The sequence below is a fragment of the Niveispirillum sp. GW835-FHT14G11 genome, assembly GCF_058793615.1.
This window is the reverse complement of sequence record NZ_JBXAFZ010000016.1, coordinates 1-115,343: the sequence shown is the minus strand read 5'-3', so window position 1 is coordinate 115,343 and position 115,343 is coordinate 1. Positions and strand designations below refer to the sequence as shown.

The following is a 115,343-nucleotide window of genomic DNA, read 5'->3' as shown; positions in this document are numbered from 1 at the left end:
GCACGCCCTTGGAATGGACATAGGTGTAGTTGGCCTGCAGGCCCAGACCGCTGAAGACACTGGGCAGGAAATCGTAGGTCTGCTGATAAGCCAGCTCGAAGCCCTTGATCTTGCCCACCTCCTCGGCATTGACCGGCGTGGTCACGATACTGTCGAAGGTGGCGCCGTTGTTGGTCAGCGGATAGCGGATCGTGCTGTTGGTCAGCACGCCTTTCAGCCGCTTGTAGAACAGCGAGCCGGTCAACTGACCCACGTTGGAGAAGTACCATTCCGCCGTCAGGTCGAAATTGTCGGCCGTGGTCGGCCGCAGATACGGATTACCGGCGCTGAACTCACCTTGCAGACGGAAATTGCCCGGAATGGCATTGCCATTGGCATCGACATTCTGCAGCGCGGCCAGATTGACGTTGAAATAGTTGCGCGTCAGGCCGGTGGCCGGTGGTGCCACGCCCTTGAAGTAGGAGGCACGGAACTGCACCCCGTCGGCCACGCCCAGTTTCACATTCAGGTTGGGCAGCCAGTAATCATATTTGATCTTCACGCTGCTGGGCGTCAGCGCATTGTTGGTATAGGCCCGCGCCTGGGCCCGGACCTGCGGGGAGAAGGTACAGAAGGCCGGCAGGGCCTGACCGGCGCCGACCTGGGCCTGCGCGTCGGCGCATTGCTGTTCGGTCGGAAACGCGCTGCTGGGCGTCGGGAAAGACAGGAAGCCGTCCGACGTGCGGTCGGTGGTTGTGTAGCGCACGCCGACATTGCCGGCCAGGGTCCAGCCATTGTCGAAATCGGTGTCGAACCGGGTCAACAGGTAGGCGGCGTTGTTCTCTTCCCGGATCGGGTTGATCTCGCCCGGCAGGAAGGGCGTGCCGGCGACCACGCCGGCACGATTGGCCAGCGCATTCCAGCCGCCATTGCGCACCACCCCGTCGGCACCCGTCACCGTGGGTTCCCATTCGCGGTTGATGGCACCGGCATAGGCAATATAGTCGGCATAGTTCTTGGCCGAATTGCCCGAATAAAATACGCGGCCCTGGCCCAGCAGCGGGTCCGGGAACTTGCCGCGGAAGAAGCGCGGATAGGTGAAATTGGTGATCTGGCTGGGCACGGTGCCGCCCGTTCCGCCCACGACGCTGTCCACCGGATCGGTCAGCCAGACGGGACCGTCATTCCCCCACTGTTCGGACAGGCGGCCCCAGTTATAGGTAGAGAAACGCGCCGTCTGCCGCCGGTCGGCATAGCGATAGCCGGCCTGCACCGACTTGAAGAAATCATTGTCCTCAAGCTTGTAGTCGAAGTCGATGCGCGCGGCGTCGGAATTGCCGTCGCTGTCTTCGATATGGTCCATCGCCGAGCGGTAGAAGGTGTTGTACGGGTCGGCGAAGGTCGTGTGGCCAGCACTGAAATAGCTGGGATTGTTGGCTGAACCGACCGCGCCCGAACAGCCCGTGGTGTAATTTGCCGCCGGCCCGCTGCAAACCTGCGGTGCGCGGAATTCCACCGTGGGATAGCCCTTGCCGCCATTCATGTCGATCAGGACATCCTGGTAGCTGGAGGTCCACAGGCCGTTATCGATGATCCAGGTCTTCGACTTCACATGCTGATAATCGAAACTGACGCCCAGATTCTCCGTGGCGTCCCAGCGGAAATTCACGCCGTAATCATCGGTCGTCAGCTTCTCATCATGGTCGCGACGGATATTGTTGCTCTGCAGGCCGCTGAGCGGCACACGGGCCGAACCGGTATTCTGGTCGGCACGCCAACCGTTCGGACCAGTGATCAGGCCGCTTTCAAACATGCCCGAGGCGTCGAACTCCAGCGTCGTGCCCGGCACGCGGCGGCTGTCGCCATTGTTGGCCACATTGTCGGTGGCGATCTCGACGGCATGCTCGGTCCAGGCCTGACGGCTGTCGGACCGCAGGAAGGTGAACACCGCCTCCATCGAATTGTCGGGGCTGCGCCACTGCGCGGCACCGGCATAGCCATAGCGCTTGCGGTCGAATTCCTGGGTGCCCACCACGGCACCGCGCGGGAACAGCACCTGGTCGGTGATGGTCGCCGGCGTCTGCCCGTCCGGGTTCTGAACGACATCGCCGTTGGAATAGAGGTTGCGGACGCGGAACGATGACAGTTGGAACCGGTCGGCGCGGGTCTTCAGCTGCGAGCCCACGAAACTGCCCAGCAGACCGATCTCACCGATACCGGTTTCCCAGCGGTCGGACAGCAGGATGGACCCGGTGGGGGCGGTCTTGCGTACGAAATCGCCATAGGACGCCTCGGCCGATGCCGACGCGACCAGCCCGTCGCTGTCGAACGGCTTGCGGGTGCGCAGGTTGACGACGCCGGCGATACCGCCTTCGATCCGGTCGGCGGTCGGCGACTTGAACACATCGACGCCGCCCATCAGTTCGGCCGGCACGTCGGCAAAGCCCAGCGCGCGGCCGTTATTGGCGCTGAACGCCTCGCGCCCGTTGAATTCGGAGCGCACATAGGTCAGGCCGCGCACCACCACGCCCGACCCTTCGACCGAGAAATGGTCGGGATCGATGCCGGCGGCGAAACGGTTGATCGACACACCGGGAATGCGCTGCAACGCCTCGGTCACCGACCGGTCGGGCAGGGCGCCGATATCCTCCGCCGTCACGCTGTCGACGATGCTTTCGGCGTTGCGCTTGATCTCCTGCGCGCTTTCCAGCGACTTGCGGAAACCGGTGACGATGATCTCTTCCAGCGTGCCGGAACTGGCCGTTGTATTGGCCTGGGCCACCAGAACAGCGCTGTCATTGCCGACAACGGATGACGCGACCGGGGCCGCGGCCTGACCACCGACGGGTTTATCATCTTGATCTTGCTGGGCTTGTGCCGGCAGAACCGTCGCTATGGCGCACAGCGCCGCGATGGAGACCCCACTTTGCAGCGTCCGGCCGAACGCGTACCGACCCTGCCGCAACCCCTTTCGGGGGCGTTCCAGAACACCCATCCCCATTCCTCCCATGTTAGCGCTAGCATTTTTAGATTTGCGCCTTGAACAAGAATAATTGGTAATCACGACCCGCCCCAACGTCAAGCACCCTTATGTTAGGGCTAACAAAAAAGTGATTTGTTCTGTTGCGGTGCAGCAAAAGCCATTGCGCGGCGCACACACATTGACGGACCGGAGAAGTGAGCGTTAACATTCTCAGTAATGGGAGGAAAAATGAAAATAAATAATATAAATGCACAATCCCTGGTACGTGTGCTGATCGTGGGCGGCGGCACGTCCGGCTGGATGGCGGCGTCAGCGCTGTCAGCGAAGCTGGCGGGGACGGGGATTTCCATCCGCCTGGTGGAATCGGCGGAGATCGGCACGGTCGGGGTGGGCGAGGCCACGGTGCCCCATATCCGCCATTTCAATGCCAGCCTGGGCCTGGACGAGGCCGACTTCATGTCGCGCACGGAGGCCACCTTCAAGCTGGGGATTGAGTTCCGCGACTGGGGCCGCAAGGGCGACGCCTATGTCCATCCCTTCGCCGCCTTCGGGCGCGATATCGGCGGTGTGCCCTTCCACCATCACTGGACCCGGGCACGGCGGGCCGGCCGCACCCCGGCCGGCGGGCTGGACGATGTGTCGCTGCCCATCCAGGCGCTGCGGATGGGCCGATTCGGCCATCCCTCCCCCGACCCGGCCAACTTCTTCTCCACCTTTTCCTATGCCTATCAGTTCGATGCCGGGCTCTATGCCGCCTATCTGCGATCCTATGCCGAGGCGCGGGGCGTGGTGCGGACGGAGGGCAAGGTGCGCGAGGTGGCCTTGCGCGATGACGGGCAGGTCGATGCGGTGGTGATGGAGAACGGGGAACGGATCGAAGCCGACCTGTTCGTCGATTGCTCCGGCTTTCGCGGCCTGATCATCGAAGGCGCCCTGAAGACCGGGTACGAGGATTGGACGCGCTGGCTGCCGTGTGACCGGGCCGTGGCGGTGCCATGTGCCAATGACGGCCCCCCGTCGCCCTATACCCGCGCCACGTCGCGCGAGGCCGGGTGGATGTGGCGCATCCCGTTGCAGCACCGGGCCGGCAATGGCCATGTTTATTGCAGCGGCTTCATCACTGATGACGCGGCGGAAGCCGCCTTGCTGGCGCAACTGGAGAACCCGGCCCAGGCAGCACCGCGTCGCCTGCGCTTCACCACGGGCAAGCGCAGACGGCAATGGGTGGGCAATTGCGTTGCCATCGGCCTGTCGGCAGGCTTCCTGGAACCGTTGGAAAGTACCTCCATCCACCTGATCCAGTTGGGCATCGGCCGGCTGCTGGACCTGTTCCCCACCGGGCCCGCCATGGACCCGCTGGACGCGGCGGAGTTCAACCGGCTGATGGATCTGGAATATGAACGGGTGCGGGATTTCATCATCCTGCATTATGTGGCGACCCAGCGCGACGATACGCCGTTCTGGAACCATTGCCGGACCATGGCCATCCCCGACAGTCTGGCCACCAAGATGGAACTGTTCAAGCAGCGCGGCGTGGTCACGCTCTATCGCGACGGCATGTTCCTGGAACCCAGCTGGCTGGCCGTCTATCTGGGCCAGAACATCCTGCCCGACCAGGTGGATCCCCGTGCCGCCTTGGTCGCAGATGAGGAGGTGGACCGGGTGATCGCGGCGGAGGTTGACCGCTGCCGCCGGGCCGCGTCCAGCATGCCCCTGCAAAGCGACATCCTGTCCCGTTACCGCATGCAGGTGCCGGCATGAACCCGCTGCACGACATCATTATCGCCGGTGCCGGCATCACCGGTTGGCTGGCGGCCACCGCCCTGGCCCGCAACCATGCCGGGCGCGGCGGGTCGGTGACCGTGATCCCCCTGCCCGGTGCGGATGACAGCCTGGACCCGTTCGGACCTGCCGCCCAGGCATTGCCGGGCACGGTCGAGGATCTGGCCAGTCTGCTGGGCCTCAGCCCGGCCGACATCATGCGGGCCGGTGGCGGCGGGTTCAGCCTGGGCACCGCCTTTCGCGGCTGGGCCGGCACCGGGTCGGTCAGCTTCCTGCCCTTCGGGGAGACGGGGGCCGACCAGAACGGTGTTGGGTTCCAGCATCTGGTCTGGCGGGCCCGCGCCACGGGGGCGCAGGTGCGGATGACCGATTATTCGCTGGCCACGCTGGCGGCACAGGCCGAACGCTTCGCCCTGCCGTCGCCGGACTTGCGCTCCGTCCTGTCCACCCTGGCGCCGGGCGCCTTCATCGATCTGCGCGATCTGGCGGCGCTGGCCAAGGCCCAGGCGCTGGCGGCCGGGGCGCGGCTGGCCCCTGCCCCGCTGTCGCATGTCCGACGCACGGGCGATGGCAGGGTGGCTGCCCTGGTCCTGGCCGACGATCGCGAGGTCACCGGCGGCTGGTACATTGACACCACGGGGGCCCGCGCCCTGCTGACAGCGCCCGGCAATGGCTGGGTCGACTGGCGGCACTGGCTGCCCTGCGACCGCTATGGCGTGGAACAGGTGGCGACCGAGGGCACGCCCCCGCCCTATGCGCTGCATGCGGCCGATGCCGGCGGCTGGACCCGGCGCATCCCCCTGCGCCAGGGGGCCTGGGTGACCAGGCTGGGCACGCAGGGCGGACAGGGCTTCACCAGCGGACGGCGGGAACGGGCCTGGGACGGGAATGTCCTGGCCCTGGGTGCGGCATCCTGCCTGATGGACCCGGTGGGCGGCACGGCCCTGGCCCTGCTGCTGTCATCCATCCGCCGCATGCTGGCGCTCTATCCCGTGACGCCCGGCGCGGGGCCGGAGGCCGGTGATTTCAATCGCCAGACCGTGGAGGCGGTGGAGCGGGCGCGCGACTTCCTGATCCAGCGTTTCCGCGCCAATGGCCGCACGGGCGAGCCGTTCTGGGACGCGGCCCGTGCCATCGAGCCGCCGGAGCATCTCGCCCACAAGCTGGCGCTCTATGAAAGCCGGGGCCGCATCCCGCTTTATGACGGGGAGCTGTTCGGGCGGGCCGACTGGATGAACATGCTGGACGGTGCCGGCATCCGCGCCCGGCGCTGCGACGCGCAAGCTGCAGCACTGTCGGATGCGGATATCCTTGGCCATCTGGAAAAGCTGCGCGGCGTGCTGCTGCGCGCCGCCGGTACCCTGCCGCCCCATGCCCAGGCACTGGCCCGGCTGCTGGGAGAGGCGGCATGACACGCGCACCCGATCCCATCCGCACTGTCGTCATTGTCGGCGGGGGTACTGCCGGCTGGATGGCAGCGGCCGCCCTGTCGCGCCTGGCCGGCAATGGCGTTACCCGCATCACCCTGGTGGAAAGCGACGAGATCGCCACGGTCGGCGTGGGCGAGGCCACCATCCCGCCCATCCGCCAGTTCAACGCCCTGCTGGGCCTGGACGAGAACGATTTCATCGCCCACACCCAGGGCAGCATCAAGCTGGGCATCGTCTTCGACGGCTGGACACAGGCAGACCACCGCTATCAGCACCCGTTCGGGTCCTTCGGCTTCGACATGGAGGCGGTGAAGTTCCATCAATTCTGGCTGAAGCTGCACAGTCAGGGTCTGGCGTCCGGCATCGACGATTACAATCTCTGCGCCACGATGGTGAACAAGGAGAAGTTCACACGGCCGGTGCCCGATCCCGCATCAGTCCTGTCCCAGATCACCTATGCCTTCCATTTCGATGCCGGGCTCTACGCCACCTATCTGCGCCGTTATGCCGAGGCGCGCGGCGTCACCCGGATCGAGGGCAAGGTGGCATCGGTGCCGCTGCGGGCCGAGGACGGGTTCATCGAGGCCGTGGTGCTGGAAACGGGCAAGCGGATCGCGGGCGATTTGTTCATCGACTGTTCCGGCTTCCGCGGCCTGCTGATCGAAGGGGCGTTGAAGACGGGGTATGAGGATTGGACCCACTGGCTGCCCTGTGATCGGGCGCTGGCGGTGCCATCGGCCAATGTCACGCGCCCCAAACCCTATACCCGCGCCATGGCAAGGCCCGCCGGCTGGCAATGGCGCATCCCGTTGCAGCACCGCACCGGCAACGGCCATGTCTATTGCAGCCGGTTCACGACCGACGAACAGGCCGCCGACATCCTGATGTCCAACCTGGAAGGGCCGGCTTTGGCCGATCCCAAGCCGCTGCGCTTCACCACCGGGCGCCGGCGGAAAATGTGGAACCGCAATTGCGTGGCATTGGGGCTGGCCTCGGGTTTCCTGGAACCACTGGAAAGCACCTCGATCCACCTGATCCAGGCCGGCATCTCCAAGCTGCTGGCCTTGTTCCCCGACCGCAGCTTCAACCCGGCCAATGAAGAGGCGTTCAACCGGCTGTCCTTGATGCAGTTCGAACAGGTTCGCGATTTCATCATCCTGCATTACAAGGCCAATGGCCGCCCCGAACCGTTCTGGCAGCGGGCGGCGGCGATGGAAATCCCCGACAGCCTGGCGGCCAAGATGGCGCTGTTCCGCGCCTGCGGCAGGCTGTTCCGGCATGAGGATGATCTGTTCGCCGACAGCAGCTGGATCGCCGTGCTGCTGGGCCAGGGGGTGATCCCCGAACGCTGGGACCCGCTGGTCGACACGATCGATCCGGGCCTGGTCCGCCATAATCTGGACCGGCTGCGCGCCGTCTTCACCCGTGCGGCCGATGCCATGCCCTCCCATGGCGACTTCCTGGCCCGCACCTGCCCTGCGAGGAAGCCATGACCAGCGACCGCCGTATCCGCCGCATCACCATCGTCGGCGGCGGCACCGCCGGCTGGATGAGTGCCGCCACGCTGGCCCGCCTGCTGGGCCCCGATTATGCCGAGATCACCGTCGTGGAAAGCGACGAGATCGGCACCGTCGGCGTCGGCGAGGCCACCATCCCGCAGATGGCCACCTTCAACCGCATGCTCGGCATCGACGAGGATGAGTTCCTGCGGGCTACCAAGGGGTCCATCAAGCTGGGCATCCAGTTCGTGAACTGGGGCCGCCTGGGCCACACCTATTTCCACCCGTTCGGCCATATCGGGGTGAATATGGAGGGCGTGTCCTTCCATGCCTTCTGGCTGCGGCTGAAGCATCTGGGGCTGGTGGACAGGATCGAGGATTGGTCGCTGCAATCCACCGCCGGCGTGCGCGGCAAGTTCATGCGCGCCATCAATGCCGGCCGCTCGCCTTTGTCGGACATCGCCTATGCCTTCCATTTCGATGCCGGCCTCTATGCCCGCTATCTGCGCCAATATGCCGAAGCGCGCGGCGTGGTGCGGCGGGAGGGGCGGATCGTGCGCGTCCACCAGCATCCGGAGACGGGCTTCATCCAGTCGGTGCAACTGGCTGATGGTGGTCAGGTCGGTGGCGAGCTGTTCATCGACTGTTCCGGCTTCCGTGGCCTGCTGATCGAGGGCACGATGCAGGCCGGCTTTACCGACTGGTCGCACCATCTGCCCTGTGACCGGGCCGTGGCGGTGCCGTGCGAGGGGGTCGACGCGATCGAGCCCTATACAAGATCCACCGCCCACAAGGCCGGCTGGCAATGGCGCATCCCGTTGCAGCACCGCATCGGCAACGGCCATGTCTTCTGTTCGCATTATATCAGCGATGATGAGGCGACATCGGTGCTGCTGTCCAACCTGGATGGCCGACCCACGGCCGACCCGCGCATCCTGCGCTTCCAGGCCGGGCACCGCAAACAGGTCTGGATCAGGAACTGTGTTTCCATCGGCCTGGCGTCGGGCTTTCTGGAACCGCTGGAAAGCACGTCGATCTGGCTGGTCCAGAGCGGGCTGTCACGGCTGATGGCCATGTTCCCCGACCGGGATTTCGACCCGGCCACCATCGCCCGCTATAACCGCATCCTGGCCACCGAATATGCGGAAATCCGTGACTTCATCATCCTGCATTACAAGGCTACCGAGCGCGCCGACAGCCCGTTCTGGGATTATTGCCGGGAAATGCCGGTGCCCGACCGCCTGGCCGAGAAGATGGCCGTCTTCCTGGAACATGGCCGCACCTTCCGCGAGAATGAAGAACTGTTCAACGACACCAGCTGGTTCGCGGTCATGCTGGGCCAGCTGATGATGCCCAAAGCCTATGACCCCGTGGCCGATGTGCTGAGCCTGGAGGAGACGAAGGCGCGGCTGGCCCAGATCAAGGATGCGATCAGCAATTCCGCCGATTACATGCCCACCCACCGCGACTTCCTGCGCCAGAATTGCCGGGCGGATTGAGGGGGGCATTCGGAGTTGGCCGGGGGCCAACTCCGGCCATGTGCAACGTTGCGCAACAGAAAATGTGGGGTGTTTCAGAGATACTGGAATTCGGAGTCCGGCCACGGATCACTCCGAATATCCCATTTCAATCCATAACCGGGCAAGCCGGCGGATGATCGGGACGCAGGAATGGCGTTGATGGATGGATTATAGCAAACAAGGCGGGAAAAGTCAGCTTTCCCTTCACCCCCACACCGCACTGCCCAGCGTATAGAGTCCCAGGGCCGCCAGCAGCACGCCGGTGCCGACGTTGATCCAATGCACCGTCCGGCCGGTGACGCGGCTGCGCAGCAGGGTGACGCCGCCGCACAATGTCACCCACCAGAGCAGGGAGCCCAGGAAGATGCCGCCCACCAGGGTCCCGTCCTCCACCGGTCCCCTGGTATTGCCGAAGCCCACGACCAGCGTGCTCATGCCCAGGATGGTGACGGGGTTGGTGGCGGTCAGGAACAGGCCGGAAAAGACGGAAGCCGGCAGATTGCCGGCCACGGGTTCGGCCGCCAGCGGCTTTGGCTCCCGCGTCAGGCTGTGACCTGCCACGATCAGCAGGAAGATGCCGCCCACCACCTGCAGCAGACGCATATTGGCGGTGATCATGTCGATGATGGCGGTGATGCCGAAGGCGGCGATGCCGCTGAAGAAGGCATCGGCCAGCGCCGCCCCCAGGCCGGTGGCCAGTCCCGTGGCCAGCCCGCGTTCCAGCGACCGGCGGATGCAGAGCAGGCCGATGGGCCCCACCGGGGCCGCGATGATCACGCCCAGCACCACACCCCGCCAGAAAATCCCGATATCGTCCAACAAATCCAGACCCTTCCAACCTCAACCCGTTGGCGGCGGCCCCGACATCCGGCTAGGATGGCGCCACCATGTCAGACCGCACCCAATCCCCCCTCGACCTGCTTGACGATATCGGCCTGCACCTGCTGCGGGAATTGCAGCGCGACGCACGGGCCTCCTTCGCCGATCTGGCCCGCCAGGTGGGGCTGACAGCCCCCGCCGTCGCCGAGCGCGTGCGCCGGCTGGAAGCCACCGGCCTGATACAGGGCTACCGGGCGGAGGTCAACCGCGCCGCCCTGGGGCTGAAGATGACGGCCTTCGTGCGGCTGCGCACCTATCCCGGCCACGACGCGGAACTGGAACCGTTCCTGGCCGGCCGGCGCGAGGTGCTGGAATGCCATCTGGTGGCGGGGGAGGACAGCTATCTGCTGAAGGTGGGGGCCAGCGATGTGCAGCATCTGGACCGGCTGCTGACCGCCCTGTCCGAATACGGCACCACCCATTCCACCATGGTCCTGTCCACCCGGATATCCTCGCGCCAGTTGGAGCCCTTTGCATGACCGCCGCGACCGCAGGTGCCAGCCCCGCCGCCATCCGCCGGGCCACGCTGGTGGGGGGTGCCGCCATCCTGATGTGGTCGACCCTGGCGCTGTTGACCGCCCTGGCCGGGCCGGTGCCGCCCTTCCTGCTGGTGGCCCTGTCCTTCGGGCTGGGTGGGGGGATCAGCCTGGCGGTGCTGGCCGCCACCGGCCGGCCGCTGCTGGCGGCATTGCGCCAGCCGCCCCAGGTCTGGGCGCTGGGGATCGGCGGGCTGTTCGGCTATCACTTCCTCTATTTCCTGGCGCTGCAGACGGCACCGGCGGCGGAAGCCAACCTGATCAACTATCTGTGGCCGCTGCTGATCGTGCTGTTCGCCGGCCTGCTGCCGGGGGAGAAGCTGGGCCGCGCACAGCTGGCCGGCACGGGTGCCGGGCTGGCCGGCACCCTGCTGCTGGTCACCGGCGGTAAGGGTGTGTCGGTGGAGGCCGCCTATCTGCCGGGCTATCTGGCCGCATTGGCCGCATCGGTGACCTGGGCCGGCTATTCGGTGCTGTCGCGCCGGTTCGGCCAGGTGCCGACGGAGATCGTGGCCTTCTTCTGCCTGGCCACCGCGGCTTTGGCCGTGCCCTGCCATCTGCTGTTCGAACAGACGGTCTGGCCGCAGGGACTGGCGGGCTGGGGCGTCATCCTGGCCATGGGGCTGGGGCCCGTCGGCCTGGCCTTCCTGGTCTGGGACCATGGGGTCAAGCGCGGAGACATCCAGACGCTGGGGGCCCTGTCCTACACCACGCCGCTTCTGTCCACCGGCCTGTTGATCGCGGCGGGACGGGCGGCGTGGAGCCTGCCCGTCATCGGCGCCTGCCTGCTGATCGTCGGCGGCGCCGTGGTGGCCAGCCGGGGGTTGGGGAAGCGCGGGTGAGCCGCCTCGACATGTCCCTTTTCTCGCCTTCCCGGCGACAAGCCGGGAAGGCGAGAGAGAAGCTTCCATACAGATCAGACAGACCCTGGACAACATAACGCCCTCCCCTTGACGGGAGAGGGCGTTACCTGGAACCCGAAACCAATCAGACGATCACCGTCTCCACGCTGATATTGCCCTTGGTGGCATGGCTGTAGGGGCAGATCTTGTGGGCGCGGGCCACCAGATCCTCAGCCACCGCCCGGTCCAGGCCCGGCAGGCTGACATTCAGCTTCACGGAGAGGCCGAAGCCTTCATCCTCACGCGGGCCGATGCTGACATTGGCGGTGACGGAAACGTCGGCCGGCACGGCGATCTTGTCGCGGCCGCCCACGAACTTCATGGCGCCGATGAAACAGGCGGTATAGCCGGCGCCGAACAGCTGCTCCGGATTGGTGGCACCACCACCGCCGCCCAGCTCCTTCGGCGGGGCCAGCTTCACATCCAGCAAACCGTCATCGGAGGTAGCGCGGCCGTCACGGCCGCCGGTGGAGGTGACGTTGGCGGTATAGAGAACCTTCATGATCTTCACTCCTGTCTGGACGGCTTGGCATCAGCGCCGGGCCCGTCGATGTCGTGAGGGAAAGATCGCGCACAATTGGATCGCGTGCAACTTATTATTTTGTGCACGATTAAATCGCTTGCTATGCATTTTCAGCATTTGACGGCGGGCTGGCCCACAAACCGAAACGGCCGCCTTGTTGAAAAGGCGGCCGCGGGCGTGCGGGTCGGGACAGGGGAGCCGGCCCGCGGGGCAGGAATGCCCGCGGCCGCAAGCATCACGCCGCTTGGCCGGCCAAGCCCACCTGGAAGCCGGGCTGGTTCAGCGGGTGGTTCTTGTCCACGAACACCGACCGGTCATTCTTCATCATGATGACTTCGAAATAGGGTCGGAACTGCTCGTCGGTGATGGCGAAGGCCTTCTGCACCTTGTCGAAGAAGTCGCGCTCCTCCGGCTCGGCCTCCCCATCGGCCAGGGCGCTGTCGACCAGGTTCATCATGATGCACAGACGCTGGGCGGTGGTCAGGACCGGCGTCGCCTCGGCCAGGAACTGTTCATGGCTGTGGCTGCGCACATATTTCATGGCGGAATTCAGCAGGGCCTGGTTGTTGGCGCCCACGCCGATGGTACCGCCCGACCGCTCGCCGCCGATCACCGCCAGCAGATGGCCCACCTCCTCGGGGTCCATCTCCCCGTCGGCGGCCATCGTGTACATAAGGGCGATGGCAAAGGCCTTGTGGGCCGTCATGGCCTCGCCCTTGTCGCTCTTGAACATGTTGAACAGGCTCATATCAGGACCTCATCTGCCAGGATTTTGATTTATTTGGATTTGACGACGGGTTTTATCCGTCGATGATCCCGCCGCGCCCATGTTGGCGCTGACGGAAAGGGTGCTGGCCGTCCAGATGGCGGCGCAGAAGATCAACATTGCGGTCGTTCGCCCGGAAGAACAGGTCACCCATCCAGCCCACGACGGGAATGGCGCTGATCAGGCTGTCGATGACGACATTGCCGGCCATGCGGGTGACCAGCCGTTTGGGCGCACCCAGGCGGGAACTTTCCCAGACCAGCCAGGCGGCGACGCCCGTGGACAGCGCCAGGCCGGCACCGGGGATCAGGTTCAGGGGTGCGTCCAGGCCCACGCGCCAGCCGACCACGGGCAGGCGCACGGCACTGTCCAGCAGACTTGCCACCCGGTCCAACCGCCGGCGCACGCGCCAATGGTTGTCGGTATGGGCATCATAACGGGGGGTATAATGGTCCAACGGGTGCGACATGGAAAACAGGCTCCTTCACGACCAAGCCACAGCTTCGCCCAAGGAGTCCGACATCGCGTGAGGGATTTGCGCCATCACGCCAGAGGGGCCCGGACCCAGGATGTCATGGATGTAAGAAGGGGTGGACGGCGGTTCAAGGACGCGGGGCGGGGATTTTTTCACCCGTTCCGTGGCACGGACGCCGTAGACGGTGCCAGCGATGCTGGCGGGGACGTGAGGCTACGACCATCCGACCCTCTCTACCGTCACCCCGGCGAAAGCCGGGGCCCAGGGGCCACAAGATCAAATCTCTCAACCCCTTTGATCAACGCTGTTGCACGGTCGGGCACATGGCCCCTGGGTCCCGGCTTGGCGCCGGGATGACGATGGAAGAGGATGATAATACCCCTTGCCCCTGGAAAATCCCTGCCCATGCAGGCACCCTGTCGCCTTCATTCGCACTGCCGGGGGCGCCATGTGGGTTCTGTTGGGGGTGGGGGTTGTGGTGGTGGGGTTCGTGGCCCGCATCAATCCCCTGCTGGTCATCGCGGCGGCGGCCATCACCACGGGTCTGGCGGCGGGGATGGAGCCGCTGGCCCTGGTCGCCGCCCTGGGCAAGGCGTTCAACGACAATCGCTATGTCAGTCTGATCTGGATCGTGCTGCCCGTCATCGGGCTGCTGGAGCGTGAAGGGTTGCAGGAACTGGCGCGCGGCCTGATCGCGAAGGTGAAGGCGGCCACGCCGGGCCGGCTGCTGCTGGGCTATTTCATGGTGCGCCAGGCGCTGGCCGCCGTGGGCCTGACCTCGGTCGGCGGCCATCCGCAGACGGTGCGCCCGCTGCTGGCGCCCATGGCGGAAGCCGCGACGGAACAGCGGCGCGGCAGGCCCCTGGATGAGGAGACGCGCCATCTGGTGCGCGCCCACTGTGCCGCGGTGGACAATATCGCCCTGTTCTTCGGGGAGGATATTTTCCTGGCCATCGCGTCGATCCTGCTGATCAAGGGCTTCCTGGAACAGAACGGCATCCTGGTGGAACCGTTGCAACTGTCGCTCTGGGCCATCCCATCGGCCCTGGCAGCGCTCGGCGTGCATGCCGTGCGGCTGCGGGCATTGGACCGCCGTCTGGGCATGAAGGGGTTCGAAGCATGATCGGGCTGCACGAGATTTATATCGTCGGCGGCCTGTTCTTCGCCGCCTGCGCCCTGTTCGGCGCCATCGACCGGGGCAATCCCCGGCGCTGGCTGAATTTCCTGTTCTGGGGCGGGCTCGCCACCTCCTTCCTGGCCGGCGACCATCTGGGTGATGTCGGCAATGGGCTGCTGGTGCTGGGGCTGGTGGCGGTGGGCGCCATCGGCCTGGGGCGCGGCACGGCCAGAACCACCAGCCCGCAGGAACGCCGCGACCGGGCGGAACGGCGCGGGGTCAGGCTGCTGATCCCGGCCCTGGTCATCCCGGCCACGGTGCTGGTCGGCACGCTGCTGTTCAAGCATCTGACCATCGGCGATGTGGCGCTGGTGGAAAGCCGGCATGCCACCCTGGTCTCGCTGACGCTCGGCGTGCTGCTGGCCCTGGCGCTCTGTTACGCCTGGCTGCGGCCGGGCCCGGTGGCGCCGTTGCAGGAAGGACGGCGCCTGCTGGACGCCGTGGGCTGGGCCGCCATCCTGCCGCAGATGCTGGCCTCGCTGGGGGCGGTCTTCGCCCTGGGCGGGGTGGGACAGGCGGTGGGCACGCTGATCGGGGATTATCTGCCCCTGAACGGGCCGTTCCTGGCGGTGCTGGCCTATTGCCTGGGCATGGCCCTGTTCACCCTCATCATGGGCAATGCCTATGCCGCCTTCCCGGTGATGACGGCGGCGGTGGGCCTGCCGCTGGTCGTGCTGAAATTCGGCGGCGATCCGGCGGTGATGGGGGCCATCGGCATGCTGTCGGGCTTCTGCGGCACGCTGATGACGCCGATGGCCGCCAATTTCAACATCGTGCCCGCCGTGCTGCTGGAACTGAAGGACCGCAACGGCGTCATCAAGGCCCAGATCCCCACCGCCCTGCCGCTGCTGGCCATCAACATCGCCCTGATGTATCTGCTGGCGTTCCGGTGAGTGAAGAATCGCCGGGATGAAAATCTGCCCCTCCGCGTTTATGGTGTTTATCCGCGGATGAGCCCCCCATGCATGACGATCCCTTCCACCAGGAACTGACCCTGCACCTGACGGCGCTGCGCCGCTACGCCTTCGTGCTGACGCGGTCGGCGGAGGAGGCGGAGGATCTGTTGCAGGATTGCCTGGCCAAGGCCGTGGCGTCGGCGGGGCAATGGCGGCCGGGCAGCGACCTGAAGGCCTGGCTGTTCCGCATCCTCTATACTACCCATATCAGCCGCCGCCGCCGCCAGCAGGTGCGTACCCGCAACCTGTCCAGCCTGGAGGACGAGCTGGTCGAACCCGCCCAGCCGCCGGACCAGCTGGCGCGGGTGGAGGCGGCGCGCGTCGTAGAGAAGCTGGAGACCCTGCCGGAGGCACAGCGTCAGGCCATCCTGATGGTCGCGGTCGAGGATCTGAAATACGAGGAAGCGGCCAGGCGGCTGGGCGTGCCGATCGGCACCTTCATGTCGCGCATCGCGCGGGGACGCGAAGCCCTGCGCCGCGCGATGGAGGGGGAGGACCGCGCCAGCCCGTCGCTGCGCCTGCTGAAGGGGGGCAAAAATGGTCGATGAGGCATCACCATCATCACCGGACGGGATCGAGGAAAGCGACCTGCACGCCTTCCTGGACGGGGCGCTGGAACCGGCGCGCGAGGCCAGGGTCCGCGCCTGGCTGCTGGAAAACCCCGACGCCCATGAGCGGCTGTCGCGCTATGCCGAACAGCAGCTGGCCCTGGCGGCGGCCGCGCATGAGCCATCCTGGCCGGCCCTGCCCGCCCTGCTGGTCCAGGATCTGGAACGCGGTTTGCGGCGCGGCCTGTGGCGCCAGCGCCTGTCGCGGGTGGCGGCCACGGTGCTGCTGGTGGCGCTCGGCTGGGGGGCTAACGATGTGCTGCGCCAGCCGGTCTTCGCCAGCCTGCCCGACTATGCCCAGCAGGCATTGGACGCGCATGAGATCTTCGCCAACGACCCCACCCGCCCGGTGGAGATCCCCGGCACCAGCCCCGACGAGATCCGACGCTGGCTGTCGGCCAAGCTGGGCGAACGGGTGGCCGTGCCCGACCTGAAACGCCTGGGCCTGGCCCTGGTCGGCGCCCGCGTCCTGGGCACGGACGAGGGGGCGGCCGGTCAGTTGCTGTATGAGGATGCGATCGGCCGGCGCATGACCCTGTCATTGGCCCCGGACGAGGCACTGGCGCCCGACAGTCCGGTACTGGAGGAATTCCAGGGGCTGGAAGTGGGGATGTGGCGCAGCGAGGATTTCGCCCTGGCCGCCATCTCCAGCGACCTGCCGGTGGAACTGGACAACCTGATCAACGCCGTTGATCGCGATCTGCAAAATGTCGGGATCATACAATAGGCCCACAGACCTATTGGGAATATATTCTTGATATCAATCCCGTCCGCCGCTATAGTCAGCCCATGAACCGGGGCCGATGACAGGGGTGATGATGGGTATGGAGATGCTGGCAGGCGCCGGCATGGCCCTGGCGGCGGCGGGTGCCCTGGCCGGGGTGCGGTGGCTGGCCCAGGGCAAGGCACGGCAGATCGACGGCATGCCCGCCCTGGTGCAGTCTTTGCAGATGGAACTGGTCAGGATTGCCGCCCGGCTGGACCGGGCGGAGGCCGACATCGCCAATGACAAGGCCGGCCGCCGGGCCTTCGGCGCGGTCGAGGTGCTGGTCACCAAGATCAGTTCCGATATCGGCCATCTGTCGGCCGATCTGGCCAAACTGTCCGACCGGCACGAACGCGGCAACCAGGAGGTCTGGGCCGCCATCGACCGGCTGCGGGCGGCAGCCGGCCGGGAGGGTGGCTGAAACTTCACGCCGCCATCGGCCCGACATAGCGCGAGGCGGGGCGCATCAGGCGGCCGGTCGCCTCCTGCTCCATGACATGGGCGGTCCAGCCGGCCACGCGGCCCATGGCGAAGACCGGTGTGAACAAGTCCCGGTCCAGGCCCACGGCATCCAGCAGCAGGGCCGTGTAGAATTCCACATTGGTTTCCAGCGGCCGGTCGGGCCGATGGGCGGCGAGGGCGGCCAGGGCCGCCTGTTCCACCTGTTCGGCCAGATCGATGCGCGGGCTGGACAGCTGCGCCACGGCGCGCTTCAGCACCTCCGCCCGCGGGTCGCGCACGCGGTAGATGCGGTGGCCGAAACCCATCAACCGCCGCCCGGCCGCCAGTTCGCCGGCCACCCAGGCCGGGGCGGCATCAGCCGTGCCCACCGCGTCCAGCATGTCCAGCACCGGTCCCGGCGCCCCGCCATGCAGGGGGCCTTTCAGTGCGCACAGCCCCGCCACCACGCTGCTGACCATGCCGGCGCGGGTCGATGCCACGATGCGCGCCGCGAAGGTCGACGCGTTCAGCCCATGGTCGCTGACCGTCACCAGATAGGTATCCAGGGCGCGGGCTAGGTCCGGCAGGGCGGGCTTGCCACTCATCATGCGCAGGAAATCCGCCGCCTGCCCGGCCCCTTCGTCGGGCGCCACGGGGGCCAATCCGCGTTCCAGGCGCACACGCGCGGCGATGAACACTGGCACCGCCGCCAGTACCGTCACCGCATCATCGGCCGGGGTGCCATCGGGCAATCCTGCCAGCATCAGGCGCAGCGCCTCCACCGCATTCAACCCCGCCGCCGCCGGCAGCAGAGCGGGCAGCCGGGCGGCCACATCCACCCGCGCCCGCCCGATGGCGGCACGCAACGCGTCGGGCCGTCCGCCCAGCGGGTGGAACCCCTGCCACAGCAGCGCGGTGATCCCCTCAAAATCCAGCCTTTGCGCCGCCTGCTCCACCGGCAGCCCGCGCAGCACCAGCCGCCCCGCCTGGCCATCGACATGGCTCAGCACGGTTTCCGCGGCGACAATCCCATCCAATCCGGCCGACATGTCCGACCCTTTCCCGCAATGTTTCATCGCTGGTCAGGCTGCGCGCGGGCTGATATATCGTCAATATTGATTCAATAAATCAATATATGAAGCCATGTCCACGCCCCTGACTCTGTCCGCCAAGGAAGCCGCCGCCGAGCTGGGCATCAGCCTGCCCACGCTCTATGCCTATGTCAGCCGCGGCTTGATCCGGTCGGAAGCACCGGCCGGCGGCCGCACGCGCCTGTACCGGGCCGAGGATGTGCGGGCCCTGGCGGCCAGGCGCGACCGGCCCGCCGATGCCGGCGGCGACCGGGCGCTGGACTGGAGCGCGCCCGTGCTGGAAAGCGCCATCACCCTGATCACCGCAGACGGACTTTACTATCGCGGCCGGGACGCGGGCGATCTGGCGGCCGGTGCCACGCTGGAAGCGGTTTGCACCCTGCTGTGGGACACCGCCGAGGACCCGTTCGCCGACGATCCGCCCGCCCTGCCCGGTTTCGCCAGCCTGCCCCCCGGCCTGGACCCGCTGGACCGGTTGCTTTGCCTGCTGCCCCTGGCGGCGGCAGGCGACCCGCGCGCCGTCAACCGCACGCCGGCCGGGCTGGCCCGCACCGGTGCCCGCATCCTGCGCCTGAATGCCGCCATCCTGGCCGGCACCGCGCCATCCCCCCTGCCCCTGCACCAGCTTCTCTGTCAGGCCTGGGGCGTGACCGGACCGGGGGCGGAACTGATCCGGGCATCGCTGGTGCTGTGTGCCGATCATGAGCTGAATGCATCGGCCTTCACCGTGCGCTGCGTGGCGTCGACCGGCGCCAATCCCTATGCCGCCCTGTCGGCCGGCATCGGCGCCCTGCGCGGCCCGCGGCATGGCGGCATGACGGCGCGGGTGGCGGGTTTGCTGCCCGGCCTGCTGGATGCACCGGACCCGGTGGCGGCCCTGTCAGCCATTCTGGCGCGCGGGGATGAGCTGCCGGGCTTCGGCCACCCGCTCTATCCCCAGGGCGACGTGCGGGCCGCCTGGCTGCTGAAGCGGATGGGGACGGCCTGGGGCGGAGATGCGCGGCTGCGCCGGGCGCTGTCGCTGGCGCGGGCCGCGACGGAGATGGCGGGCACCCCGCCCACCATCGATTTCGCCCTGGTGCTGCTGGCCGACCGGCTGGGTCTGCCGCCGCATGCGCCCATTACGATCTTCACCCTGGGGCGCAGTGCGGGCTGGGTGGCACATCTCCTGGAACAGGTGCGCTCCGGCGTCCTGATCCGCCCACGGGCGCGGTATACCGGGTTGCGGCCAGGGTAGGGGGACGACTACCAGAGAACGGGGACGCTATAAGCGGACAGGGCCTGCGCCACCAGCATCCGGTCGAAGGGGTCACGATGGAACGCTGGCAGCCGCGCCGCCGCCTCGCAATGTGCGCGCGTTATCGGCACCATTGCATAATTATTGGCTTCCAATCGGGTCCACATCCATTCCGGCAGGCGCAATGCTCCCTTCGCCTGCTTGATTTCCGCCTCCCATACCGTTGCCAGACTAAAGCGGACCTCATTGGCCGGGTCCGCTATGGCGGAGCGCGCTTTCTGGCTGAGCTGCGCACCATCCTGCATGAGCCAAAGTGCGGCATGCGTATCGAGCAGCAGGATCAAGGCTTGCCATCCGCCATAGGATCGGTATCCGGCGTCGGGAACACGTTGTCCGCGTAGAACAGATCTTCAATCTCCGGATCAGGGTCGAAAGAATCCGGCGCAATATCGATCTGCCCCTTGAACATGCCAAAGGCCGACCGGCGCAGCGCCGCCATCCGCTCCAGCTCCGCCCGGCGCTCCGCCTCAGTCGGTGGGGGGGCCACAGGGGTGACGCGGGCGACGACTTGGCCGTCGCGGGTCAGCAGCACTTCCTCTCCCTGCGCCAACTGGGCGTCCAGGGTGCGCAGCGTGTCCGTCTCACTCTTCAGGTCGATATGGCCGGGCATGGACAATCCCTTTCCATCGCACCGGCCCCAACGAAAACGACCGGCGAATGCCTGTCAGCATAGCGCCGGTCGCGTCGTTGGGAAAGTCAGGTCCCGATCAATCCTTGATCTGCACCGGCTCCATCCGCGGGCTCAGCAGATGGACGACGCCGAGCGCCAGCAGATAGGCCGAGGCCGCCACCACGAAGATCGGGGTGTAGCTGCCGATCTGGTCCAACACATATCCCGCATATTTAGCCATGGCCATGCCGCCGAAGGCGCCGACCATGCCGCCGATGCCGACCACCGAGCCCACCGCCGCGCGCGGGAACACATCCGACGGCAGGGTGTAGAGATTGGCGGAGAAGCCCTGGTGGGCCGCCGTGGCGATCCCGATGATCAGCACCGCCACCCACAGCTGGTCGGCAAAGGCCGCAAAGCCGACCGGCAGCGCGAACAGGGCGCAGATCAGCATCGCCGTCTTGCGCGCCCGGTTGATGCTGGCACCGTTCTGCATCATCTTCGACGACAGCCAGCCGCCGGCGACCGAGCCCACGTCTGACAACAGATAGATGATGACCAGCGGTATGCCGAAGCTCTTCAGGTCCAGCCCATGGCGCTTACCCAGGAAATCAGGCAGCCAGAACAGGAACATCCACCAGATCGGATCGATCAGGAACTTGCCCAGCGCATAGGCCCAGGTCTCCCTGACCCGCAACAGGCGCAGCCAGCCGATCTTTTCCGCCGTATCGGGCGGATCGCTTTCGATATGCGCCAGCTCGGCCGCACCGACATACCTGTTGGCGCGCGGGTGGCGGTAATAGATCAGCCAGAGCGGCAGCCAGACCAGGCTGGCCAGACCGGTGATGATGAACGCCATCTCCCAGCCATAGGCGATGGTGATGGCCGGCACGACCAGGGGCGTGACGATGGCGCCGATATTGGTGCCGGCATTGAACAGGCCCGTGGCAAAGGCGCGTTCCTTCTTGGGAAACCATTCGGCCACGGCCTTCACACCGCCGGGGAAGCCACCGCCCTCACCCACGCCCAGCACCATGCGGGCCATGATGAAGCCGGTCAGCGACTTGGCCCCCGCATGGGCGAAATGGCCGATGGTCCAGATGCTGAAGGCCAGGGCATAGCCCCAGCGCGCCCCCAGCCGGTCCACGATCCGCCCGAACGCGACATAGGCCAGCGCATATGTCGCCTGGAACCAGAAGATGATGTCGGCATAATCGGTTTCGGTCCAGCCGAACTCCGCCGACAGGGTCGGTTTCAGCACGCCGATCATCTGGCGGTCGACATAATTGATGACCATGGCGGTGAACAGCAGCGCCACCACGATCCATCGGACCCGACCGACCTTTACGCCGTCAGCCCCTGCCGTTTCACTTCCCATTCTCGTCCCCCGACTATTGAAAGAGGATTCCGGTCAACGGCCGTCTGCGGCGACCTTCATTCATCGCGAGGGACCCTAATGGAAACCGGTGTCAATTGCAACGCCACCGGCTGCGCAAAACATTTGTGCCGCTTCCAGGCCGGCGACTGCCAGCCCGGCGCCTGAGAGCGCACGAAAAATTCGTTTCAGTTGAAACCATATATTCTTGCCCAGGATGCGGTTAACACATAGAAAGCGTGCATAAACAGCAGACCTCAGGGGTCATAATGTCAGACAGCGGGGATCATCGCAGCGGCCTGTTGCCGGCCTTGGGGCCGGTACAGCTGGTGCTTCTGGGGGTCGGTTGCATCATCGGCGCCGGCATTTTCGTCATCACGGGCTCAGCGGCGGCGGACTATGCCGGCCCGGCCGTGTCGCTCTCCTTCCTTCTGGCGGCGTTTGCCTGCGCCTGTGCCGGGCTGTGCTATTCGGAACTGGCGGCGACATCGAAGGAATCGGGTGGGGCCTATTCCTATACGCGCGACGCGCTGGGGCCGCGCATCGGCTGGCTGGTCGGCTGGAACCTGATCATGGAATATCTGGTGGCGGCCAGCTTTGTCGCCGTCGGCTGGTCGGGGTACCTGTCGGCCCTGTGCGAAAGCGTGGGGCTCAAGCTGCCAACATCCTTCACCAGCGCGCCGTTCGCCCTGACCCATGGCAAGCTGGAGGCGACGGGCGCCATCATCAACCTGCCGGCAGCCCTGATCATCGGTCTGGCCACCTTGTGCGCCGTGATCGGCGTCAAGCGGTCGTCAGCGGCCAACATGGTGGTGGTGCTGATCAAGGTCACCGTCATCCTGGTGGTGATCGCGGTCGGCGCCTTCCATGTCGACCCGACCCTGTGGACCCCCTTCATCCCGCCCGTCACGCCCGACGGGCAGTATGGCATCGGCGGCGTGGTGAAGGCGGCGGGCGTGGTGTTCATCGCCTATATCGGCTTCGACGCCGTGGCCACCACGGCGCTGGAGGCCCGCCGGCCGCAGCGCGACGTGCCCATCGGCATCCTGGGCTCGCTGGCCGTCTGCACCGTGCTCTATATCGCCATGTCGCTGGTCCTGACCGGCACCGTGCCCTATACGCAGCTCTCGGTCCCCTCCCCCGTGGCGCTGGCCGTTGCCAACATGGGCGAGGGCGTGTCCTGGATCCTGCCGCTGGTGTCGCTGGGGGCCATCGCCGGCCTGACCTCGGTCATCCTGGTGCTGCTGGTGGCACAGCCGCGCGTGTTCTTCGCCATGGCCCAGCACCGCATCCTGCCGGCCACCTTCGCCAGGGTGCATCCGCGATACCGCACGCCGCATGTCGCCACCATCATCACCGGTGGTGTGGCGGCGGCGCTGGCCAGCCTGTTCCCCATCGACTTCCTGGCGGAACTGGTGTCGTCGGGCACGCTGCTGGCCTTCATGATGGTGTCGCTCAGCGTCCTGGTCCTGCGCAAGACCCGCCCCGACGCGCCCCGGCCCTTCCGCGTGCCGTGGGTGCCGCTGGTGCCGATCGTGTCGATCCTGGTCTGCGGCTATCTGATCTACACCCTGGGCTGGCACGCCTATATCCGCCTGGGCATCTGGCTGGCCATCGGCTGGGTGATCTATGAGCTGCGCAAGAAGCACGCGGCGGCGGTGGGGATGGCGTGAGCCGGGCCGTGCGGGTGGACGGTTGAGACGGAAAAGGCGGGGGCGACCCCGCCTTTTTTGTTGGCTCACTGCGAGCCGGCTGCAAAGGTCAGTTTGCTGATATATTTTAAGCTATCATACTCGCCAGATGATCACAATTTGCTATCACACTCAGTTTTCATCTCGTGACAGCTGATAGCCGATCCTATATCATGCCCTCTCTATGATATAGGATCATGATCATGTCCTATAAAAGCGAGCCTCTGATCGTCCAGGTACGGCAAGCGCGGGAAGCGGCCGGCCTGAGCCAGCGCGCGTTGAGCCAACGCACAGGCCAGGCCCAGAGCCACATCTCCCAGATCGAGACGGGAAAGATGGAGCCCGGCCTGTCCAGCTTCATCGACATGGCGCGGGCGCTGGACCTGGAGCTGGTGCTGGTGCCCAGGAAGCTGATGCCCGCCATCACCGGCATGGTGCGGTCATCAGAGGGACCCTCGGGTCCGGCCTATGCGCTTGACGAGGGTGATAGCGATGCCTGACGTCTGGGTCCTGGATGTGTGCCTGCATGGGCATGCCATCGCCACCCTCACCCGCGTGCAGGGTGACCGCACGATCTTTGCCTTCAATCAGGATTATGTCGCGGACCGGAACCGCCCGACCCTGAGCCTGTCGTTCAAGGACAGGTTCGGCGGCCTGCGCACCGATTTCAGACCCGTGCAACGGGTGGTGCCGCCCTTCTTCTCCAACCTCTTGCCCGAAGGCCATCTGCGCCGCTACCTCGCCGACCGTGCAGGCGTCAACCAGGCCCGTGAGTTCTTCCTGCTATGGATGCTGGGCCACGACCTGCCCGGCGCGCTGACCATCAGCCCTGTCGCGGGCGATGAACTGCCGCCCGGCATCGCCGACACACCCGCCCCGGCCAGACCCAATGCCTATCGTTTCTCGCTGGCGGGCGTGCAGCTGAAATTCTCGGCCCTGGCAACGGGCGGCAAGGGGGGCGGACTGACCATCCCGGCCACAGGTGTCGGCGGTTCCTGGATCGTCAAGCTGCCCTCCCCGCAATTTGCCGGCGTGCCGGAAAATGAATTCTCGATGATGCACCTGGCCTGCCGCATCGGCATGGACGTGCCCGACATCGACCTCGTCGATCTCGACGCCATTGCCGGCCTGCCGACGGGCATCGGGGAGTTGCGGGGCCGGGCCCTGGCCGTCCGCCGTTTCGACCGGACAGAAACCGGACCTGTGCATATCGAGGATTTCGCCCAGGTCTTCGGGGTCTATCCCGACGACAAGTACAGGAAGGCGAGCTACGCCAATATCGGCCAGGTCATCGGTATCGAAACCGGCGAGGCGGGCAGTGCCGAATTCATACGCCGGCTGGTGTTCAGCGCGCTGATCGGCAATGGCGACATGCACCTGAAGAACTGGTCGCTGATCTACCCCGACACCCGCAACGCCGCCCTGGCCCCCGCCTATGATCTTGTCTCCACCATTCCCTATATCGAGGGGGAGGAGACGGCAGCGCTCAATTTCTCGCGCACGCGCAAGATGGCCGAACTCACCACCGACGAGCTGCAGCATCTGGCGGCCAAGGCCCTGCTGCCGGAGAAGCTGGTCATCGACACTGCGCGGGAAACCGTGCGGCGGTTCCGCGCGGTGTGGGATGGGGAGAAGAAGAACCTGCCGCTGGCCGGCAAGGTCGCCGCGATGATCGACGCGCATGCGCCGACGGTGCCCCTTTATCGCGAACTGGGCTGACGGGCGTGGGGAGGAGGAGCGCATTCCCTCCCACCCCACCCCCCCTCAATGATGCCCCGCCGGCATCGGCTTGCCATCCGTGCCCGGCAGCACGATCTGCACATTCTGCATCATGCCCTGGTCCTCATGGTCCAGGATGTGGCAGTGCAGGACGAATTCGCCGATATAGCGGTTATAGCGGGTGCGCACGGTGATCACGGCGTTGGGGTCGGTGATCAGCGTGTCCCGCCACGTGCCCTGCATGCCGTCATAGATGCCGCCCACCCATTCCTGGTTGGTGCGCTTGTCGATGATCGACACCACCTGGAACGGGTTCACATGGATGTGGAACGGGTGGTTCACGAAGTCGGATTTCAGCACCCATTGCTGGGCCGCACCCAGCACCAGGGTCTGGTTGATCACCGCCGGGTCATATTCCTTGCCGTTGACCGTGAACTGGGTCGGGGTGGTGGTGATGTCGATATTGAAGGTGATATCCAGTTCCGGCTGGGCCGACGCCTTGATCTCCTCGTCCGTTATCGGGGCATGGGGGACATATTTGGTCAGCTTCAGCCCGTCGGCCAGGTCCGCCAGCACCGTCTCCATGATCCGGGGCGGTCGCGGCGTGGGCACCTTCGGCAGCAGGCTCACCACGGCCCCTTCCGCCAGCTTGGCCGAAACGAAGGACAGGCTGTCCGTCACCTTGGCCGGCCCTTCGGCATGGATGAAGCCGATGATGGTGGGGTTGTCGTCGCCGGCCACCTGGTCCGTGCCGTCGCTGTCGTCATAGACGCAGTAATCGCCGGCCTCCGGCAGCACGAACAGGATGTCGCTGCGATATCCGGGCTGCAAATTGTTCACCGACTTGGGGAACACCGCACCGCGGGTCAGGCCGTCCGTCGCCACCTCGTACTGCACGACATCGGGCCCGGTGCAGGTCTTCGTCACCTCGTTCTTCTCGTCCTTGCCGGATTTCACCGCCGCGTTCGGCTTGGGCGCGATGCCGGTCTTGCGGATGCGCAGGTTGATCGTCTCCTCCACGCCGGCATGGATCAGGCGCCAGCGGTAGAGCTGGCCCGGCTCGGCTGCCATCTGCGGCCGGACGATGCCGTTGAACATGGTGTAGCGGCCGCTTTCGGACCAGGCATCGGGGTCGAACTGCGCCTTGAAATCCTTCACCTGGCCGATCTGCTTGTCCTTGCAGATCCAGCGCTTGGTGACGGGATCCGTCTCCACCTTGCCATCCTCATCGAAGCAGGCATAGGGCAGCTGCTGGATCAGCATCACCTGCGACGCCTCATCCTTGTTGAAGGTGACGGGCTGGAGCAGCGTGTCCAGGTCGCCATTCACCGACTCCGAGGGCAGGCGGTGGCCGCGGATGACCAGGGCGCCGGCCATGCCGCTGCCCACCTGTATGGAGGTCGACCCATGCTTGTGCGGGTGGTACCAGAAGGTGCCGGCGGGATGGTCCTCCGGCACATTATATTCATACTGGAAATCCACCCCCGGCTCGATATTCAGCAGCACATTGTCGCTGTTGCCGGTAGGCGAGACCCACAGGCCATGGCTGTGCAGGTTGGTGTTGTTGAAACAGTGCGGCTGATTGGTGGGATAGGGCTTCTTCGTCGCGGGATCGATGCCGCAGGCCGGCTCCACCGGCAGTTCGTTCTGCAAGGTGATGCGCACCGTCTGGCCGGGATCCATCAGGATCAGCGGGGCCAGGAACTCATTGCCGTAGGAGCGCAGGCGGACCTTGTCGTTCTTCTGCGTGGCGGGGTTGTAGATGGTGCCGTCGGTGTAATGGATGGGCAGGATGTAATGGATTTCCCGCTTGTCCTGGATGGCCTCGGCCAGGGCGCCAGCACTCAGCAGGTTGTACCCCTCCGGCTGGGCGGCATCGCGCGGCAGCTGCGGTTGTGCCGCCAGCATGGGCAGTGCGCGCAACGCGCGGACCGGCTGTTCGGCCGACACCGACCCGCAGGCCGTCAGCATCAGGCTGGCGCCCAGCAAGGCGCCACCCTGGCACCGCCAATTCCGATCGCGTCCCATCCCATCCTCCCTCTATCTTGGGTATGGATGGTACTATGACCAAACATCGGCGCCGGTCGCAACCGCAATCAGGGGGAGAAAATTTAAATTACTTATTCCCGCTGTGCGCCCGACGGCGGCTCCCCGGTCTCTCCCGGCACCACCAGCCCCCCGGACACCACCATCTTCAACCCATCCTCCACGCTCATCTTCAGCGGTCGCACCGACGCGCGCGGCACGAAGATCAGATAACCGGAGGTCGGGTTGGGCGTGGTGGGGACGAAGACATTGACCATCTCGCCGCTCCCCACGTCGCCAGCCAGCACCCGTGCCACCTCACCGCGCGCGGCACCGGTGACGAAGGCGATGGACCAGGCATCGGCATGGGGGAACTGTACCAGCACCACTTCGCGGAACGCGTCGGACTTCTGGGACAGCAGGGTTTCGAAGATCTGCTTGGTGGCGGAATAGATGCCGCGCAGCACCGGCATGCGGCCCACCACCGCCTCACCGAGTCGCACCATCAGGCTGCCGACCATGCCGGCCGACACCATGCCGACCAGGATCAGGAAGACCAGCAGCAGCAACAGACCCAGCCCCGGCAGGGTGAAGGGCAGCAGCTGATCGGGGCGGAAGGATGGCGGCAGGACATTAGCGACCAGCCGGTCCCCCCCGTCCACCACCAGCCAGGCGAGGTAGAGGGTGATGGAAATGGGGGCGGTGACCAGGATGCCGGTGAGCAGATAGGCCTTCAGCCGGGCGGCCAGCGTCAGGTGCAGGCCCGCGAACAGCGCCAGTCCCCGCCGTTTCTCGCCCCCATCCGTGCCGCCCATCATCCGCTCCCGTCGCCGTCGCTGGAAAAACAATGCCGTAACCGTAGCGGTTTGCAGCGGGCGGGCCTAGATATACATTCCATTAACCCGACGACCCCATCCTGGATGGTAGACGTGAGCGACGCCCATAACGCCAATCTCGACCGGATCGACCTGTTGCAGAGCCTGACGGCAGAGGAGCGGGTGTCCATCGCCCGCCAATGCAGCTGGCGGCATTTCCACCCCCAGGAACAGATCGTCGACCGCTCGTCCGACAGCCGCGATGTCTGTCTGATCGTGGAAGGACGGGTGCGGGTGGTGAACTATTCGCTGTCGGGCCGGGAAATCACCTTCGACGATATCGAGGCCGGGGGCTATCTGGGGGAGCTGTCGGCCATCGATGGCGGCCCGCGCTCGGCCAGCATCGTGGCGCTGACGGAAACGCTGGTGGCCTTCATGTCGCCGCGCCTGTTCCTGGAAACGGCGACCCGCCATCAGGGCGTGGCCGCCAAGGTGATGCACCGCCTGACCCAGATCGTGCGCACCAGCACCGGGCGGATCATGGACCTGTCTACGCTTGGCGCCAATAACCGAGTGCATGCCGAGCTGCTGCGCCTGGCCAAGGCCGGCCTGCGCCCCGACGGCAAGGCGGAGATCACCCCCATCCCCATCCATTCCGACATCGCATCCCGCGTCTCCACCACGCGTGAAACCGTGGCCCGCGTGATGAGCGACCTGTCGCGCGACAATGTCGTCATCCGCCAGGGCAACAGCCTGTTCGTGCCGGATTTTGAACGGCTGGAGGAGATGGTGGAGGAGGTGCGGGGGGATTGAGGGGGGATTTCAGATTGGATCATCTCTCTCGCCTTCCCGGCGAAGGCCGGGACCCAGGGGCCACAAGCTTAAACCTCGACGCCGCCTTGATCGAAGCTGCCGATGGGTCGGGCGTTTGGCCCCTGGGTCCCGGCCTTCGCCGGGAAGGCGGATAAGGGGGCGCTTCTACTTAAACCTGCTGACGGGCTCTAAGCCTCTCTCCGCCCCGCCATGAAGGCCGCCAGGGCCGCCGCCTCCATCGGCCGGCCGAAATGCCAGCCCTGGCCGATATCGCAGCCGATTTCCATCAGGATGTCGGCGATGGCGGCATTCTCCACCCCTTCCGCCACCACTTCCATCTCCAGGTCATGGGCGAGGGCGATGACGGCGGCCACGATGTGGCGCGACCGGCGGCTGTCGGCCAGGTCGCGGATGAAGCCCTGGTCGATCTTGATCAGGTCGGCCGGCAGATGCTTCAGATAGGAGAGCGAGGCATAGCCGGCGCCGAAATCATCGATGGCCACCTTCACCCCGGCCGCGCGCAGATGCGCCAGCACGCCGGCCGTGCGGTCCAGATTCTCCATCACCGCCGTTTCCGTCACCTCGATCTCCAGCCGGTCGGGCGCCACGCCGGCATCGCGCACGATATCCATCAACCCGTCCAGCCAGACGGGATCGGCCAGTTCCTTGACCGAGGCATTGACGGAGATCACCGCGTCGCGCGGCAGGCACAGCGTTCCCGCCGACATATGCTCCAGCGTGCGCCGCGTCACCAGCCGGTCGATATCACCCACCAGGCCCAGACGTTCCGCCACCGGAATGAACAGGGCCGGGCCGGGTCCGGGCGTGCCATCCGCCCGGCGCCAGCGCACCAGCGTCTCCACCCCCCGCACGGTTCCGTCCTTCAGGCGCATCTGCGGCTGGAACACGGGATAGAGCAGGCCGGCGGCCATGGCGCCCGGCAGCTCGCCCGCCACCTCCGTGCGTTCGCGGATGGTGCGGGCCACATGATCATCATAGGTGAAGACCGGGCTGGCGCGATGATCGGCCGTCTGCGCCGCCCAACTGCCGCCGGCATCCTGGGCCAGGATCAGCGCCTCGCGCGCGGCGAACGACTGGGCCTGCGGCATCACCACGAAATGCACGTCGGGCACCATGGACAGTCCGCCCAGATCCACCCCGTCATGGAAAGACGCGGCCAGCGCGCTGGTGAGATAGATCGGCGCCTCCCCGCCCGCGGAGGAGACGGCATAGGCAAGCTGCCGCCGCGTCAGCCGGGCCGTCAGCTCGCAATCCCGCAGCAGCGCCTGGATACGCCGGTGGACGGCGGCCATCACCGGCGTTTCCACCTGGGGGCCGAAGGTGACGGCCAGATCGTCCAGATTGCGGACATGGGCCAGCAGCACCCAGAACTCCGCCCCCGCATTCAGCATGCCCTCCAGCCCCGCCTCCCACGAGCGGCGGTTCAGGATGTCCAGGTCAAGGTCGCGATGGGCCAGGCGGTGCATCGCGATCTCCGCCTGCCTTTGGGCCGTCACGTCACGGATCAGGGCTGTGAAATGCAGGCCCGACGTCAGCTCCAGCCGCCCCACCGACAGCCAGGCCAGGAAGGTGGACCCGTCGGCGCGCTTGGCCACCACCTCCCGCCCCTTGCCGATGACCCGGGCCAGGCCCGTCTCCATATAGTTTTTCACATAGGTTTGATGGCGGTCGGCGTCGGGTCCGGTCATCAGCATGGTGATCGACCGGCCCAGCATGGCCCCCGCCGGATGGCCGAACAGATCGGCGGCGGCGCGGTTGGCCTGCAGGATCGTGCCCTGGGCATCGATGGTGACGATGCCGTCCACCGCCGTGTCCAGGATCGACTGCAACTCCCGCTCCCGCCGGCGCAGCGATGACAGGGCATTGTTCAGCACCAGGGTGAAGTCGCGCAGCTCACGGATACCGGTGTCAGGCAGGCGGATGGGCTCATCCGTTGCGGTGGCCCGGGCGACGCGCGCCGCCAGCACCCGCACCGGCGCCACGATCAGCCGCACCGACAAGAACAGCAGCAGCGCCCCCAGCACCAGCAGCACACCCCCCAGCCGCAGCCCCTGGGTCAGCAGGTCGGCGCGGGCCGCCGCCATGGCCTGGTCGATGCGCCGGACCAGCAGCAGGTTCCCCCTGCCCTCGCCGGTCAGGGCCCAGCAGCCGGCCACCAGCCGGTCCGCATCGGCCAGCGTCAACCCATCGCCGCAGGTCCCCTGCGCCACCGCCAACCGCAGTTCCGCCGGCACCGGTTCCAGCAGGATCAGGTCGCGGTCACGCAGGCTCGCGTCGCTGGCAAAAATGATGTGGCCGGAAGGGTCGGTCAGCACCACCAGATCGGCGCGGGACCGCAGGGCGGCGCGGCCAATGGCGCCCACATCCGGCCCATCGACAGTTTCGGACATTTCCGACGCCGTCACCGCACCGGCCTGGGCAAAGGCCAGCCTTTCGCCCTCCCGCACCTCCGCCATCATGTCCGGATAAAGGTACAGCCCGCCGGCAATCGCCATCACCAGCACCCCCAGCAGGGGCGGGAACAGCATCAGGGCCAGCAGGGGCGGATTACGCATGGGGGCAGTCCCTCCCGTGGGCAGGCCCCAGGGATGGCAACAGGGATGGCCCCCGAGATGGCGTGATCGGTGGCGCGGCACTCATGGCAGAACTCACAACCAACTCCCGCCCTGCTGGTCAGCTCTCGCAACCGGGGCCTGCACAGACTGTACAGTCTGGCGCAGGAAAGCAGAAGCATCATTGCAGCCGGCTAAATGGTTCCTCAACCGAACTGTACGGAATCGTCGCCGTGATCGGTCATCCCCTGTTCCGATGGACGGGCGTTGCCCCACCCTAGCCATGGATGATAGGTGGAACCGCCCTTTGATGCGGGCATGCCGCCGAAGCCCTGGCCGTCCTGACCGGAGACGCGTTGATGTTTCCCACCCGCCGCCTTTCACCCCACCTTCTGGCCGGGGCTGCCCTGCTGGTGACGGGTACCGCCGGCGCCCAGGATGCAGGCCCACAGACCCAGGTCGCGGAGATCATCGTGACCGGGCGGCGCGACGGCGTGCCGGCCTATGAACGCGCCTATGGTCCCACCCTGATCGACGCGGCCACCCTGGCCACCGCGCCGCAGCGCCGCCTGGACGAGGCGTTGCGCGCCGTGCCGGGCTTCGGCCTGTTCCGCCGTTCCGGATCGCGCACCGCCAACCCGACGACGCAGGGCGTATCCCTGCGCGGCATCGGGCCCAACGGTGCCGGCCGCACCCTGGTGCTGGTGGACGGGGTGCCGGTGAACGACCCGTTCGGCGGCTGGGTCTATTGGTCGCGCCTGCCCACCGCGTCGGCGCAGCGTGTGGTGATCACGCGCGGCGGCGGGGCCGGGCCCTGGGGCAATTCGGCGCTGGCCGGCACCATCCGCATCGAAACCAGGCAGCGCGACGGCGTCGATATGGAACTGGCCGGCGGCGGCGACGGTACCTGGCAGACCCAGGCGGCGGTGGGCGGCAGCGCCGATGGCTGGCATCTCGGCCTGTCGGGCAGTGCCTTTCGCACCGACGGGGTGATGCTGGTGGAAGGGGCGCGGCGCGGTCCCATCGACATCCGGGCCGACAGCGACGCCTATGCGGTGGATGGCGTGGTGGCCGGGATGATCGGCGGCGTCTCCGCCACGGCCAAACTGTCGGGCTTCAAGGAAAGCCGGGGCAACGGCACGCCCGATACCAACAACCAAACCGACGCGACGGAGGCCAGCCTGCGCCTGATCGGCGATGCCGGCCGGGTCGGGTGGGAGGCGGTGGCCTATTGGCGCGACTGGTCGTTCGCCAGCACCTTTTCCGGCGTCAACGCCGCCCGCACGGCGGAAACCCCGTCGCTGGACCAGTATGACGTACCGGCCACGGCCCGGGGCGGCATCGCCCAGATCTCCTTCTCGCCCGCAGACGGGTACGAAACCGATATCGGCGCCGACCTGCGGGTGACGGACGGGCGGACGCGGGAACGCTTCACCTATACCGCCGGCCGCTATACCCGGCTGCGCGATGCTGGCGGGGAGCAACAGGTGGCGGGCCTGTTCATCGAACAGGCCTGGACGGGGGTGGCAGGCCTGACCCTCTCGGCCGGCGGGCGCCTGGATGGCTGGCGCAACCGGGATGGCCACCGGCTGGAAACCGACAGCGCCACCGGCGCCGTTATCCGCAACGACCGGTACGCCCGGCGCGACGGCACGGTGGCCAATGGCCGCGCCGGCATCGACTGGCAGGCAAGTGGGTTGCTGGGCCTGCGTGCCGCCGCCTATACCGGCTTCCGCCTGCCCACCCTGAATGAGCTGTATCGTCCATTCCGGGTTGGCAATGATATAACCGAGGCCAACCCCGGTTTGCAGCCGGAACGGATGCGCGGGGCGGAGGCCGGCCTGCGCCTGACGCCGGGCGGCGGGGTGACGGCCGGTGCCACCCTGTTCCATGTGCGCCTGAAAAACGCCGTGGACAATGTCGTGATCCAGACCACACCCGGCACCAATCCCGACTTGGGCGTGTTCGTGCCGGTGGGCGGCAGCCTGGCGCAACGCAGGGGCCTGGACCGGGTGGTGGTCAAGGGCGCGGAGCTGGAGCTGGCCTGGCAGGCGGCAGAGGCACTGCGCCTGGGCCTCTCCTATCTCTACAGCGACAGCGAGATCACCGATCCCGGCAGCATCACCGCCCTGCGCGGCAACCGGCTGGGACAGTCGCCGCGCCATGCCGGCACCCTGGACGCCACCTGGACGCCCCTGCCCGCCCTGACCCTGCGCGCCCAGCTGCGGGCTGCGGCCAAGCAGTTCGAGGATAGCCGCAACCTGGGCACGCTGGACGCCTATGCGGTGGGCGACCTCTATGCCGCCTGGAAACTGGATGCCAACCTGGAATTCTTCGCCACGGCGGAGAATGTCACGGCCGCGCGGGTGGAAACCGGCCGGCGCAGCGACGGGTTGACCAATATCGGGCCGGAACGGCAATGGCTGGCGGGGTTGCGGGTGCGGCTGTAAGGGCGACGTCCCCGCCCTACACCCCGAACCGCTCCACCGCGAAGGGCGCCGGCCCCCTGCCCTGCCCCACCGCCAGCCCGGCCACGATTTCCGCCGTCACCGGTCCCAGGGTCAGGCCCAGATGCTGGTGCCCGAAGGCATAGAACAGGTTGGCGGCCATGGTCGACCGGCCGATGGCCGGCAGATAATCGGGCAGGGTCGGGCGGGACCCGACCCATTCTGCCCCCGGCAGGGCAAAGGGCAGGCCCAGCGCCCGGATGCGGCCGCGCAGCCGTTCCCACTTGCCCGCATCCGGCGGGCTGTCGGGATGGCTGAACTCCACGAAGCTGGAGGCGCGCAGATAATCGCGAAACCGCGTCACGATCAGGGCCCGATCCTCGAACACCAGCGGCGGCAGGCCGGCCGGCCAGTCCCCCACCGGCGCCTGCAGGTGATAGCCCCGCTCCGCGATCATCGGCACAGTGTGCCCAACGCTTTCCATCAGCGCCTTGGCCCCCACGCCCGCCGCCACGACGATGCCGTCGGCCGTCAATTCCCCACCGCCGGCCAGCGCCAGCCGGGCCCGCCCGCCCGCCACCGGCAGGCCCAACGCCCGCCCGCGCAGCAGTACCCCGCCGCGCCCCAGGAACCGCCCGCGCATGGCATCGAACAGCAGGTCATGCCCCGCAATATGCCCGCTGCCCAGAAAGCGTACCGCGCCGGCCGGCGCCCATCCCAGCAAGGCGGCCAATGCCGCCCCCTCCCCCGGCTCCAGCGCCCGCACGCGCGCCGTGCCATGGTCGCCCGCGTCCAGCCGGCGCCGGCCGCGCGCCGCACTGTCGGCGCTGTCCCAGATCACATAATGCCCGTCGCGGATCAGCAGGTCCGGCCGCTCCAGCCCCGCCACCAGCCGTTCCCAGGCCGGCATGGCCCCCGCCATCAACCCTTTCAGGGCCGCCTTGCCGGCCGCGAACCGGTCCGGCCGCGACGCCAGCGCCAGGCGCACCGCAAAGGGCAGCCAGTGCCCGATATCGCGCAGCGGCAGCGACAGCGCATCGTCCCGCGCCAGCAGCCGCGCCGGCACGCCGCGCAACGTGGCGGGGCTGGCCAGCGGTTCCACCTGTTCCACCGCGATATGCCCGGCATTACCCCAGGAGGCGGGCTTCACCGCCGGCCCTTCATCCAGCAGCGTGACGGCAAGCCCGCGATCCTGCAGCGCCAGGGCGGTGCAAAAGCCCAGCACGCCCCCCCCGACCACCAGCATCCCGCCCATCACAGCGCTCCCTTTCCACGCGCACGCATTATATGGTATACGATCTGCGACGCAACGCGGGATTGCCACTATCGGATGGGCTGCACAAGCCTCCCCTTCCCCTTTATGCTTTGCGTCCAATAAGGGCGGCGCTGGACACGCCGCCCTTCAACCCCCTTTGGAGGTGCGCACCATGAGCATCGGCGGATCGACGGCAGCGGCCGAACTGGCTTCCCTTGCCGCCATCGACCATGCAAGCACCCGCCCGCCCGCCATCCAGCCGGGCGAACATGCCGCGCGCCTGGAAAAGGCCGCCCGCCTAGCCGCCGACCTGGGCGCCGGCACCCTGCTGATCGGGGCCGGGGCCAGCCTGCGTTACTTCACCGGCGTGCCCTGGAATGCCACCGAACGGCTGGTGGCCCTGCTGCTGCGCCGCGGCCGCCGGCCCGCCATGATCTGTCCGGCGTTTGAGCTGGGGTCGCTGCGCGAAGTGCTCTCCATCGATGCCGACATCCTGCTGTGGGAGGAGGATGAGAACCCGGCGGAGCTGCTGGCCTCTGCCGTGGCGGGGTATGAGACCTTGGCGCTGGACCCCGCCGCCCCCTTTCGGCTCTACAGCCACCTGCGCGCCGCCGCCCCGACCTTGAAAATGGTGGATGCCACGCCGGTCATCGATGGCTGTCGCGCCCGCAAATCGGCCACCGAGCTGGCTTTGCTGTCCTATGCCAAGGCCAAGACGCTGGACATCCACCGCCGCGCCGCCGCGATCCTGCACCCCGGCATCCGGGCCAGCGAGGTCAAGCGCTTCATCGACCAGGCCCACCGCGCCGTGGGGGCCGACAATGGCTCCACCTTCTGCGCGGTGCAGTTCGGGCTGGCGACATCCTTCCCGCACGGGCTGCCCGGTGATCAGCAACTGGCCGAGGGCGACATCGTGCTGATCGATACCGGCTGTCAGATGTCCGGCTACCATTCCGACATCACCCGCACCTATGTCTATGGGGAGCCCACGGCGGAGCATCGCCGCATCTGGGCCATCGAACACGAGGCCCAGGCCGCCGCCTTTGCCGCCGCCCGCCCCGGCTGCACCTGCGAAAGCGTGGATGACGCCGCCCGCCTGGTCCTGGAACGCTACGGCCTGGGCCCCGACTACAAACTCCCCGGCCTGCCCCACCGCACCGGCCACGGCATCGGTTTGCAGATCCATGAAGGCCCCTATCTGGTCCGCGGCGACAAGACGGTGCTAGCGCCGGGCATGTGCTTCTCCAACGAACCGATGATCGTCATCCCCGGCGCGTTTGGCGTGCGGCTGGAGGATCATATGTACATCACCGAAGAGGGAGCGGCATGGTTCACGCAGCCGTCGGTGTCGATTGAGAAGCCGTTTGGGTGAGGGGGCCGCCGGGGTGGGGTGTGCAACGTTGCACGGGGGGCGCCCCATCCCGAAATGGATACGCCAATGGATGTGAACGTCACCACCCTGCACATTGACGGGGACCCGGCAACCCCGTGCAACGTTGCACACCGCCCCCCCTCCCCTCCTCATCCGACACCCCGCAAAAGTTGACACCCCACCGTCAACCTTGTTGACAACTCCCCCACCCCTGCCCCTTACTGCCCACCGTTGGCAGCAAGAGGAAGACCCCCATGACCGGCGATGCCCTGAAGGCGTTTCGCAAGCGCAAGGAGCTGACGCAGGAAGCCTGTGCCCGGCATCTGAACGAGGCGTTGGGCCGGTCCTATGACAAGGCGCGGGTCAGCCGCTGGGAAGGCGGCAAGGAACCCGTGCCCGATGCCGTGCTGCGGCTGATCGGTGTCGGCGCGCGGCCGGGGCAGGCACGGGTGATTGCCTGTTCCAACCAGAAGGGCGGGGTGGGCAAGTCGGCGACGGCGGTCAATCTGGCGGCCTGCTTCGGGCGGCTGGGATACCGCGTGCTGCTGGTCGATGCCGATCCGCAGGCCAGTGCCACCGCCATGGTCGGCTGTGACATTATCGAGCTGGAGGAGAAGGGCGCCACCTTGCATGCCGTGCTGGTCGATGACCGGCCGGTGGCCGACACCATCATCCATCTGAAAAGCTTCGATGTGCTGCCGTCGGGCGTGGCCCTGGCGGAGTTTGACAGTGCCGCCGGCCTGGTCGGCCGCGAAACAAGGCTGAAGGCGGCGTTGGCGGAGGTGACGGGCGATTATGACTGGATCCTGATCGACACGCCGCCCAACCTGGGCAGCATGACCATCAATGCGTTGAACGCCGCCGACCATGTGCTGATCCCCGTGGCCACCCGGCCGGTCGATCTGCTGGGCATTCCCTTGCTGCTGAAGACCATCGGCCGCGTGCGGCGCTTCACCAACCATGATCTGACGGTGCTGGGTGTGCTGCCCACCATGTATACCGACCGGCAGACGGTGGACCGCGAGGTGCTGGCCGACCTGAAGACACGCTTCACCGGCCAGTCCGACCTGGGCCGCGTCTTCGCGCCCATCAAGATGAGCACGGGCATCAACCAGGCCGCCTATAACAATGTCATCGCCGTCGAGGCGCTGCCGGCCGACCATCCGGTCCAGGCCTATCTGCATTTGGCAAGGGAGATCGCCGGTGAAGCTGCAGAAGGGTAAGTCCGCCTTTGGCCGGGCCATGGATGATGTCGCCGCGCGGGGCGACGGCTCCCTGATCTCGCGCGATTTTCCCCGCCTGATCGAGGTGGAGCGGACCCATGTCCACCCGCGATCCGACCAGCCGCGCCGCCATTTCGATGAGGATGCGCTGCGCCAGCTGGCCGACAGCATCGACAAGCAGGGCCTGTTGCAGCCCATCCTGGTCCGCGCCATGGCCGACCGGCGGGGCGAGTATGAGATCGTTGCCGGGGAGCGGCGCTGGCGTGCCGTCGGCCTGCTGGGCCGCCCCACCATCCATGCCATCGTCAGCAATGGCCATGCCGAGGAAATCGCCCTGGTGGAGAATCTCCAGCGCGTGGACCTGTCCCCGCTGGAGGAGGCGGCCGGCATCCAGGCCCTTATGGAACGCCACGCCTATACGCAGGAGGCGGCGGCCGGCGCGCTTGGCTGGAGCCGGACCCAGGTCAACCGGGTGCTGAAACTGCTGAGCCTGCCGGAACCCGTCCTGGCCGAATGTGCAACGTTGCACCTGTCGCGCAACGCCATGGTCGAGTTGGCCCTGGCGGCGGGGGAGGGGGAGCGCGAGCACCTGCTCTCCCTGCTGCGCCGCGGGGCGTCGGTCAAGACGCTGCGCGAGGCGCGGGCAGGGCAGGGGACCGCCCCCGCCCCGACACAAGCCCAGGATGCCGCCCCCAGCGCCAAAGCCCTGTCGGGCGCCGTGGCCCGCCTGGAACCGCTGGTCACCCGCTTTGCCGCCGCTCCCCAGCCGCTCAGCAAGCCGCAGCGCCAGCAACTGGAACGGCTGCGCCAAGAGATCGACCGGATCCTGTCAAACCATTGATATAAAATAAAAAATGGCCTGCCCATGTCGCCATGGGCAGGCCATTTGATTTTAACGGTGGTCGGCAGGGGCAGGGGGGACCTCAGCCCCCCACCGCCATCGAGATATACTTGACCTCCAGATACTCATCCAACCCGATGCTGGACCCCTCGCGCCCCAATCCCGACTGTTTCACGCCGCCGAACGGCGCCACTTCGGTGGAGATCAGCCCCTCATTCACGCCGACCATGCCGCTCTCCAGCCCTTCCGCGACCCGCCAGATGCGGCCCATGTCGCGGCTGTAGAAATACGCCGCCAGGCCGAACTCGGTATCATTGGCCAGCCGCAGCACCTCGTCTTCACCCTGGAAGCGCTGGATGGCGGCCACCGGCCCGAAAATCTCCTCATGCGCGATGCGCATCTCGCCGGTGATGCCGGTCAGCACCGTGGGCTCATAGAAACAGCCGCCCAGCGCGTGGCGCTTGCCGCCGGTGACCAGCACCGCACCCTTTTCCAGGGCGTCGGCCACCAGCTCCTCCACCTTCTCCACGGCGGCCAGGTTGATCAGCGGGCCCTGGGTGACACCCTTGTCCGTGCCCTTGCCGACCTTCAGCTTTTCAACCTCGGTCACCAGCCGCGCCACGAACGCGTCATGGATGCCATCTTCCACGAACACGCGGTTGGCGCAGACGCAGGTCTGGCCGGAATTGCGGTATTTGGACGCCATGGCCCCGGAAACCGCCGGCTCCAGGTCGGCATCATCGAACACGATGAAGGGCGCGTTGCCGCCCAGTTCCAGTGACAGGCGCTTCACCGTCTCCGCACTCTGCGCCATCAGCAGCCTTCCGACGCGGGTCGATCCGGTGAAACTGATCTTCCGCACGATGGGCGAGGCGGTCAGCGCCCCGCCGATGGCAACCGGGTCACCGGTGACGATATTGATCACGCCGGCCGGGATGCCCGCGCGCTCCGCCAGCACGGCCAGCGCCAGGGCCGACAGCGGCGTGGCCTCCGCCGGCTTCAGCACCACCGTACAGCCCGCCGCCAAAGCCGGGCCCAGCTTGCGGGTGATCATGGCATTGGGGAAGTTCCAGGGCGTGATGGCGCCGACCACGCCGACCGCCTGCTTGATGGCGAACAGGCGTGACCCCGCCTTGTGCGTGGGGATCACGTCGCCATAGGCGCGGCGCCCTTCCTCGGCAAACCAGCTGATGAAGCTGGCGCCATAGGTGATCTCGCCTTTCGCTTCCGCCAGCGACTTGCCCTGTTCCAGGGTCAGCAGCAGGGCCAGATCATCGGCAGCCTCCAGCATCAGGTCGTTCCAGCGCATCAGCAGCACGGCGCGTTCCTTGGCCGTCTTCGCGCGCCAGGCGGGCAGGGCGCCATTGGCGGCCAGGATGGCGCGGCCGGTCTCCGCCGCCCCCATCTTCGGCACATGCGCCAGCACCTCACCGGTGGCCGGGTTCTTCACAGGGAAGCTCTCGCCACTGTCGGCCCCTGTCCAGACCCCACCGATCAATCCCTTGTCGCGCAGCAGATCGGCATCGGAAAGCCCCGGCGGGCGCAGCATATCGGCAACCATCTCACACCTTCGTCAAAGGGTCCGGCGGGGGGACCCGCCCGCATCATGCTGGAATAGCTGGGCATGCAAACCCGCCCGGCCAAGCATCGGGCCGATCATGGCGGAAATGCCCCCGTTGCGGAACGGGCAGATTGTCCGGGGACAATTGCCTGTTCACCTGCCGGTCAGCCACCCCGGCAACAACCCGTTCTCACGGGCGCCGGTGACGGGTGTCGGTCAACTCCTGCTTACCATTCCGCCTTCCTGTTGGTGAGATGGGCACTAATGTCATTTATTAATGACCATAAAGTCAGATTTTGTATTCTAGTTATCTATAAATGACCAAGACGCAAAACAGCGCCCAAACAGCACCATATACCTTACCAGACCACGCTGATTTCGGCTATTATCGGCCACACGTAACATATTCCTGACCACAGCGGAGGGTCGGTTGCGCACGGCACAGGTTCTGTTCAAGGGGCAAAGGGCCGGCCTGCTGCGGGAAACGGCGGCGGGGGGCAGCCAGTTTATCTATGATCCCGGCTGGACACAGGATATCGGCTGCTGCCTGCCGGTGTCGTCCGGCGCCTTTGACTGGCCCGCCGGCCTGCATCCGTTTTTCCAGCATCTGGGGGCGGAGGGCTGGTTGCGGGAACGTCAGGCCCGTGCCGGCCGGATCGAGGATCAGGATGATCTGGGCCTGCTGCTGCGCTATGGCGGCGATTGCATCGGGGCGGTGTCGGTCCTGCCGCTGGACCCGATGGACCCGTTGGCAGCCCAGGTGTCCTGGCCCGACGATGTCCCGCCCGGCCGCACGGTCAGCGGGGCACAGCGCAAGCTGCTGGCCTATAAGGAAGGGGGGCGGTTCCACCCCGCCACGGCCGACAGCCCGGCCACCCATATCGCCAAGTTCAACGACCGGACCCATGACAGCCTCGTGTGTAACGAGGTCCTGTCCCTGTCTGTGGCCGCCGACATCCTGGGCCGCGATCAGGTGACGGGCTTCCGCCTTGGCTTCGTGGAGGGGTTCGACGAACCCTCCCTGATCGTCACCCGTTTCGACCGGGCGGCGGACGGGGCCAAGCGGCGGATGGAGGATTTCGCCCAGATCCTGGCGCGGGCGCGCGGCAACGACCATCGCGGCAAATATGTCGGCAGTTACGAGGCGGTGGCCGACGCCATCAGCCGCCATTCCGTCCGGCCCCTGATCGACCTCGACCGCTTCTTCCGGCAATTGGTGCTGTCGGTGCTGATCGGCAATGCCGATGCGCATCTGAAGAATTTCTCCCTGCTGGAAACACCGGCGGGCATGCGCCTGTCCCCCGCCTATGACCTGCTGAACACCCTGGTCTATGGCGGTGATTTCAGCCGGCAGACGGCCCTGTCCCTGCGCGGCGACCATCGCGACCTCGACCGGATCGACGCCGCCCTGCTGCTGGATTTCGCCGCCGCCATCGGCTTGCCGGACCGCGCCGCCCGCCGGGCGCTGCGCGACCTGGCCACAAGCACCGCCGCCAGCCCGAGACTGGTTCCGCCGGCGGGGGAGGGGGCCGACGGCTTCGTCCACCTCTATGCCGCCATCGTCCACGCCGCCTGCACCCGGGTGACCCCATGATCCAGCCCCTCGACTGGCCGCAACTGGTGGCCGAGGCCCTGCGCCGCCGCAAGGCCGAAGGCCTGACCCAGCAGGCCCATGCCGACCTGGCCGGTGTCAGCAAGCCGGTGATCATCGCCTTCGACAAGGGAGAGACCACCCTGTCGCTGGGCCGGGCGCTCTCCATCCTGAAGGTGGTGGGGCTGCTGCTGGAAGGCCCGGCCCCCGGCAGCCACGCCGCCTTCGTTGCGGCGGCACGGGCCCGCTGGCAGGATTTGATCGCCCCGCTGCCGGCAGACGACCCCGCCCGGCATCCGCTGGGGGGATGTGAGGTGGATTATCGGGTCGCGGATGGCACACGCACGCTGAATGCCCGGGATTTGCTAGGCGCATTGCGGGGCATTGTGCCCGTGGTCGATATGCGCCGCCTGCAATTGAGATGGCGCCCCTTCTGGGTGCCCACCCGCGAGGATCTGCGCCCCTACATTGCCGATGACGGCATGATCGAATGCTGGCTGGGCCGTCCCGACGCCTTGGATCGGACGGCCGATCCGGCGGACACTGATTTCTGGCGCCTGTCAGCGGCGGGAAGCGCTTATCTGCGCCGGGCGTTCGAGGAAGATGGTCCCAGCGTTAGGAACCCCGGCACCTTCTTCGATGCGACACAGCCCATCCAGTGGGCGATCCTGGTTCTGCTGCACGCCGCCAATCTCGCCGAATTGCTGGCGGGCCACAGCGCACCGATCACGATCCAGGCCCGTTACCGGGGCCTTGCTCGCCGGGAACTGACCTCCTTCTCCGATCCGGGCCTGCGGGAACGGATCGGCGCGCCGCGTTCACAGGCTGACAGCGCCGATCTGCGCATACAGACGGATGCGGTCGGTATCCGGGCCGACCTGCCGGCTGCTGTAGGCGCGTTCCTGTCGCCGCTTTATGAGCGGTTCGATGGCTACAGGTTGCATCCCGATGAAGTGGGCCGTGAGGTCAAGTCCTTAACCCGCGATCATAATTCGTCCAATTCCCCCTGAGACACCCGTCCCCCCGTTCCCCCGTCATCCCGGCTTGTCGCCCATGGGCGCTACGATAGATGTTTGATGGCCTTGATATCCCTCTCTCCATCGTCATCCCGGCGAAAGCCGGGACCGAGGGGCCACAGGATCAGACTTATACGCTGCGTCGATCAACGCTGCTGACAGGTCGAGCGCTTGGTCCTGGGTCCCGGCTTGCGCCGGGATGACGGGGAAGGGTTTCAAATTAAACCTGACGGACCATGGTTTGAAGCAGCCATTGATCTCAGGTTGAAATTGGCCTGGAATGACTGTAGGATTTAATTCCATAGTTAAGCCTTCTGGAGCCCACATTCCTATGGCCCGCAGCAGATCAAAGGATGTGACGCAGTCCAACCACCCCTGGCCAAATCTCCGAATCCCTCCTCCTGGCAAAAACTCCGAATGGGCCACCCCCTGGCCCCAACTCCGAATCGTTGCCTCTGAGACCCGCGGATTTGCTTGGAGTCGGCTCAGGCTGGCCAAAACTCCGAATGGGGTGAAACACCATGAATGATGTGTTGCACGATGTTGCACATGCGGCGCTGCTGGCCACCCGGCGTCCTGGCAAAATCTCCGAATGGCAGGAATATGCCACGCTCCGATTCGTGAAGGGAAGGTGGCGGCGGGGGGCCATCCGGCCCTATAATGCCCAGCACGGGTACCTGAACCCTGGCGAAATCTCCGAATGCGCGCCGCTGCCGGTGGGAATTCCGGCCATCGTCTCCCCTGGCGAAATCTCCGAATCCCTTGAATTCCCAGCCTTTCCTGAAGTTCCTAAGATTCCTAGTAAGATTCCTAAGGCCCGAATCCCCCAATCATTCCAACCGCTTGCGACCCCCTTTCCGGAGGTTTCGCCAGCCCTTCGGGGAGGTTTCGCCAGCCCCGAACCGGAGTTTTGGCCAGAGCCGAACCGGAGTTTTGGCCAGGGTGGGGCGGGGGAATTCGGAGTTGCCGGCCCCCAACCTCCGACCTACACTCCCCCCATGGCAGCGAAACCACCCAGCCCCGGCCCGGCGCCCCGCAAGACCCCCCTCACCCTGGTGAAGGCCACGGGGGCGGTGGAGATCAAGGCCGATGCCGACCTGACGCTGGCTGACCGCCGCCTGTTCAACCATCTGCTGGCCCATGCATACGAAAGCCTGGGCAAGGTGGAAAGCCATTCGATCGAGCTGGCCTCCATCCGCCGGTTCGCGGCGGAGGTGCGCGACGGCACGGCCGATGTCAACAATACCCGCCTGAAGGCCAGCATCGAAACTTTGCAGAAGGTGCTGTGCCAGTTCAACTATCTGCGCTCCGATGGTACCGCCGGCTGGGAAAGCTCGCAATTGCTGGGCCCCTGCCGGATCGAGGGCGGGACCCTGACCTACACCTTCCATAATTGGGTGTCCGAACGCCTGCGCGAGCCGGCGCTATATTCCTATCTGTCGCTGCGCATCATCTATGAGTTTGAGAGCAAATATGCGCTGACGCTCTATGAGGTGCTGAAGCGCTATTCCGACCGCAACGCCGCCGAGCCCTATTGGCAGACCAAGGTGGATGAGCTGCGGGGCATCCTGGGCTGCATGGACAAGCTGAAGGACTGGAAGGACCTGCGCAAATACGCGCTCGACCCGGCGCTGGAGGAGATCGGCCGGCTGGGGGAGTTCATGGCCACCCTGCATGAGATCCGCCAGGGCGGCGGGCGCGGCGGCGGGCGCGTCGTCGGCTGCGTCTTCCGCATCCACCGCAAGACGGCCGAGGATGTGGAGCGCGCCGCCAAGGAGATGGCCAAGCCCAAGACCCAGCGCCGGGGCGAACGCCTGGCGGCGCGCGAGGATGGGCTGTTCGCCGCCAAGGCCGATGCCGCCCTGCGTTTCCTGGAAGGCACGGAAGTTTCCAAGCGCATGGAATGGGCCAAGCGTGCCGAACAGCTGGGCATGACCCTGCCGCCCGCCGCCACCGCCAAGGAAAACCTGAAAAAATGGGTGCCCGCCCTGGCCGAGGTGATTGTGGAGGAGGAGCGGCTGCGCGTGCGGACCCCGCGCGCGGCGGTGGCAGAGGGCTGAGCTGACCGCCGGTCCCTGGTTGCCGCAGATTTCGGCACCGGCGCTTAAGCAGTTGGTAAGGTTTCCGGTCTCTGTTATGGATCGTATACGTTATCCAGGGAGCTTCAACCGGACATGAAGTACCTATTGCTGGCCACAGCGGCCCTTGCTTCCACCCTGGCCTTCGCGGCCGAACCGCAGTTCGACATGAAGCGCGTATCCGACGATATCCGCGTGCTGTCGGCCGATGATTTCCAGGGCCGCGGGCCCGCGACCGTGGGGGAAACCAAGACCCTCGCCTTCCTGATCGACAAGATGAAGGCGGCCGGGCTGGAGCCGGGCGGCACCATCGGTCCCGATGGCAAGCGCGGTTGGACCCAGGATGTGCCGCTGCGCATGTCCGACATCGTGGGCAAGCCCAGCCTGTCGCTGAGCTATGGCGGCAAGGCCCATGCCCTGACCCAGGCCAAGGAGATCGCGGTGCGCGCCGCCCTGACGGGCCAGGACAGCGTGACGATCAAGGATGCGCCGCTGGTTTTTGTCGGCTATGGCATCAAGGCGCCGGAACGCGGCTGGGACGATTTCAAGGGCCAGGATGTGAAGGGCAAGATCCTGGTCGTCCTGATCAACGATCCGGATTTCGAGGGGCCGGAGGGTAAGTTCGGCGGCAAGGCCATGACCTATTACGGCCGCTGGACCTACAAGTACGAGGAGGCGGCCCGCCTGGGTGCTGCCGGCGTCCTGATCGTGCATGAGAGCGCACCCGCCTCCTATGGCTGGGCGACGGTGGCCAGTTCCAACCCCAACACGATGTTCGACATCGTGCGCACCGATCCCAAATCGGCCCATACCGCGTTCGAAAGCTGGATCCAGCGCGACGTCGCCGTCGACCTGTTCAAGGCCGCCGGCCTGGATTTCGACACGCTGCGGGAAGCCGCGCGCAAGGATGATTTCCAGCCGGTGCCCCTGAAGGCCACCCTGTCGGCCGATTACAAGGTGAAGACCCAGATCATCACCTCCAAGAACGTGCTGGGCCGCATCACCGGGTCCAAGTACCCGGATGAGACATTGGCCTATACCGCGCATTGGGACCATATCGGCGTGGGTGAACCCGACGCCAATGGCGACAATATCTTCAACGGCGCCCTGGACAATGCCTCGGGCATCGCCACCCTGCTGGAGCTGGGCCGCGCCTTCAAGGCGGCCGGTCCGACCGAACGTTCCGTCCTGTTCCTGGCGGTGACGGCGGAGGAAAAGGGCCTGCTGGGTTCCACCTATTATGCCAGCAACCCGGTCTGGCCGCTGGCCAAGACGGTGGGCGTGCTGAACATGGACGGCACCATCGGACCGGGTCCCGCCAAGGATTTCACCATCTCCGGCACGGCCAAGCTGGGCCTGCTCGACCTGCTGATCGAGGAGGGCCGGAAGGTCGGCCGCACCTATACGCCCGATCCGCGGGTGGAGGCCGGCGGCTTCTTCCGCTCCGACCATTTCCCCATGGCCAAGGTCGGCGTGCCCGCCATTTCCTTCGGTGGCGGCATCGATCTGGTCAATGGCGGTGTGACGGCCGGCAAGGCCTGGCGCGATGCCTATGTCAAGGACAAGTACCACCAGCCCGATGATGAATGGTCGGCGGACTGGAACCTGGAAGGGGCCAAGCTGGACATGGGCCTGCTCTACGGCCTGGGCCGCCGCCTGGCCGACGGCCGCGACTGGCCCAACTGGAGCCAGGACAGCGAGTTCCGCGCCGCGCGGGATGTGAGTGCGGCGGAGCGGAAATAGTATTTCCTCGCCCTCTCCCGCGTGAAGGGGGAGAGGGTTCCTGGGCACCTTCATTCCCGTTCTCTCTACCGTCACCCCGGCGCAAGCCGGGGCCCAGTTCGTAGAGCAAAGCGCTCGTTATTCTGGACCCGGCTTGCGCCGGGGTGACGGTAGAAATTACTGGAACCCTCACAGCCCAGACTTCCCCGAGTTCTCGCGAGCGAGGGGGCAGCCCCCTGACAACCCTGTCAAACCCCTGGACAGGTCCACCCTGTTTCCTCATGATAACGCTAACAATCCGAAACGGATGGCGTTGGGGGGAACATGGTCAGGGGATGTTGGGCGCCAATGCTTGCGCTTGCGCTGGTGTTGGGATTATCCGACACCGGATATGGCGCTGAGGCGCGGTTCGACTGGTTTGAGTATCAGGGGGCCGATCCGATCGACGCCAAGGTCATCCTGGAGCCCGGCAAATACCGCAATCCCATCCTGGCCGGCTTCTATCCCGATCCATCGGTGACGCGGGTCGGGGATGATTTCTATCTGGTCAATTCCAGCTTCGGCTGGCTGCCGGGCCTGCCGGTCTTCCATTCCCGCGATCTGGTCAACTGGACGCAAATCTCCAACGCCATCGACCGGCCGGGCATGGTGGATTTTGGCCAAGGTGGGTTGACCGGTGGCCTGTTCGCGCCGTCCATCAGCCACCATGACGGCCTGTTCTACATCGTCAATACCTGCTTTTATTGCGGCGGCAATTACGTCATCACCGCGCGCGACCCCAAAGGCCCGTGGAGTGACCCCGTCTGGCTGAAGGATCTGGGCCATGGCATCGACCCGTCCCTGTTCTTCGACAAGGATGGCCGGGCCTGGATCGTCAATAATGACCTGCCGGCCGGGGGCAAGGAGTTGTATGAGGGCCACCGCGCCCTGTGGATCCAGGAATTCGATCCCAAGCGCCTGACCACCACCGGGCCGCGCACGATGATTGTCAGCGGTGGCGTCGATATCGCCAGCAAACCCGTCTATGTCGAAGGCCCGCATCTCTATGCCAGGGATGGCTGGTACTATCTGACGGCGGCGGAGGGGGGCACCGGCCCCCTGCATGCCCAGATGATCTGGCGGTCCCGGTCGCCCACCGGCCCCTATGAGGCCGGGCCCGTCAACCCGATCCTGACGCAGCGCGACCTGTCGCCGGGCCGGAGCGATCCGGTGGAGGCGGCGGGCCATGCCGATCTGGTGCAGCTTCCCAATGGCGACTGGTGGGCCGTCTTCCTGGCCGTGCGCCCCTATGCCGGGGGCGAGATGTTCAATACCGGGCGGGACACGTTCCTGCTGCCGGTGCGCTGGGTCGATGGCTGGCCCCGCATCCTGGATGCCGGCAGCCCCATCCCGCGCAAGGCGACCCGGCCCCACCTGACGCCGGGCGAACCGGCGGCGCTGCCCACCACCGGCCCGATGCGCATCCGCGATGATTTCGACGGGCCGGACCTGGCCCCGTACTGGATGACCCCGCGCCGGCTGGGCGGCAACTGGCACCGGCTGGCGGGTGGGGCGCTGTCCCTCACCCCCCGCCCGGTGGGCCTGGGCGACCGGGCCGATCCCGCGCTCTGGGCGCGGCGCCAGCAGCATATGGAGGCGCGCTTCACCACCGAGCTGACCTTCACCCCCGACCGGCCCGGCGAGCGCGCCGGTCTGGCGGTGATCCAGAATGACGAGCATTGGTACTGCCTGACGGTGGAGCGGGCCGGGGACGGCACCCGCCTGGTCAGCCTGGCCGTGCGGGCGGGGGCGACGCAGGACAAGGACGGCCATGTGCTGGCCACCCTGCCGGTGCCGGCCACCGGCCCGCTCCAGCTGCGCGTGACGGCGCGCGGCGGGGCCTATGATTTTCTGGTCTCCAGCGGTCCGGAAGGCTGGGTGCCGGTGCTGACCGGGGCCGACGGCACCATCCTGTCCACGGCCAGGGCCGGCGGCTTTCTGGGCGTGCTGGTCGGTCCCTATGCGGAGGCGGGGCGGTAGGTGAAGTTCGGGCTGCAAGGGGTATCAGCACTCTCTACCGTCACCCCGGCGCAGGCCGGGGCCCAGTTCGTAGAGCGAAGCGCTTGTCATATGGGCCCCGGCCTGCGCCGGGGTGACGGCGGAAGCAGGTGGCAATGACGGTGCCCCAAGCAATCTGTTGAAAGACCAACAACCAAACCATCAAACGGGAGGATAATATGGGACGCATCGTTCCAGCCCTGGCAATGCTGGTGGCGCTGCTGGCCGCATCCGCGGCACCGGCCGCTGAACAGGTCCAGGCCCGCTTCGACTGGCTGGAGTACCGGGGATCCGACCCGTCGGACGCCGTGGCCGTGCCGGGGCCGGGGGAGTATCGCAACCCCATCCTGACCGGCTATTACCCCGATCCGTCGATCACGCGGGTGGGGGATGATTATTACCTGGTCAATTCCACCTTCAGCTGGTTTCCCGGCATCCCGATCTTCCATTCGCGCGACCTGGTGAACTGGACGCAAATCGGCAATGCCATCGACCGGCCAGGCCAGCTGGATTTCAAGGATCTGGGCCTGTCGCGCGGCGTGTTCGCGCCCGCCATCGATTATCATGACGGCACCTTCTACATCCTGAACACCTGTGTGGATTGCGGCGGCAATTTCATCATCACCGCCAAGGATCCCAAGGGCCCCTGGTCCGATCCCGTCTGGCTGCCCGATCTGGAGGGCGGGATCGACCCGTCGATCTTCTTCGATACCGATGGCCGTACCTGGATCCTGAATAACGGCCCGCCGGTGGGGGAGCCGCTGTACCAGGGCCACCGCGCCATCTGGGTGCAGGAATTCGATCTGAAAACCATGAAGACCATCGGCGCCCGCACGGTGCTGGTCAATGGCGGGGTCGATCTGTCCAAGAAGCCGATCTGGATCGAAGGGCCGCATATCTTCCGGAAGGATGGTTATTATTATCTGATCTGTGCGGAGGGTGGGACGGCCATCAACCATTCGCAGGTGGTGCTGCGCGGGTCCTCGCCCACCGGTCCCTTCACGCCCAATCCCGCCAATCCCATCCTGACGCAGCGCGATCTGGACCCGGCCCGGCCCTATCCCGTCACCTCGGCCGGCCATGCCGATTTCGTGGTGACGCCCAAGGGCGACTGGTGGGCCAGCTTCCTGGCCATCCGCCCCTATGGCGATGATCTCTACAATACCGGGCGGGAGACGTTCTTGATGCCGGTGCGCTGGGTCGATGGCTGGCCGCGCATCACCGAACCGGGACAGCCCATCCCCCTGACCCATGTCCGGCCCGACCTGCCGGCCCAGCCGGCGCCGCCCGTGCCGACCTCCGGCGCCTTTCAGGTGCGCGACGGGTTCGATGGCCCGTCGCTGCCGCCCTATTGGATGATGGCGCGCAATCCCAAGGGGAAATGGTCTGCGCTGAAGGATGGGTTCCTGGTGCTGGACCTGCGGCCCGTGGGCCTGTCCGACCATGGCAATCCCTCCTTCTGGGCCCGCCGCCAGCAGCATCACAATGCCGTGCTGGAAACCGAACTGCATTTCACTCCCGACGCCGCCGGCCAGCGCGCGGGGCTGGCGGCGGTGCAGAGCGATGAGTACTGGTTGCGCTTCACCATCGAACGCGACGGCCAGGGCACGGTCGCCCGCGTCGCCCTGCGCGACGGCAAGGACAGGCCCGCCGACGGCACGCTGCTGGCCGGGCTGGCGGTGCCATCGGCCGGCCCCTACCGGCTGCGCATCACGGCGCGGGGTGGGGAATACGACTTCCATGTCGCCGGGCCGGGCCAGGACTGGCGCCCTGTCCTGACCGGGGCCGATGGCACCATCCTGTCGACGAAGAAGGCCGGCGGCTTCATCGGCGCCATGATCGGGCCCTTCGCCCAGGCCGCGGCCGGGGGGCGCTGACCCATGCGCCCGTCCCTGATCCTGCTGGCCTTCCTGGCCCTGACCCTTCCCGCCATGGCCCAGGACGCGCCCGTCAATCCGGTGCGCCTGAACCAGGCGGGCCTGCTGGCCAAGGGGCCGAAGCAGGCGATCATCCCCGATGCGGCGACCCGGCCGCTGCCCTGGACCCTGATTGATGCCGGGGGCCGGACCCTGGCCAGCGGCACGACCCGCGTCACCGGCAACGACATGTCGTCGGGCCAGCACCTGCATCGGGTGGATTTCAGCAGCGTCGGCGCCACGGGGGAGGGGTTTACCCTGGCGGTGGGTGACAGGATCAGCCGCTCCTTCGCCATCGGCGCCGGCCCGTATAGGGCGTTGAAGCGCGACGCGCTGGCCTATTTCTATCATAACCGCGCCGGCACGCCCATCGAGGCGCGGTTTGTCGGCGATGCCTGGGCCCGCCCTGCCGGCCATTCCAGGGAAATCGCCCCCTGCTTCGGCGGCAAGGACAAGGCCGGGAATGACTGGCCGGCCTGCGGCCACAGCCTGGACGTCACCGGCGGCTGGTACGATGCCGGCGACCATGGCAAATACGTGGTCAATGGCGGCATCGCGCTCTGGACCCTGCTGAACCTGCATGAACGCCAGGCATTGCGGGGCGGCGTTCCTGCCTTCCCCGACGGGGCCGCCGCCATCCCGGAGGCGGGCAACGGCGTGGATGACCTGCTGGACGAGGCGCGCTGGCAGATGGAATTCATGCTGGCCATGCAGGTGCCGGCGGGTGCGCGCATGGCCCTGCCGCTGGGCCCGCAGAATGCCAGGTCCAAGCTCACCTTCACCCCCGATATCGACATCTCGGGCATGGCCCATCACAAGGTGGCGGATGAACGCTGGACCGGCCTGCCGCTGGCCCCGCATCAGGACCCTGAACGCCGCTTCCTCTATCCGCCGTCCACCGCCGCCACCTTGAACCTGGCCGCCAATGCGGCGCAGGCGGCGCGCCTCTGGAAAAGCATCGACCCCGCCTTTGCCGAACGCTGCCTGAAGGCGTCCGTGCGCGCCTGGCAGGCGGCATTGCGCGTGCCGGACGCCCTGGCCCTGGGCGATTTCAACGGCAGCGGCGGCTATGGTGATGGTGATGTGTCGGATGAGTTCTTCTGGGCGGCATCGGAACTGCTGGCCACGACGCGCCAGCCTTTGTTCGCTGAGGTGGTCACCCGGTCGCAGCATTTTCAGCGCGACGCGATGCAGGAACCTTCCTGGGGCCAGACCGCCCCCCTGGGATCGCTGACCCTGCTGCTGCATCCCGACGTGCTGAAGGAGGTGGATGCCATTCGTCTGGCCCGGTCCCTGACCAGGGCGGCCGATGGCTTTCTGACGCTGGCCGATGCTGATGGCTATCGCCAGCCCCTCTCGCCCGAGGGCTATGGCTGGGGGTCCAATTCCACCTTGATGAACCGGGCGCTGATCCTGGCCTATGCGAGCGATATGACGGGGCAGGCCAGGTATCGCGACGCGGTGGTGGATGTGGCCTCATACCTGCTGGGCCGCAATCCGCTGGACATCTCCTATGTCACCGGCTACGGCGCGCGGTCCATGGCCCACCCCCATCACCGCTTCTGGGCGCGGGTGCTGGACCCGGCATTCCCGCCGCCGCCGCCGGGCGTGGTGTCGGGGGGGCCCAATCTCACCAGCCTGGGCGACGAGGCGCGCAAGCGTATCGGGCCCTGCGCGCCGCAGACCTGCTGGAAGGACGATATCGACCTGTTCACGGTGAACGAGGTCACCATCAACTGGAACGCGCCGCTGGTCTGGCTGGCGGCGTGGCTGGATGAGGGGCGGTAGGGGTGCTACCCCCACCCATCGCACCTATCCGTCATTCGTCGCACCTTCACCCCATCGACCGCCCATCGGCGTCAGGATCAGCCATCACCTTGATGGAGAAACCTGATGTCCCTGGCCGCGACGATCCCTGAAACCGCCCGCCCCGACCCTGCCACCGCCAGACGCTGGCTGGGTCGGGCGGGGCTGCTCTGGCTGCTGGTGGCCATTGCCGGGCAGATGATCTTTGCCCTCTATGTCATGGCAACCCATGGGCGGGAATGGCTGACAGGTCAGGGGCTGCGGGGCGGGCCGGTGGAGGGGCTGGTTCCGGGTGATGTCCTGGGCAATGCGCTTTATGCCCTGCATATGCTGTTCGCGGTGGTGATCATTGTGGGTGGGGCCTTGCAGCTCTGGCCCGCGCTCCGCCGCCACCGGCCTGCCTTTCACCGCTGGACGGGCCGCACCTATATGATCGCCGCCACTATTCTGTCGCTGGGCGGGATCGGGTTGATCCTGCTGCGCGGCACGGTGGGCAGTACGCTGATGCATGTGGGGACCTGCCTGAATGGCGTGGTCATCCTGGTCTGCGCCGGCATGGCCTGGATGCTGGCGCGGCGGCGGCAGTTCGATAGCCATCGCCGCTGGGCGCTGCGCCTGTTCCTGGCGGTCAGCGGGGTCTGGTTCTTCCGGGTCATGTTCATGCTGTGGATGCTGATTTTCCAGGCACCCGTAGGCTTTGATCCCAAAACCTTTACCGGACCCCTGCCGGAGACGCTGTCCTTCGCGCAATATCTGCTGCCGCTGGCGGTTTTGCAGCTCTACTTCCACGCCATGGACCGGGGCGGTTCTGTGCTGCGGCTGGGCACGGCGGGGCTGCTGACGGTACTGGCGCTGCTCACCGTCGGTGGTATCTTCGGTGCGACCATGGGTATGTGGCTGCCCCGGCTGTGATACGGGGCGATGGGAAGGACGGGTGGATGGACGCGACCGCCGGCAGTATCGGGCACAGGCTGCTGGCCATCATCCATTGGCGCCGGCTGCGGGTGGCGGCGGTCCTGGCCGGCATCTTCTCCCTGCTGCTGCTGCCGGCCTGGGAGAACCATGTCTGGCTGCTGCCGCTGCGGATGTTTGTCATCTGCCTGATGTGCGTGCTGGCCTTCGGCTTCTGGGAACGGTTTCCCCGCCGTCTGCCCCGCTGGATCGCGCGCTGGGTGGTGCAGGTGCTGGCCGTGGCGCTGACGGTGCCGCCCACCATGGTGGTAATCTACATCCTCACCGGACCAGAGGTGGGGCCCGCCCTGTGGCAGGATAAGCCGCGTCTGCAATCGCTGTTCGTCATGATCGTGCTGGGCCTGCTGATCGGGCCGTGGGTGGCGCTTGGTGCCTTGGTGCGGCAGCGCGAGGCCATGGCCCGGCATCAGGCCCTGTCCTTTGCCCTGGAACGCAGCGAGTTGGAACGCCGGGCCACCGATGCCCGCCTCGCTCTGATGCAGGCACAGGTGCAGCCGCATTTCCTGTTCAACACGCTGGCCAATGTCCGGGCCTTGGTGGAGACAGGCTCACCACAGGCCCTGCCCGTGCTGGACAGCCTGATCGCCTATCTGCGGGCCGCCGTGCCGCGCCTGAACGCCACCGCCGCGACCCTGGGGGACGAGCTGGCGCTGGTTCAGGCCTATCTGGACATCATGCGCACCCGCATGCCCGACCGTCTGTCCTTCCGCATTGATGCCACCCCCGACCTGTTGGCGCTGCCCTGTCTGGCCATGTCCGTGCTGACCCTGGTGGAGAATGCCGTGCGCCATGGCATCGACCCGGATGAGGAGGGCGGGGAGATCGCGGTGCTGGTGCGGGTGGAGGGCGGGATCTGTCATGTCCGCGTCGATGATGGCGGGGTGGGCCTGCGCCCCGGCACGGGCGGTCTGGGTACCGGCCTTGCCACCCTGCGCCAGCGTCTGGCCCTGTCCTTCGGTCCCGCTGCCAGCCTGTCGCTGGTGGAACGGGAAACCGGCGGGGTCAGCGCCCGCCTGTCCTGGCCGGTGACGGGAGCGACCGCATGACCCGCCCCCTCCTGTGTCCCACCGCCCTGGTCGCCGAGGATGAACCCCTGCTGCGCGAAACCCTGATCCGGCAGCTTGCCCTGGCCTGGCCGGAATTGGCGGTGGTGGCCCAGGCGCGCAACGGCCGCCAGGCCGTGGAACTGTTCGAGGTCCACCGCCCCGCCATCTGTTTCCTGGATGTGCATATGCCCGGATTGTCGGGGGTGGAGGCGGCCCGTGCCATCGGCCGGCGGGCGCATCTGGTCTTTGTCACCGCCTTCGACCGGTACGCGGTGGAGGCCTTTGCGCAAGGGGCGCTGGATTATCTGGTGAAGCCGGTGGCCGCCGAACGGCTGGCCGACACGGTGGCGCGGCTGAAACAGCGGCTGGGCGCGGCGGAGCCGGCGGCAGTGCCCGACGATCTGCTGGCCCGGCTGGCGGCCCACCTGCGCCCCTCACCGGCACCCCGCCTGACCTGGCTGCGGGCCTCTGTCGGGCCGGTGGTGCGGATGATCGCGGCCGAGGATGTGGATTTCCTGCTGGCCGGCGACAAATACACCCATGTCGGCTGGCGCGGGGAGGCAGGGGCGGCCCAGGAGGCCGTGATCCGCACCCCCATCAAGGATCTGGCCGAACAGCTGGACCCCGACCGTTTCGCCCAGGTCCATCGCGGTGCCATCGTCAACCTGCGTGCCATCAGCCATGTGGTCCGCGCGGAGAACGAGACGGCGACCATCCACCTGAAGGGCAGGGGGGAAACGATCCCGGTCAGCCGGGCTTACCTGCATCTGTTCCGGCAGATGTGAGGGATTGGTCGTGGGCTTCTTGCGATGTTGCCGGGCACCGGATGCGCTGAGGAGACGGACAATTCCTTCCCCTCACGCCGCCACCACCCGGTTGCGCCCGGCTGCCTTGGCGGCGTAGAGCGCGCTGTCGGTACGGTTGAACAGGCTGGTCTGGGTCTCCCGCTGCGGGTCGGCCTGGGCCAGGCCGATGCTGACCGTCACCCGGATGGTCACCCCGTCCAGCACCACCGGCGTGTCGCCCACGGCGGTACGGATGCGTTCCGCCGCGATCAGGGCGGCGCTGGCGTCGGTATGGGAGGTCAGCACCACAAACTCCTCCCCGCCATAGCGGGCCAGCAGGTCGGTGCCGCGCAGCGCGTCCTGCGCCCGGTGCGCCACCTCGCGCAGCACCGTGTCGCCCACCAGATGGCCGTAGGTGTCGTTGACCTCCTTGAAATGGTCCAGGTCCAGCATCAGCACGCAGAAGGGCTGGCCATGGCGCAGGGATGCGCTCCATTCTTGGTCCAGCCGCTCCATGAACGCGCGGCGGTTATGGATGCCGGTCAGCGGATCGCGCGTGGCCAGCTCGGCCAACCGCTCGTTGGCGTCGCGCAGGCTGGCGGTGCGTTCGGCCACCTTGGCCTCCAGATCGCGGGTGGCGTCGCTCAGCTTTTCGATGCGGGCGCGTTCCAGCAGCATGACGATGCCCGCCCCCACCGACAGGGCCAGCACCACGCCCAGGAACCGCACCCAGGCCCATTCGTACCAGAGATGGGGGACGGCCACGCCCACCAGGCGTTCGGCCACCACCGTGCCGGCCGGGTCCAGGGCACGCAGGCGCAGGGCATAGCGGCCGGGCGGCAGGTTGGTATAGGCGGCGACCCGCCGCTCCCCCTCCGGCTCCACCCAGTCGGTATCGAATCCTTCCAGCCGGTAGGCGTAATGCACCATGCCGGAGACGGCGAAGTCCAGCAGGGCGAATTCCACGGTCAGGCGGCGGTTGCCGGGCGGCAGGCTGATATCCGGGTCGGCACCGGGCAGGTTCAGGGCGCTGGCATTGGTCGGCTGCCCGCCCGCCAGCACCCGCGTCACGGCCAGCGCGTCCAGATAGGCGTGGGCCCGGATGCGCGACGGCTGCACCAGGGTGATGCCGTTGGTGCCGCCGAACACCAGCCCGCCATCCGGCAGGGTGGTGGCCGATCCCGGCAGGTAGGAGGAGACATTGTGCGCCGCCCCCGGCAGCAGTCGCGCGACGCTGAAATCATTGGGATCGATGGCGGCCAGGCCATTGTCGGTCGATGCCCAGATGCGGCCGTCCGACCCCAGCGCCAGACTGGCGATGGTGTTGGACGGCATGCCATGCTGCCGCGACACGGTGCGGAAGGTGGGGGATGCGCCCGGCACCAGCGGTTCATGCATCAGCGCCACGCCGCCGCCCACCGTGCCCAGCCACAGCCGCCCCTGCCGGTCCAGCGTCAAGGCCGACACGTAATCATGCGGCAGGCTGTCGGCCCGGTCAGGCTCGCGGCGGAAATGCCGGAAACGGCCATCGGGTGACAGCAGGTTCAGGCCATTGGCCGTGCCCACCCAGGTCGACCCGTCGGTCCGCGGCAGGATGGCCCAGACCTCGTTGTTGGACAGGCTGTCGGGTTTGCCGGGATCGGCGGTGAACAGCGTGGCCTGCCCGTCGGCCAGCGATTGCCGCACCAGGCCGTAATAGGTGCCGATCCACAAATGCTGCTCGCCGACGCGCATGGTGGTGACGTCACGGGTCTGCGTGCCGGGCAGGGGGACGGGAAGCGGCGTGCGCTCACCGCCCTTGATGCGCAGCCGGGCCAGCCCCGCCGTGCCCACCCACAGATCGGCGCCGGCCCCCTGGATAGCATAGACGGGCGTGCCGGCCCGACCGCCCGGCCCCACCCCGCGCCCGAAAGGGATGATATGGCCGCTGGACAGGTCCAGCCGGTCCAGCCCGCCATCATCCTGGCCCAGCCACAGGCCGCCATCGGCGGCCGTCCACAGGCTCCAGGCGTCGCGGCCGGAAAAGCCGCGCGACTGGCCCAGGGCGATGTTGGCGATGCCCGACGGCATTGAATTGTGCCAGGCCACCCCCATGTTGGTGGCAACCCAGACCACCCCACCCCGGTCCTTCAGGATGCCGCGGGTGAAATTGCCCTTCAGCGCGCTGGGAACGTTAGGATCGGCCCGGAACAGGCGCATGCGGTCCTGGCCGATGTCATATTCCGCCACCCCGCCGCCGAACAGCGCGATCCACAGCACGCCCGGCCGCTCCTCCACGATGCCGCGCACCGTGGCCCGGCCCAGGGGCGTGTCGCGCCCGGTCAGCCGGGGATGGGAGCGTGCCTGGTGGTCATTGGGGCCGACGGAGATGACGCCGCCGCCATTGCTGCCGATCCAGACCCGCCCTTCCGGATCCTCATAGAAACACCAGATGCCGGTGGAGAGCGCAAAGGTGCTGTCCCTGTCCCCGCCCTCCAGCACATGCCAGCTGCCGGTGCCGGCGGCACGGCGGGCCACGCCCTTTTCCGTCCCCGCCCACAGCGTCCCGCGGCTGTCGCTGAAGACGGAGAAGACATAGCCGTCGGGGAATCCCTGCTCCCCCGCCCGCACCCGTTCGCGCACCGTCAGGTCGCGGGCCACATGATCCAGCCCGGCGACGGTGGCCACCCATACGCCGTCCTGCCCATCGGGGGCCAGCGCATAGACCTGGACATGGCCCAGCCCGTCGGGCCCGGCGCCCAGCGTGGTGAACCGGTCGCTGCGCGGGTCGTAATAGGCGACGCCGGCGGTGTGCGTCCCCAGCCACATGCCGCCATCCGAGGTTGGCAGCAGGGCGCGCACAAAGCCGTTGGGCGGCGATCCGGGGTCGTGGGGATCATGCTCGAAACTGCGGGTGGCATAGCCGTCGAACCGGTTCAGCCCCCCCAGCGTGCCGATCCAGATGAAACCCGTGGCATCCTGGGCGAGCGCCATAACGGTATTGTTGGACAGGCCGTTGGTGGTGGACAGGTTCTGGAACCCCACCTCCGCCCGTTCGGCCAGTATGGCAGAGGGATCGGCAGCCCACGCCGGGACACCGGCAAGGATGGTGAAGACAAGGGCAAAGCAAATCAACCCGGAACGGCAGGCGGCCCCCAGGACAAACAAAGTCGAACCGGCCATCGGCACCAGACCTCGACGGCTGCCACGCACCTATCGATACCCCGCCTCATCAGATGACATATCATCGTATCTCAACTTTCTGGGTAAATCTCAAGGGCAGGTTGAGAGACAAAGTTGAGATAATGGTTGACGGTTCTGCAACGATGGCATGGGCATCCGGTTGATGCCCAACCCATTGGTGATCTCATCCCACGGGCCGGCGCACCCGTGACGGCCGCTTCTGGCGGCGCAGCACCTCATCCAGGGACGGGGGCTCATCCTCCGGCTGGAACAGCATCTGGAAAGGGTGGCCCGCACCCAGCAGATCGGCGACCTTGACGAAATTCTCCAGGCTGCCGGCCCCCCTGCGTTCCATCATCCGGTAGGTGGACAAAGGAATGCCCGACCGGTCGGCGACATCCCGCTGGCGCAGCTGTCGCTGGATGCGCAGGTCCCGCAGCCGGCCGCCGATGGCCATGCAAATCTCCGACGGGATTTCCTTAAGGATCAACATTTCGTCACTTACAGGCTGAAATCGCAGATAAGGGATAGCATAATATCCCTTATCTGCAAACCGATGCCCGTCGCCGCCCCCCTCAATCCAGCGTCTGCCGGTAGCGTTTGACCGCCAGCACCGACACGGCCAGCAGGAAGGCCAGCATGGGCCAGAGGTCGGGCCAGATCTGGGGGAAGCCGCTGCCCTTCAGCATCACCCCGCGCACAACGCGCAGGAAATGGGTCAGCGGCAGCACCTCCCCGATGGTCTGGGCCCAGTCGGGCATGCCCCGGAACGGGAACATGAAGCCCGACATCAGGATCGACGGCAGGAAGAAGAAGAAGCTCATCTGCATGGCCTGCAGCTGGCTGCGGGCCAGGGTGGAAAACAGGAAGCCCACGGCCAGGTTGGCGATGATGAAGATGATCATGCCGGTGCCGAGCGCTGCCGGATTGCCCAGCATGGGCACGCCGAACAGCAGGCGCGCGGCGGTCATGATCACCGCCACCTGCATCGCACCCACCAGGATGAAGGGGGACAGCTTGCCCAGCATCACCTCCGTCGGGCGCACGGGCATGGCCAGCAGGTTCTCCATGGTCCCGCGCTCGCGTTCGCGCGTCACGGCCATGGCGGTCATGATGATCATGGTCATGGTCAGGATGGTGCCCATCAGGCCCGGCACGATATTATGCTGGGTCAGGCCCTCAGGATTATAACGGCGCTGCACGCGCAGGTCGACGGGACCGGGCACGGGCGCCAGGGGGGCAAGCGGGCCGGTCAGGGTTGCCGTCATCACGCTGTCCAGGATGCGCTGCAGGGCACCCACGGCATTGCCGGTGGCGGCCGGGTCGGTGGCGTCGGCCATGACCAGCAGCGCCGGCCGCTCACCCCGCATCAGGTCGGTGCCGAACCCGACCGGGATTTCCACCGCGAACTGCACCTTGCCCTGGTCCAGCAGCAGGTCCAGCTGCTGCGGGCTGTCGGCGGTCAGGGTCAGGTCGAAATAATTGCTGGTCTGCAGGGCCGACAGGATGGCGCGGCTGAATTCGCTGTTGTCATGGCTCAGCACCGCGGTCGGCAGGTGCTTGGGATCGGCATTGATGGCAAAGCCGAACAGCGTCAGCTGGATCAGCGGAATGCCGACCATCATGGCGAAGGTCAGCCGGTCCCGCCGCATCTGGATGAATTCCTTGATGACCAGGGCCACCAGCCGGGCAGGCGAGAAGCGGGGGGAAAGATCGCTCATGGGGCACCCGCCGGGCGGAAATTGTCCGGGGCCCGGCCCATCAGATGGATGAACGCATCCTCCAGCGTCGGGTCGCCGCGTCGCCAGTCCAGGCCGGCTTCGCCCTGAAACGGCGTCACGGCCGCGTCCAGCGATGCCGCGTCCGGCCCGCTGACATGCAGGGTTGCACCGAACGGGGCGACCATGGTGACGCCCGGCCGGTCCGTCAGGGTGCGGGCCAAGGCGGCGATCCGGTCGGGCGGGCCGGAGACGTGCCAGGTGGACAGGCCCGATCCCGCCACCACGTCGGCCACCGTGCCATCCGCCAGCAGCTTGCCATAGGCGAGGTAGGCGATGCGGTGGCAGCGCTCCGCCTCATCCATATAATGCGTGCTGACCAGCACGGTCATGCCGTCGGCGGCCAGGGCGTGGATCTCGTCCCAGAATTCGCGCCGCGCCTTGGGGTCCACGCCGGCCGTCGGCTCGTCCAGCAGCAGCAGGGCGGGGTCGTGCAGGATGCAGGCGGCCAGCGCCAGACGCTGTTTCCAGCCGCCCGACAGGGTGCCCGCCAGCTGGTCCTTGCGATCCGACAGGCCCAGCCGGTCCAGGGCGGCCGCCACCCGTGCCCGCCGGTCGGCAATGGCATAAAGTCTGGCCACGAAATCCAGGTTCTCCCGGATGGTCAGATCCTCATAGAGGCTGAATTTCTGGGTCATGTAACCGACGCGCTGCTTGATGGCCCAACTGTCGCGGCGGATGTCGAAGCCCAGGCAGGTGCCTTCCCCGGCATCGGGCACCAGCAGGCCGCACAGCATGCGGATGGTGGTGGTCTTGCCGCTGCCGTTGGGCCCCAGGAAGCCATGGATGCGGCCGCGCCCCACGCGCAAGCTGACATTGTCCACCACCGTGCGTCCGCCGAACCGCTTGGTCAGGCCGCGTACATCGATGGCGATACCGGCACCGCTGTCGGCCGGGCTCATGGCGCAGGCTCCGCCGAGACCGGCTGGCCGGGATGCAATGCGGCAGGGTCGGGGGTCAATGCCGCCTCCACCCGATAGACCAGCTTGGCGCGGGTTTCCCGGCTATAGATCACCGGCGGGGTATATTCCGCCTCCGACGCGATGCGCGTGACCCGTGCGGTCAGGCCCGGCTTGCAGCCATCGCAGGTGACGGACAGCGTGGCGCCGGGCGCCAGCGAGGCCCGGCGCGCCTCCGGCACGAACAGCACCAGCTTGACATGGCCGGGCGGCAGCAGGCTGACCACCACGCCGCCGGCCGGTGCCCATTCGCCGGGCCTGCGCACGATATCATCGACCAGCGCGTCGACCGGGCTGTCGACATGGCGCTGCGACAGGCGCCATTGCGCCTGGGCCAGGGCGGCGCGGGCGGCCGCCACCGACGCTTCGGCGGCGGCCAGCTGGTCGGGGCGGGCGGGCAGACGGGCCGTCGCCAGCTGCGCCGTCGCCTGTTCCAGCCGGGCGGCGGCCTGCGACGCGGTCGCCTGGGCCTGTTCCAGCCGGGACCGGGCCGCCACGCTTTCCGCGGCCAGGGATTTCTGCCGGTCCAGATCCTGGCGGGCCAGTTTCAGGGCGGCGTCGGCCTCCCGCCGCTGTGCCTGGAAGCCGGCGATCTCCTCCGCCCGCGCGCCCAGCCGGCGGTCGGCCAGGGCGGCTTCCGCCTGGGCCAGACCGGCCGTCGCCTCGGCCAGGGCTGCCTGCGCGCCTGTGTCATCCAGGGTGAACAGGCGCTGGCCGGCCTTGACCATCGTGCCTTCCGCCACCGGCACGGCGCCGATCCAGGCGGCTTCCGGTGCGGCGATGCGCAGGTAGTCACCCTCCACATAGCCCTGCAGGGTGTGCCCATCGCCGGACGGGCCGCAGGCGGCCAGCAGCAGCACCGGCAGGAGGGACAGTGTGCGGATCATACGGCATCTCCCGTGTCCGAATGTGCGGATATCGACCGGATGAACAGGTCGGCATGGGTGGATAGCAGCGTTTCCACGGGCAGCGGCGTCTCCTCCGTCGCGGCGAAGCTGGCCCGCCACAGTGCGGCCATCAGCACGGGCGCCATGAACAGCCGGGCCGTGACCGCCGGGTCGGGCAGGGGCCGGAACTCCCCCGCCGCGATACCGTCGCCGATCAGGCCCGTCAGCAGGCGCAGGCCGCGCTCCACCACCTCCCGCCGGTAGAAGCGGGCCATGTCGGGGAAGTTGCCGGCCTCCGCCAGCACCAGCTTGGGAATGGCCACCAGCCGGGGATTGCCGATCACCGGCGCCAGCCCGGCCAGGATGGCGCGCAGCCGCGACGCGGCACTGCCGCCCCCGGCCCGGCCCGCCACCTCCAGCGCCGCCAGCCGGGGCAGGATGTTCTCGCGCACCAATGCCTCGAACACCGCCTCCTTAGACGGGAAATACAGATAGAAGGTGCCCTTGGCCACGCCGGCCCGGTGCGCGATATCGTCCATGCGGGTGGCGGCGAAACCCCGTTCCGCAAAGCAATCCAGGGCGGCGGCCAGCAGTTCGGCCGGCCGCGCCTCCTTGCGGCGGAAACGGGGACGGGGGGCGCTATCATCATCCATGACGGCATTCGCTAATGACTGAATGGTCAGTTATTAGCGAATGCCGTCAGGACGGTCAAGCGGGATGATGATTTGGTGACGGAATGATTATCTTCTCAACCGCCAACAATGTTATCGTTGTCCGCCGGGCGGTTAACCATGTAATCACCAACTCTGATCACACCGGCCATGATTCATTGTGGTAATCATTGGTGCCTGACCTAGTTCAGTCCTTGGTCAGGCACCGCCCGATCAAGCGGACAGTCAAGGAAAACAAGGGAGTTGATCTTGGAACAGAGTGCCGCCGATCGGGAAGAACGCCTTGCCTTCGTGGGTATCGACGCCGATGTGCGCGCCGTGCTGGCGGATGTGCGTCCCCGGATCGCCGCCGTTCTGCCGGGCATCATCGATGCGTTCTATGCCGACCTGAAGCGCTGGCCGTCGATGATGGCGATGTTCCGCAACGAGGCGGCGATACGCCATGCCCGCGACAAGCAGCTGGAACATTGGCTGAACCTGTTCTCCGGCCGCTTCGACGAGAGCTATTTCAACGGGGTGAAGGCCATCGGCCGGGTGCATTCGGTGCTGGGGCTGGAACCGCGCTGGTACCTGGGCGCCTATGCCGTCACCCTGTCGCGCCTGTATAAGGCGCTGGTCACCGGGTCGGGCAGCCGCTGGAACCCCACCGGCGCGGAGGCGGCGCTGGCCGAGGTGCTGCGCGCCGTCAATCTGGCCGTGATGCTGGACATGGATATGGTCATCTCCGTCTATCTGGAGGAGAATGCCGCCCGCCATAGCCGCAATCTGGACCAGATGGCGGCCCGACTGGACGACCATGTCCGGCATATGGTGGATGGCGTGGCCCAGGCGGCATCGCAGCTGGATGGCAGCGCCGGCCGGATGCGGCAATCGGTGGCCGACACCACCGGCCTGGCCCGGTCCGCCCACACGGCCGCCGACCGCGCCGCCGACAATGTCGCCACCGTGGCGTCCGCGACGGAGGAACTGTCGGCCTCGATCGGGGAAATCGTGTCGCAGGTCGGCCGGTCCACGGCCGTGGCGCGCGAGGCGGTGCTGGAGGCCGGCAATGCCGACAGCACCATCGGCGCCCTGGCGGAGGCGGCGGGCCGCATCAACCAGGTAGTGGACCTGATCGCCGACATTGCCGAACAGACCAACCTGCTGGCGCTGAATGCCACGATCGAGGCGGCACGCGCCGGGGAGGCCGGCAAGGGCTTCGCCGTGGTGGCCGGAGAGGTCAAGCAGCTGGCCAACCAGACCGCGCGGGCCACCCAGGACATCGCCAGTCAGGTTGCCGAAATGCAGGCCCGCATGGGCAAGGCGGTGGACGCCATCGCCACCATCGAGCGCACGATCCGCGAGATGGATCAGATCTCCGGCGCCATCGCGGCGTCCGTGGAACAGCAGGGTGCCGCCACGGCGGAGATCGCCCGCAATGTGCAGATGGCCGCCATGGCCACGGCGGAGGTGGGGGAAAACGTCTCCGGCGTCGCCGGTGCCGCCGACACGGTGGGCACCGTGGCCGGGGAGGTGGGGGCGGCGTCCGCCACCCTGTCGCGCGACGCCGACGGCCTGCGCCAGGGTTTCGACAGCTTCATCGCGGAGCTGCGGGCGGCGAAGTAGGCGCCCCTACAACACCAACCCGATCGGATCCTCCAGCCTTTTCCCCAATGCGGCCAGGAACCGCGCGCCCAGGGCCCCGTCCACGGCGCGGTGGTCGCAGGAAAGGGTGAGGGACATCACCGAGGCGAAGGTGATGCCGCCATCGGGCCGCTCCCGCGCTTCCCGCCGTGTGGTGCCCACAGCCAGGATGGCGCCCTGGGGCGGGTTGATGATGGCCTGGAACTGGCGGATGCCGAACATGCCCAGGTTGGAGAGGGTGAAGGTACCGCCGCTGATCTCCTCCCTGGTCAGCGTGCGCTTGCGGGCGCGGTCGGCCAGATCGGCCGTGCGGGCGGAAATGGTCCAGGGGTCGAGCCTGTCTGCGCCCTTCACCACCGGCGTCAGCAACCCGCCCTCGATAGCGACCGCCACGCAAATGTCGGCGGCGTGGAACCGGCGGATACCATCCTCGGCCCAATGCACATTGACATCGGGCACGTCCATCAGCGCGCCCGCCGCCGCCTTCACCAGCAGGTCGTTGACCGACAATTTGCGGGGGCTATTGGCCCTGGCGTTCAGCTGTTCGCGCAAGGCCAGCAGCGCATCGACGGTCACGTCGGCCGTCAGATAGAAATGCGGTACCGTCTGCTTGGCATGGGCCAGGGCCGTGGCGATGGAACGGCGCATGCCGGTGACGGGCAGCAGGTCATACTCCGCCGACGGGGCCGGGGGGGATACGCGGTCGGCGGCATCGCGCACATCCTGCTTGGTGGCGTGGCCCTTCGGCCCCGTGGGCGTGACGCTGGCCAGATCCACGCCCAGGTCACCCGCCAGCTTGCGCGCGGCGGGACCGGCGGCCCGTGGGGGGGCGGGGGACGGGAGCAGGCCGCGTGCCGTGGCGGCCGCCTGCACATCGGCCAGCGAGACGCGGCCGCGCGCGCCGGTGCCCTGGATGCCGTGCAGCGACATGCCCAGCCGGCGCGCGATCTTCAGCGCGATGGGGCTGGCATGGGCCGTCTTCTCCTCGCCTTCCCGGCACACGGTCACGGGCGCTGCGCTCTCGGCGGGGTTGATCGGAGCAGGAGGTGGGGTCGGGCTTGGGGCCCCTGGGTCCCGGCCTGCGCCGGGAAGGCGAGGAGAGGGGGTGGCGGGGGCGTTATCACCCCCCTCCTTCGGTTCGAACGACACATCAATGGCCCGGTAGCCCTTCACGAAGGCGTCAATCGCACTGTCGGGCACCGACGCATCGGCCAGCACGGCGATCAGCGCGCCCACGGGCAGCACGTCGCCCGGTTTGGCCAATTGCCGGCGCAGCGTGCCGGCGACCTCCAGGTCCAGCGTATTGACGATCTTTTCCGTTTCGATATCGACCAGCTCCGCGCCCTTCTCGGCGTGTGTGCCGACCGCCAGATGCCAGGCGGAAACGGTGCCTTCCGACATTTCGATGCCCCATTTGGGCAGGGTGATCGGGTGGATCTCAGCCATCTTTCAGCACCTTGCGAATGGCCGCCTCGATCTGGGTGGGGCCGGGGACATAGGCGCGTTCCAGTTCGCGGGCGAACGGAACGGGCGTGTGGGGGGCGGTGACGATCTGGATCGGCGCCTTCAGGTCGCGGAACCCCTTCTGCGCCACGATGGCGGCAATGTCGGACGCCACCGAACAGCGCGGCGGGCTTTCATCCACCACCACCAGCCTTCCGGTGTTCGACACGCTTTCCAGGATCGTCTCCTCGTCCAGCGGGCTGGTGGTGCGCGGGTCGATCAGGTCGCAGGTAATGCCATCGGCATTCAGCTTTTCCAGCGCCTTTTCCGCGAACGGCACCATGCGGCCGAGCGCCACGATGGTGGCGTGGTCACCCTCGCGCACCAAAGCCGCTTCCCCGAACGGGATCATGTAATCTCCGTCCGGCACCTCGCCCTTGCGGCTGTACAAAGCCTTATGTTCGAAGAACATCACCGGGTCATCGTCGCGGATCGCGGTCAGCAGCAGGCCCTTGGCATCGTATGGCGTGGACGGCACCACCACCTTCAGGCCGGGCACCGCCGTCATGAAGGGGTAGATGGTCTGCGAATGCTGGGCCGCACAGTTCATGCCGGCACCGAACGACATGCGGATGACCAGCGGCGTGCGCGCCTTGCCCCCGAACATGTAGCGGAACTTGGCGGCCTGATTGAAAATCTGGTCCATGGCCACGCCGACAAAATCGGCAAACATCAGTTCGGCCACGGGCCGCAGGCCCGCCAGCGCCGCCCCATTGGCGGCCCCGATGATGCAGCTTTCCGAAATGGGCGTGTCGATGACGCGGCCGTCCCCGAACTTGTGGATCAGGCCTTTGGTCACGCCGAAAATGCCGCCGGCGGCGTCGCGCTGACCCGATGTGCCGCCGGCCCCGCCGGACACATCCTCGCCCAGGACGATGACGCGGGGATCGCGGGCCATTTCAAGATGCAGGGCCTCGTTCAGGGCCTCGCGCAGGGTGATGACGGGCATCGAACCTCTCCCGCTCAATAGCTGATATAGACGTCGGTCAACACATCCGCCGGCACCGGCGGGGCGGCGGCCTTCGCGGCGATGGTGGCGGCATCGATCTCGCCCAAAACCTCGGCATCGATGGCATCCAGCGTGGCCGCGTCGATCAGGCCGGCGTCGGTCACCCGCGCCCGGAAGCCTTTCAGGCAATCGCTCTCCTCCCGGAACTTCTCCACCTCGCCCTTGGCGCGGTAATTCTGGGGGTCGCCCTCGAAATGCCCGAAATAGCGGGTGCAGGTGGCATAGACCGCCGCCGGCCCACCGCCCGTCCGCGCGATCTCCAGCGCCTGGCGCATCGCCTCGTACACAGAGAAGAAGTCGAAACCATCGGCGCGGAAGACGGGGATGCCGAACCCTTCCACCCGGCGGCCCAGATCCTGGCCAGCCAGCGCGTAAGCCGCCCCCGTATGTTCGGAATAGCCATTATTCTCGAACACGAAAATCTTCGGCACCTTCAGGACGGCGGCCATGTTCAGCGCTTCCAGAACCGTGCCCTGGTTCGACCCGCCGTCCCCGGTGAAGCTGACGGCGACATGGCCCTCACCGGCCAGCTTGGCGGCGATGGCGGCCCCCACCGCGATGGGCGGGCCGCCGCCGACAATGGCATTGGCGCCCAGCATGCCCTTGTCCAGATCGGCAATATGCATGGACCCGCCCTTGCCCTTGCATAATCCGTCGGCGCGTCCATAAATCTCCTTCATCATGCCGCCGACATCGCAGCCCTTGGCGATGCAATGGCCATGGCCGCGATGGGTGGACGCGATCCAGTCCTGGTCGCTCAGATGCTCGCACACGCCCACCGCCACGGCTTCCTGACCGGCATAGAGGTGCGTGAAGCCCGCGATCTCCCCGGTGCGGTTCTCGATATGAAGCCGCTCCTCGAACTCACGGATGGTGCGCATGCGCCGATAGGCCTGAAGCAGGGCGTCGCGGTTGAGCTGCATGGGTTGGTTCCTTGGGTGGGCATTCAATGGCGCTGGCGGGGTGCAACGATGGTGCCGCCTCACTTCCCGTCATCCCGGCGGAAGCCGGGACCCAGGCGTAGAGGGGCGTCCGCCGCGATAAGAGTCATATCGGCGTTGACCGCGCCTCACGCTGGGCTCCGGCTTTCGCCGGGGTGACGGTGGAGAGAGCCGGAAGGGGTTACGGCTCCTCCCCCCCATAAACATAATCATCAATGACCTTGTGAAAGTGCCGGATGCGCAGTTCCTGGTCGCCCAGCCACAATCCGGGGAAGCCTTCCGACTGCATGCCCAGCTGCACGCCGGGCAGGTTATACGCATCCTGATCCAGCACCTGGCCCAGCGACTTTTCCCCATGGCGGTAGAAGCGGTGTTCGGGCCGTTCCGGCTTCTCCTCCCCTTGCTTCAGCAGGCGGAAATTCTGCAAATCATAATACATCTTGTTGGGGTCGGTCGGGTGCGGCCGCTGGCGGAACAGCATCAGGTCGTCGGCATGCACGTTCAGCGTGATGTTGGGGAAGATCAGGTAATGATAATCATCGGTCAGCTGATCATCATTCAGGTCGGTATAGTCGTGGCCCAGTGAGGCCCCGTTCTCCCGCTTCCATTTCTGCACGGCCAGCCGCACCTCCCGCGTCTTGCCGTCGAAATCGGCCGGGTCCATGCCCGCCTGTTTCATGATCAGGCGGATCAGCGGCGGGATGTCCGACGTTTCCTTCACGCGCGGGCTGGTGGTGGCGAACGGCACCAGATAGCGGCTGTGCCGGTCATAGCAATCGATCTGGATATCCAGATCATCCAGGTAATAAAGAAGCTGCGGATGGATGCCCTGCACATGATAGCTTTCGTTGAACGCATCAACGGACGCCTTCCAGTTGCAGTCCCATTCGATGGTCCAGTCCCGCGTCATCGCCATGCGGTCGAAATGATACGGGTCCAGATGCTCCGGGATGACGCCCAGGAAGTCAGCTAACGGCTCGGCATCCTTGTTCAGGTTGTACCAGACGAAACTGCCCCAGGTGTCGCACGGTACCTCCGGCAAACCCTGGCATGGCGTGCCCTGGGGAAAGGTCTCCTTGTCCGGGATGCGGACAAAGTCACCATCCAGGCCATATTCCCAATGATGATAGGCGCATTTGAATGTCCGCAACTTGCCGATCCCCGGCGGGACCAGCCGGTTACCGCGATGCTGACAGACATTATAGAAGGCGCGGATCGACAGATCGGCCTGGCGGACGATCAGGATCGCTTCCCGCCCGATCTCCGTACAGACGTAATTGCCCGGCTCCGGAATGTCATCCTCGCGGCAGCCCATCAGCCAGCTGCGTTTCCACATCCGCTCCCATTCCAGTTTCATGAAATCGGGCGACGTGTAGCGCTCCTTGGCGATGATGGCGTGGCCCAGGTTCGGATCGGGGGCCTTGTCGACAGGGGTGCGGGTGAAATCACCCGGCTTGACCCGTTTGATCGGCATGACGCGCACTCCCGGATCAGAAATGGACGCCCTTCGTATATCCACCATCGACGATCAGATGGGTGCCGTTCACCCAGCCGGCCGCCGGGCTGGCCAGGAAGGCAACGGCCTTGGCCACCTCTTCCGCCGTGCCCATGCGGCCGAACGGATGGGCGGCGATGGTGGCACTGTAGAAATCGGGCTGGGAGGTCTTGATCATGTCCCAGGCGCCGCCTTCGACGAAGATCGGGCCCGGCGACAGGGCGTTGAAACGGATGCGCCGCTTGCCATGGAACTGGCCCAGCTGCTTGGCATAAGTGATCAGGCTGGCCTTCAGCGCATTATACGCCATGGGGGCCGCGAATGTTTCGATGGCGTTGGTCGACACGATGAACACCACCGACCCCTCGCCGGATTTCTTCAGGAACGGCACGGCGGTTTCGACCGCGCGCACCGCGCCCATCACATCCACCTCGAAATTGCGCTGCCAGTTCTTTTCGCTGTCCATGCCGGCCCCGCCGGACACGTTGGGGACCAGGATGTCGATGCCGCCCAGCTGCTCACCGGCCCGCGCGATCCAGGCCTTATAGGCCTCCCCGTCGCGGACATTCACCGCCTCGCCCACGGCATGGATGCCTTTGGCGCCCAGGGCGGCCACCGTCTCCTCCACCTCGTCGCCGGAACGGGCGCAGAGCGCGATGTCGCAGCCCTCATCCGCCAGCACCTCCACGATCTTGCGGCCAATGCCCTTGGTGGCGCCGGTGACGATGGCCTTTTTGCCCCTCAGACCCAGATCCATCTTCCCAATCCTCCCCTGCACAAGCGGGCTTGTACGCCTCTTTGCCCATGGTCCGCCGGAATGGCGGAGGGCGCAAGCCTTCACGCGTGCTGATTTCATGTTCCCTGTCCGCTTTATATCAGGTTTGCCGTTTTTATGTATACAAAAAACTATCTCTGCGTATAGATATGAGGAGGAGTCAGCGCGCTTCAGGCGCCGCAGGCCCGTGCGAATTCAGCGTGCCGCCGCTTTCCGATCAGCAAGAACAAGGCGGACAGGCAGGATGGGGAGGGACAGAGGTCCATGGATTTCCAAATGACAGAGGCGCAGCGGGAGCTGCGGGACGCCGCGCGTCGCTTCGCGCAGGAACAGTTGCGTCCGCTGGCCAAGCATCTGGACCAGACCGGCGAACCTTGTCCCAAGGAATGGATCCGCCGATATGCCGACCAGGGGTTTCTGGGTATAAATATACCGGTCGAGTATGGTGGCATGGGCCTGGGCAATCTGGAGGCGCTGGTGGTGCTGGAGGAACTGGCCAAGATCAGTTCCGCCGTGGCCTTCCCGGTGTTCGAAAGCTGCGTCGGCCCGGTGCGGGCCATCGAGCATTTCGGGTCCAGGGAGCTGCGCGACCGGATCGTCCCCGCCGTCTGTCGCGGCGACATGATCGTGGCCATCGCCATGTCGGAACCCGAGGCCGGGTCGGCCCTGACCGACCTGACCAGCCGGGTGACGCAGCGCGACGGCAAACTGTACCTGAACGGCACCAAGCGCTGGTGTTCGGGCGGCGGCCATGCCGATGGCTATGTCGTCTATGTCCGCATGTCCGATGATGCCGGGGCCAAGGGCATCGGCGCCGTCTTTGTCGAAAAGGGCATGACGGGCCTGAGTTTCGGCGCCAATGAACAGTTGATGGGCTTTCGCGGCATCCCCAGCTCCGACATCTATTTCGACGATGTCGAAATCCCGCGCGAGAATGTGATCGTCGGGGCCGGTGGCTTCAAGAAGATGATGGAGGCGTTCGACCTGGAACGCTGCGGCAATGCCACCATGTCGCTGGCCCAGGCGTCGGGCGCCCTGGAGGAGGTCACCGACTATGTCCAGGAACGCAAGCAGTTCGGGCGCGCCATCGTGGAATTCCAGGCCGTGCAGATCAAGCTGGCCGAAATGAAGATGAAGGTGGAGGCCGCCCGCCTGCTGATCCACCGCGCGGCGAGCAATGCCCAGGATGGCATGCCCTCACTGATCGAAAGCGCCGTAGCCAAATGTTTTGCCAACGAAATAAGCCGTGAGGTGACGGGGGCGGCGGTGCAGCTGATGGGCGGGTACGGCTATAGCCACGAATATGGCATGGAGCGCCGGCTGCGCGACAGCTGGGGCTGGGGCATTGCCGGTGGGGCCGTGGACATCCAGAAGATCAACATCGCCGCCGCCATGGTCGGCCGCCGGTTCGACCAGCGGCGGTCGTGAAGCCCATGGCGACGGCCCATGATGTCTGCGCCCTGTCCGATCTGGACGACGGCGGGCGGCGGCTGGTGCAGGCGGGCGGGGAGGATATCCTGCTCTGCCTTGTCGGCGGCCAGGTCCGGGCCGTGCGCAACATGTGCACCCATGCCGCCAGCGCGCTGGAGGAGGGCAGGTTGCGGGGCAGCGTGCTGGCCTGCCCCCTGCATGGTGCGCGCTTCGACCTGAACGAGGGCGGGCGCTGCCTGGGATCGGCGGGGTACCGGCCGCTGACCATGTTCGAGACGCGGGTCGAGGGGGGGCGGGTCTGGGTGGTGGTGCCGTAGGTCGGGTCGAGGCGCATGCCGGGCCCCGACACCTCACCGGCACCGTCGCAGGTCGGGGCTCGCTTCGCTCGACCCGACCTGCGGGTGTCGGCCTTCCCCTCAATCCTCCGGCGCCAAGGTCACCCGCAGCCCGTCCAGCCGGTCCGTCACCCGGATCTGGCAGGACAGCCGCGAAACGCCGTGGCGGAAATGCGCGCTGTCCTGCACCAGTTCGCGCTCATCCGGGGCCTGTGGCTCCAACGTCGCCAGCCAATCCCCATCCACATAGACATGGCAGGTGGCGCATGAACAGCAGCCGCCGCAGATGGCCGCCACATCCAGGGCATTGTCCCTCAGGTTCTCCATCAGCGACAGGCCGGCCTCCGCCCCGATGGTGTGGTCCTGTCCGTTGCGGTCGGTGGCGATGATGGTGGGCATGGTTCCTCCCCGGATCAAATTCATTCTTATTGCTTAAAATATACAATTTACATCGACAGGAATACAAAATTTTGCCCATACTGATACAAGAAACCATAACATCGGGGAGGGGATGCGGCATGGCATGGCGCTTCTGGGAGGATATCGTGGTGGGGGAGCGGACGCAAAGCCGGGCGCTGACCGTGACGGCGGCGGCGATGACGGAATTCGCCGACAAGTACGATCCGCAATATTTCCACACCGACCCCGACCTTGCGGCCCAATCCCCCTTCGGCGCGCTGATCGCCAGCGGGCTTTATAATTGCGCGCTGTGGCGGCTGCTGGATCATGAGGAGAATGGCGACATCGCCTGGGTCTGCGGCATCGCCTGGGACGATGTGCGCTGGGCCGCGCCGTTGCGGGCCGGCGATATCGTGCGGGCGTCCTCGCATGTCCTGTCCAAGCGCCCCTCGTCCAAGCGGGACGATGCCGGGATCGTCACCATCCATCATGAACTGGTCAACCAGGAGGGTGCGGTGGTGATCCGGTTCGACAGCACGTCCTTCGTGCGGACCCGTGCCACGGGCAGCCCGGCACCGCCGCCCGCACCCTCGTCCTCGCGGACCTTTCCGGAGGGCGGGGCATGAGCCGGCTGTTCGGACCGATCATGCAGAACGGCTTCGTCGTCCGCGACCTGGAGGCGGCGATGCGCCACTGGGTGGGCCTTGGCGTGGGGCCGTTCTTCGTGCTGCCGAAGGTCGATTTCGCCGAAGTCACCTATCGCGGCCGCCCGACGCAGGTGGAGATGGCGGTGGCCATGGCCTATAGCGGCGCCTTGCAGATCGAACTGATACAGCAACTGAATGACGCGCCCAGCATCTATCGGGAATTCCTGGATCAGGGGCGCTGTGGGCTGCACCATGTCGGCGTGGCCAGCACCGATTATGCGGCCGACCTGGCGCGGGTGACGGCCCACGGCCTGGGCGTGGCCATGGGCGGCAGCACGGCCGCCGGCACCGGCTTCGCCTATTTCGACAGCGCCGGCGACTTCCAGGGCAGCATGGTGGAGCTGTTCGAGGCGACGCCCGGCCTGATGACATTCTTCGCCAGGGTGGAGGCGGCCAGCCATGGCTGGGACGGGTCGGACCCGATCCGCCGGCTGGTGGCCAGGAACCTGGGGTGACCCATGTCGAACGTGATCGATGTCTGCCTGATCGCCGGTGGCAGGTACCATGATATCGACTTCGCCCGGCTGGAGCTGCTGAAGCTCTTGGCCGAGCATGAGCGGGTGCGGGTCAGGGTGCTGAACGATTTTGGCGATGCGGCCAGCATCCGCCGGGCCGACCTGCTGATCACCTATACCTGCGACATCGTTCCGGATGCGGACGGATTGGTGGCGCTGCGGGAATTCCTGGGGCGGGGGCGGCGCTGGTTCGCGCTGCACGGCACCAACTCCATCCTGAACTTCCTGTCCGACGGCAAGGTGGATTGCCCCGACTGCGCGCCCGATTTCATGGAGATGCTGGGCAGCCAGTTCCAGGCCCATCCGCCCATCGGCCGGTTCAAGGTGAGGGTGGCGGACAAGACGCACGAACTGACCCGCGACCTGCGCGATTTCGTGGTGGAGGATGAGCAGTATCTCTGCGATGTCCACCCCGGCAACCACGCCCTGCTGACCACGCGCTTTGCCGGACGCACCCCGGAATTCGTGCGCGATGACTGGCCCGAGGCCGAGCATATGGTGATGTATACCCGTGCCAGCCACGGGGGCGAGGTGCTGTACCTGACGCTGGGCCATTGCCGCGGCCGGTATGACCTGCGGCCGCTGGCCAATTTCTATCCGTTCGTCGAACGCGGCACTTGGCAGCACCCGGTCTATTACCAGCTGCTGCGGCGGGGGATCCGGTGGGGGCTGGCGCCCCCCGGGAATGCTTAACGCCCCTCGAACCGCGCCGTGCCCTTCGCGAAGAAGGCGGCTCGCGCCGCGCCATGGTCGGCCGTGCCCATCAGCAGGGCCTGGCCCCCCTCCTCCGCCCGCAGCACATCGCCCAGACCCTGCGGCCAGGCGGCCAGCACCGATTTCACCGCGGCCACCGTGCCCGGTGATGCCACCGCCAACTGGGCCGCCCGCGCCAGGGCCGTGGCCAGCACCGCGCCCTCGGGCGCCAGCAGGTCGGCCACACGCTCCGCCACCGCCGCCTTCCCATCTAGCACCTCGCACAGCATCAGCAGCTCACGCGCCCGCCCCATGGAAACTCGCTGCGGCAGGGACCAGAGCAGGCCCAGATCGGGCATCAGCCCCACCTTGCCGAAGGCGGCACAGAAGCGGCTGCCCGGCCCCACCACCACAAAGTCGCAGGCCAGGGCGATGGAGAAACCGGCGCCGAACGCCGCCCCCTCCACCGCCGCCACCACCGGCTGCGGCAGGGCGATGAGCCGGCGCACGATGCCCTGGCAGGACCGCATCATGGCGGTGACGCCCAGCGGATCATCCCCGTCCATCGACCCCAGGTCGCCCCCGGCACAGAATGCCCCGCCGCTGCCGGTCAGCACGACGGCCCGCACGCTGCGATCGGCGGCCACTTGATCAAGCACCGCCGTCAGCGCCGTCACCAGTTCCGGCACCAGGGCATTGCGCTTGGAAGGCAGGTTCAGGCGGACGATGGCCACCGGCCCGTCGCGCTCCACGATCACTGCATCGGGCATGAGATCTCCTCCTTCATTTCGGCGGCATGCGCAGCGCGCCGTCCAGGCGGATGGTTTCCCCGTTCAGCATGGCATTTTCCACGATATGCCGGGCCAGCGCCGCATACTCGTCCGGCCGGCCCAGGCGCGACGGGAACGGCACCTGCCGGCCCAGACTGTCCTGCGCCTCCGGCGGCAGGCCCAGCATCATCGGCGTCAGGAAGATGCCCGGCGCGATGGTGACGACACGGATGCCACTGCGCGCCAGTTCGCGGGCAGTGGGCAGGGTCATCGCATGCACCCCGCCTTTGGACGCGGCATAGGCCGCCTGCCCGATCTGCCCGTCGAAGGCGGCGACCGAGGCGGTGTTGATGATCACCCCGCGCTCACCATCCGCCGTCACCGGCGCCAGCCCCGCCATCGCGGATGCCGCCAGGCGCAGCAGGTTGAAGCTGCCGATCAGGTTCACCTGAATGACGCGGGCGAACAGGTCCAGATCATGCGGCCCGTCGCGGCCCAGCACCTTGGCCGGCGGCGCGATGCCCGCACAATTGACGGCGATGCGCGCCGGGCCGTGCGCGGCCGCCGCTGTTTCCAGCGCTGCCGACAGGCTGGCGGCAGACGTCACGTCGGCCTGGACGGCCAACCCGCCGATACGGTCCGCCACGGCGGCGGCCGCATCGGGATTGATGTCTAGCAACGCCACCCTGGCCCCCGCCGCCGCGAAGACCTGCGCCGTCGCGGCCCCCAGGCCCGACCCGCCGCCACTGATCACCACGGCGCGACCCTGCATGTCCATCTTGTCCTCCCCTGGTTCATCGCGGGCCTTGCCGGGCTTTCCGATACAACGGATACGATTTATTTATATGGATGACAACATTCATGTATATTATGAGCCATGCAGGCGAACACGGGGGCGTGGAATGGTGACGCACGCGGAACTGCTGGCCCAGGGATGGCTAGCGGAGGAATGGGCGGATTTTGCCGGGCTTGTCGGCCCCTTCTGGCAGCGGCAGGAGGGGGAGCATCGCGCCTATGGCCTGTTATGCGCGCACCAGCACCGCAATGACCGCGGCACCATCCATGGCGGCCTGATCGCCACCCTGGCCGACCATGCGATCGGCCTGATCGTCTGGGACAGCGTGGCCCGCCGCCCCTGCGCCACCATCCAGATGAACCTTCAGTTCATCGGCGCCTGCCGGGTCGGGGATTTCATCGAGGCGCGGGGAGAGATCCTGCGCTCGGGCCGCAGCGTCATCTATGCGCGCGGCCTGCTGAGCGTCGCGGGCAAACCGGTTGCGGGCGTGGATGGGGTGTGGAAGCTGCTGGAGGGGTGAGTCTAGTTGCTACTAAGTCGAAAAAGTAGATATACGGAAATCAATTTTCATCTGCATAGACGATCCGAGCCCATACTGCTGCAGTTGGGTTTCCCGGCCACGAACCATATGAAATGTCACGCACTATCAACTCGGCATTAGCAGGTATAATAACACCAGTTTCGTCATCTATAGTGACTATTCCCTTTGTAATGGGGGAAGTTAGATTTTTCTTGGTATTCATTGTTGCATAGTCAATGATAATTACTTTTGATGGAAACTTAATCCTTATGATATCTCCGATTTCGAACATATTTTGTTTAACTTTAAACGTGTTCTGAATCACTTCAGCTTTTGGTCCTTCAACGAAATTTCGACTCTTGATGTCGATATACCCCAAAAATATCCATCCAGTTTTGCTCGGTATTCTCGGAAAATTCGCATTGATCGCAGGCCTTTCAGGCACAACGCCTAAAAACCGCGACCATGGACTCGGCCACTCCACAGCAAACGCCGTTACCGTAAATCCAAGAAATATGATGAAAAAAAACAATACGGCCCAAAGAAGTACAATACCTGCCAATTGAGTAGATCGGCTTTCGGATACAACAAGCTTTGAAAATGCAAATAATAATACCATTCCAATGAAAATTAATGTTATAATAACAATTGTAGCTTTGGTTGGGCCGACGAAAAGATTTACCAGTGCCGCAGCAGCACCAATTCCTGCAACCCCAAGAGCAAACTTAACAGCAGGAACTGCCTTCTGAGCCTCCATTAGTATCTGGAATGGATTTGGGCTATCGCCGATGTTGGTGGCATCAAGTGAACTTTTATCGCTAGATAAGTTTTCAATCTTAAAGCGAATAATTATACTATTTGTCTGTCTAGTGTCCACAATAACTTCTTTATAATTTCCCGCATAGGAGGCAATTACTGATATAAATGGTTCATCTAGTTCATCTGGCATCTGAATACTTACTGGTTTATCCTTTACACCCTGTGTTTCCACAGGGCCAACAGCAATCTCATTTCCTCCTTTTTTTACTTTGAACATAACAGCCGTACCGGCTATAGCATTGTTGTGTTGGTCATAAACGTTGACCGCAAGATGCTTATCCATTAGCTTTCTTTCCATCAGCAACACAGCTTGAATACGAGTCCTCTGACTTCACATTCCCTGCAGCCAGGACCCATCATTGGGGATGATTGCGGAGTGCATCGAAGAGTACAGGCAGGAGCCGTATTTAGCCCTTTCATTTGCCGATGGTAGATGTGCCCCTCGAAACGAAGAGCTTTACTTCCCAATATAACGATTTTAGCATCTACAGGGATATTCTGTCCCAAGATGGATACTTGCCGATTCGCACTTTCGATACATAATTCGATGTCTGTAAGGCCGTCAATTTCAGGGGGATTGAAATCGGTTTCGGCAGTTGATCCAGCGTCTACGGTTAGTGAATATAGAAAGTCATATACCCGGACGGTTATCAAGGCATTAGAAATATTGCTGCCAGGAGCCGCTCCTACAAAAAGCCACATAACTCCCTCCTCTCATTTCACAAGGAGAAATCACCAGGACTTAGGGTAGATATCTTAGAAATGCGTACAAACCTAGGCGCAATGAAGGCATAGTCAGACACGATATCTGCATCTGAATATTTTACATAGATCAATAAGATGGACCCAGCATATTGTCAATACGGTTGAGTGAATATTCAATTATGCCGCCAAGTGATGAAATAAAATCCTAAACAGTTTCAGTAAATTCTGATACTATGAAAATATTATTTAATCAATTGGCACGGCCATCTTTGGAAAATTATCTATTGGTATTCATGTTCTGAATAAAAGTAGAGCAATATAATTTAGCGGCCGAGCAGATAGCCCGCCCGGCCGCCGATCCCATCCCATCAGAACTGGTACGTGGCACTCAGCGTATAGTTACGCGGGGCGCCGTAGCGGTACTGGCTGTAGAAGCCGGTCTGGCTGTAATAGGTCTTGTCGAGCGCGTTTTCGACATTGGCCTGGAGTTGCAACTGCTCCGACACGGCGTAGCGGGCCATCAGGCTGACCAGCACATAGCCATCCTGCTGGAAGCGATAGGCACCGCCGGTCACCGGGTTGGCCCCCACCGAATAGGCCTTGCTGCGGTAATTGGCACCGCCGCCGATGGTCAGCGCCTCCAGGCCTGGGAAATTATAGGTGGTGAACAGCTTCAGCAGCCGGCGCGGCTGGTCGGTGATTACGTCGTTGCCGTTGGCATCCTCCGCCTGGAACTGGCTGTAGCCCAGCGAGATGTTCCAGCCCTCGGCCGGCTTGCCCGTCACCTCAACCTCGAAGCCCTTGGCTACCGTGCCCTTGCCGGCGATGTAGGTCTGCTGCGGCAGGCCGCCGGGCGGGGTGACCATGATGTCGGCGGTGGCGACATTATCCTGCTTGGTGCGGAACAGGGCCAGCGTGGTCTGCAGCGCATCGTCGAAATAGGCACTCTTCAGGCCGATCTCATAAGCCTTGCCGTCCAGCGGGTCCAGCTGGTTCAGGTTGCGGTCCAGGTTGGATTGCGGCTGGAAGATCTTGGTGAAGCTGGCATAGACGCGGTGCTGCGGGGTGATGTCATAGAGCGCGCCGACATAGGGGATGAACACATCGTCATCGCCATAATCGCTGTTCACGCCGAAGCTGACGCCTTTCTGCTCCCAGCTGGACAGGCGGCCGCCGCCGATCAGCTTGAACTCATCCGTCAGGTTCAGGCGCACGGCCCCATAATAGCCGGTCTGCTCCACCCGCTCATCCACGCCCAGGGTGCCGGTGGTGGAAAATCCGGGATAGGGATAGGCGGTGCCGTCCCAGTTCTGGTAATCGGTGCCCGGCGGGAAGGCCAGGGCGCCGAAGGTGGTCGTGTCGCGCTGCTGCACCGAATGCAGGGCGCCGAACACCAGCTCATGATCGCGGCCGAAGGCCGGGATCATGCCCTTGACCTGGGCGTCATAGCTGTTCTGGATGCTCTCGCCATCATCCTTGTAGGGATAGCTGTACTGGATGTCGCCGGTCACCGTGCTGACCGTGCCCGACAGGTACAAAAGCTCGGTCTGCTGGGCGTTGCGCAGGCGGTTGTAATTGGCGACCAGGCTCCAGCGATCATTCAGATCGTGCTTCAGCGTCACGAACAGGTTCTGGTTGGTGGTGTTCCAATAGCTCCAGTCGGCCGAGGCGGTCTTGGACCGGTCCCAGTCGGTGGTGGTGCCGTCGGAATAGAAGGTGGGCAGCGCCCCCCAGGCCGGGGCGTCGGGCTTGCCGCGCTGATGGCTGAAGCCGGCGCGCAGCAGCGTGTCCTCGGTCACATCGACATCGACCGTGCCATAGGCGACCAGCTTCTGGTTCTCATAGAGGTCGATATAGCTTTCGCCCTCCTCGTACCGCACGACGCCGCGCACGCGGACATTGCCGCTGTCGGTAACGGCACCGCCGATATCGGCCGAGGTGCGCCAGGTGTTCCAACGGCCATAGCTGGCGCTGGCATAGCCACCCCAATCCTTGGCGTCGGCATGCTTGCGCACCAGATTGACCGAGGCCGATGGCTCCCCCGCACCCGACATCAGGCCGGTGGCGCCGCGCACCACCTCCACCCGCTCATAGATCGATACGTCGGCAATGGTCTCACCGGCACCGCCGGCCAGCGTCCAGGCCAGCGGCACGCCATCGACCTGATAGTTGCGGATCTCGAACCCGCGCGCATAGAACTGGTTGCGGACATCATCGACCTCTTCAGAGGTGACGCCCACGGCATTGTCGATCACGTCGGAGATGGAGACCAGATTCTGGTCCAGGATGCGCTGTGCCGTGATGATGCTGACCGATTGCGGCGTCTCGCGCACGGTCAGGCCCAGGCCCGTGGCCGTGTCGATCTTGTCGGGCATTGTATAGGTGCCGATCACCACGATCTCGTCGATCTGGTCGGTCGCCGCTTCCTGCGCGCCGGCTTGCGGGACATAGGCGGCAAGCGTGCCACCCAGCATCATTGCGAGCTTCCACTTCATCTCGGGGCTTCCCTGGTGCTGACGATGTTGGCGCTGCGAATAGTGGTATTGATAATCGTTCGCAAGATAATAATGATTCTTATTTGTACTCGTCCAGCAAAGCAACATCTGCGGTGCGGCAGGGCGACAGGGCGCGGGAACCCAGGCGGCGCCTGGGATTGCGGGGTGGTGGGGGAAGGGATGCCGGAAAGATGTGGCCTGATGGCGATATTATTTGGCCCGAAACGGATAGACCCTGTAGCGGTCCGACCCAAGGGGCACAGGCCGCTGGTTCCGGCAGACGCGGGATGGGTCCATGATAGTCAGGCGGGCAGCTTGGTTACCCGGCGGCCCTCACCACCCGGTCCATTTCCAGGATGGCGCAGGTGATGTGGTAGAAGCTGCTGGCCGGCGCCGGCTCGTCGGTAAACGCACCTGCCGGCGACAGCTTGTCCCACCACAGGCCCTTCACGGGCGTGTTCAGATAGGACAGCAGCCCGTCGGCGGCCCGTGCTGCGGTCGCCCAGTGCGCGTCGTCGCCCGTGATCTCCGCCGCCAGCACCGCGGCCTTCAGCCGTTCGGTCTGCGGCCACAGGCGGGCGCTGTGGTCATGGATGGAGAAATCATCCAGCAGGCTGTTGAAACCCACGCCGCGCGCCGGGTCCACGCCATGCACCTCCCCGATCTCCAGCAGGCGCAGGCCGGCCGTTACCGCATCCTGCCGCCCGCGCAGCTTGCCCCAGCGCAGCAGCAGCCAGGCCCATTCGAACTGGTGCCCCGGTTCCATGATGCGGCCGGGCGTGCCCGGCGCGGGGCGCCAGTCGGCATCGAAGAACTCGCGCAGGCCGCCATTGGCCGGGTCAATGAAGCGGGTCATGGCCAGGCCGGCGATGCCGTCGGCCATTGTGCCCCAGCCGGCGTCGCCTCCGGCCGCTTCCCAGGCCAGCGACGCCTCGAACAGGTGCATGTTGGGGTTGGACAGCAGCGGCAGCGTGTCCGGCTGCAATTCCGCAAAGCCGCCCTGGTGGCCGCAGCGTGCGATCAGCCGGTCGCGCAGGGCGGCGGCGATGGGATGCAGCGGCACGAAATCGTTCAGCGCCTGGGCGGCGTTGCACAGGCCGAACAGGGCGAAGGCCTGGTCGTAGAGATCGACATTGTCGTCCAGCACCGACCCGTCGGGCGCCACCAGGGCCCGGAACAACCCATCCTCGCGCCGATAGCGGGTCAGATAGGTCTCCAGCGCCTGCCGCACGATATCGTCGGCCGGGCCGGTCCAGCCAAGCTGCGGGGCGATGGCGTAGCAATAGATCTGCCGCGGCTGCACCCGCGCGCGGCGCGGTGCGTCGACAGGTTTGCCCGCCTGGTCCAGCTTCTCATGGAAGCCGCCGCGGACATGGTCGTAACCCTGTTCCCACCACAGCGGATAGGCATGGTCCAATGCCCAGGCGACCAGGGTATCGCGGCGGCGGGTGGCGTCGGACAGGGGGGACGTGGTCATGGTTTCGAACCTTGCTTGCCGGTCAGGATTGCCAGAGCCGTGCCGCGCCCCGCACACCCGAGCTGTCGCCCCAGCGTGCCGGCACGATACGGGCCCGCCACGTGTCACAGAACACATAAGAGCGGATGACGGGTTCCAGCCTCTCATAAATTTCCGCGACATTCGACAGACCGCCACCTAGCACAAAGATGTCGGGATCGACAATATTCGCGACCAGGGCCATGGCCCGGCCCAGCCGGCCGATATAGCGATCCAGCGCCGCCGCCGCACCCGGATCACCATCCCGTGCCGCCTGGATGATCCATTCGCCGGGCTGGTCATTACCGGTAACGGCGGCATGGTCGCGGCGCAGGCCGGAGCCGGACACCCAGGTTTCCAGACAGCCCCGCTGCCCGCACCAGCAGGCGGGGCCCGGCACCTCTTCAATCGTGGGCCACGGCAGGGGCACATGGCCCCATTCGCCGCCGATGCCGTTGCCTCCCTCCACCAGCCTGCCATCGACCACCAGCCCGCCGCCACAGCCGGTGCCGATGATGATGGCGAACGTCACGCGGCCCCCCGCCGCCGCCCCGTCCACCGCCTCCGACAAGGCCAGACAATTGGCGTCATTGGCCAGACGCACCGGCCGGGCCAGCGCCGCCGACAGGTCGGACGCGAAGTCGCGGCCGTTCAGATAGGTGGAATTGGCGTTGCGCATCAGGCCGGTGGCGGGGTTGATGCTGCCCGGCACGCCCAGGCCCACGCTTTCCGCCCGGCCGGTCGCGGCCTCCGTCCGGTCGATCAGGTCGCGCAGCGTGGCGATGGCTGCATCATAGGCACCCGGATTGGGCGCGCGCAGCCGGGACAGGAAGGTGCCATCCGCCGACAGGGCCGCCACCTCGATCTTGGTGCCGCCGAAATCAACCCCGATCCGAACCATCGGAAACCCTCCCCACGCATGCGCCTATGGAGGCGCTTATACGGGGCAGGTTAGCGGCCTTCGTTTAAATAGACAATTTGAAATAATAAATAAGAACCTTCGGAAACCCTGTGTGGATTTGACACCAAGGGCGCATCGCCTACAATGGCCTATCAGTAGGGAGTTGACGGGCGGAGTTGACGGACATGGGCCATATATCGGTCGATACCACCGTAGGCGCCTTCAAGGAGATGGCGCGGACCCACAAGCTGGCGGACGGCCGGCAGATCACGGTCACGTTCGAAGACACCCCTGTCCCGGATGTGGCGGCTGCCGATATGGCAGTCCAGGCCGAAGGCAGCGTTGCCCGTTTTCTGGCTCTGGCCGGCACGGGTGCCCGGATGGCCGCGCCGCGCACCATGGACGATATCGACGCGGATATTCGGGAGATGCGAGGCGACGAATAGAGCCTTCGCCATGACGAAAATCTATATCGATACGAATGTCATCATCTATCAGGCATTGGCTGACCAGTACCGGCACATCCTGCTGGATGGCCATATTTTCCAACTGATACCGGTTGATTGAGGGATATTGGAGGCAGCTGCCAGATCGGGCGCGCAGCACCGGCTGAAACTGATAGATGCCATCCATATGGCCACCGCAAAGGCCGCCGGCTGTGACATGTTCATTACCAATGACAAGGGCATTCGTGCTGGTGCCGACCTGCGGGTCGTTCATCTGGGCATGTGAAGGGTCCCCGGCGCTCACTCCTCCGCCGTCTTCATCAGCACCGATCGGCCGGGCAGCAGGTGCTGGTTGAAGGGCAGGATGGCGGCCCCCACGGCGGGCGCGTCGGCGGCCATGGCGGCGCGGCGCAGGGGGGCCAGGATGGGCACCTGGCCGCGTTCGGCGGCCATGCGGTCATTGGTGGCCGCCGCCAGATCATCAACCAGCGGGGCCGGCAACCGGCCGCCAATGAAGATGGCCTGCGGGTTGATCAGGCAGGAGATGGACAGCATGGGCCCGGCCAGCAGTTCCGCCGACAGCCCGATCCACTCCTTCACCGCCGCCTGACCCGCCGCATCCAGCGACAGCAGGTCGTCGGGCTGCGTGACCCGGTACCCGCGCGCCGCCATATGGTCGAACAGGGCCGACAGGGACACGGCGTCCTGCAGGCTGCCGCCCGGAACGGCGGGATGGCGCACGGGCAGGAACCCGATCTCGCCGCTGCGCCCCTCGGCCCCTCGGAAATACTGCCCGTCCAGCACCAGCCCGCCGCCCAGCCCGCGGCTGACCAGCAGATAGAAGAAGCTGGGATGGCGCAGGCCCAGGCCGAACTGCGCCTCGCCCAAGGCCGCGGCGGTGGCATCATTCTCCACGAAGACCGGCAGGGGCGGCAGCCCGGCGAACAAAGCCGGGATATCGGTCCGGTCCCAGGTTTCATAGGCGTCGGGCTGGTGGGGCAGGTGGACCCGGCCCAGATCGTCGGGCAGGGCCACGCCCAGCCCCACCAGGCGCTTTGCCTTGATCGCACCCTTGGCCAGGATGGCGGACAGCTCGACCCGCGCGAACTCCGCCACCTCATCCGGCAGGGCGAAATCCACCTCCCGCGTGGCCCGCGCCCGTACCTGGCCGGCCAGGTCCAGCACGACCAGCGTGATGTGGTCGCGGTCGATATTGACCCCGACGGAGAAGCAGCCATCGGGATTGACGGCCAGCTTCATGGCCGGCTGCCCGCGCTGGCCCAGCAGGCGCCCCGCCTCCAGGATCAGCCCTTCAGACAGCAGCCGCTTGGTGATATTGGCGATGGCCGGCGCCGTCAGCCCGGTGATCTCCGCCAGATCGGCCCGCGTGATCGGCCCGCCCACCCGGATGGCCTGCAACGTCACACGTTGGTTATGGTCCCCCGCCCGCTCCAGGTTGGTTCCCGACAGGCTGGCGCCCACGGCGGCGGGGATGGGCAACGGCGTGTCGTGGGGCAAGGACATGGGTGTGCTGAACCTTCGCGCGGGCGGATGCTGCATCCGGATACGCCGCACGGGGGAGGAGGGCAATAGGGTGGATCATGACGTGCCTGAAGAATGCCCGCTCTCGAACCGTGCGTACCATGATGCAGAGAACTCCCGCGGTGTTAGACCGGCGATCGTTTCCGTGGTCAGGATATCCTTTCCGGAGGAGCGTAACGGCTTCAGCAGGGTATCGGCCCTGTGGTAGGGGGCGGGTATGCCAGCGGCCTCCAGGTCGCCGAACTGTGGTGTGGCACCCGCCTGGATGATCAGTCCGCTCGCCAGCCCGAGCGTGCCCAGCCCGGCGGCTGTGGCCGCCTGAGCCAGGGCGGCGCAGCCGCCGGCGCGGTCGGCCAGCCTGTCGCTGACCATGGTCAGCCAGTTGACGCCCTTGATCCCGTCCCGCAGCTTCAGGACATGGGTGGCCGGCATGTCCAGCTCCAGCCCGGCAAACCGCCTGGCCAGGGGCACCACCAGATGGTCGGTGCGCCGTGCCGTGTAGGGGTTGGGATTGCGGATGATCCCGAGCCCCGCATAGCCGTGCAAAGGTAACAGCAGGTCGCACAGGCGCGTCACCAACCCGACGACCATGCCTGGCTGCCGCGCCGCCAGTTCGCCCACCGCCGCCGCGAAGCTGAGGAAGCCCAGTTGTTCTTTGGGCATTTTCAAAGGGGCATAGGCGTTGATCATGAAATGCCCGGCATCCTGTTCCCGCGTGCCGCTATGGGCCATGAAATCGATGGATTCATATGTCGGAGTGCCGACAAGAGCCGCGGTATAGTCGGATCCGCGCAGTCCCCGGACCCCCTGGAACGGCGCCTTCTCCTCCGGCTTCAGCCAGCGGATGCGGTCGCCGAAGGTCGACGCCAGCAGATCGATGCAGTCGGCAAGACGCCTGCGTGTCTCCGGCTCCCCGGGTTCGCGGAAATACAGGGTCGCCAGGAACCCGATCCGTGCCGCCACGAGGCCGTGGCCACCATCCAGCGCGATGGCGTCGACATGGTCGGGCGTCAATTCCTCGGGAACTTCCATCACAGGCCTCCAGCCGCTGCGGTCCCACCGAACGTCGCTCCCCAACTTGCGGCAAGACGGCTGAACGCGCCAGCCGTGGCGCTGGCGGCCGCCACTTCGCCGACGGGACCGTCGAACGGGATCACCGCCAGTGCCACGGTGGCGATGGCCCCCACGACAACAGCACCGGTCAGGACCGCCGTGTTGTCCCACCAGGGTCGCTTCTCCTCCTGCGGTGCCGGTACCGGCACGGGAACCGGCACCGGCACCGGCCGCCGGTGGCGATCCGCACAATTGCACTCGCTGTCGTGCACGGGCGTAAACCGGTCGGCATCGCCGGCGATTTCCGTATAGGCGGCGAACTGTCCGTTGCCTTCCGGGTCTTTGCCGAACTTCACCTCCGCGACGCGTTCGATGTTGGCCTGGTGCGGCGGCTTGGACGGATCGCTTACAATCACCATATCCGGGCGCCGGACTTGTCCGGTATTGGGTCGGTAGCCTTGGATGTCCTGGTATGCACGGGTCTGCCAGTGCGTCGAGGGCTGCGTCGTGTCCCGTCCGTTGTCGTCGCGGTGCATGAAGGGCGACGGCGGATCTGTCGTCATGTTGTAACTAACTTCGGTCTTGTATCGGCTCTTATAGTTGAGGGCGCGATCCGCGCTCTTGAAGGTTTTGTCTACGCAGACCTGCTTATCGACTTCGCTTCGACAACAGCAGATCACATCGCAGATCAGGGCCTTGTCAACGAGCCACTTGGCATCGTCGGACGCGCGGTCCAGGTTTGGACAGTCCTGGCAGACCTGCATGACCAACTTGTCCGCCGCCTGTCCGCCGGCCGACAGGGCATTGGACACGCCCATGATCTTTGGGGAGAGAAGCTCGGCGCAGGACATCGGTCAGGCCGCCCAGAAACCCGGCGGCTTCTCCGCCAGATAATGCAGCATGATATCCCGATGCGGCGGGGTCCCGGTATCCAGCAGCCGGCGCAGATCCGGATCCTCCAGGACGCCCCGCCGCTGCCGGATCACCAGTTCCGCCAGGATCGTCACGTCTGGCTTGCCGGCAATCTTCCTGTCCGCCGCCCAGCACAGGACCTCCCTGATCCGTTCGGACAGCAGCGGCATTTGTGCCATGGCGGGGTCGGTTGCGGAGAGGATTGCGCGGATTTCCTCGCAATCCGCGTGGATGCATTCTTCGCGAAGCACGTCCAGATTGACGCTGCTTATGCTGAACACCCCGGACCTCGCGCAACATATCATGCCGGTATCTCTTCGCCGGCGACGCCAAGATAACAGATGCTGTATGTCGGAAAAGCATAATTAGTTGTTTAATTGCTCTATTTATCTAGTATTCAGAGATTCGCTTGCAACGCTAAGGAGAGGTCCGGATCGGCACCCCCTTGACTAACACCACCCAAAAAGCGGAACCTCCCCGAACTACATAAATCATGATGTTGTTCCGGGGGGTCGCCCATGAGCGCCACGCCTGTTTCCCTTGGCCAGGAGCTTCTGCCCAAGCTGGTCACCAGCTTGCGGGAGGGCTATGGGCTGGCCGCGCTGCGCGCCGATGCCATTGCCGGGCTGACGGTGGCCATCGTGGCGCTGCCGCTGGCCATGGCGCTGGCGATTGCGTCGGGGACGACGCCGGACAAGGGGCTGGTCACCGCCGTGGTGGCGGGGTTCCTGATTTCGGCGCTTGGCGGCAGCCGGGTGCAGATCGGCGGGCCGACGGGGGCGTTCGTCGTCGTCGTGGTCGGGGTCATCAACCAGCACGGCTATGATGGTCTGGTGCTGGCCACGCTGATGGCCGGGCTGATCCTGGTGGCGGCCGCCTTGCTGCGGTTGGGGCAGTGGATCAAATATATCCCGGAACCGGTGGTCACCGGTTTCACGGCCGGCATCGCCGTCATCATCTTTTCCAGCCAGGTGAAGGACCTGCTGGGCCTGTCCATGGAAGCCGTGCCGGCCGACTTCATCGATAAATGGCCGGCCTTCTGGGAGGCCCGCGCCAGTATCGGCGTGGCGGCCGCTGTCGGGCTGGGGTCGCTGGCGCTGATCCTGGGCCTGCGCCGCCTGGCGCCCAAGGTGCCGGGGTTCCTGGTGGCGGTGGTGCTGGGCTCCGTCGCGGCCTTTGCACTGGGGCTGGAGGTGGAGACGATCGGATCGCGGTTCGGCGGCATTCCCGACCATCTGCCCATGCCGGTCCTGCCGGTGATCACCCTGGAGAAGCTGCGGACCCTGCTGCCGGCGGCGCTGACCATCGCCTTTCTGGCGGGGGTCGAATCGCTGCTGTCGGCGGTGGTGGCGGACGGGATGACGGGGCGGCGGCACCGGCCCAATGCCGAATTGCTGGCCCAGGGTGTGGCCAATACCGCATCCGCCCTGTTCGGCGGGCTGCCGGCCACCGGCGCCATCGCGCGCACGGTCACCAATATCCGCTCCGGTGCCCGCTCGCCCGTGTCGGGCATGCTGCATGCCGCCTTCCTGCTGCTGTTCATGCTGGTGTTCAGCGGGCTGGCATCCTTCGTGCCGCTGGCGGTGCTGGCCGCCGTGCTGGTGGTCGTGGCCTGGAACATGAGCGATGCCGGCCGTTTCCTGCATCAGCTGCGCGCGGCCCCGACCAGCGACCGGGTGGTGCTGCTGACCACCTTCGTCCTGACCATCGCCATCGACCTGACCGTGGCGATCGAGGTGGGGGTGCTGCTGGCGGCGGTGCTGTTCATGCACCGCATGTCGGAAACGGTCGAGGTCTCCGATGGCGGGGAACAGCCGGGGCTGGCCCTGGGCCTGCCCGCCGGGGCGGCCTTGTACCGGATCGACGGGCCGATGTTCTTTGGCGCGGCGCGCAAGCTGCTGGACGTGCTGGACCGCACCGGCGGGGTGCCGCGCGTGCTGATCCTGGATATGGGCGGGGTACCCATGTTGGACGCCACGGGCGCCGACGCGCTGTCCACCCTGGTGGCCCGCGCCGACAAGCGCGGGGCGCATGTGGTGATGGCCGGCGTGCAGCGGCAGCCGATGGGCGTGCTGCATAATCTGGGCCTGCGCCACCGCAAGGGGGCCGTGGTCTTTGCCGGCGATGTGGCGCGGGCCAAGGCGGAGGCGGCGCATCTGCTGGATAAAGGTTCCGCCGGCGGCACGGGGGGCAGCCCGGCGAGCGGGGCGGATTGACAGGGGGGACGCTTTCGCGGTCAATGCCGCGCTTGTGCAGATGCCCATCCGGTTGAGCGATGACCAAGCTTGTTTACCTGTGCGACTGGCTGCCCCCGGATTTCGGCGCCGTCGGCCAATATGCCGTCATGCATTGCCGCGAGCGCGCGGCGCTGGGCTATGACGTTACCCTGGTCGGCCTGACGTCGGGCGGGCAAGCCAGCATTGAGGCGGAGCAGGTGGGCCCGGGTACCGTGCGCACCCTGCGTCTGCCGGCCCCACCGCTGGACCGCGCCAGCCTGGGCCGCCGGCTGGCCTGGACCGTGCGCACCAATGCCATGCTCATCAGCCGGGCCTGGAAATATCTGTCGGCGGCGGACGAAATCCTGTTCACCGGCTCGCCCCCGTTCCTGCTGCATTTCCTGGTGCCACTGAATGTGGTGCTGCGTAAGAAGCTGATCTACCGCATTGCGGATTTCCATCCCGAATGCCTGATCGCCTCGCGCCCCCGGCCGTCCAGGGTGCTGGATGCCGCCCTGGCGCTGACCATCTGGCTGCGCCGCCGGGTCCAGCTGTTCGAAGCGTCGGGCGAGGATCAGGTGCGCCTGCTGCGCCATTACGGCATTCCCGCGCAGAATATCGTGCTGAAGCGCGACCCGCCGCCCGTGGAACTGACGGGCGAGGAGGTGCCGCTGCCCGTGCCGGCGGAGCTGGCGGGCCGCAAAATCCTGCTTTATTCCGGCAATTGGGGCGTAGCGCACGATACCGACACGTTCATCGATGCCTATATCCGCCATCACCGGGAAGGCAGCGGTACCGTTGGCCTGTGGCTGAACGCCATCGGGGCAGGGGCGGATCTGGTGGAACAACGGTTGAAGAATGAGGGCCTGCCCGTGGCGCGCGGCCGGCCGGTGCCGTTCGGCGACCTGGGGCGCCTGCTGGTGACGCCCGATGCGCACCTGATCACGCTGCGCGATGGTTTCGTGGCTTATGTCATACCCTCCAAGACTTATGGCTGCATCGCGTCGGGCAGGGATGTGTTGTATATCGGCTCGGCCAAATCCGATGTCGACCTGATCTGCCGGGAGGGGCAACGGCCGGATCAGCGCTATATGCGCATCGATGTCGGAAATGTTAACGGCGTGTTCAGAGCTTTGGAGCTATTGGGTGGCGTATCGCACTGATCGTGCGTGTTCACAAGCGTGCTGCAACAGTTTATGACCAAGGTTTATTCGCCGCTGGCGGGGGCGGTCAGGCGGTTTCTTTAACGGCGATGGACATGCCATCGCCCCGGAGAGTTGAGCATGTCGCGTAAGGTTGCCTTGATCACCGGCGTCACCGGTCAGGACGGTGCGTACCTGTCGGAACTGCTTCTGTCGAAGGGCTATATCGTCCATGGGCTGAAGCGCCGTTCCTCCTCGCTGAACACCGCCCGCATCGACCATCTGTATCAGGACATCCATGAAAAGGATGTGCGGTTCCAGCTGCATTATGGCGACCTGACCGACAGCACCAACCTGATCCGCATCGTCCAGGAAACCCAGCCGGACGAGATCTATAACCTGGCCGCCCAGAGCCATGTGCAGGTCAGCTTCGAGACGCCGGAATATACGGCCAATGCCGACGGCATCGGCACGCTGCGGCTGCTGGAGGCGATCCGCATCCTGAAGCTGGAGGGCAAGACCCGCTTTTATCAGGCATCGACGTCGGAGCTGTACGGCCTGGTGCAGGAGGTGCCGCAGCGGGAGACGACGCCGTTCTATCCGCGCAGCCCCTATGCCGCGGCCAAGCTCTATGGCTACTGGATCACGGTGAATTACCGCGAGGCCTATGGCATGCATGCCAGCAACGGCATCCTGTTCAACCATGAAAGCCCGATCCGCGGCGAAACCTTCGTGACCCGCAAGATCACCCGTGCGGTTGCCGCCATCCATCATGGTCAGCAGGACTGCCTCTATCTGGGCAATCTGGACGCCAAGCGCGACTGGGGCCATGCGCGCGACTATGTCGAGGGCATGTGGCGCATCCTGCAGCAGGATGTGGCCGAGGATTACGTGCTGGCCACGGGCGAGACGCACACGGTGCGCGAGTTCGTGGAGCGCGCCTTCGGCCATGTCGGCCGCACCATCGAATGGAGCGGGTCGGCGGTGGACGAGATCGGCCGGGATGCCGCCAGCGGTGCCGTGCTGGTGCGCATCGATCCCCGCTATTTCCGCCCCACCGAGGTGGACCTGCTGCTGGGCGATCCGGCCAAGGCCAAGGAAAAGCTGGGCTGGACCCACACAACCCCCTTCCCCGACCTCGTCCGTGAAATGGTCGAGGCCGACGTGAAGCTGCTGGCCTGAAGCGCGCAGCGGAGGAATGAAGATGAGTGACGTGAAGCGCTACGACCTGACGGGCAAGCGCGTCTGGGTGGCCGGCCATCGTGGCATGGTGGGGGGTGCGGTTGTCCGCCGTCTGGCGTCGGAAGGATGCACCATTCTGACCGCCGGCCGCGACGTGCTGGACCTCACGCGCCAGCGGGAAGTCGAGGAATGGGTGGCGGCGGAGAAGCCCGACGCCGTGGTGGTCGCTGCCGCCAAGGTGGGCGGCATCCTGTCCAACAACAGCTATCCAGCCGAATTCCTGTACAACAACCTGGCCATCGAGACGAACATCGTCGAGGCGTCGTTCCGCAACAATGTGGAAAAGCTGCTGTTCCTGGGATCGTCCTGCATCTATCCCAAGCTGGCATCGCAGCCGATGCGCGAGGATGCGCTGCTGACGGGCTCGCTGGAGCCCACCAACGAATGGTATGCCATCGCCAAGATCGCCGGCATCAAGCTGTGCCAGGCCTATCGTCAGCAATATGGCTGCGACTATATCTCGGCCATGCCGACCAATCTCTATGGCATCGGGGACAATTTCCACCCGTCCAACAGCCATGTGCTGCCCGCCCTGCTGGCCCGCCTGCACGACGCCAAGCGCGACCGGCTGCCGGAGGTGACCGTCTGGGGAACGGGCAAGCCGCTGCGCGAGTTCCTGTATGTCGACGATCTGGCCGACGCCCTGGTCTTCCTGCTGAAGAATTACAGTGGATATGACCATGTCAATGTCGGCACGGGGCAGGAAGTGTCCATCCGCACGCTGGCCGAACAGGTGGCGGCCACGGTCGGCTGGCAGGGCCGCTTCGTGTTCGACGCGTCCAAGCCCGACGGCACGCCGCGCAAGTTGATGGATAACACCAAGCTGAAGAACCTGGGCTGGACCGCCCGGACCAGCTTGGCCGAGGGCCTGCGCCAGACCTATGAATGGTTCCTGGAAGAAGCCGCCAAGGGGGGCTTGCGCGGCATCGGGGGGTGATCCGGTAACGTGTGAAGGGGGAGGGCGAAAGTACGCCCCCTCACCCCACCGGGATCGTGCTCTCCCGCTTTACCAGCTTATAGGCCAGCAGCTTCTGTTCCGGCCCGTCGCTGTTGCGGCCGGGCTGCCAGCGGTTGCGCATGGCGGTGGCCAGTGCCACGACGGCGGCCTTGCCCATGGCGGCGATGGGCTGGCGGATGGTGGTCAGCGGCGGCCAGACGGTGGTGGCGATCAGCGTGTCGTCGAAGCCGGCCACGGACAGATCGCCCGGTACGTCCAGATGCAGCCGATGGGCGACGGAGATGGTGGCCGCCGCCATGTCGTCATTGGCCGCGAAGATGGCGGTGGGGCGCGGAGTGGCGGTCAGCAGCTTTTCCGCCGCCTCCAGACCTGAGGCATAATCATACTGGCCCTGTTCGGTCAGGATGTCGGCCTCGGCAAGGCCGGCATCGGCGCATGCATCCAGGAAGCCGTGCAGGCGCATGTCCGATGCCGACTGGTTCTTATTGCCCTTGATGAAGCCCAGGCGGCGATGACCCAGGCTGATCAGATGCTCCGTCATCTGCCGGGACGCGGCGTAATTGTCGATGCGGATGGTCGGCAGGTGCGGATTGGGCCGGCCGGTGGCCACGGCCACGCTCAGCACATTTGCCTCTTCCAGCATGGTCAGGATCGGCTTGGATTCGCACAAGGGCGGGGGCAGGATGAAGGCGTTGACGCCGCCGGCCAGCAGGCGGGTGACCGAGGCCGTGGCCTTGGCCGTGCCGGCGCATTTCTCCACCACCAGCTGGTGGCCCTCGCGGCTGCTCTCATCCAACGCGCCGACCAGGAATTCCGACAGGTACGCGCTGGACGGGTTGGAATAGAGCAGGCCGATGCGCAGCACCTCTGAGCCGGCCAGCCGACGAGCGGCGGGGTTGGGGGTATAGTTCAGCTCGCGGATGGCGGTTTCCACCAGGGCGCGGGTATTCTCGTTGACCTTGTCATCCTTGTTGATGACGCGCGATACGGTCATGGAGGAGACACCGGCACGGGCCGCCACCTCACGGATGGTTACCGCTTGGCTGCCACGCCGTCTCTGTCTTTCCATGATGCCCCGTCCCTGGTGTCGGAAAACGCCCCTTTATCGGCCCGCCGCCTTGTCCGCGCAACCAATTCCGCCGGGGAGGTCCCCCGGCGGAATATCACGCGCAATCTCAGCCTTCCATCTGCTCCAGCTCGCGGCCCTTGGTCTCATGCACAAGGGAGCGGACGAAGAAGAAGGAGATGGCGGCGAACAGCGCATAGAAGCCGTAGGCCCCCGTCAGGCCGATACTGGTCAGCAGGATGGGGAAGGTCATGGTGATGCCGAAATTGGCCGTCCACTGCGCCAGACCGCTGACCGCCAGGCCCGACCCGCGGATCTGGTTGGGGAACATCTCGCCCAGCATGACCCACATGACCGGGCCCCAGGAGAAGTTGAACAGTACCGCATAGGCATTGGCGCTGATCAGGGCGATCAGGCCGATATTGTCCGACAGGTGCAACTTGCCGTCGACCAGGGAGCCCGAAGCGAAGCACACCGCCATGATGCCCAGGGTGATGGCCATGCCGGCCGACCCGATGATCAGCAGCGGCTTGCGCCCCAGCTTGTCCACCAGCGCCATCGACGCCAGACAGCCCAGGATGGACAGGGCCCCCGACAGGATGTTGATGCGCAGCGCATCGGCTTCGGAGAAGCCCACGGCCTGCCATAGCACGGCACCGTAATAGAACACGACATTGATGCCGACCAACTGCTGGAACACGGCCAGCCCGATGCCGACCCAGACGATGGGGCGGACCTTGCCGGTGACCTTGTCGATCAGGTCGGACAGCTTGGGCTTGTGATGGTCGGCGGCCAGGCTCTGGCGGATCTCCACCACCTTGGCGGCACCGGCGGCGGGGCCGAACAGGCGGGACAGCACGGCCTGCGCCTCCGCCTCGCGGCCCTTGACGACCAGATAGCGGGGGCTTTCCGGGATGATCAGCAATGCGCCCAGGAACAGGGTGGCCGGGATGATCTGGGCCCAGAACATCCAGCGCCAGGCCTCATAGCCCAGCCAGAACGGCTCGGTCGACCCGCCGGCGGCACCGGCGATCAGGTAATTGCCCAGGAAGGCGCCGGTCAGACCGGAGATGATCATGATCTGCTGGACCGAGGACAGCCGGCCGCGGATGGAGGCGGGGGTCACTTCGGAGATATAGGCCGGCGACAGCACCGAGGCGGCCCCCACGCCCAGACCGCCGATCAGGCGGCCGATGACGAAGATGGAGGCGCTGTGCGCCCCGCCGGTCAGGATAGCGCTGGCGATGAACAGCAAGGCGGCGATCATCATCACCTTGCGCCGGCCGATAATGTCGGCCAGGCGCGCGGCGCTGAAGGCACCGGCGGCGCAACCCAGCAGGATCGACGCCACGTTGAAGCCGGTATCGACGCTGTTGGAATTGAAGGCCTTCTTCAGCCCCTCGACGGTGCCGTTGATGACGCCGCTGTCATAACCGAACATGAAGCCACCAATGGTCGCCACCGCCACGATGGCGGCGATGAACCCCATATTGACCTGTTCCTCCCTGGAACCGCTCATTGCTTTCTCCTGGTTTTCCCATTCGTAGGTCAGGGCTCGCCTTCGGCTCGACCTGACCTACGGCGTTTCCCCGATCAATGATTATGCCGTGGCGTCTCGTCCGCCACGCCCCGGTATTTCAGCGCCATTTCCAGGCAGCCGCCGCTGTCCAGCTGGCCGACATGGTCACGGTACAGTTCCTGCCACGGCGTTTTGGAGGCCGGGATCGGCGGGGCCGGGTCCTCGGCCCGGCGCCGCGCCATTTCCGTATCGGCAACCAGCATATCGCAGGTGCCCTTGTTCAGGTCCAGGCGCAGGATGTCGCCGGTGCGCAGGATGGCCAGACCGCCGCCCGCCGCCGATTCCGGGCTGGCATTCAGGATGGACGGGCTGTCGGACGTGCCGGACTGCCGCCCGTCGCCGATGGTCGGCAGGCTTTTGATGCCGCGCTTCAGCAGGGCGTCGGGCGGCTGCATGTTCACCACCTCTGCCGAGCCGGGGAAACCCAGCGGGCCGGCACCGCGCACCACCAGGATACAGTTCTCATCGATATCCAGGGCCGGATCGTTGATGCGCTCGTGATAATCGTCGGGCCCGTCAAAGACGATGGCCCGGCCTTCGTACACGCCCTCATGCCCCGGACGGGAGAGATAGCGCTGGCGGAAATCATCGGAGATCACCGACGTCTTCATGATGGCGAAGTCGAACAGGTTGCCCTTCAGCACCAGGAAGCCCGCGCGGCTCATCAGCGGCTGATCATAGGCGAAGATGACCTCGCGGTCATTCGTCTCGCGGCCCTGGATATTCTCGGCGATGGACTTGCCCGACACGGTCAGGCAGGACGTGTCGATCTTGCCGGCACCCGCCAGTTCGCACAGCACGGACGGCACGCCGCCGGCGCGGTGGAACCGTTCGCCCAGATATTTGCCGGCCGGCTGCAGATTGACCAGCAGCGGCACGTCGTACCCGTACTGACGCCAGTCATCATGGCTGATTTCCACCCCGGCATGCCGCGCCATGGCCACGATATGCGGCTGGGCATTGGTCGATCCGCCGATGGCGGCATTGGCGACGATGGCGTTGATGAAGGCCTGACGCGTCAGGATCTTCGACGGGCGCAGATCCTCATAGGCCATTTCCACGATGCGCCGGCCCGTCTCATAGGCCATCTGCCCGCGCTCGCGGTAGGGGGCGGGGATGGCGGCACAGCCGGGCAGGGACAGGCCCAGCACCTCGGCAATGGCGTTCATGGTACTGGCCGTGCCCATGGTGTTGCAATGGCCGGCGGACGGGGCGCTTGCCGCCGCCAGTTCCAGGAACTGTTCCTCGCTGATCTCGCCGGCCGCCAGCCGGCGACGGCCGCGCCAGATGACGGTGCCCGATCCCACCAGCTCACCCTCGAACCAGCCATCCAGCATCGGCCCGCCCGACAGGACGATGGCCGGGATGTCCACCGTGCTGGCCGCCATCACGCCCGACGGCGTGGTCTTGTCGCAGCCGGTGGTCAGCACCACGGCGTCGATCGGATAGCCGTGCAGCACCTCCACCAGGCCCAGATAGGCCAGGTTGCGGTCAAGGGCCGCCGTGGGCCGCCGGCAATTCTCGAAGATCGGATGGACGGGGAATTCGAACGGGATGCCGCCGGCGTCGCGGATGCCGTCGCGCACGCGCCGGGCCAGATCGACATGGATGCGGTTGCAGGGGCTGAGGTCGGAACCGGTCTGGGCGATGGCGATGATCGGCTTGCCCGAGCGCAGTTCCTTGGGCGTCAGCCCGTAATTCATGAAGCGTTCCAGATAGAGCGCGGTCATGTCGGCCCGCCCCGGCGCATCAAACCATTCGCGCGAACGGAAGCGGCGGGCGGGGCGGTTTTCGTCGGTCATGCGCGTACCTTTGCGGGCGGCAGGCCCGCCACGGGGCTTTGGAAGGTGAACAGGCCGCCGGCCAGGGGCTGTGCCGCCGCCTGTTCCGCCGACAGGCTTTTGGACGCCGTGGTGGCATAGACCGTCTTCAGGTCCGGTCCACCAAAGGCCAGCTTGGTGATGTTGGAAACGGGGAAACGGACAAAGCCCAGCAGCGTGCCGTTGGGCGCGTAGCGGCGGATGCCATGCCCGAAGAACAGGGCGACCCAGACACAGCCCTCCGCGTCCACCGCCATGCCGTCGGGATAGCCCTCGCCCTCACCGATCTTCGCGAAGATGCGGCGGTTGGCGATGCTGCCATCGGCCTGGATGTCGGCGGCATAGACGGTCTGGGCCAGCGTGTCGGTATGGTAGAGGATCGTGCCATCCGGGCTGGTCGCCGGGCCGTTGGTGATGCAGATACCGTCCAGGATGCGGGCGGGCGCGCCGCCATCCCAGCGATAGAAGGCGCCGGTGTCGGCCTTCTCCGCATCATCCATGCTGCCGAACCAGACGCGGCCGGTGGCATCGGTGAAACCATCGTTCAGGCGGTTGCCCGCACGGTCGGTTTCCACGGAAACCAGCGGCGCAAAGCTGCCCGTGGCCGGGTCGAACCGGTGCAGCCCGTGCGGCATGCCCACCACCAGGCCGCCGCCGGCCTGGGGCAGGACGAAGCCCGGCTGGTCGGGGGCGCCCCAGGTGTCGCGCGTGCCCGTGGCCGGGTCCAGGCGGTGGATCTGCTTCTTCTTGATATCCACGAACCAGAGCACGGCCCGCTCGGCATCCCAGCAGGCGCCTTCCAGCAGGATGCCCTTCAGGTCCCAGATGCAGTCCGGATTGATGGAAGAGAGATCGGTCATCGCCACCCCGCATCGACGAAATAATTGTGCGCCGTGCACAATCTCGCATCGTCGGACGCCAGGAATAGCACCATCGCGGCGATGTCGCGCGGTTCAACACGCTGCTTCAGGCACTGCAGGCCCAGCATGCGCGCCTCTTCCTCCGGATTGTGCCAGAGGCGCATCTGGCGCGGGGTCTTCACCCCGCCCGGCACGACGCAGGTGACGCGGATATTATCCTCGCCCAGATCGCGGGCCAAGGCACGGGTCATGCCCTCGATCCCGGCCTTGGCGGTCTGGTACAGGGCGATTTCCGGCAAAGCCAGATGCCAGGAGATGGAGCCCAGATTGATGATGGCCCCGCCGCCGGCCGCCTTCATCGCCGGCACCACCGCCTGGGCCGCGAAGAACAGGTGGCGCAGGTTCACCGCCATGCGGTTGTCCCAATATTCCGGCGTCACCTCTTCCACCTTGTGGCGGTCGTCATTGGCGGCGTTGTTGACCAGGACATCGATACCACCCTCGGCCGCAATGATGGCGGCGATGGTGGATTTGACCGCACCCAGGTCGGTCAGGTCGCACTGGGTGAAAACCGGCGGCACCTCCGCGCCGGACAGGCTGGCGACCAGGTCCCCGCTATCCTGGACCGCCACATCCACGAAATGGACGCGCGCCCCCTGGCGGACGAAGGCCTCCACCATCCCGGCGCCGATGCCGGAACCGCCGCCGGTGATCAGCACCCTTTTTCCGCGCAGGGAGGGGTAAATCGCATGGGTCATGATGAAGGGTCCAGGGTGGGGCGTTGCATTGGGGAAAGATTGGGGTGGGATCAGTCGCGCAGCAGGCCGCGCCGGGCCAGATTGCGCATCAGATCGCCGATGCCGAAGTTCCATTCCGGCGCCTCATGGCAGCCGGCAACCTTGTTGGACAGGCTGCCAAGACGGGGGGAGGATATCGTGACGATGTCGCCACCCTTATGGGTGAAGCCCTTGCCCGGTGCCTCGCGGTCATCGATGGGCGCAAACAGGGTGCCCATGAACAGCACGAAACCGTCGGGATACTGATGGTTTTTGCCGATGGTCTGGCCGACCAGGTCCAGCGGATCGCGGCTGATCAGCGCCATGTTGGACTTGCCGTTCAGGACGAACCCGTCCTCGCCGGTCACATTCACCGACACCTCGGCATTGCGCACATCGTCGATGGTGAAAGTACCGTCGAACAGGCGGATGAAGGGGCCCAGCGCGCAGGAGGCGTTATTGTCCTTGGCCTTGGACAGCAGCAGCGCCGACCGCCCCTCGAAATCACGCAGGTTCACATCGTTGCCCAGGGTGGCGCCATGCACGCGGCCCTTGCCATCGACGGCCAGAGCCACTTCCGGCTCCGGATTGTTCCAGTCGCTGTCCGACCGCACGCCGATATAGGCACCCCAGCCCACCGACGACAGGGTCGGACCCTTGGTGAAAATCTCCGCATCCGGGCCGATGGCCACTTCCAGATATTGCGACCACAGCCCGTCGGCGATCAGCGCCTGTTTCAAGGCGGCGGCTTCGGCCGAGCCGGGCTTGACCGCGCGCAGGTCGGTGCCGATGCGGGCCGACAGGTCGCTGCGGATTTCATTGGCCTTGGCGTAATCACCGCGGGCCCGTTCCTCGATCACCCGCTCCAGCGCCGATACGGCGAAGGTGACGCCGGCGGCCTTGATGCATTGAAGATCGATGGGCGACAGCAGCAGGGGCGCGCCGGGCAGGGCGTCGCCCCATTGCAGCGCCACCTTGATCGTACCGGCATCACCCAGATCCTGGCCGCCGGTGGGCAGGGCGCCGTCGGGCAGGTTGTTCAGCAGGTCGGAAACGGTGGGCGCCACGCCCGACAGGTCGAACAAATGCCCGCCCTTGATCAGCACCGGCGTCGGCCCCTGCCCGAAATCCAGCCGCCCCAGCAGATGCGCATCACGCCAGTCCGCAGGCAGGAAATCGGTCAGCAGGGCAGGGGACGCGGGCGACGAAGACATGGGACACTCTCCCAGATAGAGGGACGACTTTAGTCGATATGGGCAAAACTTGATAGCGGTAACAAGCAAAAGCAACAAAGTTACGTGAAGTAGAGGGGGAGATAATGGCCCTCCCCCTACTCCGCATGCTTGGGCGCTTGCTTAAACCACTTTCAATTCGACCGGCTTCAACTCGACAGAGTCGAATCCGGCGCTGATGGTGAAGATGCCGGGTTCGACCACGCGCTTCATGTCCAGGTTCCAGAGCGACAGATCGTCCGGGGTCAGGGTGAAGCGCACGGTGGTGCCGGCACCAGCCGCAAGTGTTACACGCTGGAACCGCTTTAACTCCTTCACCGGCCGCGTCACCGATGCCTCCTCATCCCGGACATAGATCTGCACCACCTGGTCGGCCGTGTGGGAACCGGTATTGCGCAGGGTGACGGCGACATCGACGCTGTCGCCCGTGCCGATCTGGCTGCGCGACAGGACCGGCGCATCCAGCTCGAACGTCGAATAGGTCAGGCCGAAGCCGAACGGGAACAGGGGCGTGACGTCGTCGAACAGATAGCCGCGCCGGGCGGACGGCTTGGCATTGTAATAGACCGGCAGCTGGCCGACGGAGCGCGGAATGGTGATGGGCAGTTTGCCGCCGGGCGACAGTTTGCCGAACACCACGTCGGCGACGCCATTGCCCGTCTCCTGGCCCAGATACCAGCCCTCGATCAGGGCATCGGCCTTCTCCGCCAGCCGGTTGACGGCCAGCGGGCGGCCGTTCAGCAGCAGGACGATGACCTTCTTGCCGGTCTTGAACATGGCCTCGGCCAGATCGGACTGACGGCCATAGAGATCCAGGCTGGCGCGGTCGCCCAGATGCGTCTTGGCCCAGGCTTCACGGCTCAACTGCTCATTCTCGCCCAGCACCATCAGGATGGTGTCGGCACTGGCCGCCTTGGCCACGGCCTCGGCGATCAGGGCGTCATTCTCGGCATCGGGGATCGGCTCGACCTTGTCCTCTTCCCAGACGCGCTGGCGGGTCAGGCGCACGCCTTCGGCATATTCCACCTTCAGGCCCTTGGCCGCCGCCTGCAGGCCTTCGATGACGGAGACCACCTTGCGCGGTTTTTCCGAATAGCCGCCGATGGGCGTGTCCCTGGCATGGGTGCCGACAACCAGCAGCGTGCCCGCGGCCGCAGGGTTCAGCGGCAGGATGTTGCCGGCATTCTTCAGCAGCACCATCGACCGGGCCGCCGCCTCGCGGGCCAAAGCAATCGCGTCCGGTGTGGCGGTCAGCTTGTCGGCGATCTTGGCATCGACATAGGGGCTTTCGAACAGCCCGGCCTCGAACTTCATGCGCAGGATGCGGCGCACGGCGGTGTTGATCTGGGCTTCGGACGCTTTGCCCTCGCGCACCAGGCCGGGCAGCAGCAGATAGCCCTCGCCGTCCGGCAACTCGATATCCACGCCGGCATTCAGGGCGCGGACGGCACCATCGGCCAGGTCACGGGTCATGTGGTGGACGGTCTTCAACTCGCGCACCGCGAAATAATCGCTGACCAGCGCGCCCTGATAGCCCCATTCCTTGCGCAGCACCGTATCCAGCAGCCATTTGTTGGCATGGCTGGGTACGCCATCGACCTCGTTATAAGACGGCATGATGGAACGGATGGGCAGGTTCTTAACCGCGCGTTCGAACGGCACCAGGAAGTTTTCGCGCAAGGTGCGTTCGGAAATCGGGGCGGGGCCGACATTGGTGCCGCTTTCCGGCTGGCCATGGCCGGTCATGTGCTTCAGCGTCACCAGCACCTTGTCCTTGGCGAGCGGCAGGGTCGTGCCCTGGAAACCCTTCATCGCCGCCAGCCCCATTTCGGAGACCAGCCACGGGTCCTCGCCATAGGTTTCCTCCGTCCGGCCCCAGCGCGGGTCGCGGACGATATCAACCACGGGGGCCAGGGCTAGATGAACGCCGCGCAGGCGCATCTCGCGCGCGGCCACGCCGAAGATACGCTCCACCATGGCCGTATCCCAGGAGCTGGCCAGCGCCATGGATTGCGGGAAGCTGGTGGCGCCGCGCGCCACGAAGCCATGCAGCGCTTCCTCGTGGAAGATCAGCGGGATGCCCAGGCGCGTCTGCTCAACGGCCCATTTCTGGGCGTCGTTGACGTAAGATGCGGCCTCCAGCCCCTCGCGGTTGATGATATTGGCCTTGGCACCGGCGGCGATGGGGGTGCCGTCCTTGTTCACGGTGCCGACGCGGTCGCCGGGACGGGAAATCTGGCCCAGGCCGTTGGGGTAATTCTTGGCGGCCTTCTTGGCGTCGAAGCCGCCCTTCTCATTATTGACCAGCTTCTTGTCCTGCCAGATGCCGATCATCTGGGCCACCTTCTCCTCCAGCGTCATGCGGGAGAGCAGGTCCTCGATCCGGGCATCGATGGGCAGGGACGGGTCGCGATAAGGCTCCTTGCCACGCGCAAACGCCATGCCGGCGGGCATAGCCGCGGCAGAGGTGAGCGCCAGCAGGCTGGCGCCGAACAGTCGGCGGGACAGCTTGGGTGTCATCGGTAATTTTCCTCCCGGTATCTTCTCGCAACGTCGCCCTCTGCCGGGGCGATGGTAGCGCTATCATTGAGGGACTGTGACACGGATGTCAATGCGGGTGTTGGGGTGGTGACGGGTCACTTCACCACCGCCTCGAACGGTCCTGGCGGCTGGCGCGCGCTGTCCTGCAGGTTGCAGATGGGACTGTCGGCCCAGCAGTAGCGCACCCGGATTGCCGGCCCGTCGCCCACGGGCAGGGTCACCGTGTCGCCCGACAGGGACGCGTCCACGAAGCGGCAGGTGCCCGGCCCCTCGCCACACAGCTCGAACCCAAGCGGGCGGTGATAGGAGAGGGCCTTCAGGCTGCCATCGATGTCGGTAAAGCGCACCGACACGGCGTCGCCGCTGCGGGTGACGGATGCCGGAAGGGCACCAGACGGCGCGATCTTCTCGCCCAGCACCACCTTGCGCGCGGCGCGGACCAGACGCTTGGCCACGATCTGCTTGTTGGCGGGGTGGATGTCGTACCAGTCGCCCACCCCCAGCGCCACGGCCAGCCCGGCCCTGGGATCGGCGGCCACGGCGGCCCGCTGGCTTTCGCGCAAATCCGCCCAGCCGCTTTCCATGGGCCTGTCGGACGGGTATCCCCATTCCGGCAGCTGCACCACCAGGAAGGGCAGGTCGGGACCGAACTGCCGCCGCCAGCCGGCCATCAGACCGGTCAGCAGGGATTTATACTGCACCGGCCGGCCGGTATTGCTTTCGCCCTGATACCAGAGGGCGGCGCGCACCCCATAGGGGCCGATGGGGGCCAGCATGGCGTTATGGATGGTGGACAGGCCGTTGACCGTGCCCCAGGGCGCCTGGGGTGCCATGGCTGTATCGACGGGTGTGGGCTTGAACTGCCAGGGCGTGGGCAGGGTCAGCCGCGCGCCGTCGGCCAGTTCAATGGCCTGAGCCTCTGCCGATCCATAAAGCCCGCCATCGCCATAGCCGTCCAGGATCGCCAATGTGATGGTATTGACGCCTTCCTTCAGCGTGCCGGGCGGCAGCGGATAGCGGCGCGGATCGCCGGGGCCGTACAGGCTGCCGACCGGGGTGCCGTTCACCCAGGTGACGTCCAGATCGTCCGCCGGCCCCAGATGCAGGGCGATGCCGGCCTTCGCCTGTTCGGCCGTCAGGGTGATGCCGGCGCGCATCCAGACGATGCCGTTATAGGCGGCCATGTCCGCGATGCCCCAGGTCTCCCACGGGCGGAAGGTGGCGGGGGCGGGACGCCAGCCCTCGCCCTGGCCGAAGGTTTCGCGCCACAGCTCCGGCTGGCCGATGCCTTTCCACCAGGCCTGCCAGCCGCCGATGAAGGCGCGCACCCCCTCGGCCCGGTTGCGGTCATAGGTGGCCAGGAAGGCCAGGGCCTCCTTGTAATCGGGCTGCTGGCGCAGCGCCTCCACCGGCATCCAGCTCTCGATGGTGGACCCGCCCCAGGCGGTGTTGATCAGGCCGACCGGCACCTCCTCCAGCTTGCGCATCTCGCGGCCGAAGAAATAGCAGACGGCCGACATGTCGCCGACAGTCTGGGGCGAGATCACCTTCCAGGAGACGGGCTTGCCGAAGCTGCGCTTCACGGATGTGGCCGTATCGCGCTCCACATTCAGATAACGCATCATCGGCTGGTTGGCGCGGGTCCCGGTCTCATTCCAGGCGTCCAGCGAGCGGCGGACCTGCATCTCCATGTTCGACTGGCCGGAACAGAGATAGACATCGCCGATCAGCATATCGGTCGCCGTCTGCTCCGCCGTCGCCGTCTTCGCCGTCAGGGTGAAGGGGCCGCCGGCCTTGCGGGCGGGCAGGGTGGCCTGCCAGCTTCCATCCGTGCCGGCCTTGGCGGTGGCCTTCTCGCCGCCCAGGGTGACGGTGACGCTTTCCCCCGGCCTGGCATCACCCCACACCTTGATGGGCTGGTCACGCTGGAGCACGCCATGGTCCTGGAACATCGGGTGCAGCAGGGGGGCATCGGCGGTGTGGGCGGGCATCACCGCTAATCCCATCACGACCGTCACCCCGGCGAAGGTCGGGGTGACGGTAGAGAGAGCGGAGGAGGACAGGCCCAATGTCGAGGCAGACTGTTTCATTTGCCATCTCCCGGTGCGAAGGGGAAGCTCAGGGACTGGTAGTATTGCAGGCTCCGCGGCGGCGGTTTCTCACCCGGCGGCAGGGGCAGGCCATGGAAGCTCTGCCAATAGGCCACGCTGGCATCGCGCCACCATTGCGCTTCCCGTTCCTGGATCGCCAGGAAGGTGGCGGTCTGGGTCCAGCGGGCCCCGTCCACCTTGTCCTTCAGCCCGTCCCAGGTGCGGCGCATGCCGGCCACCGTCTGGATACCGTTTCCATAACGGTACAGCAGCTCCACCCACAGGGTGCGGCCGGTGGAAAGCTTCTCCTGCCAGCCGATATGGTGGAACCAGAGCAGCAGTTCCGGCGGCGTGGTCTTCACCGTGTTGAACCGGTCGGCCCAGACCTTGGCATATTGGTCCACCGCCCCGCTGCCCCGGCGCGTGCGGTCGAAGCCGATGCCGTCCTTGGTGGCGCGGTGGTAATAGACGGAGGTCCAGTCGGCGCGCGGGCCGCCATCGACCCAGGGGGCCGGCCCGTAATGATGGCCGCGGCCCATCAGGTGATGCAGGCCGATGGGCGTCATATAGTTCACGACCGCCTCATGTGAGCCCATCATCATCGACAAGATGGGATCGACGATCATGGGATCGGGGCTGAAGGTCGCCGCGATCCATTCCAGGGCGATGGCGTCGGATGTCAGGCCGTGGTTCCAGGCCAGCCTTCCATAGGCGTACCAGTTGGCCTGGTCGAAATGGGACCCGGACCAGTTGCGGTCGCTGCCGATATTGGCGACGCCGGCCATGGCCGACAGTTTGTGCCGGTCCAGGCTGCCATCCACCACCTTGGCCACCGTCGATCCCTTGGCCGGGCGGAAGGTGTCGGCGTCCAGCGTCTCCTTCCACATCGGCGCCAGATAGGCCAGATGCGTGGCAAAGCCCAGATATTCCTTGGTGATCTGGAATTCCATCATCAGCGGCGTCTTGGGCATGGCGCCGAACAGCGGATGGAACGGCTCACGCGGCTGGAAATCGATGGCGCCGTTCTTCACCTGCACCAGCACATTGTCGCGGAATTTGCCGTCCAGCGGCACGAACTCAGCATAGGCCTGCTTGGCGCGGTCGTCGGGCGTCTCATGGCTATAGACAAAGGCCCGCCACATGACGATGCCGCCATGGGGACTGAGCGCATCGGCCAGCATGTTCGCACCATCGGCATGGGTGCGGCCGTAATCCTGCGGCCCTGGCTGTCCCTCCGAATTGGCCTTGATCAGGAAGCCGCCGAAATCGGGGATGATGGCGTAGATCTCATCCGCCTTGGCCTTCCACCAGGCGACGACGGCCGGGTCCAGCGGGTCGGCCGTGGGCAGGCCCCCGATCTCTTTCGGTGCGGAGAACCGGGCCGTCAGATAGACCTTGATGCCATAGGGCCGGAACACCTCTGCCAGCGCCGCTACCTTATCCAGCCAGGGACGGGTCAGGATGGTGGCATTGGCATTTACATTGTTCACGACCGTACCGTTGATGCCGATCGACGCGTTGGCGCGGGCATAGTCGGTATAGCGCGGGTCCTTCCAGTCGGGCAGCTTGTGCCAGTCGAAGATTGATTCGCCCGCATAGCCGCGCTCGACATAGCGGTCCAGATTGTCCCAATGGTTCAGGATGCGGCGGTCGATCTTCGGCACGTCGCGCACGGAAAGGGCGGTCAGCGGCCCCTGTTCCTGGGCCAGCCGCAGCAGATGGAAGGCACCATAGAGCAGGCCGGTCTTCGTGCCCGCCGCGATCACCGTGCGGTCCCGCACGGACCGGATGACATAGCCGTCATTGCCCAGGCCCGACAGATCCAGCCCCAAAGCCTTGATGGCGGGATCGTCAGCGGTGCCCAGCAGCACCCGGCCGCCGGCAGCCACCGGCACCGGCCTTCCCAGCAGGCCTGACAGGCCGCGCGACAGTTCCGTCACGGCGGTGTCATTGCCATCCGCTGCCTCGATGCTGCCCAGGCGGGTTTCCGCCTGGGCAAGTGCGGCACCTGTCAGCGGCCGGAACCGCAGCCACAGATCATAGCCGTCTTCGGCCCAGGCCGGCCCCAGCAGGCCGGCGGCGAGCATCAGCCCCGCCAGCAGGCGTCCAAGCAATCGCATATTTCCTCCCTGCCGCCGGCCTGTTTCGGCCGGTCGGCGCATGTGCTTTTTTCTCCGTCATCCCGGCTTGTCACCGGGATGACGAGTTGAGCTGCCTTGTGGGAATTATGGTAGCGCTATCAAAAATCCGCAACAGCGCCCTTGACCGTCACTGGTATGGTAGTATACATGAATGGTAACGGCAACGACGTTGTTATGATTGCCGCCGAAACCTCGACCGGGAAATACCGGTTCCGGGGCTCGGGAATAAGGATGAGGGAGTGCAAGCGCTTGGAACGGGACCAGGAACGGCCCGGCCTGCGGCCGATCGATATGGACAGCAATGAACCGGTGGCGCGCCGCGTCTTCCGGGAGCTGCGCCGCGCCATCGTCCGCATGGTGTTTCTGCCGGGACAAGCCCTCTCTGAACAGGAAATCGCGGACCAGCTTGGCGTGTCGCGCCAGCCGGTGCGGGAGGCCTTCATCAAGCTGGCGGATGCCGGCCTGTTGCAGATCAAGCCGCAGCGCGGGTCCTTCATTGTCAAGATTTCGGTGCGCCAGGTGTTCGACGCCCGTTTCGTGCGCGAGGCCGTGGAAATGGCCGTTGTCGCCCGTGCGGCGGCGGAGGCCACGCCCAGGCATATCGAGGATTTCCGTATCAACCTGAAGCAGCAGGCCCGCGCCATCGAGGAGCGCGACCATGCCCGTTTCATGGAACTGGACGAGGCTTTCCACCGCTCCATCGCGCTGTCGGTCGGGTGCGACTATGCCTGGCGCGTGGTGGAGGAAACCAAGGCCCAGATGGACAGGGCCCGTTACCTGTCCATGACCGATGCCACGCCGCTGCCGCGCCTGATCGCGCAGCACACATCCATCGTGGATGCCATTGCCGCGCATGATGCTGATCAGGCGCAGGCGGCCATGCGCACCCATCTGCGGGAAATCCTGGCCTCTCTGCCGGAGCTGGAGAAGCGGTTTCCCGCCCTGTTCAACCATGACATTCCGGACCCGCCATAAGGGCAGGGGACCGGGGGAGCCACCGTCGATGCGCATCACCAATGCCTATTGCATCGTCACCTCGCCGGGACGCAACTTCGTGACGCTGAAGATCGTCACGGATCAGGGCGTCTATGGTATCGGTGACGCGACCCTGAACGGGCGCGAACTGGCGGTGGAATCCTATCTGACCGACCATGTCATCCCCTGCCTGATCGGCCGGGATGCCCATCAGATCGAGGATATCTGGCAGTATCTGTACAAGGGCGCCTATTGGCGCCGCGGCCCCGTCACCATGTCGGCCATCGCGGCCGTGGACATGGCGCTGTGGGACATCAAGGCCAAGGCCGCCAACATGCCGCTCTATCAGCTGCTGGGCGGCAAGAGCCGCGAGGGCGTGATGGTCTATGCCCATGCCAATGGCCGCGACGTGCCGGAGGCCCTGGACCGCGTCGCCTATTATAGGGAAAAGGGGTTCAAGGCCATCCGCGTGCAAACCGGCGTGCCGGGTCTGGACAAGGTCTATGGCGTGCAGAAGGGGGAGGCGTATGAGCCCGCCATCCGCGCCGGCACCCCCGACGAGACGCTGTGGGCGACCGAGCCCTATCTGGATTTCGCGCCCAAGCTGTTCGAGGCGGTGCGCGAGAAGTTCGGCTGGGACCTGCACCTGCTGCATGATGTGCATCACCGCCTGACCCCGATCGAGGCGGCCCGGTTGGGCAAGTCGCTGGAGCCCTATCGCCTGTTCTGGATGGAGGACCCGACCCCGGCGGAAAATCAGGAGAGTTTCCGCCTGATCCGCCAGCACACGACGACGCCGCTGGCCGTGGGGGAAGTGTTCAATTCCATCCATGATTGCCGGGACCTGATCCAGAACCAGCTGATCGACTATATCCGCGCCACCCTGGTGCATGCCGGCGGCATCACGCATCTGCGCCGCATCGCCACCCTGGCCGACCTGTATCAGGTGCGCACCGGCTGTCATGGCGCCACCGACCTGTCACCCGTCTGCATGGGGGCGGCGCTGCATTTCGACAGCTGGGTGCCGAATTTCGGCATCCAGGAATACATGATCCATGCCGACGTGACCGACGCCGTGTTCCCCCATGCCTACAGCTTCAAGGACGGGTACCTGTATCCGGGTGAGGCACCGGGCCATGGCGTGGATATCGACGAGGAACTGGCCGCCAAGTACCCCTACACGCCGGCTTATCTGCCCGTCGCGCGGTTGCGCGACGGCAGCATGTGGAATTGGTGATGCCGTAGGTCAGGTCGAGGGGCGGAGCCCCGAGCCCTGACAGGAAAGGCCACAAGCTTTGCTGTCAGGGCTCGCCTCCGGCTCGACCTGACCTACGGCAAGAATACCCGCTTCAATCCTTCCCCCGCCGTCGCCACCCGCGCCGGTGAACGCCCGCCTTTTGCCCTGAAGGAACGCGCCGCCCATGCCCACCACCCCCCGCCTTGGCCGACGTTGGATCGTTGTGGCGCTGCTGTTCGCGGCCACGGTGATCAATTATGTCGACCGGCAGATGCTGGGCCTGCTGAAGCCGACCCTGTCGGTGGAGTTCGGCTGGACGGAGACGGATTATGCCGACATCGTCTTTGTGTTCCAGGCCGCCTATGCCGTCTGCTACCTGCTGTTCGGGCGGTTCATCGACATTATCGGCGCGCGCTGGGGCTATGCGCTGGCCTTCACGGTGTGGAACCTGGCCCATATCGCCCATGCCGCCGCCGCCACCCTGGCGCAGTTCATGGCGGCCCGCCTGTTTCTGGGTGCGGGCGAGGCGGGGAACTTCCCGGCCGGGCTGAAGGCCGTGGCCGACTGGTTTCCCCGGAAGGAACGGGCCCTGGCGGTCGGTGTGTTCAATGCCGGGGCCAATATCGGCGCCATCATCACGCCGCTGATCGTGCCGGTCATCACGCTGACCTGGGGCTGGCAGGCGGCGTTCGTGGTCACGGGCGTGCTGTCTTTTGCCTGGCTGGGGGCCTGGCTGGCCTTTTACCGCACGCCGGAAACGCACAAGACCATCAGTGCGGAAGAACTGGCCCATATCCGGTCCGATGCGGAGCCGCCGGTGACCACCCGCATCGGCTGGTCCGTGCTGCTGGCCCGGCGGGAGACCTGGGCCTATGCGGGGGCCAAGTTCCTGACCGATCCGGTCTGGTGGCTGTTCCTGTTCTGGCTGCCCGACTTTCTGGCGCGCACCTATGGGCTGGACCTGAAAGGGTTCGGGCCGCCGCTGGTCGCCATCTATATCCTGTCGGATGTCGGCTCCGTGGCGGGCGGCTGGTTTTCCTCCCGCCTGATGAAGGGCGGGATGGGCGTCAATGGCGCGCGCAAATTCGCCATGCTGGCCTGTGCTGCCTGCGTGCTGCCCGTGGTCTTCGCCACGTCCGCGTCCGGCCTGTGGGTGGCCGTGCTGATCCTGGGGCTGGCCACGGCCGGGCACCAGGGGTTTTCCGCCAACCTGCTGACCCTGCCGTCCGACCTGTTCCCGCGTGCCGCCGTGGCGTCGGTGGTGGGGATCGGCGGCATGGCCGGGGCCGTGGGCGGCATGCTGATGTCCAAGTTCACGGGATGGGTGCTGGATACAACCGGCAGTTACACCCCCATCCTGCTGGTGGCGGCCGGCGCCTATCCGTTGGCCCTGCTGCTGCTGCACCTGCTGTCGCCGCGCCTGGCGCCGGCGGCAATGGAGGGACCGTCGCCGTAACCGGATCAGGTTTGGCACCCGATCCCATGTTACGGCCCCGGGTCCGTTTAAAATTGTTAGCGGTATCAATGTCTTGAACCTAAAGCCGCACGAACGGCGGCATCAAAGGGAGGGAGTGAACATGAATACGCATAATAATCGTCCCCATCGCCGGCCCGCCAAGGCCCTGTTGCTGGCCGCCAGCTGCCTGGCGGCGGGCTTTGCCCTGCCGGGCCAGGCGCAGACCGTATCCGGCGGCAGCGGCGCCGACACGCTGGAAGAGATCGTGGTGACCGGCTTCCGGTCCAGCCTGGCCAATTCCACCAATGACAAGCGCAACGCCACCGGCTTCCAGGACAGCATCTTCGCCGAGGATATCGGCAAGTTCCCCGATACCAACATCGCCGAGAGCTTCAACCGCGTTCCCGGCATCACCATCAACCGCGAAGTGTCGGGCGAGGGTATTTCGGTCGCCATCCGCGGCCTGGGCACCAACTTCACCCGCGTGCTGCTGAACGGCGCACCCGTCGCCGTGGCATCGACCGGCCGCACGGATGCGCAGAGCACCAACCGCGAGGTCGATCTGGACATGTTCCCCACGGAACTGTTCTCGCAGTTGACCGTGTCGAAAAGCCCGAATGCCGGCATGGTGGAGGGCGGTGCCGCCGGTACCGTCAATATGCGCAGTGCGCGTCCCTTCGACAGCGACGGACCGCGCGTCAGCTATTCGATCCAGGGCACCAAGAACAGCGAGGCCGACAAGTGGGGCGGCCGCACCTCCGCCCTGGCCAGCAATACCTGGGGCAATTTCGGCGCCCTGATCGGCGTGGCCGCCGTGCGCAACCAGGTCAGCACGCCGGGCTTTGAGACCATCGGCTGGACCAATCCCAACCTGTCGGCCGCACAGTGCGGCGCCACCACCGGCTGCAACAGCACCGGCGGCGGCAACTGGACCATCCCGGCCACGGTGCCGGCCAATGCCGGCAACGGGCTGACCACGGGTGCCACCCTGGACCGCGCCGCCCTGCTGGCGCTGAACCCCGGCCTGACCATCCAGCAGCTTGACAATGCCATCATCCCGCGCCTGGGCCGCCCGGCGGAGATTTTCGGCACCCGCGACCGGATCAGCGCCGTCGCCGCGTTCGAGCTGCAGGCCACGGAAGACCTGCATTTCTATGTCGACAGCCTGTATGGCAAGAAGAAGAACGACCTGGAACGCGTCGACATGAACTGGATCGGCCGCAACGGCGCCATGATCCCGATCAACATGAAGGTCGACCGCACCGACTGTTCCGCCGGCTGCGTGGTGACCGAAGCCACCTTCGCCAACGCCCAGTTCTTCCTGGAATACCGCCCCTTCCTGGAAGAGACGGAATTCTACGGCGTCAATCCCGGCTTCGACTATCAGATCACCGAGGATCTGAAGTTCGACATGCAGGCCAACTATACCAAGTCCACCTTCCATCGTGAATCGCCCACCGTCGGCCCGCTGACGCCCGCCAGCTCCGGCGTCACCGTCACCTATAAGAATGGCGGCGGCGTTCCCGACATCTCCAGCAATATCGACCTGAACGACCCGACCAAGTTCGGCTGGCCCGGCGGTCGCGTCAACATGCAGGATGAACGCCGCACGACGGAAACCAAGGGGGCGCGCGCCAATCTGACCTGGGGCGACGATACCCTGAATGTGAAGGTCGGTGGCGCCTGGGACGATGTGTCCCGCCGCATCCGCGCCTATGATAACAGCCAGGCCTGGCAGAACGCCGTCTGCGGCAACAATCCGTCGGTCTTCGTGCCCAGCCCCAACAGCCAGCCGCCCTGCGCCGGCCTGAACCAGCCGGGCGCGGCGCCGGCCGGCTATCCGACATATCCGGGCTACGGCACGGGCTTCACGGCGGGCCAGACGGGTGGCGTCACCTATAGCGGGTCGCTGATCCCCAACGCGTCCTTCGCCAACTATCTGAAGCCGGGCAAGTTCGGCTTCCTGACCGTGGATTGGGACAAGTTCAAGGCCGACAGCAAGTATGACCAGTTCCATGATGCGACACCGGAGGCCGGTTCGTCCAATACCGGCGCGTCAGGCGGCTTCATCGGGGAAGAGACGCTGGGCGCCTATGGCGAGGTGAACGGCATCCAGCAGATCGACGGCCAGGACCTGCGCTTCAATGTCGGCCTGCGCTGGGTGCAGACCGACCAGAAGGTGGGCGGCCGCGTCAGCCTGCCCGATCCGCGCAACACGCCGCCGGCCCTGAACGGCGCGCAAATTCCCGATGGTTCGCGTTATCCCAACATCACCAACTTCGTCTATATCAACAACAAGTACGACAATTGGCTGCCCTCGGCGTCCGCCGCCTATAATGTCGCCGACAATGCGGTGGTCCGCGCCGCCCTGTCGCGCACCATGACCCGTCCGGACCCGAATGCCCAGTTGCCGGGCCTGAACTTCTCCGGCCCCTCGGCCGATGTCGGTTCGGTCGGCAACTCGGCCCTGGCCCCATACATCTCCGAGAATATCGATCTGGGCTTCGAATATTATACGGGCCGCGAGGGCTATATCGGTGTGGCGGCCTTCCGCAAGGCCATCACCGGCTTCACGGTGAACGGGTCCAGCACGGTGCCGTTCAGCGCGCTGGCCGCCTATGGCGTCACGTTCGACACGCTGTCGCCGACGCAGCAGGCTGCCATCAATTCCCGCGGCGGTCCGGGCACGGCCACGGTGGTGTTGCAGCAGCAGGTCAATGCCGAAGGCCGCCTGACGGTCAATGGCCTGGAATTCAACTGGGTGCAGCCGCTGGACTTCCTGCTGGAAGATGTCGTGCCGGGCCTGGGCTTCCTGGCCAATGCCACGATCATCGACCAGAAGGGCAAGGGTGCCGCCCCGGCGGTGGCCATCGGCGTGGCCGAGTATACCTACAACGTCACCGGCTATTACGAACATGGCGGCATTTCGGCCCGCATCTCGCAGACCTTCACCAAGGGTGCGCAGACCAGCGGCCTGAACCAGAACGGCATCCCCGCCGCCGCCTTGTTCAGCGACGATTACCGGCAGTGGGACTTCTCCTCCAGCCTCGACCTCAACGAGATCCTGAAGCGCGATGGCCTGCCGCAGATCACCTTCGATGTCACCAACCTGACGAACGCCAAGCAGCGCAGCTACTTCCAGTTCGACAATGCCACCTTCACCTCCTACACGCCGGGCCGGACCTTCATGATCGGCCTGCGCGGCCGCCTCTGATCAGGCGTACGGTACTTCCCTCAAGGGTCGGCCTGTCTCCCCGATAACCGGCCCAACTGGCGGCCCGCACGCGCGGGCCGCCTTTTTCTTCTGTGACCTGGGCCCGGCTTTCCTCCGCAACCCCATTTCCCACGCGCCCTCGTCCTGTTATGTTATCGCTAACAATAGCAAACCCTGGGAGATGCCCGATGAACCCCCGCCTGTCCCGCCGCCAGATCCTTGCCGGCGCGTTGGCCGCTGCCGCCATCCCGGCTCTGCCGGTGCCGGCCGCCGCCCCCGGCCCGTCGCTGAACGATCTGGCCAAGGCCAAGGGTCGCCGCTTCGGGTCGACCGTGGGCACCGGCAAGCCCGGCACCCTGACCGGGTCCTTCGCCGATCCGGCCTATCGCGATCTGCTGGTGGCCGAATGCGGGCTGCTGGTGCCGGAGAATGAGCTGAAATGGGGCGCACTGCGGCCCTCGGCCGATGTCTATACGTTCCAGGCGGCGGAACGGTTGCTGGCCTTCGCCGGGGAGAAGGGCCTGGCCATGCGCGGCCATACCCTGCTCTGGCACCATCCGCGCTGGCTGCCGGGCTGGCTGGACACGCATGATTTCGGCGCAAACCCCGCGCAAGGCGTAGAGAGGATGATCGCCGACCATGTCGCCAGGGTGGCCGGTTCGTACAAGGACCGCATCACCTCCTGGGACGTGGTGAATGAGGCGGTGGACGCCGACACGGGTGGGCTTCGCGACACGCCGTTCACCCGCCATGTGCCGGCGGAGCGTATCCTGGACCTCAGCTTCCACAAGGCGCGCGCGGTGCTGCCCCAGGGCCAGCTGGTCTATAATGACTATATGAGCTGGGAACCCGGCCATGAGAAGCACCGCGACGGCGTGCTGCGCCTGCTGGAGGGCTTTCGCAAGCGTGGCACCCCCGTCGATGCCCTGGGCGTGCAGTCGCACATCATGGTGGTCGATGATGGCCCGAAATATGACGAGGCCGCCTGGCGCCGCTTCGTCGACGACGTGGTGGGCATGGGCTATGGCCTGCTGATCACTGAATTCGACGTCAATGACAAGGGCCTGCCCACCGACATCGCGGCCCGCGACAAGGGTGTGGCCGATTATGCCCGCGCCTATCTGGACCTGATGCTGTCCTACCTGCAGATGGGCGACGTACTGGTCTGGGGCATGGTCGATAAGTTCTCCTGGCTGCAGGGCCTGACCCCGCGCGCCGATAAGCAGCCCTTCCGCTGCTGCCCCTATGGCAGCGATTACCAGCCCCATCCGCTGCGCGACGCCATCGCCGGGGCGCTGCGCGGGGCGGTGGCCAAGGGGTGATGCAACCGGCCGGCGGCCCGTCGCCGGCCTATTCCGCCGCCCGCTGTCCGGTCAGCGAGATATATTCGGCGAAGATGTCGCCCTGGATGGTCGTGTGCTGGCGCAGGCGGCGATAGGCGATCTCCGGGTCGCCCTGCTGCACGGCATCCAGGATGGCGGCATGGTCGCGCAAATTCTCCTCCGCGCGGCCGGGATAGTTCAGCTGATAACGGCGATAGGGCACCAGCTGCAGCGCCAGCTTGTCCGTCATCTCCACCAGCACGTCATTATGGCTGCCCCAGACCAGCAGCTGATGGAACTTGCGGCTGGTGGTGTAATATTCATCCTGGCGGCCGGCAGTATAATGCTCCTCGGACTGCTTATGCACCTCGGCCAGCTTGGCCTTTTCCTCTGGCGACATGCGGCGGGCGGACAGCTTGGCGCACAGGCCTTCCAGTTCCGACATGACCTCGAACATGTGGATCATGCGGCGGATATCCATGCTGGCCACCACCGCCCCCTGGCGCGGCCGCTTTTCCACCAGACCGCTTTCCACAAGTTGCAGCACCGCTTCACGCACGGGCGTGCGCGAAATGCCGAAACGGCTGGCGATCACCTCCTCATCCAGGCGGGACCCGGGACGCAGGCGGCCCATGAAAATGTCCTGTTCCAGGGACACGCGTACATGTTCGGCATGCGTTACGTGTGTGGGCTTGCTCATCCGACCTCCAACGCGCCCCCGCGCGCTCCCTTCAAACCTGGGTGAAACAGCGCCGCCAGCCTTACCGGCAAAGGACGGCGCTCTTGCCATGTATCGGTCATGCCTGTGGGCAAGTCAAGCTGTCGCCGTGAGTTTGGATACGCAGATTGGCATATCTGCATACATCGCGCCCGCACCGCGTATCCAGATACTCCCTTCCCTCCGTGGCGCCCGCATTTGCGGCAACCGCGCGCAACCTTCCCCTGCCGCGCGTGTTTCCTGATGATGCACCAATCGGGGAGAAGGACGATGTGTGGAATGATGGTCCGTCTGGCGGCCGTGGCGGCCGTCGTGGGGCTACTGGCCGGTTGCGTGGCCGTGGTACCGCTGGGGGAAACGACATCGCAGGCCAAAACGACATCGAAGCAGAAGTCCTGACACGCAATGTCCAGTGTTTAATTTCCATAATTTAAATTATCACGCGCATGTCTGTAGGCGCGGTGGATTCTATTTTGAAGTGCGACTCTCTTTTATAATCAGATGGTTAGCAATGGAGGCTGC

The 115,343-nt window shown here is 66.0% G+C and carries 95 protein-coding genes (1 of these 95 running past the window's edge); 49 read left to right on the top strand and 46 right to left on the bottom strand.

Features of this window, described 5'->3' with window-relative positions; translation table 11 throughout:
* Positions 1–2,974, bottom strand: partial view of a TonB-dependent receptor gene (locus AC1Q7F_RS25785; protein WP_492511419.1) — the 5' portion only. 425 nt of this gene lie to the left of the window's left edge; the window shows 2,974 of its 3,399 coding nt (coding positions 1–2,974); the start codon lies at positions 2,972–2,974; the stop codon falls past the left edge of the window.
* 216 nt (positions 2,975–3,190) lie between these two features.
* On the opposite strand from AC1Q7F_RS25785, the gene AC1Q7F_RS25780 reads away from it, so the two are divergent.
* From AC1Q7F_RS25780 to AC1Q7F_RS25765, 4 genes are read left to right on the top strand one after another with little or no spacing between them, the layout of a single operon-like run.
* Entirely contained in the window at positions 3,191–4,723 is a 1,533-nt protein-coding gene (locus tag AC1Q7F_RS25780) for a tryptophan halogenase family protein (protein ID WP_492511418.1), read from the top strand.
* A complete protein-coding gene (locus AC1Q7F_RS25775; RefSeq protein ID WP_492511417.1) occupies positions 4,720–6,156 on the top strand; it encodes a tryptophan 7-halogenase in 1,437 nt (478 codons plus the stop codon). The genes AC1Q7F_RS25780 and AC1Q7F_RS25775 overlap by 4 nt, the downstream gene beginning before the upstream one ends.
* Positions 6,153–7,667 carry a tryptophan halogenase family protein gene (locus AC1Q7F_RS25770; RefSeq protein ID WP_492511416.1) on the top strand — a complete coding sequence of 505 codons (1,515 nt, stop codon included), beginning with the start codon at positions 6,153–6,155 and terminating at the stop codon, positions 7,665–7,667. Before AC1Q7F_RS25775 ends, AC1Q7F_RS25770 begins: the two co-directional genes overlap by 4 nt.
* Positions 7,664–9,172, top strand: a complete 1,509-nt coding sequence (locus tag AC1Q7F_RS25765) for a tryptophan halogenase family protein (protein ID WP_492511415.1) — start codon at positions 7,664–7,666, stop codon at positions 9,170–9,172. Before AC1Q7F_RS25770 ends, AC1Q7F_RS25765 begins: the two co-directional genes overlap by 4 nt.
* A gap of 225 nt (positions 9,173–9,397) precedes the next feature.
* Here the strand turns inward: AC1Q7F_RS25765 and AC1Q7F_RS25760 are convergent, their stop codons facing one another.
* Entirely contained in the window at positions 9,398–10,015 is a 618-nt protein-coding gene (locus tag AC1Q7F_RS25760; RefSeq protein ID WP_492511414.1) for a LysE/ArgO family amino acid transporter, read from the bottom strand.
* 65 nt (positions 10,016–10,080) lie between these two features.
* On the opposite strand from AC1Q7F_RS25760, the gene AC1Q7F_RS25755 reads away from it, so the two are divergent.
* Together AC1Q7F_RS25755 and yddG are read left to right on the top strand one after the other, a co-directional pair.
* Positions 10,081–10,551 (top strand): Lrp/AsnC family transcriptional regulator, encoded by a 471-nt coding sequence (locus AC1Q7F_RS25755; protein WP_492511413.1) that lies wholly within the window; start codon positions 10,081–10,083, stop codon positions 10,549–10,551.
* Positions 10,548–11,450: an aromatic amino acid exporter YddG gene (gene yddG / locus AC1Q7F_RS25750; protein ID WP_492511412.1), complete on the top strand. Its 903-nt coding sequence runs from the start codon at positions 10,548–10,550 to the stop codon at positions 11,448–11,450. Before AC1Q7F_RS25755 ends, yddG begins: the two co-directional genes overlap by 4 nt.
* A gap of 145 nt (positions 11,451–11,595) precedes the next feature.
* Here the strand turns inward: yddG and AC1Q7F_RS25745 are convergent, their stop codons facing one another.
* From AC1Q7F_RS25745 to AC1Q7F_RS25735, 3 genes are all read right to left on the bottom strand, one after another.
* Positions 11,596–12,012: an organic hydroperoxide resistance protein gene (locus AC1Q7F_RS25745; RefSeq protein ID WP_492511411.1), complete on the bottom strand. Its 417-nt coding sequence runs from the start codon at positions 12,010–12,012 to the stop codon at positions 11,596–11,598.
* 256 nt (positions 12,013–12,268) lie between these two features.
* On the bottom strand, positions 12,269–12,781 hold the full coding sequence (locus AC1Q7F_RS25740) for a tellurite resistance TerB family protein (RefSeq protein ID WP_492511410.1): 513 nt from the start codon (positions 12,779–12,781) through the stop codon (positions 12,269–12,271).
* Between the two features lie 52 nt (positions 12,782–12,833).
* On the bottom strand, positions 12,834–13,268 hold the full coding sequence (locus AC1Q7F_RS25735; RefSeq protein WP_492511409.1) for a DUF4112 domain-containing protein: 435 nt from the start codon (positions 13,266–13,268) through the stop codon (positions 12,834–12,836).
* Between the two features lie 454 nt (positions 13,269–13,722).
* Here AC1Q7F_RS25735 and AC1Q7F_RS25730 point away from each other — a divergent pair, with 454 nt between their 5' ends.
* The 5 genes from AC1Q7F_RS25730 to AC1Q7F_RS25710 all read left to right on the top strand — a co-directional run bounded on the left by AC1Q7F_RS25730 (position 13,723) and on the right by AC1Q7F_RS25710 (position 17,202).
* Positions 13,723–14,397: a DUF969 domain-containing protein gene (locus AC1Q7F_RS25730; RefSeq protein ID WP_492511408.1), complete on the top strand. Its 675-nt coding sequence runs from the start codon at positions 13,723–13,725 to the stop codon at positions 14,395–14,397.
* Positions 14,394–15,344, top strand: a complete 951-nt coding sequence (locus AC1Q7F_RS25725) for a DUF979 domain-containing protein (RefSeq protein WP_492511407.1) — start codon at positions 14,394–14,396, stop codon at positions 15,342–15,344. The genes AC1Q7F_RS25730 and AC1Q7F_RS25725 overlap by 4 nt, the downstream gene beginning before the upstream one ends.
* A 68-nt stretch (positions 15,345–15,412) precedes the next feature.
* Entirely contained in the window at positions 15,413–15,955 is a 543-nt protein-coding gene (locus AC1Q7F_RS25720; RefSeq protein WP_492511406.1) for a sigma-70 family RNA polymerase sigma factor, read from the top strand.
* Positions 15,945–16,742, top strand: a complete 798-nt coding sequence (locus tag AC1Q7F_RS25715; RefSeq protein ID WP_492511405.1) for an anti-sigma factor family protein — start codon at positions 15,945–15,947, stop codon at positions 16,740–16,742. Before AC1Q7F_RS25720 ends, AC1Q7F_RS25715 begins: the two co-directional genes overlap by 11 nt.
* A 91-nt stretch (positions 16,743–16,833) precedes the next feature.
* The gene (locus AC1Q7F_RS25710; protein ID WP_492511404.1) at positions 16,834–17,202 is read left to right on the top strand and encodes a hypothetical protein; all 369 of its coding nucleotides are present in this window, start codon (positions 16,834–16,836) and stop codon (positions 17,200–17,202) included.
* Positions 17,203–17,206: 4 nt separating this feature from the next.
* On the opposite strand, the gene AC1Q7F_RS25705 is transcribed toward AC1Q7F_RS25710, so the two are convergent.
* On the bottom strand, positions 17,207–18,271 hold the full coding sequence (locus tag AC1Q7F_RS25705) for a citrate synthase/methylcitrate synthase (protein WP_492511403.1): 1,065 nt from the start codon (positions 18,269–18,271) through the stop codon (positions 17,207–17,209).
* A gap of 94 nt (positions 18,272–18,365) precedes the next feature.
* Between AC1Q7F_RS25705 and AC1Q7F_RS25700 the strand changes: the two genes are divergently transcribed.
* The gene (locus AC1Q7F_RS25700) at positions 18,366–19,550 is read left to right on the top strand and encodes a citrate synthase family protein (RefSeq protein WP_492511402.1); all 1,185 of its coding nucleotides are present in this window, start codon (positions 18,366–18,368) and stop codon (positions 19,548–19,550) included.
* Positions 19,551–19,558: 8 nt separating this feature from the next.
* Here AC1Q7F_RS25700 and AC1Q7F_RS25695 read toward each other — a convergent pair whose 3' ends face one another.
* From AC1Q7F_RS25695 to AC1Q7F_RS25685, 3 genes are all read right to left on the bottom strand, one after another.
* Positions 19,559–19,894 (bottom strand): type II toxin-antitoxin system VapC family toxin, encoded by a 336-nt coding sequence (locus AC1Q7F_RS25695; protein ID WP_492511401.1) that lies wholly within the window; start codon positions 19,892–19,894, stop codon positions 19,559–19,561.
* Positions 19,891–20,220 carry a type II toxin-antitoxin system Phd/YefM family antitoxin gene (locus AC1Q7F_RS25690; protein ID WP_492511400.1) on the bottom strand — a complete coding sequence of 110 codons (330 nt, stop codon included), beginning with the start codon at positions 20,218–20,220 and terminating at the stop codon, positions 19,891–19,893. The genes AC1Q7F_RS25695 and AC1Q7F_RS25690 overlap by 4 nt, the downstream gene beginning before the upstream one ends.
* 97 nt (positions 20,221–20,317) lie before the next feature.
* Entirely contained in the window at positions 20,318–21,598 is a 1,281-nt protein-coding gene (locus AC1Q7F_RS25685) for an MFS transporter (RefSeq protein ID WP_492511399.1), read from the bottom strand.
* 266 nt (positions 21,599–21,864) lie between these two features.
* Here AC1Q7F_RS25685 and AC1Q7F_RS25680 point away from each other — a divergent pair, with 266 nt between their 5' ends.
* The 3 genes from AC1Q7F_RS25680 (at position 21,865) to AC1Q7F_RS25670 (ending at position 25,005) form a co-directional block, all read left to right on the top strand.
* Positions 21,865–23,268, top strand: a complete 1,404-nt coding sequence (locus tag AC1Q7F_RS25680; RefSeq protein WP_492511398.1) for an amino acid permease — start codon at positions 21,865–21,867, stop codon at positions 23,266–23,268.
* Between the two features lie 221 nt (positions 23,269–23,489).
* On the top strand, positions 23,490–23,786 hold the full coding sequence (locus tag AC1Q7F_RS25675; RefSeq protein ID WP_492511397.1) for a helix-turn-helix domain-containing protein: 297 nt from the start codon (positions 23,490–23,492) through the stop codon (positions 23,784–23,786).
* Positions 23,779–25,005: a type II toxin-antitoxin system HipA family toxin gene (locus tag AC1Q7F_RS25670; RefSeq protein WP_492511396.1), complete on the top strand. Its 1,227-nt coding sequence runs from the start codon at positions 23,779–23,781 to the stop codon at positions 25,003–25,005. Before AC1Q7F_RS25675 ends, AC1Q7F_RS25670 begins: the two co-directional genes overlap by 8 nt.
* Positions 25,006–25,050: 45 nt before the next feature.
* On the opposite strand, the gene AC1Q7F_RS25665 is transcribed toward AC1Q7F_RS25670, so the two are convergent.
* Both AC1Q7F_RS25665 and AC1Q7F_RS25660 read right to left on the bottom strand, forming a co-directional pair.
* Positions 25,051–27,033, bottom strand: a complete 1,983-nt coding sequence (locus tag AC1Q7F_RS25665) for a multicopper oxidase family protein (protein ID WP_492511395.1) — start codon at positions 27,031–27,033, stop codon at positions 25,051–25,053.
* A gap of 92 nt (positions 27,034–27,125) precedes the next feature.
* The gene (locus AC1Q7F_RS25660; RefSeq protein WP_492511394.1) at positions 27,126–27,845 is read right to left on the bottom strand and encodes a DUF502 domain-containing protein; all 720 of its coding nucleotides are present in this window, start codon (positions 27,843–27,845) and stop codon (positions 27,126–27,128) included.
* Between the two features lie 114 nt (positions 27,846–27,959).
* On the opposite strand from AC1Q7F_RS25660, the gene AC1Q7F_RS25655 reads away from it, so the two are divergent.
* Positions 27,960–28,658 (top strand): Crp/Fnr family transcriptional regulator, encoded by a 699-nt coding sequence (locus AC1Q7F_RS25655; RefSeq protein ID WP_492511393.1) that lies wholly within the window; start codon positions 27,960–27,962, stop codon positions 28,656–28,658.
* A 188-nt stretch (positions 28,659–28,846) separates the two neighbouring features.
* Here AC1Q7F_RS25655 and AC1Q7F_RS25650 read toward each other — a convergent pair whose 3' ends face one another.
* Entirely contained in the window at positions 28,847–31,234 is a 2,388-nt protein-coding gene (locus tag AC1Q7F_RS25650) for an EAL domain-containing protein (RefSeq protein ID WP_492511392.1), read from the bottom strand.
* A 356-nt stretch (positions 31,235–31,590) separates the two neighbouring features.
* On the opposite strand from AC1Q7F_RS25650, the gene AC1Q7F_RS25645 reads away from it, so the two are divergent.
* Positions 31,591–33,681: a TonB-dependent receptor gene (locus AC1Q7F_RS25645; RefSeq protein ID WP_492511391.1), complete on the top strand. Its 2,091-nt coding sequence runs from the start codon at positions 31,591–31,593 to the stop codon at positions 33,679–33,681.
* 16 nt (positions 33,682–33,697) lie between these two features.
* On the opposite strand, the gene AC1Q7F_RS25640 is transcribed toward AC1Q7F_RS25645, so the two are convergent.
* Positions 33,698–34,933, bottom strand: coding sequence for an NAD(P)/FAD-dependent oxidoreductase (locus tag AC1Q7F_RS25640; protein WP_492511390.1), 1,236 nt, complete (start codon positions 34,931–34,933; stop codon positions 33,698–33,700).
* Positions 34,934–35,105: 172 nt separating this feature from the next.
* Here AC1Q7F_RS25640 and AC1Q7F_RS25635 point away from each other — a divergent pair, with 172 nt between their 5' ends.
* The 3 genes from AC1Q7F_RS25635 (at position 35,106) to AC1Q7F_RS25625 (ending at position 38,369) form a co-directional block, all read left to right on the top strand.
* Positions 35,106–36,305, top strand: a complete 1,200-nt coding sequence (locus AC1Q7F_RS25635; protein ID WP_492511389.1) for a M24 family metallopeptidase — start codon at positions 35,106–35,108, stop codon at positions 36,303–36,305.
* A 254-nt stretch (positions 36,306–36,559) separates the two neighbouring features.
* The gene (locus tag AC1Q7F_RS25630; protein WP_492511388.1) at positions 36,560–37,528 is read left to right on the top strand and encodes an AAA family ATPase; all 969 of its coding nucleotides are present in this window, start codon (positions 36,560–36,562) and stop codon (positions 37,526–37,528) included.
* Positions 37,509–38,369: a ParB/RepB/Spo0J family partition protein gene (locus tag AC1Q7F_RS25625; protein WP_492511387.1), complete on the top strand. Its 861-nt coding sequence runs from the start codon at positions 37,509–37,511 to the stop codon at positions 38,367–38,369. Before AC1Q7F_RS25630 ends, AC1Q7F_RS25625 begins: the two co-directional genes overlap by 20 nt.
* 82 nt (positions 38,370–38,451) lie before the next feature.
* Here the strand turns inward: AC1Q7F_RS25625 and AC1Q7F_RS25620 are convergent, their stop codons facing one another.
* A complete protein-coding gene (locus AC1Q7F_RS25620) occupies positions 38,452–39,930 on the bottom strand; it encodes an NAD-dependent succinate-semialdehyde dehydrogenase (protein ID WP_492511386.1) in 1,479 nt (492 codons plus the stop codon).
* Between the two features lie 430 nt (positions 39,931–40,360).
* Here AC1Q7F_RS25620 and AC1Q7F_RS25615 point away from each other — a divergent pair, with 430 nt between their 5' ends.
* From AC1Q7F_RS25615 to AC1Q7F_RS25570, 10 genes are all read left to right on the top strand, one after another.
* Entirely contained in the window at positions 40,361–41,524 is a 1,164-nt protein-coding gene (locus AC1Q7F_RS25615) for a type II toxin-antitoxin system HipA family toxin (RefSeq protein WP_492511385.1), read from the top strand.
* A complete protein-coding gene (locus AC1Q7F_RS25610; protein WP_492511384.1) occupies positions 41,521–42,531 on the top strand; it encodes a helix-turn-helix domain-containing protein in 1,011 nt (336 codons plus the stop codon). Before AC1Q7F_RS25615 ends, AC1Q7F_RS25610 begins: the two co-directional genes overlap by 4 nt.
* 1,004 nt (positions 42,532–43,535) lie before the next feature.
* Positions 43,536–44,597, top strand: a complete 1,062-nt coding sequence (locus tag AC1Q7F_RS25605) for a replication initiation protein (RefSeq protein WP_492511383.1) — start codon at positions 43,536–43,538, stop codon at positions 44,595–44,597.
* 114 nt (positions 44,598–44,711) lie between these two features.
* The gene (locus tag AC1Q7F_RS25600) at positions 44,712–46,358 is read left to right on the top strand and encodes a M28 family metallopeptidase (protein ID WP_492511382.1); all 1,647 of its coding nucleotides are present in this window, start codon (positions 44,712–44,714) and stop codon (positions 46,356–46,358) included.
* A gap of 327 nt (positions 46,359–46,685) precedes the next feature.
* Positions 46,686–48,356, top strand: a complete 1,671-nt coding sequence (locus AC1Q7F_RS25595) for a glycoside hydrolase family 43 protein (RefSeq protein ID WP_492511381.1) — start codon at positions 46,686–46,688, stop codon at positions 48,354–48,356.
* Between the two features lie 197 nt (positions 48,357–48,553).
* Positions 48,554–50,251 (top strand): glycoside hydrolase family 43 protein, encoded by a 1,698-nt coding sequence (locus AC1Q7F_RS25590; protein WP_492511380.1) that lies wholly within the window; start codon positions 48,554–48,556, stop codon positions 50,249–50,251.
* Positions 50,252–50,254: 3 nt separating this feature from the next.
* Positions 50,255–52,078: a glycoside hydrolase family 9 protein gene (locus AC1Q7F_RS25585; protein ID WP_492511379.1), complete on the top strand. Its 1,824-nt coding sequence runs from the start codon at positions 50,255–50,257 to the stop codon at positions 52,076–52,078.
* A 105-nt stretch (positions 52,079–52,183) separates the two neighbouring features.
* Positions 52,184–53,008 carry a DUF2306 domain-containing protein gene (locus AC1Q7F_RS25580; RefSeq protein WP_492511378.1) on the top strand — a complete coding sequence of 275 codons (825 nt, stop codon included), beginning with the start codon at positions 52,184–52,186 and terminating at the stop codon, positions 53,006–53,008.
* Between the two features lie 26 nt (positions 53,009–53,034).
* The gene (locus tag AC1Q7F_RS25575) at positions 53,035–54,114 is read left to right on the top strand and encodes a sensor histidine kinase (protein WP_492511377.1); all 1,080 of its coding nucleotides are present in this window, start codon (positions 53,035–53,037) and stop codon (positions 54,112–54,114) included.
* Positions 54,111–54,899, top strand: coding sequence for a LytR/AlgR family response regulator transcription factor (locus AC1Q7F_RS25570; protein ID WP_492511376.1), 789 nt, complete (start codon positions 54,111–54,113; stop codon positions 54,897–54,899). The genes AC1Q7F_RS25575 and AC1Q7F_RS25570 overlap by 4 nt, the downstream gene beginning before the upstream one ends.
* A gap of 72 nt (positions 54,900–54,971) precedes the next feature.
* Here the strand turns inward: AC1Q7F_RS25570 and AC1Q7F_RS25565 are convergent, their stop codons facing one another.
* The 6 genes from AC1Q7F_RS25565 to AC1Q7F_RS25540 form a co-directional block, all read right to left on the bottom strand.
* A complete protein-coding gene (locus AC1Q7F_RS25565; protein WP_492511375.1) occupies positions 54,972–58,091 on the bottom strand; it encodes a ligand-binding sensor domain-containing diguanylate cyclase in 3,120 nt (1,039 codons plus the stop codon).
* Between the two features lie 154 nt (positions 58,092–58,245).
* The gene (locus AC1Q7F_RS25560; protein ID WP_492511374.1) at positions 58,246–58,554 is read right to left on the bottom strand and encodes a helix-turn-helix domain-containing protein; all 309 of its coding nucleotides are present in this window, start codon (positions 58,552–58,554) and stop codon (positions 58,246–58,248) included.
* Positions 58,555–58,636: 82 nt separating this feature from the next.
* Entirely contained in the window at positions 58,637–59,782 is a 1,146-nt protein-coding gene (locus AC1Q7F_RS25555) for an ABC transporter permease (protein ID WP_492511373.1), read from the bottom strand.
* Positions 59,779–60,741 carry an ABC transporter ATP-binding protein gene (locus tag AC1Q7F_RS25550; RefSeq protein ID WP_492511372.1) on the bottom strand — a complete coding sequence of 321 codons (963 nt, stop codon included), beginning with the start codon at positions 60,739–60,741 and terminating at the stop codon, positions 59,779–59,781. The genes AC1Q7F_RS25555 and AC1Q7F_RS25550 overlap by 4 nt, the downstream gene beginning before the upstream one ends.
* On the bottom strand, positions 60,738–61,685 hold the full coding sequence (locus AC1Q7F_RS25545; RefSeq protein WP_492511371.1) for an HlyD family secretion protein: 948 nt from the start codon (positions 61,683–61,685) through the stop codon (positions 60,738–60,740). The genes AC1Q7F_RS25550 and AC1Q7F_RS25545 overlap by 4 nt, the downstream gene beginning before the upstream one ends.
* The gene (locus AC1Q7F_RS25540) at positions 61,682–62,338 is read right to left on the bottom strand and encodes a TetR/AcrR family transcriptional regulator (RefSeq protein WP_492511370.1); all 657 of its coding nucleotides are present in this window, start codon (positions 62,336–62,338) and stop codon (positions 61,682–61,684) included. Before AC1Q7F_RS25540 ends, AC1Q7F_RS25545 begins: the two co-directional genes overlap by 4 nt.
* A 267-nt stretch (positions 62,339–62,605) precedes the next feature.
* Here AC1Q7F_RS25540 and AC1Q7F_RS25535 point away from each other — a divergent pair, with 267 nt between their 5' ends.
* The gene (locus tag AC1Q7F_RS25535; RefSeq protein ID WP_492511369.1) at positions 62,606–63,961 is read left to right on the top strand and encodes a protoglobin domain-containing protein; all 1,356 of its coding nucleotides are present in this window, start codon (positions 62,606–62,608) and stop codon (positions 63,959–63,961) included.
* Between the two features lie 6 nt (positions 63,962–63,967).
* Here AC1Q7F_RS25535 and AC1Q7F_RS25530 read toward each other — a convergent pair whose 3' ends face one another.
* The 5 genes from AC1Q7F_RS25530 to AC1Q7F_RS25510 form a co-directional block, all read right to left on the bottom strand.
* The gene (locus tag AC1Q7F_RS25530; RefSeq protein WP_492511368.1) at positions 63,968–65,425 is read right to left on the bottom strand and encodes a dihydrolipoamide acetyltransferase family protein; all 1,458 of its coding nucleotides are present in this window, start codon (positions 65,423–65,425) and stop codon (positions 63,968–63,970) included.
* Positions 65,418–66,431, bottom strand: a complete 1,014-nt coding sequence (locus AC1Q7F_RS25525; protein ID WP_492511367.1) for an alpha-ketoacid dehydrogenase subunit beta — start codon at positions 66,429–66,431, stop codon at positions 65,418–65,420. Before AC1Q7F_RS25525 ends, AC1Q7F_RS25530 begins: the two co-directional genes overlap by 8 nt.
* Before the next feature lie 14 nt (positions 66,432–66,445).
* Positions 66,446–67,414 carry a thiamine pyrophosphate-dependent dehydrogenase E1 component subunit alpha gene (locus AC1Q7F_RS25520; RefSeq protein ID WP_492511366.1) on the bottom strand — a complete coding sequence of 323 codons (969 nt, stop codon included), beginning with the start codon at positions 67,412–67,414 and terminating at the stop codon, positions 66,446–66,448.
* Positions 67,415–67,613: 199 nt separating this feature from the next.
* Positions 67,614–68,906 (bottom strand): aromatic ring-hydroxylating oxygenase subunit alpha, encoded by a 1,293-nt coding sequence (locus tag AC1Q7F_RS25515; protein ID WP_492511365.1) that lies wholly within the window; start codon positions 68,904–68,906, stop codon positions 67,614–67,616.
* Between the two features lie 16 nt (positions 68,907–68,922).
* Positions 68,923–69,684 carry an SDR family NAD(P)-dependent oxidoreductase gene (locus AC1Q7F_RS25510; RefSeq protein ID WP_492511364.1) on the bottom strand — a complete coding sequence of 254 codons (762 nt, stop codon included), beginning with the start codon at positions 69,682–69,684 and terminating at the stop codon, positions 68,923–68,925.
* 282 nt (positions 69,685–69,966) lie between these two features.
* Here AC1Q7F_RS25510 and AC1Q7F_RS25505 point away from each other — a divergent pair, with 282 nt between their 5' ends.
* Both AC1Q7F_RS25505 and AC1Q7F_RS25500 read left to right on the top strand, forming a co-directional pair.
* A complete protein-coding gene (locus AC1Q7F_RS25505; RefSeq protein ID WP_492511363.1) occupies positions 69,967–71,130 on the top strand; it encodes an acyl-CoA dehydrogenase family protein in 1,164 nt (387 codons plus the stop codon).
* A 5-nt stretch (positions 71,131–71,135) separates the two neighbouring features.
* Complete coding sequence (locus AC1Q7F_RS25500) at positions 71,136–71,450, top strand: Rieske (2Fe-2S) protein (protein WP_492511362.1); 315 nt, start codon at positions 71,136–71,138, stop codon at positions 71,448–71,450.
* Between the two features lie 99 nt (positions 71,451–71,549).
* Here the strand turns inward: AC1Q7F_RS25500 and AC1Q7F_RS25495 are convergent, their stop codons facing one another.
* The gene (locus tag AC1Q7F_RS25495; protein WP_492511361.1) at positions 71,550–71,867 is read right to left on the bottom strand and encodes a 2Fe-2S iron-sulfur cluster-binding protein; all 318 of its coding nucleotides are present in this window, start codon (positions 71,865–71,867) and stop codon (positions 71,550–71,552) included.
* Positions 71,868–71,986: 119 nt separating this feature from the next.
* On the opposite strand from AC1Q7F_RS25495, the gene AC1Q7F_RS25490 reads away from it, so the two are divergent.
* Genes AC1Q7F_RS25490 through AC1Q7F_RS25480 form a run of 3 tightly spaced genes read left to right on the top strand, consistent with a single transcriptional unit; the run spans position 71,987 to position 73,782 of the window.
* A complete protein-coding gene (locus tag AC1Q7F_RS25490; RefSeq protein WP_492511360.1) occupies positions 71,987–72,493 on the top strand; it encodes a MaoC/PaaZ C-terminal domain-containing protein in 507 nt (168 codons plus the stop codon).
* Positions 72,490–73,029: a VOC family protein gene (locus AC1Q7F_RS25485; protein WP_492511359.1), complete on the top strand. Its 540-nt coding sequence runs from the start codon at positions 72,490–72,492 to the stop codon at positions 73,027–73,029. The genes AC1Q7F_RS25490 and AC1Q7F_RS25485 overlap by 4 nt, the downstream gene beginning before the upstream one ends.
* Positions 73,030–73,032: 3 nt before the next feature.
* The gene (locus AC1Q7F_RS25480; RefSeq protein ID WP_492511358.1) at positions 73,033–73,782 is read left to right on the top strand and encodes a ThuA domain-containing protein; all 750 of its coding nucleotides are present in this window, start codon (positions 73,033–73,035) and stop codon (positions 73,780–73,782) included.
* On the opposite strand, the gene AC1Q7F_RS25475 is transcribed toward AC1Q7F_RS25480, so the two are convergent.
* On the bottom strand, positions 73,779–74,552 hold the full coding sequence (locus tag AC1Q7F_RS25475; RefSeq protein WP_492511357.1) for an enoyl-CoA hydratase/isomerase family protein: 774 nt from the start codon (positions 74,550–74,552) through the stop codon (positions 73,779–73,781). The genes AC1Q7F_RS25480 and AC1Q7F_RS25475 overlap by 4 nt on opposite strands.
* 13 nt (positions 74,553–74,565) lie before the next feature.
* A complete protein-coding gene (locus AC1Q7F_RS25470; RefSeq protein WP_492511356.1) occupies positions 74,566–75,330 on the bottom strand; it encodes an SDR family NAD(P)-dependent oxidoreductase in 765 nt (254 codons plus the stop codon).
* 124 nt (positions 75,331–75,454) lie between these two features.
* Between AC1Q7F_RS25470 and AC1Q7F_RS25465 the strand changes: the two genes are divergently transcribed.
* Positions 75,455–75,868: a PaaI family thioesterase gene (locus tag AC1Q7F_RS25465; protein ID WP_492511355.1), complete on the top strand. Its 414-nt coding sequence runs from the start codon at positions 75,455–75,457 to the stop codon at positions 75,866–75,868.
* A gap of 40 nt (positions 75,869–75,908) precedes the next feature.
* On the opposite strand, the gene AC1Q7F_RS25460 is transcribed toward AC1Q7F_RS25465, so the two are convergent.
* The 4 genes from AC1Q7F_RS25460 to AC1Q7F_RS25445 all read right to left on the bottom strand — a co-directional run bounded on the left by AC1Q7F_RS25460 (position 75,909) and on the right by AC1Q7F_RS25445 (position 82,283).
* The gene (locus tag AC1Q7F_RS25460; RefSeq protein WP_492511354.1) at positions 75,909–76,970 is read right to left on the bottom strand and encodes a hypothetical protein; all 1,062 of its coding nucleotides are present in this window, start codon (positions 76,968–76,970) and stop codon (positions 75,909–75,911) included.
* Between the two features lie 790 nt (positions 76,971–77,760).
* Complete coding sequence (locus AC1Q7F_RS25455; protein WP_492511353.1) at positions 77,761–79,887, bottom strand: TonB-dependent siderophore receptor; 2,127 nt, start codon at positions 79,885–79,887, stop codon at positions 77,761–77,763.
* A 319-nt stretch (positions 79,888–80,206) separates the two neighbouring features.
* Positions 80,207–81,364: an AGE family epimerase/isomerase gene (locus AC1Q7F_RS25450; RefSeq protein ID WP_492511352.1), complete on the bottom strand. Its 1,158-nt coding sequence runs from the start codon at positions 81,362–81,364 to the stop codon at positions 80,207–80,209.
* Positions 81,365–81,386: 22 nt separating this feature from the next.
* Positions 81,387–82,283: an ROK family protein gene (locus AC1Q7F_RS25445; protein ID WP_492511351.1), complete on the bottom strand. Its 897-nt coding sequence runs from the start codon at positions 82,281–82,283 to the stop codon at positions 81,387–81,389.
* A 185-nt stretch (positions 82,284–82,468) separates the two neighbouring features.
* On the opposite strand from AC1Q7F_RS25445, the gene AC1Q7F_RS25440 reads away from it, so the two are divergent.
* Both AC1Q7F_RS25440 and AC1Q7F_RS25435 read left to right on the top strand, forming a co-directional pair.
* Positions 82,469–82,729, top strand: a complete 261-nt coding sequence (locus tag AC1Q7F_RS25440) for a hypothetical protein (protein ID WP_492511350.1) — start codon at positions 82,469–82,471, stop codon at positions 82,727–82,729.
* A gap of 127 nt (positions 82,730–82,856) precedes the next feature.
* The gene (locus AC1Q7F_RS25435; protein ID WP_492511349.1) at positions 82,857–83,015 is read left to right on the top strand and encodes a type II toxin-antitoxin system VapC family toxin; all 159 of its coding nucleotides are present in this window, start codon (positions 82,857–82,859) and stop codon (positions 83,013–83,015) included.
* 14 nt (positions 83,016–83,029) lie between these two features.
* On the opposite strand, the gene AC1Q7F_RS25430 is transcribed toward AC1Q7F_RS25435, so the two are convergent.
* From AC1Q7F_RS25430 to AC1Q7F_RS25415, 4 genes are all read right to left on the bottom strand, one after another.
* Positions 83,030–84,253, bottom strand: coding sequence for an ROK family transcriptional regulator (locus AC1Q7F_RS25430; protein WP_492511348.1), 1,224 nt, complete (start codon positions 84,251–84,253; stop codon positions 83,030–83,032).
* A 75-nt stretch (positions 84,254–84,328) separates the two neighbouring features.
* Positions 84,329–85,303, bottom strand: a complete 975-nt coding sequence (locus AC1Q7F_RS25425; RefSeq protein WP_492511347.1) for a type VI immunity family protein — start codon at positions 85,301–85,303, stop codon at positions 84,329–84,331.
* On the bottom strand, positions 85,303–86,175 hold the full coding sequence (locus tag AC1Q7F_RS25420; protein ID WP_492511346.1) for a hypothetical protein: 873 nt from the start codon (positions 86,173–86,175) through the stop codon (positions 85,303–85,305). Before AC1Q7F_RS25420 ends, AC1Q7F_RS25425 begins: the two co-directional genes overlap by 1 nt.
* Positions 86,176–86,178: 3 nt before the next feature.
* Positions 86,179–86,517 carry a hypothetical protein gene (locus AC1Q7F_RS25415; protein ID WP_492511345.1) on the bottom strand — a complete coding sequence of 113 codons (339 nt, stop codon included), beginning with the start codon at positions 86,515–86,517 and terminating at the stop codon, positions 86,179–86,181.
* A 237-nt stretch (positions 86,518–86,754) separates the two neighbouring features.
* Between AC1Q7F_RS25415 and AC1Q7F_RS25410 the strand changes: the two genes are divergently transcribed.
* The 4 genes from AC1Q7F_RS25410 to fcl all read left to right on the top strand — a co-directional run bounded on the left by AC1Q7F_RS25410 (position 86,755) and on the right by fcl (position 91,773).
* Positions 86,755–88,452: a SulP family inorganic anion transporter gene (locus AC1Q7F_RS25410; protein WP_492511344.1), complete on the top strand. Its 1,698-nt coding sequence runs from the start codon at positions 86,755–86,757 to the stop codon at positions 88,450–88,452.
* Positions 88,453–88,511: 59 nt separating this feature from the next.
* Positions 88,512–89,615 (top strand): glycosyltransferase family protein, encoded by a 1,104-nt coding sequence (locus AC1Q7F_RS25405; RefSeq protein WP_492511343.1) that lies wholly within the window; start codon positions 88,512–88,514, stop codon positions 89,613–89,615.
* Between the two features lie 120 nt (positions 89,616–89,735).
* Positions 89,736–90,776: a GDP-mannose 4,6-dehydratase gene (gmd, locus tag AC1Q7F_RS25400; RefSeq protein WP_492504229.1), complete on the top strand. Its 1,041-nt coding sequence runs from the start codon at positions 89,736–89,738 to the stop codon at positions 90,774–90,776.
* A 16-nt stretch (positions 90,777–90,792) separates the two neighbouring features.
* Positions 90,793–91,773, top strand: coding sequence for a GDP-L-fucose synthase (gene fcl, locus AC1Q7F_RS25395; RefSeq protein ID WP_492511342.1), 981 nt, complete (start codon positions 90,793–90,795; stop codon positions 91,771–91,773).
* 40 nt (positions 91,774–91,813) lie between these two features.
* Here fcl and AC1Q7F_RS25390 read toward each other — a convergent pair whose 3' ends face one another.
* The 9 genes from AC1Q7F_RS25390 to AC1Q7F_RS25350 all read right to left on the bottom strand — a co-directional run bounded on the left by AC1Q7F_RS25390 (position 91,814) and on the right by AC1Q7F_RS25350 (position 105,878).
* Positions 91,814–92,863 (bottom strand): LacI family DNA-binding transcriptional regulator, encoded by a 1,050-nt coding sequence (locus tag AC1Q7F_RS25390; RefSeq protein WP_492511341.1) that lies wholly within the window; start codon positions 92,861–92,863, stop codon positions 91,814–91,816.
* 106 nt (positions 92,864–92,969) lie between these two features.
* On the bottom strand, positions 92,970–94,379 hold the full coding sequence (locus AC1Q7F_RS25385) for a sugar porter family MFS transporter (RefSeq protein WP_492511340.1): 1,410 nt from the start codon (positions 94,377–94,379) through the stop codon (positions 92,970–92,972).
* A 74-nt stretch (positions 94,380–94,453) separates the two neighbouring features.
* On the bottom strand, positions 94,454–96,241 hold the full coding sequence (locus AC1Q7F_RS25380; protein ID WP_492511339.1) for an IlvD/Edd family dehydratase: 1,788 nt from the start codon (positions 96,239–96,241) through the stop codon (positions 94,454–94,456).
* Positions 96,238–97,119 carry an SMP-30/gluconolactonase/LRE family protein gene (locus AC1Q7F_RS25375; RefSeq protein ID WP_492511338.1) on the bottom strand — a complete coding sequence of 294 codons (882 nt, stop codon included), beginning with the start codon at positions 97,117–97,119 and terminating at the stop codon, positions 96,238–96,240. Before AC1Q7F_RS25375 ends, AC1Q7F_RS25380 begins: the two co-directional genes overlap by 4 nt.
* Positions 97,116–97,877 (bottom strand): D-xylose 1-dehydrogenase, encoded by a 762-nt coding sequence (gene xylB / locus AC1Q7F_RS25370; protein ID WP_492511337.1) that lies wholly within the window; start codon positions 97,875–97,877, stop codon positions 97,116–97,118. Before xylB ends, AC1Q7F_RS25375 begins: the two co-directional genes overlap by 4 nt.
* Positions 97,878–97,927: 50 nt before the next feature.
* Positions 97,928–99,109: a fumarylacetoacetate hydrolase family protein gene (locus tag AC1Q7F_RS25365; RefSeq protein WP_492511336.1), complete on the bottom strand. Its 1,182-nt coding sequence runs from the start codon at positions 99,107–99,109 to the stop codon at positions 97,928–97,930.
* 141 nt (positions 99,110–99,250) lie between these two features.
* Positions 99,251–101,647: a glycoside hydrolase family 3 N-terminal domain-containing protein gene (locus tag AC1Q7F_RS25360; RefSeq protein WP_492511335.1), complete on the bottom strand. Its 2,397-nt coding sequence runs from the start codon at positions 101,645–101,647 to the stop codon at positions 99,251–99,253.
* A 116-nt stretch (positions 101,648–101,763) separates the two neighbouring features.
* Positions 101,764–103,758 carry a sialate O-acetylesterase gene (locus tag AC1Q7F_RS25355; RefSeq protein WP_492511334.1) on the bottom strand — a complete coding sequence of 665 codons (1,995 nt, stop codon included), beginning with the start codon at positions 103,756–103,758 and terminating at the stop codon, positions 101,764–101,766.
* On the bottom strand, positions 103,755–105,878 hold the full coding sequence (locus AC1Q7F_RS25350; RefSeq protein ID WP_492511333.1) for an alpha-glucuronidase family glycosyl hydrolase: 2,124 nt from the start codon (positions 105,876–105,878) through the stop codon (positions 103,755–103,757). Before AC1Q7F_RS25350 ends, AC1Q7F_RS25355 begins: the two co-directional genes overlap by 4 nt.
* A 270-nt stretch (positions 105,879–106,148) precedes the next feature.
* Here AC1Q7F_RS25350 and AC1Q7F_RS25345 point away from each other — a divergent pair, with 270 nt between their 5' ends.
* From AC1Q7F_RS25345 to AC1Q7F_RS25325, 5 genes are all read left to right on the top strand, one after another.
* Entirely contained in the window at positions 106,149–106,874 is a 726-nt protein-coding gene (locus AC1Q7F_RS25345) for a GntR family transcriptional regulator (protein ID WP_492511332.1), read from the top strand.
* Positions 106,875–106,902: 28 nt separating this feature from the next.
* On the top strand, positions 106,903–108,111 hold the full coding sequence (gene manD, locus AC1Q7F_RS25340) for a D-mannonate dehydratase ManD (protein WP_492511331.1): 1,209 nt from the start codon (positions 106,903–106,905) through the stop codon (positions 108,109–108,111).
* 184 nt (positions 108,112–108,295) lie between these two features.
* Positions 108,296–109,567 carry an MFS transporter gene (locus AC1Q7F_RS25335; protein ID WP_492511330.1) on the top strand — a complete coding sequence of 424 codons (1,272 nt, stop codon included), beginning with the start codon at positions 108,296–108,298 and terminating at the stop codon, positions 109,565–109,567.
* A 121-nt stretch (positions 109,568–109,688) separates the two neighbouring features.
* Positions 109,689–112,781 carry a TonB-dependent receptor gene (locus AC1Q7F_RS25330; protein WP_492511329.1) on the top strand — a complete coding sequence of 1,031 codons (3,093 nt, stop codon included), beginning with the start codon at positions 109,689–109,691 and terminating at the stop codon, positions 112,779–112,781.
* A gap of 188 nt (positions 112,782–112,969) precedes the next feature.
* Positions 112,970–114,103, top strand: coding sequence for an endo-1,4-beta-xylanase (locus tag AC1Q7F_RS25325; protein ID WP_492511328.1), 1,134 nt, complete (start codon positions 112,970–112,972; stop codon positions 114,101–114,103).
* A gap of 28 nt (positions 114,104–114,131) precedes the next feature.
* Here AC1Q7F_RS25325 and AC1Q7F_RS25320 read toward each other — a convergent pair whose 3' ends face one another.
* Positions 114,132–114,803, bottom strand: coding sequence for a GntR family transcriptional regulator (locus AC1Q7F_RS25320; RefSeq protein WP_492511327.1), 672 nt, complete (start codon positions 114,801–114,803; stop codon positions 114,132–114,134).
* A gap of 297 nt (positions 114,804–115,100) precedes the next feature.
* Between AC1Q7F_RS25320 and AC1Q7F_RS25315 the strand changes: the two genes are divergently transcribed.
* Positions 115,101–115,220: a DUF2613 family protein gene (locus AC1Q7F_RS25315; protein ID WP_492511326.1), complete on the top strand. Its 120-nt coding sequence runs from the start codon at positions 115,101–115,103 to the stop codon at positions 115,218–115,220.
* Positions 115,221–115,343: the final 123 nt, after the last annotated feature.

Coding starts and splice junctions, on each gene's coding strand:
- AC1Q7F_RS25640 (WP_492511390.1), bottom strand. CDS start 34,933: ATGGGCGGGATGCTGGTGGTCGGGGGGGGCGTGCTGGGCTTTTGCACC.
- AC1Q7F_RS25570 (WP_492511376.1), top strand. CDS start 54,111: ATGACCCGCCCCCTCCTGTGTCCCACCGCCCTGGTCGCCGAGGATGAA.
- AC1Q7F_RS25685 (WP_492511399.1), bottom strand. CDS start 21,598: ATGGGAAGTGAAACGGCAGGGGCTGACGGCGTAAAGGTCGGTCGGGTC.
- AC1Q7F_RS25650 (WP_492511392.1), bottom strand. CDS start 31,234: ATGCGTAATCCGCCCCTGCTGGCCCTGATGCTGTTCCCGCCCCTGCTG.
- AC1Q7F_RS25545 (WP_492511371.1), bottom strand. CDS start 61,685: ATGATCCGCACACTGTCCCTCCTGCCGGTGCTGCTGCTGGCCGCCTGC.
- AC1Q7F_RS25585 (WP_492511379.1), top strand. CDS start 50,255: ATGCGCCCGTCCCTGATCCTGCTGGCCTTCCTGGCCCTGACCCTTCCC.
- AC1Q7F_RS25470 (WP_492511356.1), bottom strand. CDS start 75,330: ATGGACATGCAGGGTCGCGCCGTGGTGATCAGTGGCGGCGGGTCGGGC.
- AC1Q7F_RS25730 (WP_492511408.1), top strand. CDS start 13,723: ATGTGGGTTCTGTTGGGGGTGGGGGTTGTGGTGGTGGGGTTCGTGGCC.
- AC1Q7F_RS25620 (WP_492511386.1), bottom strand. CDS start 39,930: ATGGTTGCCGATATGCTGCGCCCGCCGGGGCTTTCCGATGCCGATCTG.
- AC1Q7F_RS25630 (WP_492511388.1), top strand. CDS start 36,560: ATGACCGGCGATGCCCTGAAGGCGTTTCGCAAGCGCAAGGAGCTGACG.
- AC1Q7F_RS25770 (WP_492511416.1), top strand. CDS start 6,153: ATGACACGCGCACCCGATCCCATCCGCACTGTCGTCATTGTCGGCGGG.
- AC1Q7F_RS25515 (WP_492511365.1), bottom strand. CDS start 68,906: ATGCCGATCAAACGGGTCAAGCCGGGTGATTTCACCCGCACCCCTGTC.
- AC1Q7F_RS25575 (WP_492511377.1), top strand. CDS start 53,035: ATGGACGCGACCGCCGGCAGTATCGGGCACAGGCTGCTGGCCATCATC.
- AC1Q7F_RS25495 (WP_492511361.1), bottom strand. CDS start 71,867: ATGCCCACCATCATCGCCACCGACCGCAACGGACAGGACCACACCATC.
- AC1Q7F_RS25505 (WP_492511363.1), top strand. CDS start 69,967: ATGGATTTCCAAATGACAGAGGCGCAGCGGGAGCTGCGGGACGCCGCG.
- AC1Q7F_RS25660 (WP_492511394.1), bottom strand. CDS start 27,845: ATGGGCGGCACGGATGGGGGCGAGAAACGGCGGGGACTGGCGCTGTTC.
- AC1Q7F_RS25490 (WP_492511360.1), top strand. CDS start 71,987: ATGGCATGGCGCTTCTGGGAGGATATCGTGGTGGGGGAGCGGACGCAA.
- AC1Q7F_RS25680 (WP_492511398.1), top strand. CDS start 21,865: ATGTCAGACAGCGGGGATCATCGCAGCGGCCTGTTGCCGGCCTTGGGG.
- AC1Q7F_RS25335 (WP_492511330.1), top strand. CDS start 108,296: ATGCCCACCACCCCCCGCCTTGGCCGACGTTGGATCGTTGTGGCGCTG.
- AC1Q7F_RS25725 (WP_492511407.1), top strand. CDS start 14,394: ATGATCGGGCTGCACGAGATTTATATCGTCGGCGGCCTGTTCTTCGCC.
- AC1Q7F_RS25510 (WP_492511364.1), bottom strand. CDS start 69,684: ATGGATCTGGGTCTGAGGGGCAAAAAGGCCATCGTCACCGGCGCCACC.
- AC1Q7F_RS25390 (WP_492511341.1), bottom strand. CDS start 92,863: ATGGAAAGACAGAGACGGCGTGGCAGCCAAGCGGTAACCATCCGTGAG.
- AC1Q7F_RS25530 (WP_492511368.1), bottom strand. CDS start 65,425: ATGGCTGAGATCCACCCGATCACCCTGCCCAAATGGGGCATCGAAATG.
- AC1Q7F_RS25775 (WP_492511417.1), top strand. CDS start 4,720: ATGAACCCGCTGCACGACATCATTATCGCCGGTGCCGGCATCACCGGT.
- AC1Q7F_RS25705 (WP_492511403.1), bottom strand. CDS start 18,271: ATGTCGGCCGGATTGGATGGGATTGTCGCCGCGGAAACCGTGCTGAGC.
- AC1Q7F_RS25450 (WP_492511352.1), bottom strand. CDS start 81,364: ATGACCACGTCCCCCCTGTCCGACGCCACCCGCCGCCGCGATACCCTG.
- AC1Q7F_RS25765 (WP_492511415.1), top strand. CDS start 7,664: ATGACCAGCGACCGCCGTATCCGCCGCATCACCATCGTCGGCGGCGGC.
- AC1Q7F_RS25425 (WP_492511347.1), bottom strand. CDS start 85,303: ATGGAAGTTCCCGAGGAATTGACGCCCGACCATGTCGACGCCATCGCG.
- AC1Q7F_RS25520 (WP_492511366.1), bottom strand. CDS start 67,414: ATGCAGCTCAACCGCGACGCCCTGCTTCAGGCCTATCGGCGCATGCGC.
- AC1Q7F_RS25315 (WP_492511326.1), top strand. CDS start 115,101: ATGATGGTCCGTCTGGCGGCCGTGGCGGCCGTCGTGGGGCTACTGGCC.
- AC1Q7F_RS25365 (WP_492511336.1), bottom strand. CDS start 99,109: ATGTCTTCGTCGCCCGCGTCCCCTGCCCTGCTGACCGATTTCCTGCCT.
- AC1Q7F_RS25745 (WP_492511411.1), bottom strand. CDS start 12,012: ATGAAGGTTCTCTATACCGCCAACGTCACCTCCACCGGCGGCCGTGAC.
- gmd (WP_492504229.1), top strand. CDS start 89,736: ATGTCGCGTAAGGTTGCCTTGATCACCGGCGTCACCGGTCAGGACGGT.
- AC1Q7F_RS25735 (WP_492511409.1), bottom strand. CDS start 13,268: ATGTCGCACCCGTTGGACCATTATACCCCCCGTTATGATGCCCATACC.
- AC1Q7F_RS25665 (WP_492511395.1), bottom strand. CDS start 27,033: ATGGGACGCGATCGGAATTGGCGGTGCCAGGGTGGCGCCTTGCTGGGC.
- AC1Q7F_RS25420 (WP_492511346.1), bottom strand. CDS start 86,175: ATGTCCTGCGCCGAGCTTCTCTCCCCAAAGATCATGGGCGTGTCCAAT.
- AC1Q7F_RS25320 (WP_492511327.1), bottom strand. CDS start 114,803: ATGAGCAAGCCCACACACGTAACGCATGCCGAACATGTACGCGTGTCC.
- AC1Q7F_RS25325 (WP_492511328.1), top strand. CDS start 112,970: ATGAACCCCCGCCTGTCCCGCCGCCAGATCCTTGCCGGCGCGTTGGCC.
- AC1Q7F_RS25780 (WP_492511418.1), top strand. CDS start 3,191: ATGAAAATAAATAATATAAATGCACAATCCCTGGTACGTGTGCTGATC.
- AC1Q7F_RS25740 (WP_492511410.1), bottom strand. CDS start 12,781: ATGAGCCTGTTCAACATGTTCAAGAGCGACAAGGGCGAGGCCATGACG.
- AC1Q7F_RS25355 (WP_492511334.1), bottom strand. CDS start 103,758: ATGAAACAGTCTGCCTCGACATTGGGCCTGTCCTCCTCCGCTCTCTCT.
- fcl (WP_492511342.1), top strand. CDS start 90,793: ATGAAGATGAGTGACGTGAAGCGCTACGACCTGACGGGCAAGCGCGTC.
- AC1Q7F_RS25445 (WP_492511351.1), bottom strand. CDS start 82,283: ATGGTTCGGATCGGGGTTGATTTCGGCGGCACCAAGATCGAGGTGGCG.
- yddG (WP_492511412.1), top strand. CDS start 10,548: ATGACCGCCGCGACCGCAGGTGCCAGCCCCGCCGCCATCCGCCGGGCC.
- AC1Q7F_RS25610 (WP_492511384.1), top strand. CDS start 41,521: ATGATCCAGCCCCTCGACTGGCCGCAACTGGTGGCCGAGGCCCTGCGC.
- AC1Q7F_RS25440 (WP_492511350.1), top strand. CDS start 82,469: ATGGGCCATATATCGGTCGATACCACCGTAGGCGCCTTCAAGGAGATG.
- AC1Q7F_RS25580 (WP_492511378.1), top strand. CDS start 52,184: ATGTCCCTGGCCGCGACGATCCCTGAAACCGCCCGCCCCGACCCTGCC.
- AC1Q7F_RS25460 (WP_492511354.1), bottom strand. CDS start 76,970: ATGGATAAGCATCTTGCGGTCAACGTTTATGACCAACACAACAATGCT.
- AC1Q7F_RS25360 (WP_492511335.1), bottom strand. CDS start 101,647: ATGACACCCAAGCTGTCCCGCCGACTGTTCGGCGCCAGCCTGCTGGCG.
- AC1Q7F_RS25600 (WP_492511382.1), top strand. CDS start 44,712: ATGAAGTACCTATTGCTGGCCACAGCGGCCCTTGCTTCCACCCTGGCC.
- AC1Q7F_RS25690 (WP_492511400.1), bottom strand. CDS start 20,220: ATGCCCGGCCATATCGACCTGAAGAGTGAGACGGACACGCTGCGCACC.
- AC1Q7F_RS25430 (WP_492511348.1), bottom strand. CDS start 84,253: ATGTCCTTGCCCCACGACACGCCGTTGCCCATCCCCGCCGCCGTGGGC.
- AC1Q7F_RS25485 (WP_492511359.1), top strand. CDS start 72,490: ATGAGCCGGCTGTTCGGACCGATCATGCAGAACGGCTTCGTCGTCCGC.
- AC1Q7F_RS25540 (WP_492511370.1), bottom strand. CDS start 62,338: ATGGATGATGATAGCGCCCCCCGTCCCCGTTTCCGCCGCAAGGAGGCG.
- AC1Q7F_RS25645 (WP_492511391.1), top strand. CDS start 31,591: ATGTTTCCCACCCGCCGCCTTTCACCCCACCTTCTGGCCGGGGCTGCC.
- AC1Q7F_RS25710 (WP_492511404.1), top strand. CDS start 16,834: ATGGGTATGGAGATGCTGGCAGGCGCCGGCATGGCCCTGGCGGCGGCG.
- AC1Q7F_RS25375 (WP_492511338.1), bottom strand. CDS start 97,119: ATGACCGATCTCTCTTCCATCAATCCGGACTGCATCTGGGACCTGAAG.
- AC1Q7F_RS25700 (WP_492511402.1), top strand. CDS start 18,366: ATGTCCACGCCCCTGACTCTGTCCGCCAAGGAAGCCGCCGCCGAGCTG.
- AC1Q7F_RS25385 (WP_492511340.1), bottom strand. CDS start 94,379: ATGAGCGGTTCCAGGGAGGAACAGGTCAATATGGGGTTCATCGCCGCC.
- AC1Q7F_RS25590 (WP_492511380.1), top strand. CDS start 48,554: ATGGGACGCATCGTTCCAGCCCTGGCAATGCTGGTGGCGCTGCTGGCC.
- xylB (WP_492511337.1), bottom strand. CDS start 97,877: ATGACCCATGCGATTTACCCCTCCCTGCGCGGAAAAAGGGTGCTGATC.
- AC1Q7F_RS25670 (WP_492511396.1), top strand. CDS start 23,779: ATGCCTGACGTCTGGGTCCTGGATGTGTGCCTGCATGGGCATGCCATC.
- AC1Q7F_RS25500 (WP_492511362.1), top strand. CDS start 71,136: ATGGCGACGGCCCATGATGTCTGCGCCCTGTCCGATCTGGACGACGGC.
- AC1Q7F_RS25405 (WP_492511343.1), top strand. CDS start 88,512: ATGACCAAGCTTGTTTACCTGTGCGACTGGCTGCCCCCGGATTTCGGC.
- AC1Q7F_RS25675 (WP_492511397.1), top strand. CDS start 23,490: ATGTCCTATAAAAGCGAGCCTCTGATCGTCCAGGTACGGCAAGCGCGG.
- AC1Q7F_RS25455 (WP_492511353.1), bottom strand. CDS start 79,887: ATGAAGTGGAAGCTCGCAATGATGCTGGGTGGCACGCTTGCCGCCTAT.
- AC1Q7F_RS25525 (WP_492511367.1), bottom strand. CDS start 66,431: ATGCCCGTCATCACCCTGCGCGAGGCCCTGAACGAGGCCCTGCATCTT.
- manD (WP_492511331.1), top strand. CDS start 106,903: ATGCGCATCACCAATGCCTATTGCATCGTCACCTCGCCGGGACGCAAC.
- AC1Q7F_RS25350 (WP_492511333.1), bottom strand. CDS start 105,878: ATGCGATTGCTTGGACGCCTGCTGGCGGGGCTGATGCTCGCCGCCGGC.
- AC1Q7F_RS25635 (WP_492511389.1), top strand. CDS start 35,106: ATGAGCATCGGCGGATCGACGGCAGCGGCCGAACTGGCTTCCCTTGCC.
- AC1Q7F_RS25550 (WP_492511372.1), bottom strand. CDS start 60,741: ATGAGCCCGGCCGACAGCGGTGCCGGTATCGCCATCGATGTACGCGGC.
- AC1Q7F_RS25595 (WP_492511381.1), top strand. CDS start 46,686: ATGCTTGCGCTTGCGCTGGTGTTGGGATTATCCGACACCGGATATGGC.
- AC1Q7F_RS25410 (WP_492511344.1), top strand. CDS start 86,755: ATGAGCGCCACGCCTGTTTCCCTTGGCCAGGAGCTTCTGCCCAAGCTG.
- AC1Q7F_RS25465 (WP_492511355.1), top strand. CDS start 75,455: ATGGTGACGCACGCGGAACTGCTGGCCCAGGGATGGCTAGCGGAGGAA.
- AC1Q7F_RS25715 (WP_492511405.1), top strand. CDS start 15,945: ATGGTCGATGAGGCATCACCATCATCACCGGACGGGATCGAGGAAAGC.
- AC1Q7F_RS25380 (WP_492511339.1), bottom strand. CDS start 96,241: ATGACCGACGAAAACCGCCCCGCCCGCCGCTTCCGTTCGCGCGAATGG.
- AC1Q7F_RS25755 (WP_492511413.1), top strand. CDS start 10,081: ATGTCAGACCGCACCCAATCCCCCCTCGACCTGCTTGACGATATCGGC.
- AC1Q7F_RS25605 (WP_492511383.1), top strand. CDS start 43,536: ATGGCAGCGAAACCACCCAGCCCCGGCCCGGCGCCCCGCAAGACCCCC.
- AC1Q7F_RS25480 (WP_492511358.1), top strand. CDS start 73,033: ATGTCGAACGTGATCGATGTCTGCCTGATCGCCGGTGGCAGGTACCAT.
- AC1Q7F_RS25330 (WP_492511329.1), top strand. CDS start 109,689: ATGAATACGCATAATAATCGTCCCCATCGCCGGCCCGCCAAGGCCCTG.
- AC1Q7F_RS25720 (WP_492511406.1), top strand. CDS start 15,413: ATGCATGACGATCCCTTCCACCAGGAACTGACCCTGCACCTGACGGCG.
- AC1Q7F_RS25475 (WP_492511357.1), bottom strand. CDS start 74,552: ATGCCCGATGCAGTGATCGTGGAGCGCGACGGGCCGGTGGCCATCGTC.
- AC1Q7F_RS25555 (WP_492511373.1), bottom strand. CDS start 59,782: ATGAGCGATCTTTCCCCCCGCTTCTCGCCTGCCCGGCTGGTGGCCCTG.
- AC1Q7F_RS25560 (WP_492511374.1), bottom strand. CDS start 58,554: ATGTTGATCCTTAAGGAAATCCCGTCGGAGATTTGCATGGCCATCGGC.